Source organism: Streptomyces sp. NPDC005266 (assembly GCF_040607655.1).
In the GTDB taxonomy this organism is placed as follows: Bacteria; Actinomycetota; Actinomycetes; order Streptomycetales; family Streptomycetaceae; genus Streptomyces.
In genome coordinates this window covers 349,454-461,802 of sequence record NZ_JBEXHC010000002.1, presented here as the reverse complement: position 1 = coordinate 461,802, position 112,349 = coordinate 349,454, and the positions used below count along the sequence as shown (strand labels likewise).

At 72.2% G+C, this 112,349-nt stretch carries 100 protein-coding genes, 5 pseudogenes and 2 riboswitches (1 of these 107 cut by a window edge); of the genes and pseudogenes, 53 read left to right on the top strand and 52 right to left on the bottom strand.

Annotated features, from left to right (window positions below; genetic code table 11):
* From ABZU99_RS05730 to ABZU99_RS05720, 3 genes are all read right to left on the bottom strand, one after another.
* Window positions 1-267: the beginning of a sigma-70 family RNA polymerase sigma factor gene (locus ABZU99_RS05730; RefSeq protein ID WP_355947481.1), read on the bottom strand. The gene continues 723 nt to the left of window position 1, outside the view; the window shows 267 of its 990 coding nt (coding positions 1-267); the start codon lies at window positions 265-267; the stop codon falls past the left edge of the window.
* A 120-nt stretch (window positions 268-387) separates the two neighbouring features.
* Window positions 388-645 carry a DUF6296 family protein gene (locus tag ABZU99_RS05725; protein ID WP_356045388.1) on the bottom strand — a complete coding sequence of 86 codons (258 nt, stop codon included), beginning with the start codon at window positions 643-645 and terminating at the stop codon, window positions 388-390.
* A gap of 108 nt (window positions 646-753) precedes the next feature.
* Window positions 754-5,190, bottom strand: a complete 4,437-nt coding sequence (locus tag ABZU99_RS05720; RefSeq protein ID WP_356045390.1) for a cation-transporting P-type ATPase — start codon at window positions 5,188-5,190, stop codon at window positions 754-756.
* A gap of 99 nt (window positions 5,191-5,289) precedes the next feature.
* On the opposite strand from ABZU99_RS05720, the gene ABZU99_RS05715 reads away from it, so the two are divergent.
* The 6 genes from ABZU99_RS05715 (at window position 5,290) to ABZU99_RS05690 (ending at window position 12,084) form a co-directional block, all read left to right on the top strand.
* Window positions 5,290-6,114, top strand: coding sequence for a hypothetical protein (locus ABZU99_RS05715; protein ID WP_356045393.1), 825 nt, complete (start codon window positions 5,290-5,292; stop codon window positions 6,112-6,114).
* Between the two features lie 515 nt (window positions 6,115-6,629).
* Window positions 6,630-7,202 (top strand): LuxR C-terminal-related transcriptional regulator, encoded by a 573-nt coding sequence (locus tag ABZU99_RS05710; protein WP_355947470.1) that lies wholly within the window; start codon window positions 6,630-6,632, stop codon window positions 7,200-7,202.
* Between the two features lie 49 nt (window positions 7,203-7,251).
* Complete coding sequence (locus tag ABZU99_RS05705) at window positions 7,252-7,983, top strand: hypothetical protein (RefSeq protein WP_356045395.1); 732 nt, start codon at window positions 7,252-7,254, stop codon at window positions 7,981-7,983.
* Window positions 7,980-8,747, top strand: a complete 768-nt coding sequence (cseB, locus tag ABZU99_RS05700; protein ID WP_356045398.1) for a two-component system response regulator CseB — start codon at window positions 7,980-7,982, stop codon at window positions 8,745-8,747. The genes ABZU99_RS05705 and cseB overlap by 4 nt, the downstream gene beginning before the upstream one ends.
* 2 nt (window positions 8,748-8,749) lie before the next feature.
* Complete coding sequence (locus tag ABZU99_RS05695; RefSeq protein ID WP_356045400.1) at window positions 8,750-10,009, top strand: HAMP domain-containing sensor histidine kinase; 1,260 nt, start codon at window positions 8,750-8,752, stop codon at window positions 10,007-10,009.
* 128 nt (window positions 10,010-10,137) lie between these two features.
* The gene (locus ABZU99_RS05690; RefSeq protein ID WP_356045402.1) at window positions 10,138-12,084 is read left to right on the top strand and encodes a transglycosylase domain-containing protein; all 1,947 of its coding nucleotides are present in this window, start codon (window positions 10,138-10,140) and stop codon (window positions 12,082-12,084) included.
* Here the strand turns inward: ABZU99_RS05690 and ABZU99_RS05685 are convergent.
* Together ABZU99_RS05685 and ctaD are read right to left on the bottom strand one after the other, a co-directional pair.
* The gene (locus ABZU99_RS05685) at window positions 12,019-12,363 is read right to left on the bottom strand and encodes a hypothetical protein (RefSeq protein ID WP_356045619.1); all 345 of its coding nucleotides are present in this window, start codon (window positions 12,361-12,363) and stop codon (window positions 12,019-12,021) included. The two genes, ABZU99_RS05690 and ABZU99_RS05685, sit on opposite strands and share 66 nt — an antisense overlap.
* Before the next feature lie 2 nt (window positions 12,364-12,365).
* Window positions 12,366-14,030 (bottom strand): cytochrome c oxidase subunit I, encoded by a 1,665-nt coding sequence (gene ctaD, locus ABZU99_RS05680; RefSeq protein ID WP_356045404.1) that lies wholly within the window; start codon window positions 14,028-14,030, stop codon window positions 12,366-12,368.
* 103 nt (window positions 14,031-14,133) lie between these two features.
* Between ctaD and ABZU99_RS05675 the strand changes: the two genes are divergently transcribed.
* Entirely contained in the window at window positions 14,134-14,685 is a 552-nt protein-coding gene (locus ABZU99_RS05675) for a sigma-70 family RNA polymerase sigma factor (protein WP_355947453.1), read from the top strand.
* Window positions 14,682-15,653, top strand: coding sequence for a CU044_5270 family protein (locus ABZU99_RS05670; RefSeq protein ID WP_356045406.1), 972 nt, complete (start codon window positions 14,682-14,684; stop codon window positions 15,651-15,653). The genes ABZU99_RS05675 and ABZU99_RS05670 overlap by 4 nt, the downstream gene beginning before the upstream one ends.
* 28 nt (window positions 15,654-15,681) lie before the next feature.
* Here the strand turns inward: ABZU99_RS05670 and ABZU99_RS05665 are convergent, their stop codons facing one another.
* The 9 genes from ABZU99_RS05665 to ABZU99_RS05625 all read right to left on the bottom strand — a co-directional run bounded on the left by ABZU99_RS05665 (window position 15,682) and on the right by ABZU99_RS05625 (window position 22,521).
* Window positions 15,682-16,470 carry a DNA-formamidopyrimidine glycosylase family protein gene (locus ABZU99_RS05665; RefSeq protein WP_356045409.1) on the bottom strand — a complete coding sequence of 263 codons (789 nt, stop codon included), beginning with the start codon at window positions 16,468-16,470 and terminating at the stop codon, window positions 15,682-15,684.
* 127 nt (window positions 16,471-16,597) lie between these two features.
* On the bottom strand, window positions 16,598-17,341 hold the full coding sequence (locus tag ABZU99_RS05660) for a Mut7-C RNAse domain-containing protein (protein ID WP_355947444.1): 744 nt from the start codon (window positions 17,339-17,341) through the stop codon (window positions 16,598-16,600).
* Window positions 17,342-17,414: 73 nt separating this feature from the next.
* Window positions 17,415-18,269, bottom strand: a complete 855-nt coding sequence (locus ABZU99_RS05655; protein WP_355947442.1) for a ribonuclease BN — start codon at window positions 18,267-18,269, stop codon at window positions 17,415-17,417.
* A gap of 211 nt (window positions 18,270-18,480) precedes the next feature.
* Window positions 18,481-19,359, bottom strand: coding sequence for a MauE/DoxX family redox-associated membrane protein (locus ABZU99_RS05650; protein WP_356045413.1), 879 nt, complete (start codon window positions 19,357-19,359; stop codon window positions 18,481-18,483).
* Entirely contained in the window at window positions 19,356-20,033 is a 678-nt protein-coding gene (locus ABZU99_RS05645) for a cell wall protein (RefSeq protein ID WP_355947436.1), read from the bottom strand. The genes ABZU99_RS05650 and ABZU99_RS05645 overlap by 4 nt, the downstream gene beginning before the upstream one ends.
* A 13-nt stretch (window positions 20,034-20,046) precedes the next feature.
* Window positions 20,047-20,469, bottom strand: coding sequence for a septal ring lytic transglycosylase RlpA family protein (locus ABZU99_RS05640; protein ID WP_355947433.1), 423 nt, complete (start codon window positions 20,467-20,469; stop codon window positions 20,047-20,049).
* Window positions 20,470-20,570: 101 nt separating this feature from the next.
* Window positions 20,571-21,728, bottom strand: a complete 1,158-nt coding sequence (locus ABZU99_RS05635) for an acetyl-CoA C-acetyltransferase (protein ID WP_356045417.1) — start codon at window positions 21,726-21,728, stop codon at window positions 20,571-20,573.
* A gap of 15 nt (window positions 21,729-21,743) precedes the next feature.
* The gene (locus ABZU99_RS05630) at window positions 21,744-22,349 is read right to left on the bottom strand and encodes a TetR/AcrR family transcriptional regulator (RefSeq protein ID WP_356045621.1); all 606 of its coding nucleotides are present in this window, start codon (window positions 22,347-22,349) and stop codon (window positions 21,744-21,746) included.
* A gap of 40 nt (window positions 22,350-22,389) precedes the next feature.
* Entirely contained in the window at window positions 22,390-22,521 is a 132-nt protein-coding gene (locus ABZU99_RS05625; RefSeq protein WP_356045632.1) for a hypothetical protein, read from the bottom strand.
* Between the two features lie 22 nt (window positions 22,522-22,543).
* On the opposite strand from ABZU99_RS05625, the pseudogene ABZU99_RS05620 reads away from it, so the two are divergent.
* Window positions 22,544-22,814: pseudogene (locus ABZU99_RS05620) on the top strand (acyl-CoA dehydrogenase family protein); the annotation flags it as partial.
* 103 nt (window positions 22,815-22,917) lie between these two features.
* A complete protein-coding gene (locus ABZU99_RS05615; protein WP_355947424.1) occupies window positions 22,918-23,922 on the top strand; it encodes a LacI family DNA-binding transcriptional regulator in 1,005 nt (334 codons plus the stop codon).
* Window positions 23,923-24,027: 105 nt separating this feature from the next.
* On the opposite strand, the gene ABZU99_RS05610 is transcribed toward ABZU99_RS05615, so the two are convergent.
* Window positions 24,028-24,771 carry a PaaX family transcriptional regulator C-terminal domain-containing protein gene (locus ABZU99_RS05610; RefSeq protein WP_355947421.1) on the bottom strand — a complete coding sequence of 248 codons (744 nt, stop codon included), beginning with the start codon at window positions 24,769-24,771 and terminating at the stop codon, window positions 24,028-24,030.
* A gap of 95 nt (window positions 24,772-24,866) precedes the next feature.
* Here ABZU99_RS05610 and ABZU99_RS05605 point away from each other — a divergent pair, with 95 nt between their 5' ends.
* The 4 genes from ABZU99_RS05605 to ABZU99_RS05590 all read left to right on the top strand — a co-directional run bounded on the left by ABZU99_RS05605 (window position 24,867) and on the right by ABZU99_RS05590 (window position 29,071).
* Window positions 24,867-26,513 carry an acyl-CoA dehydrogenase family protein gene (locus tag ABZU99_RS05605; RefSeq protein WP_355947418.1) on the top strand — a complete coding sequence of 549 codons (1,647 nt, stop codon included), beginning with the start codon at window positions 24,867-24,869 and terminating at the stop codon, window positions 26,511-26,513.
* Window positions 26,510-27,307, top strand: coding sequence for a crotonase/enoyl-CoA hydratase family protein (locus tag ABZU99_RS05600; RefSeq protein WP_356045420.1), 798 nt, complete (start codon window positions 26,510-26,512; stop codon window positions 27,305-27,307). The genes ABZU99_RS05605 and ABZU99_RS05600 overlap by 4 nt, the downstream gene beginning before the upstream one ends.
* An 807-nt stretch (window positions 27,308-28,114) precedes the next feature.
* Window positions 28,115-28,267: a hypothetical protein gene (locus tag ABZU99_RS05595; protein ID WP_355947413.1), complete on the top strand. Its 153-nt coding sequence runs from the start codon at window positions 28,115-28,117 to the stop codon at window positions 28,265-28,267.
* A gap of 33 nt (window positions 28,268-28,300) precedes the next feature.
* On the top strand, window positions 28,301-29,071 hold the full coding sequence (locus ABZU99_RS05590) for a hypothetical protein (protein WP_355947410.1): 771 nt from the start codon (window positions 28,301-28,303) through the stop codon (window positions 29,069-29,071).
* Here the strand turns inward: ABZU99_RS05590 and ABZU99_RS05585 are convergent.
* On the bottom strand, window positions 29,034-29,225 hold the full coding sequence (locus ABZU99_RS05585) for a hypothetical protein (protein ID WP_355947407.1): 192 nt from the start codon (window positions 29,223-29,225) through the stop codon (window positions 29,034-29,036). The two genes, ABZU99_RS05590 and ABZU99_RS05585, sit on opposite strands and share 38 nt — an antisense overlap.
* 277 nt (window positions 29,226-29,502) lie before the next feature.
* The gene (locus ABZU99_RS05580; protein ID WP_355947404.1) at window positions 29,503-30,354 is read right to left on the bottom strand and encodes a metallophosphoesterase; all 852 of its coding nucleotides are present in this window, start codon (window positions 30,352-30,354) and stop codon (window positions 29,503-29,505) included.
* A gap of 106 nt (window positions 30,355-30,460) precedes the next feature.
* On the opposite strand from ABZU99_RS05580, the gene ABZU99_RS05575 reads away from it, so the two are divergent.
* Together ABZU99_RS05575 and ABZU99_RS05570 are read left to right on the top strand one after the other, a co-directional pair.
* Window positions 30,461-30,922 carry a universal stress protein gene (locus ABZU99_RS05575; protein WP_355947401.1) on the top strand — a complete coding sequence of 154 codons (462 nt, stop codon included), beginning with the start codon at window positions 30,461-30,463 and terminating at the stop codon, window positions 30,920-30,922.
* 99 nt (window positions 30,923-31,021) lie between these two features.
* Window positions 31,022-31,258: a dodecin gene (locus ABZU99_RS05570; RefSeq protein ID WP_355947398.1), complete on the top strand. Its 237-nt coding sequence runs from the start codon at window positions 31,022-31,024 to the stop codon at window positions 31,256-31,258.
* A gap of 270 nt (window positions 31,259-31,528) precedes the next feature.
* Here ABZU99_RS05570 and ABZU99_RS05565 read toward each other — a convergent pair whose 3' ends face one another.
* From ABZU99_RS05565 to ABZU99_RS05545, 5 genes are all read right to left on the bottom strand, one after another.
* Entirely contained in the window at window positions 31,529-32,617 is a 1,089-nt protein-coding gene (locus ABZU99_RS05565; protein ID WP_356045425.1) for an NAD-dependent epimerase/dehydratase family protein, read from the bottom strand.
* Between the two features lie 28 nt (window positions 32,618-32,645).
* Window positions 32,646-34,487, bottom strand: a complete 1,842-nt coding sequence (locus ABZU99_RS05560; RefSeq protein ID WP_355947392.1) for a transketolase — start codon at window positions 34,485-34,487, stop codon at window positions 32,646-32,648.
* A 28-nt stretch (window positions 34,488-34,515) separates the two neighbouring features.
* Window positions 34,516-35,832, bottom strand: coding sequence for an NAD(P)/FAD-dependent oxidoreductase (locus ABZU99_RS05555; RefSeq protein WP_356045427.1), 1,317 nt, complete (start codon window positions 35,830-35,832; stop codon window positions 34,516-34,518).
* 122 nt (window positions 35,833-35,954) lie between these two features.
* Window positions 35,955-37,169 (bottom strand): NAD(P)/FAD-dependent oxidoreductase, encoded by a 1,215-nt coding sequence (locus tag ABZU99_RS05550; protein ID WP_356045429.1) that lies wholly within the window; start codon window positions 37,167-37,169, stop codon window positions 35,955-35,957.
* 119 nt (window positions 37,170-37,288) lie between these two features.
* Window positions 37,289-38,164 (bottom strand): DNA-formamidopyrimidine glycosylase family protein, encoded by an 876-nt coding sequence (locus ABZU99_RS05545; protein ID WP_356045432.1) that lies wholly within the window; start codon window positions 38,162-38,164, stop codon window positions 37,289-37,291.
* A gap of 163 nt (window positions 38,165-38,327) precedes the next feature.
* Between ABZU99_RS05545 and ABZU99_RS05540 the strand changes: the two genes are divergently transcribed.
* The 3 genes from ABZU99_RS05540 (at window position 38,328) to ABZU99_RS05530 (ending at window position 43,050) form a co-directional block, all read left to right on the top strand.
* Window positions 38,328-41,228, top strand: coding sequence for a peroxidase family protein (locus tag ABZU99_RS05540; RefSeq protein WP_356045435.1), 2,901 nt, complete (start codon window positions 38,328-38,330; stop codon window positions 41,226-41,228).
* Between the two features lie 85 nt (window positions 41,229-41,313).
* Window positions 41,314-42,777: a lipase maturation factor family protein gene (locus ABZU99_RS05535; RefSeq protein ID WP_355947378.1), complete on the top strand. Its 1,464-nt coding sequence runs from the start codon at window positions 41,314-41,316 to the stop codon at window positions 42,775-42,777.
* Between the two features lie 144 nt (window positions 42,778-42,921).
* On the top strand, window positions 42,922-43,050 hold the full coding sequence (locus ABZU99_RS05530) for a hypothetical protein (protein ID WP_355947375.1): 129 nt from the start codon (window positions 42,922-42,924) through the stop codon (window positions 43,048-43,050).
* Between the two features lie 56 nt (window positions 43,051-43,106).
* Here ABZU99_RS05530 and ABZU99_RS05525 read toward each other — a convergent pair whose 3' ends face one another.
* Window positions 43,107-44,117: a cation diffusion facilitator family transporter gene (locus tag ABZU99_RS05525; protein ID WP_355947372.1), complete on the bottom strand. Its 1,011-nt coding sequence runs from the start codon at window positions 44,115-44,117 to the stop codon at window positions 43,107-43,109.
* Between the two features lie 300 nt (window positions 44,118-44,417).
* Here ABZU99_RS05525 and ABZU99_RS05520 point away from each other — a divergent pair, with 300 nt between their 5' ends.
* Window positions 44,418-44,660 carry a hypothetical protein gene (locus tag ABZU99_RS05520; protein ID WP_356045439.1) on the top strand — a complete coding sequence of 81 codons (243 nt, stop codon included), beginning with the start codon at window positions 44,418-44,420 and terminating at the stop codon, window positions 44,658-44,660.
* A 254-nt stretch (window positions 44,661-44,914) separates the two neighbouring features.
* Here ABZU99_RS05520 and cobN read toward each other — a convergent pair whose 3' ends face one another.
* Window positions 44,915-48,544 (bottom strand): cobaltochelatase subunit CobN, encoded by a 3,630-nt coding sequence (cobN, locus tag ABZU99_RS05515; RefSeq protein WP_356045442.1) that lies wholly within the window; start codon window positions 48,542-48,544, stop codon window positions 44,915-44,917.
* Window positions 48,545-48,576: 32 nt separating this feature from the next.
* Window positions 48,577-48,742, bottom strand: a riboswitch (cobalamin riboswitch).
* Between the two features lie 58 nt (window positions 48,743-48,800).
* Between cobN and cobG the strand changes: the two genes are divergently transcribed.
* Genes cobG through ABZU99_RS05500 form a run of 3 tightly spaced genes read left to right on the top strand, consistent with a single transcriptional unit; the run spans window position 48,801 to window position 52,341 of the window.
* Complete coding sequence (cobG, locus tag ABZU99_RS05510; protein ID WP_356045445.1) at window positions 48,801-50,201, top strand: precorrin-3B synthase; 1,401 nt, start codon at window positions 48,801-48,803, stop codon at window positions 50,199-50,201.
* Complete coding sequence (locus tag ABZU99_RS05505; RefSeq protein WP_356045447.1) at window positions 50,198-50,839, top strand: precorrin-8X methylmutase; 642 nt, start codon at window positions 50,198-50,200, stop codon at window positions 50,837-50,839. The genes cobG and ABZU99_RS05505 overlap by 4 nt, the downstream gene beginning before the upstream one ends.
* The gene (locus tag ABZU99_RS05500) at window positions 50,836-52,341 is read left to right on the top strand and encodes a precorrin-2 C(20)-methyltransferase (RefSeq protein WP_356045449.1); all 1,506 of its coding nucleotides are present in this window, start codon (window positions 50,836-50,838) and stop codon (window positions 52,339-52,341) included. The genes ABZU99_RS05505 and ABZU99_RS05500 overlap by 4 nt, the downstream gene beginning before the upstream one ends.
* Before the next feature lie 266 nt (window positions 52,342-52,607).
* On the opposite strand, the gene ABZU99_RS05495 is transcribed toward ABZU99_RS05500, so the two are convergent.
* Window positions 52,608-53,027 carry a hypothetical protein gene (locus tag ABZU99_RS05495; protein WP_356045451.1) on the bottom strand — a complete coding sequence of 140 codons (420 nt, stop codon included), beginning with the start codon at window positions 53,025-53,027 and terminating at the stop codon, window positions 52,608-52,610.
* A gap of 152 nt (window positions 53,028-53,179) precedes the next feature.
* Here ABZU99_RS05495 and ABZU99_RS05490 point away from each other — a divergent pair, with 152 nt between their 5' ends.
* From ABZU99_RS05490 to ABZU99_RS05475, 4 genes and pseudogenes are all read left to right on the top strand, one after another.
* The gene (locus ABZU99_RS05490) at window positions 53,180-54,436 is read left to right on the top strand and encodes a helix-turn-helix transcriptional regulator (protein WP_356045455.1); all 1,257 of its coding nucleotides are present in this window, start codon (window positions 53,180-53,182) and stop codon (window positions 54,434-54,436) included.
* Between the two features lie 18 nt (window positions 54,437-54,454).
* Window positions 54,455-54,928, top strand: coding sequence for a hypothetical protein (locus ABZU99_RS05485; RefSeq protein ID WP_355947350.1), 474 nt, complete (start codon window positions 54,455-54,457; stop codon window positions 54,926-54,928).
* A 103-nt stretch (window positions 54,929-55,031) separates the two neighbouring features.
* A pseudogene (locus ABZU99_RS05480) lies at window positions 55,032-55,341 on the top strand (hypothetical protein); the annotation flags it as partial.
* A 174-nt stretch (window positions 55,342-55,515) separates the two neighbouring features.
* Window positions 55,516-56,284 (top strand): annotated as a pseudogene (locus ABZU99_RS05475) (phosphotransferase); the annotation flags it as partial.
* Between the two features lie 149 nt (window positions 56,285-56,433).
* Here ABZU99_RS05475 and ABZU99_RS05470 read toward each other — a convergent pair.
* On the bottom strand, window positions 56,434-57,378 hold the full coding sequence (locus tag ABZU99_RS05470) for a DUF5996 family protein (protein WP_356045458.1): 945 nt from the start codon (window positions 57,376-57,378) through the stop codon (window positions 56,434-56,436).
* 208 nt (window positions 57,379-57,586) lie between these two features.
* Entirely contained in the window at window positions 57,587-58,345 is a 759-nt protein-coding gene (locus ABZU99_RS05465) for a cobalt-precorrin-6A reductase (RefSeq protein WP_356045460.1), read from the bottom strand.
* Window positions 58,346-58,599: 254 nt separating this feature from the next.
* Here ABZU99_RS05465 and ABZU99_RS05460 point away from each other — a divergent pair, with 254 nt between their 5' ends.
* Window positions 58,600-59,697 (top strand): cobalt-precorrin-5B (C(1))-methyltransferase, encoded by a 1,098-nt coding sequence (locus tag ABZU99_RS05460; RefSeq protein ID WP_356045622.1) that lies wholly within the window; start codon window positions 58,600-58,602, stop codon window positions 59,695-59,697.
* A 65-nt stretch (window positions 59,698-59,762) separates the two neighbouring features.
* Here ABZU99_RS05460 and ABZU99_RS05455 read toward each other — a convergent pair whose 3' ends face one another.
* From ABZU99_RS05455 to ABZU99_RS05410, 10 genes are all read right to left on the bottom strand, one after another.
* A complete protein-coding gene (locus ABZU99_RS05455) occupies window positions 59,763-60,161 on the bottom strand; it encodes a hypothetical protein (protein ID WP_355947961.1) in 399 nt (132 codons plus the stop codon).
* 185 nt (window positions 60,162-60,346) lie between these two features.
* The gene (gene cobM, locus ABZU99_RS05450; RefSeq protein WP_356045463.1) at window positions 60,347-61,135 is read right to left on the bottom strand and encodes a precorrin-4 C(11)-methyltransferase; all 789 of its coding nucleotides are present in this window, start codon (window positions 61,133-61,135) and stop codon (window positions 60,347-60,349) included.
* Window positions 61,132-62,433: a precorrin-6y C5,15-methyltransferase (decarboxylating) subunit CbiE gene (gene cbiE / locus ABZU99_RS05445; RefSeq protein ID WP_356045466.1), complete on the bottom strand. Its 1,302-nt coding sequence runs from the start codon at window positions 62,431-62,433 to the stop codon at window positions 61,132-61,134. Before cbiE ends, cobM begins: the two co-directional genes overlap by 4 nt.
* Window positions 62,434-62,527: 94 nt before the next feature.
* Window positions 62,528-63,289 (bottom strand): acyltransferase, encoded by a 762-nt coding sequence (locus ABZU99_RS05440; protein ID WP_356045469.1) that lies wholly within the window; start codon window positions 63,287-63,289, stop codon window positions 62,528-62,530.
* Window positions 63,290-63,321: 32 nt separating this feature from the next.
* Window positions 63,322-64,083 (bottom strand): (2Fe-2S)-binding protein, encoded by a 762-nt coding sequence (locus ABZU99_RS05435; protein WP_356045472.1) that lies wholly within the window; start codon window positions 64,081-64,083, stop codon window positions 63,322-63,324.
* Window positions 64,076-65,089 carry a methylmalonyl Co-A mutase-associated GTPase MeaB gene (meaB, locus tag ABZU99_RS05430; protein WP_356045624.1) on the bottom strand — a complete coding sequence of 338 codons (1,014 nt, stop codon included), beginning with the start codon at window positions 65,087-65,089 and terminating at the stop codon, window positions 64,076-64,078. Before meaB ends, ABZU99_RS05435 begins: the two co-directional genes overlap by 8 nt.
* A 162-nt stretch (window positions 65,090-65,251) precedes the next feature.
* Window positions 65,252-67,486, bottom strand: coding sequence for a methylmalonyl-CoA mutase (gene scpA, locus ABZU99_RS05425; RefSeq protein ID WP_355947948.1), 2,235 nt, complete (start codon window positions 67,484-67,486; stop codon window positions 65,252-65,254).
* The gene (gene mutA, locus ABZU99_RS05420) at window positions 67,486-69,378 is read right to left on the bottom strand and encodes a methylmalonyl-CoA mutase small subunit (protein ID WP_356045475.1); all 1,893 of its coding nucleotides are present in this window, start codon (window positions 69,376-69,378) and stop codon (window positions 67,486-67,488) included. The genes scpA and mutA overlap by 1 nt, the downstream gene beginning before the upstream one ends.
* Window positions 69,379-69,675: 297 nt before the next feature.
* A complete protein-coding gene (locus ABZU99_RS05415) occupies window positions 69,676-70,911 on the bottom strand; it encodes a cytochrome P450 (protein ID WP_356045478.1) in 1,236 nt (411 codons plus the stop codon).
* 978 nt (window positions 70,912-71,889) lie between these two features.
* Window positions 71,890-72,060 (bottom strand): hypothetical protein, encoded by a 171-nt coding sequence (locus ABZU99_RS05410; protein WP_355947936.1) that lies wholly within the window; start codon window positions 72,058-72,060, stop codon window positions 71,890-71,892.
* Window positions 72,061-72,511: 451 nt separating this feature from the next.
* Between ABZU99_RS05410 and ABZU99_RS05405 the strand changes: the two are divergent.
* The 3 genes and pseudogenes from ABZU99_RS05405 to ABZU99_RS05395 all read left to right on the top strand — a co-directional run.
* Window positions 72,512-72,844, top strand: a pseudogene (locus ABZU99_RS05405) (DUF3048 C-terminal domain-containing protein); the annotation flags it as partial.
* Between the two features lie 163 nt (window positions 72,845-73,007).
* Entirely contained in the window at window positions 73,008-74,579 is a 1,572-nt protein-coding gene (locus ABZU99_RS05400; protein ID WP_356045484.1) for a phosphatase PAP2 family protein, read from the top strand.
* A 97-nt stretch (window positions 74,580-74,676) separates the two neighbouring features.
* Entirely contained in the window at window positions 74,677-75,738 is a 1,062-nt protein-coding gene (locus tag ABZU99_RS05395) for a DMT family transporter (RefSeq protein WP_355947928.1), read from the top strand.
* A gap of 3 nt (window positions 75,739-75,741) precedes the next feature.
* Here the strand turns inward: ABZU99_RS05395 and ABZU99_RS05390 are convergent, their stop codons facing one another.
* The gene (locus ABZU99_RS05390) at window positions 75,742-76,608 is read right to left on the bottom strand and encodes an NAD(P)-binding domain-containing protein (RefSeq protein WP_355947925.1); all 867 of its coding nucleotides are present in this window, start codon (window positions 76,606-76,608) and stop codon (window positions 75,742-75,744) included.
* Window positions 76,609-76,746: 138 nt separating this feature from the next.
* Here ABZU99_RS05390 and ABZU99_RS05385 point away from each other — a divergent pair, with 138 nt between their 5' ends.
* Both ABZU99_RS05385 and ABZU99_RS05380 read left to right on the top strand, forming a co-directional pair.
* Entirely contained in the window at window positions 76,747-77,082 is a 336-nt protein-coding gene (locus tag ABZU99_RS05385) for a helix-turn-helix domain-containing protein (protein WP_355947922.1), read from the top strand.
* Window positions 77,083-77,238: 156 nt separating this feature from the next.
* Window positions 77,239-78,579, top strand: coding sequence for an MFS transporter (locus ABZU99_RS05380; protein WP_355947919.1), 1,341 nt, complete (start codon window positions 77,239-77,241; stop codon window positions 78,577-78,579).
* Between the two features lies 1 nt (window position 78,580).
* Here ABZU99_RS05380 and ABZU99_RS05375 read toward each other — a convergent pair whose 3' ends face one another.
* Window positions 78,581-79,003: an ATP-binding protein gene (locus ABZU99_RS05375; protein WP_355947916.1), complete on the bottom strand. Its 423-nt coding sequence runs from the start codon at window positions 79,001-79,003 to the stop codon at window positions 78,581-78,583.
* A gap of 260 nt (window positions 79,004-79,263) precedes the next feature.
* On the opposite strand from ABZU99_RS05375, the gene ABZU99_RS05370 reads away from it, so the two are divergent.
* The 3 genes from ABZU99_RS05370 to ABZU99_RS05360 are packed head-to-tail and all read left to right on the top strand — an operon-like array spanning window position 79,264 to window position 81,241.
* Window positions 79,264-80,121 (top strand): helix-turn-helix transcriptional regulator, encoded by an 858-nt coding sequence (locus ABZU99_RS05370; protein ID WP_355947913.1) that lies wholly within the window; start codon window positions 79,264-79,266, stop codon window positions 80,119-80,121.
* 2 nt (window positions 80,122-80,123) lie between these two features.
* On the top strand, window positions 80,124-80,426 hold the full coding sequence (locus tag ABZU99_RS05365; RefSeq protein ID WP_355947911.1) for a DUF397 domain-containing protein: 303 nt from the start codon (window positions 80,124-80,126) through the stop codon (window positions 80,424-80,426).
* Window positions 80,423-81,241: an SAM-dependent methyltransferase gene (locus ABZU99_RS05360; RefSeq protein WP_355947908.1), complete on the top strand. Its 819-nt coding sequence runs from the start codon at window positions 80,423-80,425 to the stop codon at window positions 81,239-81,241. Before ABZU99_RS05365 ends, ABZU99_RS05360 begins: the two co-directional genes overlap by 4 nt.
* Window positions 81,242-81,521: 280 nt before the next feature.
* Here the strand turns inward: ABZU99_RS05360 and ABZU99_RS05355 are convergent, their stop codons facing one another.
* Together ABZU99_RS05355 and ABZU99_RS05350 are read right to left on the bottom strand one after the other, a co-directional pair.
* Window positions 81,522-82,943 carry a HAMP domain-containing sensor histidine kinase gene (locus ABZU99_RS05355; RefSeq protein WP_356045488.1) on the bottom strand — a complete coding sequence of 474 codons (1,422 nt, stop codon included), beginning with the start codon at window positions 82,941-82,943 and terminating at the stop codon, window positions 81,522-81,524.
* Complete coding sequence (locus tag ABZU99_RS05350; RefSeq protein WP_355947902.1) at window positions 82,943-83,647, bottom strand: response regulator transcription factor; 705 nt, start codon at window positions 83,645-83,647, stop codon at window positions 82,943-82,945. Before ABZU99_RS05350 ends, ABZU99_RS05355 begins: the two co-directional genes overlap by 1 nt.
* 175 nt (window positions 83,648-83,822) lie before the next feature.
* Between ABZU99_RS05350 and ABZU99_RS05345 the strand changes: the two genes are divergently transcribed.
* Window positions 83,823-85,085: a glycosyltransferase family 4 protein gene (locus ABZU99_RS05345; RefSeq protein ID WP_356045491.1), complete on the top strand. Its 1,263-nt coding sequence runs from the start codon at window positions 83,823-83,825 to the stop codon at window positions 85,083-85,085.
* Window positions 85,086-85,098: 13 nt separating this feature from the next.
* Here the strand turns inward: ABZU99_RS05345 and ABZU99_RS05340 are convergent, their stop codons facing one another.
* Together ABZU99_RS05340 and ABZU99_RS05335 are read right to left on the bottom strand one after the other, a co-directional pair.
* Window positions 85,099-86,586, bottom strand: a complete 1,488-nt coding sequence (locus tag ABZU99_RS05340; RefSeq protein WP_356045494.1) for an SDR family NAD(P)-dependent oxidoreductase — start codon at window positions 86,584-86,586, stop codon at window positions 85,099-85,101.
* Between the two features lie 88 nt (window positions 86,587-86,674).
* Window positions 86,675-86,890 (bottom strand): FAD-dependent oxidoreductase, encoded by a 216-nt coding sequence (locus tag ABZU99_RS05335; RefSeq protein WP_356045626.1) that lies wholly within the window; start codon window positions 86,888-86,890, stop codon window positions 86,675-86,677.
* Window positions 86,891-87,515: 625 nt separating this feature from the next.
* On the opposite strand from ABZU99_RS05335, the gene ABZU99_RS05330 reads away from it, so the two are divergent.
* From ABZU99_RS05330 to ABZU99_RS05315, 4 genes are all read left to right on the top strand, one after another.
* Window positions 87,516-88,874, top strand: coding sequence for a glutamine synthetase family protein (locus ABZU99_RS05330; protein WP_356045497.1), 1,359 nt, complete (start codon window positions 87,516-87,518; stop codon window positions 88,872-88,874).
* A gap of 3 nt (window positions 88,875-88,877) precedes the next feature.
* Window positions 88,878-90,065, top strand: coding sequence for an amidohydrolase family protein (locus ABZU99_RS05325; protein WP_356045499.1), 1,188 nt, complete (start codon window positions 88,878-88,880; stop codon window positions 90,063-90,065).
* A 205-nt stretch (window positions 90,066-90,270) separates the two neighbouring features.
* Complete coding sequence (locus tag ABZU99_RS05320) at window positions 90,271-91,062, top strand: SDR family NAD(P)-dependent oxidoreductase (protein WP_356045502.1); 792 nt, start codon at window positions 90,271-90,273, stop codon at window positions 91,060-91,062.
* Between the two features lie 84 nt (window positions 91,063-91,146).
* Window positions 91,147-92,211 carry a zinc-dependent alcohol dehydrogenase family protein gene (locus ABZU99_RS05315; protein WP_356045505.1) on the top strand — a complete coding sequence of 355 codons (1,065 nt, stop codon included), beginning with the start codon at window positions 91,147-91,149 and terminating at the stop codon, window positions 92,209-92,211.
* Between the two features lie 82 nt (window positions 92,212-92,293).
* On the opposite strand, the gene ABZU99_RS05310 is transcribed toward ABZU99_RS05315, so the two are convergent.
* Together ABZU99_RS05310 and ABZU99_RS05305 are read right to left on the bottom strand one after the other, a co-directional pair.
* On the bottom strand, window positions 92,294-92,782 hold the full coding sequence (locus ABZU99_RS05310) for a glutathione peroxidase (protein ID WP_355947878.1): 489 nt from the start codon (window positions 92,780-92,782) through the stop codon (window positions 92,294-92,296).
* 44 nt (window positions 92,783-92,826) lie between these two features.
* Window positions 92,827-93,741, bottom strand: a complete 915-nt coding sequence (locus ABZU99_RS05305) for a YceI family protein (protein ID WP_356045628.1) — start codon at window positions 93,739-93,741, stop codon at window positions 92,827-92,829.
* Between the two features lie 202 nt (window positions 93,742-93,943).
* Between ABZU99_RS05305 and ABZU99_RS05300 the strand changes: the two genes are divergently transcribed.
* Window positions 93,944-94,501 carry a hypothetical protein gene (locus ABZU99_RS05300; protein WP_355947875.1) on the top strand — a complete coding sequence of 186 codons (558 nt, stop codon included), beginning with the start codon at window positions 93,944-93,946 and terminating at the stop codon, window positions 94,499-94,501.
* A gap of 30 nt (window positions 94,502-94,531) precedes the next feature.
* A complete protein-coding gene (locus tag ABZU99_RS05295) occupies window positions 94,532-95,671 on the top strand; it encodes a hypothetical protein (protein ID WP_356045509.1) in 1,140 nt (379 codons plus the stop codon).
* A 49-nt stretch (window positions 95,672-95,720) separates the two neighbouring features.
* Here ABZU99_RS05295 and ABZU99_RS05290 read toward each other — a convergent pair whose 3' ends face one another.
* On the bottom strand, window positions 95,721-96,467 hold the full coding sequence (locus tag ABZU99_RS05290; protein ID WP_356045512.1) for a DUF4232 domain-containing protein: 747 nt from the start codon (window positions 96,465-96,467) through the stop codon (window positions 95,721-95,723).
* 285 nt (window positions 96,468-96,752) lie between these two features.
* Window positions 96,753-96,930, top strand: a riboswitch (cyclic di-AMP (ydaO/yuaA leader).
* A 5-nt stretch (window positions 96,931-96,935) separates the two neighbouring features.
* Between ABZU99_RS05290 and ABZU99_RS05285 the strand changes: the two genes are divergently transcribed.
* Window positions 96,936-98,165 (top strand): transglycosylase family protein, encoded by a 1,230-nt coding sequence (locus tag ABZU99_RS05285; protein WP_356045514.1) that lies wholly within the window; start codon window positions 96,936-96,938, stop codon window positions 98,163-98,165.
* 110 nt (window positions 98,166-98,275) lie between these two features.
* On the opposite strand, the gene ABZU99_RS05280 is transcribed toward ABZU99_RS05285, so the two are convergent.
* Together ABZU99_RS05280 and ABZU99_RS05275 are read right to left on the bottom strand one after the other, a co-directional pair.
* Complete coding sequence (locus ABZU99_RS05280; protein WP_356045517.1) at window positions 98,276-98,563, bottom strand: DUF1876 domain-containing protein; 288 nt, start codon at window positions 98,561-98,563, stop codon at window positions 98,276-98,278.
* Between the two features lie 35 nt (window positions 98,564-98,598).
* Window positions 98,599-99,225 (bottom strand): annotated as a pseudogene (locus ABZU99_RS05275) (phosphoribosyltransferase family protein); the annotation flags it as partial.
* 98 nt (window positions 99,226-99,323) lie between these two features.
* Here ABZU99_RS05275 and ABZU99_RS05270 point away from each other — a divergent pair.
* The gene (locus ABZU99_RS05270) at window positions 99,324-99,563 is read left to right on the top strand and encodes a hypothetical protein (protein ID WP_355947864.1); all 240 of its coding nucleotides are present in this window, start codon (window positions 99,324-99,326) and stop codon (window positions 99,561-99,563) included.
* Window positions 99,560-100,318: a DUF72 domain-containing protein gene (locus ABZU99_RS05265; RefSeq protein WP_355947861.1), complete on the top strand. Its 759-nt coding sequence runs from the start codon at window positions 99,560-99,562 to the stop codon at window positions 100,316-100,318. The genes ABZU99_RS05270 and ABZU99_RS05265 overlap by 4 nt, the downstream gene beginning before the upstream one ends.
* A gap of 6 nt (window positions 100,319-100,324) precedes the next feature.
* Here ABZU99_RS05265 and ABZU99_RS05260 read toward each other — a convergent pair whose 3' ends face one another.
* Genes ABZU99_RS05260 through ABZU99_RS05245 form a run of 4 tightly spaced genes read right to left on the bottom strand, consistent with a single transcriptional unit; the run spans window position 100,325 to window position 104,644 of the window.
* A complete protein-coding gene (locus ABZU99_RS05260; RefSeq protein ID WP_356045521.1) occupies window positions 100,325-101,149 on the bottom strand; it encodes a carbohydrate ABC transporter permease in 825 nt (274 codons plus the stop codon).
* Entirely contained in the window at window positions 101,146-102,066 is a 921-nt protein-coding gene (locus tag ABZU99_RS05255) for a sugar ABC transporter permease (protein WP_355947857.1), read from the bottom strand. Before ABZU99_RS05255 ends, ABZU99_RS05260 begins: the two co-directional genes overlap by 4 nt.
* Window positions 102,063-103,493, bottom strand: a complete 1,431-nt coding sequence (locus ABZU99_RS05250; RefSeq protein ID WP_356045524.1) for an extracellular solute-binding protein — start codon at window positions 103,491-103,493, stop codon at window positions 102,063-102,065. Before ABZU99_RS05250 ends, ABZU99_RS05255 begins: the two co-directional genes overlap by 4 nt.
* A 41-nt stretch (window positions 103,494-103,534) precedes the next feature.
* The gene (locus tag ABZU99_RS05245; RefSeq protein WP_356045527.1) at window positions 103,535-104,644 is read right to left on the bottom strand and encodes a carbohydrate kinase family protein; all 1,110 of its coding nucleotides are present in this window, start codon (window positions 104,642-104,644) and stop codon (window positions 103,535-103,537) included.
* A gap of 121 nt (window positions 104,645-104,765) precedes the next feature.
* Here ABZU99_RS05245 and ABZU99_RS05240 point away from each other — a divergent pair, with 121 nt between their 5' ends.
* The 7 genes from ABZU99_RS05240 (at window position 104,766) to ABZU99_RS05210 (ending at window position 112,183) form a co-directional block, all read left to right on the top strand.
* Entirely contained in the window at window positions 104,766-105,527 is a 762-nt protein-coding gene (locus tag ABZU99_RS05240) for a DeoR/GlpR family DNA-binding transcription regulator (protein WP_355947848.1), read from the top strand.
* Window positions 105,524-106,921, top strand: coding sequence for a 6-phospho-beta-glucosidase (locus tag ABZU99_RS05235; RefSeq protein WP_355947845.1), 1,398 nt, complete (start codon window positions 105,524-105,526; stop codon window positions 106,919-106,921). The genes ABZU99_RS05240 and ABZU99_RS05235 overlap by 4 nt, the downstream gene beginning before the upstream one ends.
* A 247-nt stretch (window positions 106,922-107,168) precedes the next feature.
* Window positions 107,169-107,930: a DeoR/GlpR family DNA-binding transcription regulator gene (locus tag ABZU99_RS05230; protein WP_355947842.1), complete on the top strand. Its 762-nt coding sequence runs from the start codon at window positions 107,169-107,171 to the stop codon at window positions 107,928-107,930.
* A gap of 81 nt (window positions 107,931-108,011) precedes the next feature.
* The gene (locus ABZU99_RS05225; protein ID WP_356045531.1) at window positions 108,012-109,367 is read left to right on the top strand and encodes a sugar ABC transporter substrate-binding protein; all 1,356 of its coding nucleotides are present in this window, start codon (window positions 108,012-108,014) and stop codon (window positions 109,365-109,367) included.
* Complete coding sequence (locus ABZU99_RS05220) at window positions 109,360-110,322, top strand: sugar ABC transporter permease (RefSeq protein ID WP_356045534.1); 963 nt, start codon at window positions 109,360-109,362, stop codon at window positions 110,320-110,322. Before ABZU99_RS05225 ends, ABZU99_RS05220 begins: the two co-directional genes overlap by 8 nt.
* Window positions 110,319-111,197 (top strand): carbohydrate ABC transporter permease, encoded by an 879-nt coding sequence (locus ABZU99_RS05215; RefSeq protein WP_355947833.1) that lies wholly within the window; start codon window positions 110,319-110,321, stop codon window positions 111,195-111,197. Before ABZU99_RS05220 ends, ABZU99_RS05215 begins: the two co-directional genes overlap by 4 nt.
* Entirely contained in the window at window positions 111,194-112,183 is a 990-nt protein-coding gene (locus ABZU99_RS05210) for a zinc-dependent alcohol dehydrogenase family protein (protein WP_355947831.1), read from the top strand. Before ABZU99_RS05215 ends, ABZU99_RS05210 begins: the two co-directional genes overlap by 4 nt.
* Window positions 112,184-112,349 lie beyond the last annotated feature (166 nt).

The following is a 112,349-nucleotide window of genomic DNA, read 5'->3' as shown; positions in this document are numbered from 1 at the left end:
GTCCATGGGGCGGGCCCGGCGCTTGCTGCCGTTCAGCATGTCCAGACAGACGTTCGTGGCGATGCGGTAGAGCCACGACCTGAGCGCCGACCGGCCCTCGAAGCGGTCGAGGCCGCGCCAGGCGCGCACCATCGTCTCCTGGACGGCGTCCTCGGCCTCGAAGGCCGATCCCAGCATCCGGTAGCAGTAACCGGTCAGCTGCACCCGGTACGGCTCCAGCCGGCGCTCGACACCGGTCGCGCCGTCCACTGCCGCGACATCACTCATGCAAGGCTCCCTGCCGCGCGGCGACACACCCGATCGCCACACCTACGAGCGTTTTCCGGTTTCCCATGGGGGCAACGTAGCGGGCGGGTCTGACAATTCGCCCGACCTGCGGAAACGCTGTCAGGCGACCGGGCGGGCGGTGACCATGGCGGCATGCTCCTGGTGTCCGCCGCTGGCGATCATCCGGACCTCGGCGCGGTCGCTGATCTCCGCCCGCACGATGCCGGTGTCGTCCGCGTACACCGGGTGTCCGCCCGGACCGCTGCTGTCCGTACGGTGCACCACCACCACATCCTCGGCCGTCGGGGCAAGGACGCCCTCGACCCCCTCGGTACCCTCGTCGACGAAAACCAGCTCGTATCTCTCACGACGCCCCATCACGGCCTCCTCCCGCACCCCGCCCCACCGTCCCAAACCGGGACATTCAACACTATCGAACGCACCCGGCATCGCAAAACCTCGGAAGGGACCGGGAGCGGGGGTGGCTCAGGATGCCTGGGATCCTGACTCCTCCGGCTCGTGGACCAGCGGCCCGAGCACCGGTCCGCACAGCGTGGCCGCGGCGATCGAGCCCAGGGTGATGGCCCAGGCGACCGGGCCGAGCGGGGTGCAGTCGAAGAACTGGCTGACGCCCGGCGTCTGGATGATGGCGGCGAGGACCGCGGCCGAGCCCAGGCCCGCGATCAGCACATGCCGGTCCAGGCCGCCCGTGGCCAGGGTCTGCGCCAGCTGGGTGCCGACCAGGGCGGCGAGCGCGACCGTACCGGCCCGGCGTTTCGTGCCGGTCAGCCGTGCGCCGGTCCAGGCCAGACCGGCGCCGACGGCCGTGATGACGCCGCGCAGCAGCATCTCCTTGGTCAGCGCGGTGCCCAGGGAGCGGCTGGGGCCTTCCCGCAGCAGCCGTTCGCCGGTGTGCCCGGTGGGTTCGCGCACCGCGATGGCCAGCGCGGGCGCGAGGTCGGTGAGCAGGTTGACCAGCATGATCTGCCGGGCGCTCAGCGGCGTGCTGCCGGTGAGCGCGGAGGTGAGCACGCTGAAGGTGACCTCGCCGAAGTTGCCGCCGATGAGGATGGCGAGCGCGGCCCTGACCGAGGCCCACATGGCCCGCCCCTCCATCAGGGCCGAGACGATCGTCTCCAGCCGGTCGTCGGTGACGACCAGGTCGGCGGCGGCGGTCGCGGCCGGGGTGCCGCGCCGCCCCAGGGCGATGCCGACATCGGCGAGCCGGATGGCCGGGGCGTCGTTCGCGCCGTCGCCGGTCATCGCCACGACCCTGCCCAGGCGCTGATACGCCTGGACGATACGGACCTTGTGGTGCGGGCTGCACCGCGCGATGACGTCCACCGTCGGCAGCAGTTCGTCGAGCCGGTCGTCGTCCATCTCGTCCAGCTCCGGCCCGGTGCACACCGTGGGCCGGTCGGTGTCCATGACGGTTGCCGCGATGGCGTCCGCGGTGGCCGGGTGGTCGCCGGTGAGCATCACCGTGTGCACCCCCGCCTCGCGCAGCCGCGCGGTGGCGGGAGCGGCGCTGCTGCGGACCGGGTCGGCCAGGGCGATGAAGCCGAGGAAGACCAGGTCCCGTACGGCCTCGTCGGTGAGCTCCTCGTCGTCCCGCATGGGGCGCTCGGCGACCGCCAGGACCCGGCGTCCGGCGCCGGCCAGCTCCTCGGCGGCCTTGGTCAGCCCTCTGATTCCGGCGTCGTCCAGGGCGGTGATGGCGGTCGTGCCCGGCATCCGCCGCCTGGTGCAGCGGTCGAGCACCGCTTCCGGGGCGCCCTTCACGCTGAGCAGCGCGCCGTGGGCGGTGCGCCCCACGGTGGCGTGGTAGGCGCGGGAGGGTTCGAAGGGCAGGGCGTCGGTGCGCCGCCAGCGGGGCGCGCCGCGGCGTGCGGCGGCCCCGGCCCGGCGCGCCCCGGCGGTGACCGCGCGGTCCGTCTGGTGCGCCATGGGCTCGGCCTGCCGGGCGGGCGGGGTGGCGCGCAGGGCGGCGGCGAGGACCGCCTTGCGGGAGGCGTCGAGCCGGTCGGCGGGCAGCGGATCGGATCCGTCGCTGACGGCCGCGAGCTGGAGATTGCCTTCGGTGAGCGTTCCGGTCTTGTCGAAGCACAGGACGTCGGCGCGGCCGAGCGCCTCGATGGTGCGCGGGTTGCGGACCAGGGCGCCGAGGTCGGCCAGGCGGCGGGCGGCGGCGAGTTGGGCCGCGTTGACGAGGAACGGAAGCCCCTCGGGGACGGAGGCGACGGCGAGGTTGACCGCCGAGGCGAGGTTCTCGCTGAGCGGGAGCCCGTGCAGCAGGCCGGCGCCGGAGACGGCGGCGGCGGATCCGATCGCGATGGGCAGGCTGGCCCGAGTGAGCTTGGTCAGCCGCGCCTCGACACCGGTCACGGGGGCGGCCTGGCGGGCAGTGGCCAGGCTCCGGCCCACCTCGGTGGATGGCCCGGTGGCCACGACGACGGCCAGCGCCCGGCCGGCGGAGACGGTGGTTCCCTCGTAGAGCATCGAGCGGCGCTGGGTGATGTGCCCGCCCACGACGGGCGCCGGGTCCTTGCGGACGGGGAGGGATTCGCCGGTCAGCGAGGACTCGTCGACCTCGAGGCCGTCGGCCTCCAGCAGCCGGCAGTCGGCGGGCACCACGTCCTCGGGGCGCAGCACGATGATGTCGCCGGGCACCAGGTCCCCGGCGGTGACCAGGCGTTCCTTACCGCCACGGCGCACCCGGGCGCCGATCGCCGACCGGGCGAACAGCTCGGCCAGGGCCCGCTCGGTCCTGACCCGCTGGAAGCCGCCCACGAGCGCGGAGGTGCCGGTGATGGCGGCCACGAGGGCGGCGTCGGTGCGCGATCCCACGGCGGCGGCCAGGGCGGCCCCGGCGGCGAGGACGGGGGTCAGTGGGTTGGCCAGCTCCTCGATGAACGCCGCGGGCAGGCTGGTGCGGGCCGGCTCGCCCCGGCTCGGCCCCTGCCCGGCCCGGGCTGCGGCCTCCTCGGGGGGCAGGCCGTCGGGTCCGGTGCCCAGGCGCTCCAGCACCCGCTCGACGGGCATCAGATGCCAGGGGACGGTGGCCACCGGCGGGTCCAGGGGGCGGGCGAGGAGCTGGCGTACGCGCCAGTGGCCCATGAAGAAGGCCACGGTGCCGGCGGCGTTGCCGACCCCGGTGCCGCGTGCCGCCGCCTGGTCCGGCCGAGCCTGGAGCGCGGCGACGGCGCCGACGGCGCTGCCGCCCGCCGACAGCAGGGCGCTCTCCCGGTCGACCCGGGCGGCCACGCCCACGGCGTCCACGATGAGCCCGGCCGATTCCAGGTCCGAGCCGACGAGCAGATGGGCGCCCCAGGCCGGGGGCTCGCCCTCGCGGTGCACTCCGACGCCGCAGTCGGCCGCCCCCAGCGCCCGGCGGTTGCCGGAGAGGAGGAGGACGACCCCTCCGTCGGCCTGCAGCCCGCGTACGGTCGCCACCAGCCGGCCCCCGGAGGGCGCCACAGCGTCGGCGAAGGCGACCGAAGGGTCCGGCCGGCCGGTGGCCAGGACGATGCGGGCTCCCGCCCGGCGGGCGGCGGCCGCCACGGCCTCCGCGCCGGGCACGGTCTGCGCGGCCAGCCCGACCACCGCTTGGAGCCGGCTCCCGCGTGCCAGGCCGAGCACCCGCTCGCTGCCCCTGCGGCGCAGCCTGGCCGCGGTGTGCCGACCGGTGCGGCCCGTGAGGTCGAGCCGGTCCAGCGGGCCGAGCACCCAGCCGTTGTCGCGGCGCACCTCCAGCGGCTCGTCGGGGTCGAAGAGGGCGAAGAGCCGCCCGGTGGTCCGCTCGGGGTCCGCCCCGCCGAGGAGCTCCAGGTCGACGGGTTCGTACCGGTCGCCGCGCAGCGCCGCCTCGTCCAGCACCACGGTGTCGACCTGTCCCAGCCGCCGCAGGGCGCTGCGGTCCATGGCCAGGACGCCGCGCATCGCCAGGAACTGGCCGAGGCTGGTCGCGAACCCCTCGCGTCCGGCCCCGGGGGCCTTGGGCACGGACGTGAGCGCCACGGCCAGGCCGCGGCGCGGGCCGGCGAAGGGAACGGCGAGGGCGCCGGCCACCGCCCCGGCGGCCATGGACCGCTCCGCGAAGCGCTCCACGCGGTCCCTCGGGGGCGGTCCGGGCCGCTCGACCACGATCGGCTCGGCCGCCACGTCCTGCGGTCCGTGCACCAGTTGGGGCTCCATCATGGACCATGCCGCACCCTCCGCCCCGGCCTCCCGCCACAGGGCCACGCGCTGGAAGAGGTCCAGCGCGAGACCACCGCCCCCGGTGGCCACGCCCTGGGTCAGCGCGCTGAGCACGGGCAGGAACGCGTCGGTCGGCTGCCCTCGGGTGATGGCCAGGGCCAGCCGCCGCAGCCGCGGGTGGTGCTGGATGGCGGACATGCCCGCGGCCGCCTCGGTCGGCAGCTTGAGCCACGGGGCCAGCCGCAGGGCGGTGGCGGCGCTCAGGCCCACGACGTCCGCGGCCAGCACGGCGAAGGACTGGGCCGTCCTCGGCCCGCCCGAGGGATGGCTGGGCTCGGGGGACCACTCGTCGAACTCCTCGGCGCGCGCAGCCGCGCCGTGCGCCTCCGCGCGCTCGACCCGCGTGATCAGTTCCGATTCGCGCGGGGGCGGGCTCCCCACGGCCACCACGACCCGCTCGGACGGCGCGTTGACGCGTGCCCACAGCACCCGGGGGTGCTCTTCGAGGGCCTCTTCCACGCGGCGTGCCACCCGCTCGCCGCCGATGCCGTGCACTCCCCGGACCTCGATGTAGTAGCGCCCCGGGTGCGACCAGACACCGCGCCTGACCGGCCGGATCAGCCGGCCGAAGGCGTCGACCGCGCCGCGCACCCCCTCGGTCAGCCCACCGGTGAGGGACCCCACCAGCGGGGGTGTCGGCACACGGAGCGCTGACAGCGATGACATCGGCGAGACCTCCGCTCCCCGGGCAGCCCGTCCGGTTCATCACGATTACCCTGAAAGAGGAAGAAGATTCCAAGGCAAGCATGTGTGGACGTGAGGCAAGTGACCACTCCCACCACTTCTCGCAAGCGCAGCTCCCCGGGAACAGCGAAGACGTCGGCGCGCACCGGTGGCGGGGCGAAGCCCCGGACCGCGCCCAAGTCCGCGCAGGCGAAGAAGACCACCACGCCGGCGAAGTCGGCCAAGAAGCAGGCGCCCGCGAAGAAGTCGGCGCCGGCGAAGAAGCCGCCGACGGCCAAGAAGCAGGCGGCAGGCGACAAGGCGAAGGCGGCAGGCAAGGCGACATCGGCGAAGGCCACCGACAAGGCGACGCAGGCGAAGGCCACCGGTAAGGCGACGCGGGCCAAGGCCGCCGACAAAGCGACGCAGGCCAAGGCCGCCGACAAAGCGACGCAGGCCAAGGCCGCCGACAAGGCGACGCAGGCCAAGGCCGCCGGAGCCGTGAAGACCGCGCGGAGCGACGGCAAGCGCAGCGTCACCATCACCGTCCCCACGCTGGACACGGTCGGGCACGCCACCATGGACACCCTCGGCAGCGTCGGGCATGCCACGCTGGGCACGCTGGGCAGCGTCGGCGAGACCACGAAGGGCAGGCTCGGGAACGTCGGCCATGCCACGGGCCGCGCGGCCAGCGGCGCCGCGAACGCGGCGATGGCGCCGATCGCGATGGCCCGCCGGGTGCTGCCCGCCAAGGGCGGACTGCCCCTGTACGTGGGGCTCGGCGCGCTGGGCGCCGCGGAGGTGCTCGAATGGCCGGTGGCCGTGGGGATCGGCGTCGGCTACGCGGTGCTGCGCAAGGGCGGGATCATGGCCCCGCCGGCCGAGACCCCTACGCAGGCCCGTCCGCAGGCCCGTACGGCGGCCTAAGCGGTTACGGCGAAGTCAAGTGCTGATCCTTCTCGGCGTCCAAGCCCTCGGCCGGGCCGAACGGCGAGGGATCAGCGGCGAACTTCACCGCATCCGCTGTTAGAGGCCACCGAGAGCCCCGACATGCGCCGCCGCACCGCCGGTCGCCGGGCGGCAGGCGCACCTCTGACATGCCGTCACCCGCGCCATCCTGACGCCCGGCGTACCGATTCGGGCAGGAAACAGGCACGAATCTCTCCCAAACGGGCAGCGGAAGTGGCCTGAAAGGTTGATATACACCAAGAAGCGGAACTCACACCCGTTATGCGAACTCCCCCCAGAGGCCGTCCGGTTGCGGGTTCCGAGGCGAGCCGGACGGCTGCGACCTGGGGGATTCGCACGATGACGGACGTCCACTCCGTTGGTGAAACGACGACAGGAAGCGGTGACTCCCCTTGGCCCTCCTCCCTAGCGCTCAGACAGCCCCCGGGGCGACCGGACAAGCAGTGCCGCCCGCCCGGCGGCACGCCACCGGAATGGCCACCCTCGCGCCGGATCTCCATGTGCTGGCCGCGGACGACGACTTCTTCCGGCACTTCGGCGGCTCCTCCGCCGATCTGTGCGGTCGCAATCTCTTCGAGTTACTGCACCCCAGCGCGCCCTCCGTATTGCGGGAGCACTTCTCGCGGCTGCACGACGGGCGGCGCACCCGCTTCACCGAGCGCGTCGTCGGATATCGCTCACGGGGCGGGGTGTTTTCGGGCAAGCTGACCGGTACGGCCATCCAGGGGCCCTCCGACCGGCTGTCGGCCATCGTCGTCCTGGTGAAGCCGGATGACGAACAGGCCGCCGAGTCCACCACCCACCGCGGGAAGCTGCTGTCGCCACTGGAGGCCCGGATCCTCGAGGGGGTGGCCGCGGGCGCCTCAACCATGCAGATGGCCACCAAGCTCTATCTCAGCAGACAGGGCATCGAGTACCACGTCGGGTCGATGCTGCGGAAGTTGAAGGCGCCCAACCGCGCCGCCCTGGTCGCCCGTGCCTACGCGGCGGGCATGCTGACCGTGGGCGCCTGGCCGGCCCGGGTGCTTCCGGATTTTGTGAGGTAACGGTCATCCTGCCGAGGCGCGTCCGGGCGCTCAGTAGGCTGAGACGGCCATGCACTCATTTCCCTCCCCGCGGCGCACGCCGCGGCGCCGTCCTGACCACCGGCCGCCACGCGGCGTCGTCTCCGCCCTGCTCGCCGTGGTGGCCGCCGGATGCGCGCCCCAGAGCGGGGTGCGGGACGACGGCGCCGCGCCCACCCTGTCGGCGCCCACCAGTGCGGAACCGCTGTGGCCCGGCTTCACCCCGCCGACCGTGCCCTCAGCGAGCGAGCCGCCCGGCTTCAAGCGCTATCTGCCCCTCGACAAGGTCCGGGTGCCCCCGCGCGGGCTGGCCGCCCTGTCCGCGAAGACGCTGCTGGAGCACGACCCCAATGTGCCGGAGGTGGTGCAGCAGGTGATCGCCGGGTGCCCGGCCGGCGACTGCCCGCTGCGCGCCGCCGTCCCCCGTGATGTGACCGGTGACGGCCACAGCGAGCTGGTGGTGGCGGTCGACCTGCCGAAGTTCGAGCGGACGCTGCTCCAGGTCTACGCGGCCTCGGGCCGCACGGCCCGCCCGGTGCTGATCTACTGGGGCGCCCTGGGGATCACGGGCGAAACATTCGGCCGCGATCTGCTCATCTCCGGGACCGGTGAGGATGGCCGGATCACCACCCGCTTCCGCTGGAACGGTGATGTCATGGCGGCCGTCACTCCGGAGGATGCCACCGATTCCCCGCGGGAGCCCGCGGACGGCCGCACCACCCCGCGCCCGGCCCCGAGTACGGATACAAGGACGACACCATGACCCCCGCCTTCACCCCGCCCGGCCCCGCCCCCGGCTCCGCGACCGAGGCGCGGCTGCTGCTGGTCGAGGACGACGAGGTGATCCGTAACACGGTGCGGATGGCCCTGGAGCGATACGGCTTCACGGTGTTCACCGCGGGCGATGGGCTCACCGGTCTGGAGAAATTCCGCGAGAAACAGCCCGATCTGCTGCTGCTGGACATCATGCTTCCGGAGCTGGACGGTATCGGACTGTGTCGCAGGGTCCGGGAGTTCAGCCTGGCGCCGATCCTGATGATGTCCGCGCGCGGCGACGCCCTGGACGTCGTCTCCGGTCTGGAGGCGGGCGCCGACGACTATGTGGTCAAGCCGTGCGAGAGCGCGGTCCTGGTCGCCCGGATCCGCTCGCTGCTGCGCCGGGCCTCGTTCGCCCCCGTGGCCCCAGGCCCGCGCGACGGGGGTCACGGGGGCGGGGCCGGACCGGATCCGGCGGAGGGGACGGACACGCTCGTCTTCGGCGATCTGACCATCGACACCCGCGGTATGGAGGTGCGCCGCGCCGGGCAGCCGCTGGCCCTGACCCCCACCGAGCTGCGGATGCTGCTGGAGTTCGCCGCCTCGCCCGGTGTGGTGCTCGAGCGCCGTACGCTGCTGAGCCGGGTCTGGGACCACGCGTGGCAGGGCGACACCCGGGTGGTCGACCTCCATGTGCAGCGACTGCGGGCCAAGATAGGCGCCGAACGGATCGAGACGGTCCGCGGCTTCGGCTACAAGCTGCGGCGCTGACGATGACGCTGAGACGGCGGATCGTCGCCCTGGTGGCGGCGGCCACCTGCGCCGCCGCCTCGGCGGTCGGGGTACTGGTGCACAACGCCTCGCGCGACCGCGAGCTCTCGCAGGCGCGCGAGGCCGCCCGCACCACGCTCGACCGGGCCGCGCTCGCCTACACCCGCACCGGCGCGGTCCAGGGCACGGGCGCGGTCCTGGACGCCCCCGGGCTCCCGGGAGGCCTACGGCGCCTGGTGCGCAAGGGGCATCAGGGCACCGAGTTTCTCAGCGGTACGGGCGGGCCCGCGATGTGGGCGGCACGGCCCGCGGGCGACCAGATCCTGTCCGTACGCATCGATATGAGCACCTCGATGGCGAACATCAGCGCGCTCGACACCAACATCACACTGGCCGGTCTGGTGACCACCGCCGTGGTGCTGCCACTGGGCATGGTGACCGCCGAGCGGATGAGCAGACGACTGCGGACCGCGGCCGCCACCGCGCGGCGGATCGCGGCCGGCGATCTGGACGCCCGGATCTCCGCCGCCTCCCGTCCGCACGACGAGATCGACGAGATTTCCCGCGCCGTGGACTCGATGGCGGCCGCGCTCCAGGAACGGCTGCTGCGCGAGCAGCGGTTCACCGCCGATGTGGCGCATGAGCTGCGCACCCCGCTGATGGGGCTGGTCACCGCCGCCGAGCTGCTCCCGCCCGGGGAGGCGGCGGGATATGTGCTCGACCGGGTGCGGGTGCTGAGCACGCTGGTCGAGGATCTGCTGGAGATCTCGCGGCTGGACGCGGGCGCGGAGCAGGCGGATCTGTCGCCCTGCCCGCTCGGCCCGGTCCTCGAGGAGACGATCGCGCGGACGGGGCTCGCCGTACGGCTGCGGACCGGCGGGGAGGAGGGCGCAGGGGACGGGGAGGGGCCCAAGGTGTGGACGGACCCCCGCCGTCTGGAGCGCATCGTGGCCAACCTGGTGGTCAACGGCCACCGTCACGGCCGGGAACCGGTCGAGGTGACGGTCGCGGCGGACGGCAGAACGGTGACGGTGCGCGACCACGGCCCCGGGTACCCGGACGATCTGCTGGACAAGGGCCCGCAGCGGTTCCGCACCGGCGTCCGGGAACGCGGCCGGGGCCATGGCCTGGGGCTGACCATCGCGGTGGGGCAGGCTCAGGTCATCGGCGCCACCCTGGAGCTCGGCAACGCACCCGGCGGCGGCGCGGTCGCCACCGTGCGCCTGCCCAAGGGCCCGGAAAACGGGCCGATACACAACTGATACACAATCGAGCGCTGTTCGAGCCCTGACCGACACCCGCCTTTGCGGGTCCGAAGATCTTCACTGCCGAGGATGGCGGCGGCCCCCGCGAACCTCTCGCGGCAGGGATCGACGGAGGTGCTCCCGGTATGACAAGTCCGCTGACGGCCCTGCGCGCCCGGCGTAAGCCGGGCCGCGCGGAGACGGCGGAGAAGGACGCCAGGCCCCCGGGTCGGCGTCGCAAGCGGGGAAGCAGGGGGAAGACGCGCCGCACCGGTATACGGCGCTTCTTCACCTGGCGCAAGGTGCTGGCCTATGTCATCACCCTGTGCGCCCTGCTGATCGGGGCGTTCACCGTCCTCTACTACTCCATCGACATACCCAAGGCCAACGCCCAGGCGAAGGCACAGAGCAACATCTACCAGTACAGCGACGGCACGATCCTCGCCCGCACCGGCGAGATCAACCGTGAGATGGTTCCCATCAGCCGGGTGCCCAAGGCCGTGCAGCACGCGTTCGTCGCCGCCGAGAACAAGTCCTTCTACCAGGACTCCGGCGTCGACCCGATGGGCGTCCTGCGCGGGCTCGTCAACACCGTGGCGGGAAAAGGCACTCAGGGCGGTTCGACCATCACCCAGCAGTACGTCAAGAACTACTACCTCAGCCAGGAGCAGACGGCCACCCGCAAGATCAAGGAGCTGGTGATCTCGCTCAAGGTCGATCAGCGCAACTCCAAGGACGACATCCTCGCCGGGTACCTGAACACCAGTTACTTCGGACGGATCGCCTACGGCGTCCAGGCCGCCGCCCGTGCGTACTACGACAAGGACGTCGAGGACCTCAGCGTCGAAGAGGGCGCGTATCTGGCGGCGCTGGTGCAGGCCCCCAGCCAGTACGACTGGGCGGTCGCGAGCCCCAAGGGGAAGCGGCTGGTCAAGCAGCGCTGGAACTATGTGCTCAACAACATGGTCGAGACGGACTGGCTGGACGCGGCCACGCGGAAGCGGATGCGCTTCCCCGTGCCGAGGAACCCCGAGCCCGCCCCCGGTCTCGACGGCCAGGCCGGGTATCTCGTGGACACCGCCAGGAACGAGCTCATCGCGGCGGGCGTCAGCGAGCAGGAACTCGCCGCCGGTGGCTGGACCATCACCCTCAACGTCGACCCGGCCAAGCAGCAGGCGCTGCAGGACGCGATGCGCAATGCGCTCGGCGACTTCGAACCGGGCAAGCAGGCGCGTAAGGACGCTGCCGACACCCAGGGTGGCGCGGTCTCGCTGGACCCGAAGACCGGCCGGGTGCTGGCGCTCTACGGCGGCCGGGACTACACCAAGCACTATCTCTCGAACGCGACCCGCGGCGACTACCAGCTCGGTCCGGTCTTCGAACCCGTCGCCGCCGCCGCGGGGATGGAGACCAAGGTGCGGCCGGATCAGAGCGACGACGGACTGGCGCAGGTGAAACGGACCGCGGTGGCCCTCGGCATGGACCCGGACGGCGGCGGCTTCAACACTTCCCAGTCGGTGGCACTGGGGCTGATGGGGTCGAGCCCGATGAGGATGGCCGGGGTCTACGCCTCGTTCGACAACCAGGGGCGGCGGATCACCCCGACCATCGTGAAGTCCGCGCAGCGCGGTGACGAGCGGGCCGGACCGCCGAAGGCCGTGGGCGATCAGGCGGTCCAGCGAGTGACGGCCGACATGGTCACCGGCAGTCTGCTCGAAGACGATGGAACGGACGCGGCACGCGGCATCGCACGGCCCGCCGCGGCCAAGGCCGGTGTCTCCGACGACAAGAAGGCATCCTGGTTCGTCGGCTACACCCCGGAGCTGGTCACCGCCGTCGCCCTGTTCGGCGAGGACGCGAAGAGCCAGAAGCAGATCCGGCTCAAGGACACCGGCACGAAACGCGTCGCGGGGATCTGGACCGCCTATACCGACACGGCGCTGCGCGATACGCCCGGGTCCGGGTTCGACCTGAGCGACCCCCTGCCGGGGACGGACGGAGTGCCGTCCCCGGAGCCGACCTTGGGGCTATCGCAGGGCCAGCGCGGCCGCGAGGCCGGTGAGGCCGGCGCCGCCGAGGAGGCAGGCCAGTAGCAGCCGGCGGCGCAGCGCGCGATAGACGCCCCGGTACTCCGCCCGGAGCTCCTCGCAGCGCCGCGCCACCAGCCGCAGCATCCGCTCGGTGACGGCCAGCTGGTCCTGGACGTAGAGGCGTTCGACCTCCGCCCGCTGGGCGGAGGTCAGCCAGTCCAGCCGCCCGCTGAAGCGGCGCGCCCGCTCCCTGGCCCGCTCCCGTTCCGTCTGGAGCAGCACATAGCCCTCGATCTGGTTGATTCCGGCGGCGATGCCGACGGCCTCGGTGGCTTTGGCCATGCTCACACCGCACTCTCCCGCCGGTCGACGTCCGGGTGGTGCAGATCGAACGCCGGGGATTCGGAACGGATCTTCGGCAGCGTGATGAAGTTGTGGCGGGGCGGCGGGCAGGAGGTCGCCCACTCCAGGGATCGGCCATATCCCCAGGGGTCGTCGGTCTCGACCTTCTTTCCGTATCTGGCGGTCTTCCAGACGTTGTAGAGGAACGGCAGGAAGGACAGGCCGAGGACGAAGGAACTGATGGTCGAGACCGTGTTCAGCGTGGTGATGCCATCGGCGGCCAGATAGTCGGGAATTCTGCGTTGCATGGCCTCCGCGCCCAGCCAGTGCTGCACCAGGAAGGTGCCGTGGAAGCCGAGGAACAGGGTCCAGAAGGTGATCTTTCCCAGCCGCTCGTCCAGCATCCTGCCGGTGAACTTGGGCCACCAGAAGTGGAATCCGGCGAACATCGCGAAGACGACGGTGCCGAAGATGACGTAGTGGAAGTGGGCCACCACGAAGTAGGTATCCGAGACGGCGAAGTCCAGCGGCGCCGAGGCCAGGATCACCCCGGTCAGACCGCCGAAGACAAAAGTGATCAGGAAGCCGATGGCCCAGAGCATCGGGGTCTCGAAGCTCAGTGATCCCTTCCACATGGTACCGATCCAGTTGAAGAACTTCACACCGGTGGGCACCGCTATCAGCAGGGTCATGAACGAGAAGAACGGCAGCAGCACTCCGCCGGTCACATACATGTGGTGCGCCCACACCGTCACCGAAAGACCGGCGATGGCGATCGTCGCGGCGATCAGGCCGATGTAACCGAACATCGGCTTGCGGGAGAAGACCGGGATGACCTCGGAGATGATGCCGAAGAACGGCAGCGCGATGATGTACACCTCGGGATGGCCGAAGAACCAGAAGAGGTGCTGCCACAGCAAGGCGCCGCCGTTGGCCGCGTCGAAGACATGCGCCCCGAACTGACGGTCCGCCTCCAGGGCGAAGAGCGCGGCGGCCAGGACCGGGAAGGCGAGCAGCACCAGCACGCCCGTCAGCAGCACGTTCCAGGTGAAGATCGGCATCCGGAACATCGTCATGCCCGGAGCGCGCATGCAGATGATCGTGGTGATGAAGTTGACCGCACCGAGGATCGTGCCGAAGCCGGACAGCGCCAGACCCATGATCCACATATCGGAGCCGACGCCCGGCGAGCGGACCGCGTCCGACAGCGGGGAATAGGCGAACCAGCCGAAGTCGGCCGCGCCCTGCGGGGTCAGAAACCCGCCCACCGCGATCAGCGAGCCAAACAGATAGAGCCAGTAGGCGAACATGTTCAGCCGCGGGAACGCCACATCCGGCGCGCCGATCTGCAGCGGCATGATCCAGTTTGCGAATCCCGCGAACAGCGGGGTGGCGAACATCAGCAGCATGATCGTGCCATGCATGGTGAACGCCTGGTTGAACTGCTCGTTGTTCATGATCTGCAGCCCGGGACGGGCCAGTTCGGCGCGCATCAGCAGCGCCATCACCCCGCCGACGCAGAAGAAGGCGAACGAGGTGACGAGGTAGAGCGTGCCGATCGTCTTGTGATCGGTGGTGGTCAGCCACTTCACGGCCGCGGACCCCGGCCCGGGGCGGCGCGTCGGCGGGGCGGCCGAGGGTACCGCGACAACACTGTTGTTACTCATGACCGGTAGGTGTCCGGCACCGTCCGGATCGTCACCGGGAGGGCCTCTCTGTGTTTCTTTCCCCGGGTGTGATGATCGGGGACGTGCCGGACACCTACGGATCATGAGCACCGACGACGCCTTCGACGCCGCGTACCGCGAGCATTACTGGGCGGTCAGCCGCTTCGTGGCCCGGCGCCTGGACGACCAGGCATGGGAGGTCGAGGAGGTGGTCGCCGAGGTCTTCGCGGTGGCCTGGCGGCGCCGGGCCGAGTTGCCCGAGCCACCGCTTCCGTGGCTGTACGCGGTGGCCCGGCACTGCCTGGCCAACACCGTGCGCGGCAAGGGCCGTTACCGCAGGCTGCTGGCCAGGCTCGGCCATCACGAGGCGACGCGCGGTGGACGCACCGTGGAGAGCCCGGACGCCGAGCGGCCGGGTTCCTGGGTGCTGGAGGCGCTGGCCCGGCTCACCGAGGCCGACCAGGAGGTGCTGCGGCTGACGGCATGGGAGGAGCTGACCGTGGAGGAGCTGAGCGCCGTCCTGGGGTGCGGCCGGTCCGCGGCGGCGATGCGGCTGCACCGGGCGCGGCGGCGGCTGCGGGCGCAGATCGGCATCCTGCGCAGCTCGGATCGGGTGTCACTGGGGTGCATGAGCGACAAGGACGGACAGGCATGACCGACGAACTGGATCTGCTCCGCGACGCCAATCCCGTGCCCGCAGACACCGGGCCCTGGCGGGACCGGCCGCTGGACGCACGGGCCGAACTGCTGCTGAAGGGGCTGCCGTCCCGGGACCGCCGGCGCCACACCGTCCGCCGCGCGGTCTGGAGCGTCGGCACCGCGGCGGCCGCGGCGGTCGTCGCCCTCGCGCTGACCGTCTCGGGCACGGGTTCCTCTCCCGCCGTGGCCGCGCCGAAGCCGCTGGTGGCGCACGTCTCCCGGGCCGATGTACCGCTCGCGGAGATCGCCCGGCGGGCCCGGGCCGCGGCCGCCGTCACCCCGGGGAAGAGCCGGCGCGGCAGCCATGTGCAGACGTGGTCGCTGGGCATGGAGGAGGACAAGGACGCGGTGGTCTCCCCCATGGAGTCGCTGACGCGCTGGGCCGCGGACGGCAGCGGCTCACTGCTGGAGGTGGCCACCGACCCGCGCCACCCGGGCCGTCCGGTCATCGGCGACGGCGTGCCGCCTCGCACGGTGCACGACGGCAAGGTGCTGCGCCGGGAGAGCTACCCGGAGGGTACGTACGGGGCGAACGGGAGCTACTTCGAGACGCCGCCGGCCGGCACCGCCGCGCTCCGCGGCTACCTCGCCGTCTGGACCCGGGGCGCGGACCGCGATCCGGTGGAGCTCCTGACCGCCGTCGAGTCCTTCCTCAAGGTCTGGACACCGGGCCCCCGCCAGATCGCGGACATCGCCACCCTGCTCTCCCGGGTCGAGGGGCTGCGCCCGGTGGGCAAGGTCACCGACCGGCTCGGCCGCGAGGGGCAGGCATTCCGGTTCACCCCCGGCCATGGGGCCCGGTATCTGGTCGTCCTCGATCCGGACGACGGGAGGGTGCTGGACATCGAGGAGACCGTCACCCGCGACGATCCGGCATACCGGATCAAGGCGGGCGATGTGCTGTCCTACACGGCCTGGATGTGAGGGCGGGGCAGGTGCCCGGAGGCGCGGATCAGGAGTCATCCGGCTGGCAGTGCGGACACCAGACGCTGGTCCGCCCCGCGACCCGGGTGCGCCGCAGCGGATGGCCGCAGCGCGGGCAGTGCGGGTCCGGGTCGTCACGGCGGCCGGTGAGCCAGCTGGGGCGGTCGGGCACCCGTTCCGCACGCACCGAGGCGCGCAGCACCTCGCGCATCGAGTTATACAGCCGCTCGCGTTCGTCGTCGGTCAGCGCACTCGTGGCGCGCCGCGGCGGAATCCGCGCTCGCCACAGGATCTCGTCCCCGAGCAGATTGCCCAGCCCGGCGATCACGGACTGATCGGTCAGGGTGGCCTTGATGCCGCCGCGCCGCCCCTTGAGCAGCTCGTCGAAGTCGGACCGGCTCAGGGAGAGGGCGTCCGGGCCCTGCTCGCCGAGGACCGGGCCGATGTCGGCGTCGGTGGGCGCGACCCAGATGCCCCGCAGTTTGCGCTGGTCCTCATAGCCGAGCCGGCGCCCGTCGTCGAGGGTGAGGGCGACGCGCTCGAACCGGCCGGGCGGATCGGTCGCCGCGCCACAGACCAACCGGCCGGTCATGCCGAAGTGCAGCAGGAGCGTGGGACCGTCGGTGGGGGCGATCAGCCACTTGCCGTGCCGCCGCGGCTGGGCGAAGCGGCGGCCCTCCAGGTCCTTGCGCAGCCGCTGCGGGGTCACCCCGTGCAGCACCCCCGGATCGGCCACCTCGACGCGCTCGACACGGCGGCCCTCCGCGCAGGACGCCAGCGTCCGCCGAAACCCCTCGACGTCCGGTAGCTCAGGCATAGCGCCAGATTACGACCGGTACGCACGGTGTGCAGGGAAGCCGCGGTGACCATGGGCCCGGTCGGTACCGGGCGCCGTGGCGTCGCTCGCACCTCATCGAGCGGACCGCCGGAGCGGCCGGTCCGGCTCAGGACACTGCGGCCGGGGCGTCGCCGAACTCACCCATCGCGTCCGCGACGATGGCCTGGAGGCGGGCATGGTGGGCGCCGCGCCAGTAGACGCGGTCACAGACCGTGCAGCGGGCGAAGACGTCGTACGTACGCCGCGTACCGTGCTCGAGATGCTCGCGCACGGTGTCCTTGTCGGTGTCCTTCAGCGGTCCGTTGCAGGCGGTGCAGCGGGTCCACGGGGCGAGGCGCGGGGTGAACCGGCCCAGGACGTCGCGGAGCTGTTCATCGGGCCGGTCGCTGTAGACATACGCCCCGGCCCACAGCTCCCGCCGCCGCAGCAGCCCCCGGTCGCGGGAGAGCAGCACCCGGCGCTGGGCGGCGGAGCGGGCGGCGAGCTCCGGGTCCCCGATGTCCTCGCTCTCGTACGCGGCGTCGACGCCCAGCAGCCGCAGCCGCCGCGCGAGCGTCCCCAGGTGCACGTCGAGCAGAAAGCGCAGCGGCGCCCCGGGGACGTGCTGGGGCCGTACGACCGGGAACACCTCCACCGTCTCCCCCGCCCCGGGCACATGGGAGACCGCCGTCTCCCGGCCGTCCACGAGCAGCCGGCCGACCTCGGTGAGCGGGACCCCGAGCGACTCGACGACATGGCCGAGGGTGGAGGCACCGTCGGTGACGACGGCCGTCCGTCCGCGGCGCCGTTCGAGGACGGCGAAGAGCCGCAGTTCGGGGGCGAGGATCAGTTGGATCTCCGGTCCGTTCACACCGCCAGCATGCCAGGATGCCGGGGCCGAGGCGATGCGAATTGCCCGCCGTGATCGGGTACGGGCGCCGGGGTCAGGCGGGCGGGTGGGATCGGGCGGCGCGCCGCCGCCTGCGGCGGCGCCAGGCCAGCACCCGGACGTACTCCTCGTGCACGACCCGGCCGAGCAGCGCCCCGCCGAAGACCACATAGCCGACGCCGACCAGCCAGGACTGGACGACCAGCACCACGCCGATCGATCCGTAGGAGACCGCGCTGGCGGCGATCAGCGGCGAGAACACCAACTGGGAGAAGACCCGCAGCCCCAGCAGTCCGCCGCCCGTGGCCAGGGCGCCGGGCAGCAGGGCGCCCCAGCTGATCCGCCCGCCGAGCAGCAGCCGCTGCGACCACCAGAAGAAGAGCACGGTGCCCACCACGGCGACCACCAGCCGGATCGAGCCGCGGCCCAGATGCGCCGAGAGCAGCAGGTAGCAGACGAGCACCACGAGCCAGACCAGATGGCGCCAGACGTTGTGCCAGCGGCCGGCCGGCAGCTCCCACACCTTCTCGTAGCCGACCTGCACCGCCGCGCCGAAGCGCAATCCGAAGACGGCGAGCGTCGCGAGACCGAACGCCGTGGTCGTCTCCAGCGCCCGCCTGGGCGGGGCGAACAGCCGCTCCACCTCGTCCCGCGAGCCCTCGGACACCCCAAGCCCCTCGGCCAGCCACTGGGCGAACCCGACCCGGTTCACCGGGTCGGCCGCGGCGACCACGATCAGCAGCGGTACCAGGGTGAGAAAACCGAGCGCGGCGAAGCCCATCGCCCTGTGCAGCAGTTCGAACTCACTGCCCCGCCGCCAGCCCCTGCCGATCGCGGAGAGATGGAATGCCCGGGACAGCCGCCGGTGCCACGACCCGCGACGCGGGGAGCCGGAGGACTTCTCGGACATACCCACTCCCCTACCCGCGCCACCGGCCCGGACCCGGCACGCGGGAACGCGCGCCTTCCGGCGCGCGGATCACAAATCTCCGCTCCGCTCTGCCACCTGCGCTGAGGACCTTACGAAACGTTCGATTTATTCGCTTAAATCCTTTTGATCCAGACTACTCGGCATGGATGGCCGTGCAACCCACGGCTCCAGCGGAGCCGGGGCAACCGTGTCAGACGGCCGCCCCGCTCTCCGCGTCGATGACGCTGACCCGCACCGCCGGTTCCCGTACGGCCTCCAGGCTGGCCGCGGCGTCCACCGCGAAGAGGACCAGGACCGGCCGGGCGGCCTCGCCCCCGCCGTGCACCCCGGCGAACTGGAGGATGCGCCAGCCGCCGTCGTCCCAGTGGTCCAGCAGCCCGGACCGTACGACGGGCGACGCGTGCCGCCAGGCCCGCGAGTTCTCCAGCAGTTCGACGGTCGCGGCGACCGGGACCGCCGCCGGGGCGCGGGTGCCGGCGAGCGGATGGCCGGCGAGCCGCAGCCGCAGCCGGCGCAGCGGGACCAGCCATCGGCGGCCGGAGCCCGCTGAGAGGGCCGCCAGGGCCGCCGCCGTGACGAGGATGCAGCACAGCGCGGCGCCCGGCCGCCGCGTGGCCACGCTCCACCAGGGCTGCTGGGCCAGGGCCGCCGCGAGGCCGCCGGTCAGGACCGCTCCGGCCCTGACGAAGGCCCCCCAGGCGACCGGGGCGGCGTCGTGCGCCGTGCAGCCGCAGGACGATCCGGGGGCGGCGGCGCGGGCGTAGCCGAGATAGCCGAGGAAGCCCGCGCCGAGAACGGCGGCCGCCGCACCCGGCGCCCAGGTGGCGGGCAGCGCCATCAGCGCGGCGGCGAGGAGGAGTTCGACGGCGCCGAGGACGCGCAGCGCGGCCGCCGCCCGGCCGCCGCCGCGCAGCAGCCGCGCGAGCGCGGTGCCGGCCGCCTGCCGTGCGGTGCCGCGGCCGAACAGCTTGGCCGCTCCGGCCGGGCCCAGCAGCCCGGCGAGCAGCAGCGGGGCGAAGGCGGTGGCGAGCGGGACCAAGTCGGTGGCGGCCACGACCGGCGGGCTCATCGTCGGCTCCCGGCACCGGGCCCGACCGAGACCCGGACGATGTCCACCGAACCGTCGGACGGCCGCCACGCGCCCAGCACCTGGGCGCCCTGTCCGATGCGCAGCCGGGAGAGATCGGCGGTGGGCGAGGCGCCTGAGTAGGTGGCGTTGGTGTTGTCCGCGACGAGGTTGCCGACGATCTCGTGACGCCCGTGGGCGAGATGCAGCCGGGTCTTCTCGATACCGCGGATGGTGGTCTGGAGGTTCACGATGTTGACCCACACGGCGTCGGCGGCGAGGGTGCCGTCGGGCATCGCGACACCGCGGGCGTAGAGCCCGTCACCGGTCTCGATGTCCGCCGCCGTGGTGGCCCGGACCTTCCAGACGCTGGTGGCGTTGGTGACCCGGACCCGGGAGTGATCCCCGTAGGAGCCCGCGACCTCCAGCACACCGCCGCCGATCGCCGTGATCCGTCCTTCCACGAAGGAGCTCTCCGCGATCGCCGGGTCGAGCGGGCGGTGCGGGGGCCGGGCGAAGGCGGCGTCGGCATCGACGGCGCCGAGGGCGGTCGCTTCGATGAGGCCGGTGCCGGCGGCCGTCCCGACGACGGTGCCGATGACGGTGGCGCCGCGCAGGGCGGCGGCGGTGAGAAAGCGCCGGCGGTCGACGGTGCCGCCGGATGTGTACCCGCTCATGTCCTGCCCCGCCTCACTCGTAGATGGTGACCGGCAGGCGGCCGGAGCTCAGGCTGCCGATGGCGGAGAACGCTGCGGGCGTGAGGTCGATGACCCGGTTGGCCCGGCAGGTGCCGTCGCAGCAGGTGGACTCGGAGCAGAAGCTGCGGGTGCGCGGCCCGCAGTCGCTGACGGTCACACAGACGCTCGCGCCGGAGCACTGGTGGCGCACCTTCATGGTGGAGCCGCAGCCGCGCCGGGGGATGTCCTCGCCGCACAGGTCCGGGCGGGTGATGTCCCAGCACGCCTGGGAGGCGTTGGGCCAGGCGGCCTGCAGGGCGCTGGACCGGCAGGTGCCGCAGGCGCCGCCGCCCGCGCTGGCGCACGGCCCCCAGGCGTTGCCGCAGCAGAACCAGGTGGCCTCGCCCTTCCACAGGCTGGTCGATCCGCACGCCATGTCGATGTCCTTCCCGGCTCTCCTCGGCCCCGGAGCAGCACCATCATGCGTACGGTCGGCACCGGCCGCCACGCGAGCGCGGCCGTCCCGGGGACAGCCGCTCACAGCCTCTCGACGATCGTGACGTTGGCCTGTCCCCCGCCCTCACACATCGTCTGCAGTCCGTATCGGCCGCCGGTGCGCTCCAGTTCGTGCAGCAGCGTCGTCATCAGCTTGGCGCCGGTCGCGCCGAGCGGGTGGCCGAGCGCGATGGCCCCGCCGTTGACGTTGACCCGCTCCGGATCGGCACCCGTCTCCCGCAGCCAGGCCAAGACAACGGGGGCGAACGCCTCGTTGATCTCCACCAGGTCGATGTCACCGATCGTCATGCCGGACTTCTTCAGCGCGTGGGCGGTCGCCGGGATCGGCGCGGACAGCATCCGGATGGGGTCCTCGCCGCGTACCGAGAGATGGTGGACGCGGGCGCGCGGGGTCAAGCCGTGCTCCCGTACAGCCTGTTCGGAGGCGATCAGCAGCGCCGCCGCGCCGTCGGAGACCTGGGAGGAGAGCGCGGCGGTGATCCGGCCGCCCTCGACGAGCGGCTTCAGGGTGGCCATCTTCGTGAGGCTGGTGTCCCGGCGCGGCCCCTCGTCCACCGTGACCTCCCCGTAGGGTACGAGCTCGCGGCCGAAGCGGGCCTCGTCGATGGCGCGCACCGCCCGCTGATGGGAGCGGAGCGCGAACTTCTCCATGGCCTCCCGCGAGATGCCCCACTTCTCGGCGATCAGCTCCGCCCCGTGGAACTGGCTGACCGGTCGGCCGCCGTAGCGCGCCCGCCAGCCCTCCGAGCCCGCGAACGGCCCTTCGGTCAGCCCCAGCGGCTCGGCCGCCGGGCCGCCGGCGAAGGCGATCGGCACCTGGGACATGTTCTGCACTCCGCCCGCGACCACCAGGTCCTGGGTGCCGGAGAGCACCGCCTGCGCGGCGAAGTGCAGGGCCTGCTGCGAGGAGCCGCACTGCCGGTCGACGGTCACGCCCGGCACCTCCTCCGGCAGCCCGGCGGCCAGCCAGCAGGTGCGGGCGATGTCCCCGGCCTGCGGCCCGACGGTGTCCAGACAGCCGAAGACCACGTCCTCGACGGCGGCCGGGTCGGCGCCCGAGCGCTCCATCAGCGCGCGCAGGACCTGCGCGCCGAGGTCGGCGGGGTGGACGGAGGCCAGCCCTCCGCCACGCCGCCCCACCGGGGTGCGCACCGCTTCGACGATGTATGCCTCGGCCATGGCCGCTCCTCCAGTTCATTCTCGCGGAATGACGCCGTCTCGCGGGGTGACGCCGTCCAGGACCATCGACAGATACTGGCGGGCGATCTCCTCGGGGCTGTGCTGCCCGCCGGGCCGGTACCACGACGCGGCGACCCATACGGTGTCGCGAAGAAAGCGGTACGCCAGCTTGATGTCGAGGTCGGCGCGGAAGACACCCTCGGCCACTCCACGCTCCAGGGTGCCCAGCCACGCCTGTTCGAACTTCCGCTGTGAGGCTGTGAGGTAGCCGAAGCGGGGTTGGGCGGAGAGGTGCTTGGACTCCTTCTGGTAGATCGCCACGGCGGCGCGGTGCCGGTCGATCTCCCGGAAGGACTCGGTGACCAGCGCCTCGATGGTCTCCCTGGGGCCGAGCCCGGCGCCGAGCACGTCCTCGTATCCGGCCCACAGCTCGTCCAGGAAGGTGGAGAGGATCTCGTCGATCATCGACTCCTTGGAGTCGAAGTGGTAGTACAGGCTGCCCGCGAGCATCCCCGCCTCATCGGCGATCCGGCGGACGGTGGTCGCGTTGTAGCCGTGCGCGGCGAAGACCTCGGCCGCGGTCGCCAGGAGTTCGCGGCGGCGCTCGGGGGCCGGGCTCACGGTGGTCTCCTTCTCGCTCTTGCTGCTTTTCCGCACATGGTCATTGTCGCGTCGCTTCAGCGTGCTCGCTGCTGACGGACACCCTCTCGCCGGTCATGTACGAGGAGTAGCCGCTGACGAGGAAGACGATGCCGTTGGCGACCTCCCAGGGCCCGGCGCAGCGGCCGAACACCGGCCGCACAAGCCCTCGGCACGGGCTCGCGCTGCTGGAGCGCACCGTGGCGTACGTCGGGCAGCGCACCCAGTTCGGCCGCCCGATCGGCTCGATCCAAGCGGTGAAGCACCAGGTGGCAGGTGGCCGCGGGCGAGGCCGCGTACGCGGCGGCCCGGACCGCCCGCCAGTTGCACGGCGCGATCGGCTACACGGACGAGTACGACCTGTCCCTGTGGCTCCGCAGGGCCCGGGCCCTGGGCGGCGCCCGGGGCTCGCCCTCGGCCTGCCGCGCCCGCGTCCTCGCGCGCTGAACCGGTCCCGATCGGGGTCGAACAGCGCTGAACCGTGTCATCCGCTCCGGTTCTTGATCCATGCTGTACCGACCAACCGCGAGCGAACAGAGGGGTACCCGTCATGCACCGGCCCCGGCCCACCCTGGAGAACGTGGCGCGGCACGCCGGCGTCTCGCGTGCCACGGTGTCCCGCGTCGTCAACGGCTCCACCAAGGTCGGTGAGGAGAGCCGCGATGCGGTACTGCGGTCGATCCAGGAACTGGGCTACATCCCCAACCAGGCCGCCCGCAGCCTGGTCACCCAGCGCACCGACTCCTTCGCCCTCGTCCTCCCCGAGGAGCCGGGCCGGGTCTTCTCCGACGATCAGTTCTTCCCGGGGGTGGTGCGCGGGGTGAGCCAGCAGCTGGAGGCGGCCGACAAGCAGCTGGTGCTGATGATGGCCCGCTCCCCCGCCAGCCGGGACCGTATCGAGCGCTTCGCCCAGGCGCGCCACGTCGACGGCGTCATGGTCGCCTCGATGCACGGCGCCGATCCGCTGCCGCCCGCCCTGGCCGGGATGGGGATTCCGGTGGTCTGCAACGAGCGGGTGCCGGGCCCCGCGTCGCTGCCGTACGTGGGCGTCGACAATGTGGTGGGCGCGACGCTGGCCGTGGAGCATCTGGTCCGCACCGGGCGCACCCGGATCGTCACCGTCGCCGGCCCGCAGGACATGGTGGCCGGGATCGACCGGCTCGCGGGCTACCGGGCGGCGCTCGGCGAGGCGGGGCTGGAGTCGGCCGTGGCCGCCGGCGACTTCACCCAGGAGTCGGGGGCGGTCGCGATGCGGGATCTGCTGGACCGGGAGCCGCGCCTGGACGCCGTCTTCGTGGCCTCCGATCCGATGGCCATCGGGGTGCTACGGGCCCTGCGCCAGGCGGGGCGTCGGGTCCCGGACGATGTGGCGGTGGTGGGGTTCGACGACATCGAGACCGCCCGCTACACCGAGCCGCCGCTGACCACCGTGCGCCAGCCGATCGCCGAGCTCGGCCGCCAGCTGGCCCGCCAGTTGCTGCGGCTGACCGCCGGGGAGGACATCGAGCCGGCGCTCGTGCTCCCGACGGAGCTGGTGGTCCGCGAGTCGGCGTAGCCGAAGTGCGATCGCCGGGCAGCGCTGTGGCCGGCTCCCGGGTGGCGCCCGCCGTGTGGTGCCCCTGGGTGACCGGGTGCCCCGGCACCCCGGGCGGAGGCGGCCTCAGCCCCCGCCCGCCAAGCGCGGCAGCAGCGCGCGGAAGTCCCGTTCGAACGCGTCGTAGCGGCGCCGCAGCTCGGCGCCCGGCCAGTCCTCGGGCAGCAGCCGCGCCGGGAGGACGGGGTCGGCCAGGAGATGCCGGAGCGCGGCGGCCGCGACGGTGAACCGCTGGGCCGGGCCGTCCGCCCGGTCCAGCGCCGCGCCGAGCAGCCTGGCCTGGCGGGCCCAGCCGTCCAGGTCCCACAGGCGCGCGGCGAGCTCGGCCGGGTCGCCCTCCGGCGCGCCGGTGAACCAGCCGCACTGCGCGGCGACGACATCGGGGCGCGGGCGGACGAGATTCGCGGGGCGCAGCCAGGCGCCCTCGCGGAGCTCGGCCAGCCGCAGGTCGGCCATCGCCTGGCGCAGTGCCGCACGCTCGGCGGCCGCGCGCCGGTCGGAGGTGACGACCGCGAACTCCCAGGTGCCGTCCCAGCGCCGGGTGCGCGGGACACGGCTGTCGTCCTGCCGCGCCTGACGGGCCAGCAGCCGGTCGGTGAGCCGGTAGGCGCCGCCGCGCTGCTCGAGGTCACCGGCGGCGACCATACGGGTCAGCGCGACCCGGATGGTGCCCTCGGCGGTGCCGAAGAGCGCGCCGACGCGGACCAGGGCGCGGGCGGACAGCTGGGGCGGGTGATGGCCCAGCAGGGTGCTGAGCACGATCGAGCGCGCGGTCAGCGGCCGCAGGGAGAGCGTTCGGGTGTCATCCATGGTTACGCGGAACTCTATCCATTACAGTTCTTCATCGCGCATGATGGAAGTGTAAGACCGGGTGTGAGACCGCGGCGAACGAGGAGATGCCTGCCATGAGCGCTACGCACGAGGTCCTCAATCAGGCCCCGCCGCTCGTCGGCTTCAGCACGGCGGACGACCCCGCCCTCCTGGAGGCCCTGCGGCGGGACGGCGGTGGCTGGGGCGAGGAGGAGGTCCGGGAGCTGGGCGCGCGGGCCGGTACCGCCGAGGTCCAGGAGTGGGCGCGGACGGCCGAGGAGCACCCTCCGGTGCTGCACACCCACGACCGCTACGGCCATCGCGTCGACGAGGTCGAGTACCACCCCGCCTACCACCAGCTGATGACCGTTGCCGTGGAGAGCGGCCAGCACGCGGCCGCGTGGGCCGAGAGCCGCCCCGGCGCCCACCTGGTGCGCGCGGCGAAGTTCTACGCGTTCGCGCAGGCCGAGCCGGGCCATGGCTGCCCCGTCTCCATGACGTACGCGGCGGTCCCGGCACTGCGTGCCGAGCCGGAGCTGGCCGCCGCGTACGAGCCGCTGCTGACCGCCCGTACGTACGACTTCGGGCTGCGCCCGCCGCTCGCCAAGCGGGGCCTGATCGCGGGCATGTCGATGACGGAGAAACAGGGCGGCTCGGACGTCCGCGCCAACACCACCCGCGCCGTGCCGGCCGGCGACGGCACGTACGTCCTCACCGGCCACAAGTGGTTCACCTCCGCGCCGATGAGCGATGTCTTCCTGACGCTGGCCCAGACGGAGGAGGGCCTGACCTGCTTCCTGGTGCCGCGCGTCCTGCCGGACGGCACCCGCAACCCGCTGCGGCTGATGCGGCTCAAGAACAAGCTGGGCAACCGCTCCAACGCCTCCTCCGAGATCGAGTACGAGTCCGCCGTGGCCTGGCGGGTCGGCGAGCCGGGCCGCGGCGTGCGGACCATCGTCGAGATGGTCAATGTGACCCGGCTGGACTGCGTGATCGGCTCGGCGGCAGGCATGCGCGCCGGGCTGCGGCAGGCGCTGCACCACGCCGAGCACCGCCGGGCGTTCGGCACCGAGCTGATCGACCAGCCGCTGATGCGCAATGTGCTCGCCGATCTGGCGGTCGAGTCCGAGGCGGCCACGACGCTCGCGCTGCGGCTCGCCGCGGCCCTGGACCGGGCGGAGGCCGGGGACGAGGGCGAGGCGGCGCTGCGCAGGCTGGGGCTCGCGGTCAGCAAGTACTGGGTGTGCAAGCGCGGATCCGCCCACGCCGCCGAGGCGCTGGAGTGCCTGGGCGGCAACGGCTATGTGGAGGACTCCGGTATGCCTCGCCTGTACCGCGAGGCGCCGCTGCTGTCCATCTGGGAGGGCTCCGGCAATGTCGCGGCGCTCGACGTCCTGCGCGCGCTGGGCCGCGAGAACGGGGCGCTCGACGCCTTCCTCGCCGAGGTCGACGCCGCCGCCGGGGCCGACGCACGGCTGGACGCGGCCGTGGCCCGGCTGCGCGCACTGCTGCCGCAGCTCGCCGACCCCGAGCGGGCGCAGCTGCTCGCCCGGCGCCTCGCCGAGCAGATGACGCTGGTGCTGCAGGGCAGTCTGCTGGTGCGGCACAGCGATCCAGCGGTCGCCGACGCGTTCTGCGCCTCACGGCTCGGCGGGGACTGGGGGCACGCCTTCGGGACCCTGCCGCCGGGGACGGACACCGGCCCGATCCTGGAGCGGGCGCGCCCGAAGGACGCGCGATGACGTCCGCGGACGGTACGGGTGACGCCGCCCCGGCGGTCCGCGTGGAGCGGGAGGGGCCGGTCACCACGGTCGTACTCTCCCGCCCCGAGGTCCGCAACGCCGTGGACGGGGCGACCGCCACGGCCCTCGCCGACGCCTTCCGCGCCTTCGATGCCGATCCGCGGGCGCGGGTGGCGGTGCTGTGGGGCGAGGGCGGCACCTTCTGCTCCGGCGCCGATCTGAAGGCGGTCGGCACCGAACGCGGCAATCGCGTGGCCGAGGACGGCGACGGGCCGATGGGGCCCACCCGGCTGCGGCTGGCCAAGCCCGTCATCGCGGCGGTCAGCGGCCACGCGGTCGCGGGCGGTCTGGAGCTGGCCCTGTGGTGCGATCTGCGGGTCGCGGAGGAGGACGCGGTCTTCGGGGTCTTCTGCCGCCGCTGGGGCGTCCCGCTGATCGACGGCGGTACGGTGCGGTTGCCGCGGCTGATCGGGACGAGCCGCGCCATGGACCTGGTGCTGACGGGCCGTCCGGTACCGGCCGACGAGGCGCACGCCATGGGGCTGGCCAACCGCCTCGTACCGCCCGGACAGGCCCGCGCGGAGGCGGAGCGGCTGGCGGCCGGGATCGCCCGCTTTCCGCAGACCTGCCTGCGCGGCGACCGGGCCTCGCTGCTGGAAGGGGAAGGGGTGACGGAGGAACGGGCGATGGCGGGGGAACTGCGCCATGGGCAGGTGACACTGGCCGAAGGACTCGACGGCGCGGCGCGGTTCGCGGCGGGCGCCGGACGGCACGGGAGCTTCGGCGACCTGTGAGCGGGCGGGACCACCACCCGGCGAGGTAAACCTGACACGCGGTAACTTCGGCGCGTTTTCCCCTATCCGGGCGAATCCCTGCCCTCGTACGGTCGGCGGCGGCCCGACCGGCCGAACATCTTCCTCGTGACACGATGGCATCGCGCATGGCGAGCGGGGGCTCTCACCACGGCCCTTGTCCTCGCCTCGACGGGGGCGACAGCCGTGGCCGACGGGGACGATGACGGGCGCGGTGACGGCTCGGCAGCCGTCGCTCCCGCCCCGCGGCGGACGACCGACGCCCGGGTCAGGGCCGGGACCGCGGACGAGGGGCCGCATGTGTCCGTACGGGCCGAGATCCGTCCGGGCTGCTGTCTCCGCGTCGACACCTCGGCCGGCCGGTTCACGGTCATCGCACGTTACGGATGGTGTCCCACGCCCACCCCCACCCCGACACCGACGCCCACCCCGACACCGAGCCCCACACCCACCCCCACCCCGACACCGAGCCCCACACCCACGCCCACCCCGACGCCGTCCGCCACGCCCACCCCTACCCCCACACCCACTCCGACGCCCACGCCATCACGCACGCTCACGCCCACGCCATCACCGACACCCACGCAGACGCCCAGCCCCACCCCCACGCGGGCGCCGCAGGCACCGGCCCCCACGCCACCCCCAAAACGGCCGGCGTCCCAGCCAAGGCCCACGGCCACGCCCACCACCGCGCCCGCGCTTCCGCCGCCACTGCCGCCCGCGCCCGTCCGCAGGACGCCTTTGGCGCAGCCTCCCGAGCCGGCTCCCTCACCGACCCGTCGCGTCGAGATGCGCGCGTATCACCCGCCCACGGGCCAGAAGCCCGACACCGGGACCTCCCTGGTCACCTTCACCCTGCTGCTCACCGCGCCCGCGGTCCTCGCGGCCGCCGCTCTCCGCCCGCGCTCGCGCTCCGCCGGGCGCGGCGGGCGGCGCGGCTGACGGCGCACTGCCGACCCGCTTTGGAGGTTGCCCATGCCCGAATGGCTGATTCTGACTCTGGTGATGGCCGGGACCTGCTCGGCCGTCGTGATCGCGGCGCTCCTCAACGCCCGCCGGCTCGGCGAGGAGGACGATCCGAGCGAGACCCCCGATGTCCTCGACTACATGATCATGATGATCGGCGTGGTCTACGCGATCGTGCTGGGCCTGGCCATCGCCGGGGTCTGGGAGGCACGCGGCGCCGCCCAGGACGGAGTCCGGACGGAGGCGCAAGCGCTGCACGAGGTGAGCGAGCGGGTGAGCGTCTACCCCCGGCCGGTGCGCGACCGCGTCCGCGCTGACGTGGACGCGTATGTGCGCCATGTGGTGACCACCGAGTGGAAAGTGATGATCGACCAGGGCGAGCTCACCGACCGCGGCAACATTCTGCTGACCACGCTGCGGCGCGATGTCACCCTCGCCACGCCGCACTCGGATCTCCAGTCGCAGGCGTACCAGCCGATGCTGGATCAGGTGGCAGCCGTCGATGACGCGCGCGGCGCCCGGCAGCAGAGCGCGGGGCCGACGATGCCCCGGGTGGTCTGGTTCGGTCTGCTGCTCGGGGCGGCGCTGGTGATCGGACTGGTCTTCACCCTGCAGATCCGCCGCTCGCCCCGGGAGCTGATGCTGTCGGTGATGTTCACCGGCCTCATCGTCTTTCTGCTCTTCCTGGTCTGGGAGTTCGACGCCCCCTTCGGACGGTCGGTGGGCGAGGCGGCCGGGGCCTTTACCGACCTGTTTCCCAGCGCACGGGGAGGGTCTTGAGCCCGTTCTGGAAGTTGGAGGTGAGCCGCACCGGCTCGCCCGCCCGGCGAAGTCCGGGCAGCCGGTCCAGGGCGGCGCGCAGCATGGCGCGCATCTGCACCCGGGCCAGATGCGTCCCCCAGGCACACATGCGGGCCGAAGCCGAGGCTGACATGGTCGTTCGGGGTGCGGGTGATGTCGAAGCGGTCGGGGTCGGCGAAGACGGTCTCGTCGCGGTTGGCCGAGGCGTGGAAGACCACGGCCTTCTCGCCGCGCGGGCCACGCCCCGACCGCGGGCTCCTCGATCCGGCAGACGGGACGAGTGGCGCGCAGCTCGCGGAAGAGCGCGTAGGGACGCCGGCGGCGCAGGGCTCGGGAAGGAACGCCTCGAGCGGGTTCACGCCGAGACCGTACGGCGTCGTCCTCCGGCGCCGTCAAGACGCCGAACCGCCCTACGCCACCGGCACGGGCAGCACCCGGCGCAGCGGGTCCTCGGGGAGCCGGCCGTGCGCCTTCCACTCCCTCGGGTAGCCGACCGAGACCTCCTGGAACTTCACCCCGTCCTCCACCGTCGTCCGGGGGATGTGCAGATGGCCGTAGACGACGGTCGCGGCCCGGAACCGCACGTGCCAGTCGGCGGTCAGCTCGGTGCCGCACCACAGCGCGAAGTCGGGGTAGCGCAGTACCCGGGTGGGCAGCCGGGTCAGGGGCCAGTGGTTGATGAGCACGGTCTGCAGACCGGGGTCGCAGGCGGCCAGCCGTGCCTCCGTCTCGGCGATCCGGGCCCGGCACCACGCGTCGCGGGTGGGGTACGGGTCGGGGTGGAGGAAGTGCTCGTCGGTGCAGACCACCCCGACGTCATGGGCGTGGGCCAGTGCGGCCTCCTTGGTGGCCAGGCCGTCGAGGCGGAAGGAGTAGTCGTAGAGGAGGAACAGCGGGGCGATGATCAGCGGTCCGCCGATGCCCTCCCATACGGGGTACGGGTCCTCGGGGGTGACGATGCCCTTGGCCCGGCACATCTCCACCAGGGCCTCGTAGCGCGCCACGCCGCGGGCCTCCAGCGGGTCCTTGGGGTGGGTCCACAGCTCGTGGTTGCCCGGCGACCAGATGACCTTGGCGAAGCGCTCGCTCAGCAGGCCCAGTGTCTCCTCGATCTGGGAGAACACCTCGCCGACGTCACCGGCGACGATCAGCCAGTCGTCCTCGGAGCCCGGCCGCAGCCGTTCCACGATCGCCCGGTTCTCCGGATAGGCCACGTGCAGGTCGCTGATGGCAAGGAGTTCGCCCTGGCGCGTGCCGCCCATTGTGTCTCCTGTCGTACGGTGGCGGTCATGGTGAGGTCGCGGTGCGGTCGCGCCGCGGTACGGGCCGGTTGATCACCGGGCCGTCCCTGGCGCTAGCCTCGCAGATGTGGTGGACAAACTCCCCGCGTCTTTTGAACGCGGAACCGATGGCCCGAAGGTCATCCTGGTCGGACTGGACGGCTCCGAATCCTCCTGGCGCGCCGCCGCGTACGCCGCCGGGCTGGCCCGCCGGCAGAACGCTCTGCTCGTCGTGGTGTACGTGCAGCCGGTGCTGGCCGCGGGCGCCGCGCTGGGGGCTCCCGTGGCCGACACCACGGGTGAGGTCGCCGAGGAGCTGATGCGGGAGATGCGTGCGGCCACCGAGCGGCTGCGCGGGATATTCGAGGTGCGCTGGGAGTTCCACACCTTCCGCGGCGATCCGTACAACGGTCTGGTGCAGGCGGCCGACGAGCTCACGGCGGACGCGGTGGTGGTCGGCGCGTCGGAGCAGGCGGGGCACCGGTTCGTCGGCTCGGTGGCGGTCCGGCTGGTCAAGGCGGGGCGCTGGCCGGTGACCGTGGTGCCGTAAGCGCCGGGAGGGCCCGGGGGCGTCCGGCTCGCGGAGCCCGGCGCGGTGAGGCACGGTGGGAGAAGCAATCGGACCGTGCCACGGACCGGGGAGACCGCCATGTCCCATATCTACCGGGTGACCGATATCGTCGGCTCGTCCACCGAGAGTGTCGACGACGCAATCCGCTGTGCCATCAGCCGCGCGTCGAAGACCCTGCGCAATCTGGACTGGTTCGAGGTGGGCCAGGTTCGCGGGCATATCGAGAACGGCCGGATCGCCCACTACCAGGTGGGGATGAAGGTGGGCTTCCGTCTGGAGGACACCGACTCGGGCTCCGGGGACACGCCGGGCTGACCGCAGCCCAGCCCGCCCAAGGGGCCCAGCCCACCCAGGGGGCCCAGCCCGCCCAAGGAGCCGAGCCCGCCCAAAGGGCCCAGCCGCGGGTAACGCGAGGTCCCCCGACTCGCCCATGTGGCCCCCGTTGCCGACTGCTGACACGACTGGGCAGCAGCCTACACACAGCTGTCCTCCACACAGCTGTCAGGGCCGTTGCCCCACGCCGGTCGTCACGGCCTCCAGCTGTCAGGGCCGTTGCCCCACGCCGGTCGTCACGGCCTCCAGCCGTCAGGGCCGTTGCCCCACGCCGGTCGTCACGGCCTCGCGGAGCCGTCCGCCGGGCATCTTCGGGGCCAGCGGGGCGGTCTCCATGCCGGTGCCGTGCCGCAGGCCGCTGAGGAACTCCTCGAGCGTCTCGACGGCGGTGTGCCGTGGGCGCCAGCCCAGTTCGTCATGGGCCCGGGTGGTGTCCATCAAGGGGAGCCGGAGGGCGGCGTCGAACAACTGGGGTGAGGGCGGGACCAGATGCAGATGCCATGCGGTGGCCATGGCCGAGTGGGCGGCGCCGCGCGGTATCCGCACGCCCCGCGCGCCGAGGATGTCGGCCAGCACCTGGCCGTCGACCGGGGGTTCGGCCGCGAGGTTGAAGGCGCCACGCACCTGCCGGCCGAGCGCGAGCCGGTAGGCCTGGGCGGCGTCGTCGGTGTGCAGGACCTGCAGCCGCAGCCCGGGTACGTCGAAGACCGCGGGCACGAAGGCGGAGCGGATCAGCCGCCGCGGCACGAACGGCCCCATGAACAGACGGCGCTGCCCGGCGGCCGACTGCTCCTTGAAGAGGAAGGCGGGGCGCATCCGCACCACCCGGATCCGCGGATGGCGCGGCTCGAAGGCGTCGAGCACCCGCTCCATGTACGCCTTCTCACGGCAGTACGCGGCCTCCGGCCAGCCGTGGGTGGGCCAGGACTCGTCGACCGGTTGGTGGTCCGCGGGGCCGGGCGAGTAGGCGCCCACCGAGGAGGCGTACAGCAGCACCGGCACCTCCGCCCGCGCCACCGCCTCGAAGACGCGGATGCCACCGAGGACGTTGGTGCGCCAGGTGATCACCGGTCGGTGGCTGGGCTGGATGAGCCAGGCGAGGTGGATGACCGCGTCCGCGCCCTCGAAGTGGCGCACCAGCTCGTCCTCGAGGCCGGAGTCGGCCCGGCCGATGTCCGCCTCCACCCAGCTCGTCTTCGCCGGCGACCACGCCGGGATCCGGCGGGCGATGCCCACGACGGACTCGATGTCCGGGTCGTCGCCGAGCGCGCGTACGACACTAGTACCGACGTTGCCGGTGGCCCCGACCACCACCACTCGCTTACCCTGCTTGCCGCCCATGGTCCGCTCCTTCCGGGCGCGCGTTCCCTCAGACGGGCGTCTTGCCGATGAGTTCGCGCGCGGCCGCCGCGATGGCCTCCGCGTCGATCCCGGCCTCGCTCAGCTGCTCGGCGGGGGTGGCGGAGGTCGGCATGGTGCGCACCCCGAGGCGGAGCGTCCGGGGCTGCGTGCCGCCGTCGGCGAAGGCGCTCTGGACGGCGTCGCCCAGCCCGCCCTCGGGGTGGTGATCCTCGACGGTGATCAGACGGCCGGTCACATCCGCGGCGGCGCGCAGCGTCACGGCGTCCACCGGCTTGAGCGAGTACAGGTCGATCACCCGGGCGGCGATGCCCTCCTGGGCGAGGCGGTCGGCAGCCTCGATGGCCTCGTGGACGGTCACCCCGGCCCCGATCAGGGTGACCTGGTCGTGCTCGGTGGCCCGGATTAGCTTGCTGCCGCCGATGGGGAAGCGCTCGGAGGGCGGATAGATGACCGGGGTCCCGCCGCGGGTGGTGCGCAGATAACGGATGCCCGACTCCTCGGCCATGGTGGCGATGAGCTGGGCGGTCTGGTTGGCGTCGCACGGGTAGAGCACGGTGGAGCCGTGCACCGCCCGCAGGGCCGCCAGATCCTCCAGGCCCATCTGCGAGGGGCCGTCCTCGCCGATGGCCACTCCGGCGTGCGAGCCGACCAGATTGATGTCGGCGCGGCTGATGGACGCCATCCGGATGAAGTCGTAGGCGCGGGTGAAGAAGGCCGCGAAGGTGGCGACGTACGGGTTCCAGTGGCGCGTCTGCATTCCGACGGCGGCGGCCACCATCTGCTGTTCGGCGATGAAGAACTCGAAGTACCGCTCCGGGTGTTCCTTGTGGAAGTACTCCAGCCGGGTGGAGTCCCCCACCTCGCCGTCCAGCGCCACTACATCGCCGCGCGCGGTGCCGACTGCGGCGAGCGCCTCCCCGAACGCGTCGCGGGTGGGGACGCTGTCGCCGATGTTGTAGTGCGGCAGGCGCAGCGGGCCCTGGGAGGTGGGCCGGGTCGGGTCGACGGCGGGCGGGCCGAGCACCGGCACGGCCATGTTGCGTACGCCGCCGAGTTCGGCGATGGCCTCCTCCGGGTCCTTCAGCGGCTTGCCGTGCATGCCCTCCCTGTTCTCCACCGCGGCGACGCCCCGGCCCTTCATGGTGCGGGCGATGATGGCGGTGGGGCGGCCGACGGTGGACGCCGCCTCGCCGAACGCGCGGTCGATCGAGGCGATGTCATGGCCGTCGATCTCGATGGTGTGCCAGTCGAAGGCGCGGACGCGCCGGGCGTAGGCGTCCAGATCCCACTCGTGACGGGTCGGGCCGCGCTGGCCCAGCCGGTTCACATCGATGATCGCGGTGAGATTGTCGAGCCGCTCGTAGCCCGCGTGCTCGAACGCCTCCCACATCGACCCCTCGGCCATCTCGCTGTCGCCGCACAGCACCCATACCCGGCTGGGCACATGGTCGAGCTTCTTCGCGGCGAGCGCCATGCCGACGCCGAAGGGCAGCCCCTGCCCCAGCGATCCGGTGGCGACGTCCACCCAGGGCAGCCGGGGGGTGGGGTGACCCTCCAGCCTGCTGCCGCGCTTGCGGAAGGTGAGGAATTCCTCGTCGCTGATGGCCCCGGCGGCCTTGAAGAGCGAGTAGATCAGCGGTGAGGCATGGCCCTTGGAGAAGATCAGGTGGTCGTTGCCCGGGTGGTCGGGCTTTTCGAAGTCGTAGCGCAGATGGTTGCCCATCAGAACGGCCATCAGGTCCGCGGCCGACATCGAGGACGTCGGATGGCCGGACCCGGCGGCCGCGGCGGCGCGCACCGAGTCCACGCGGAGCTGCTGCCCGAGCTCGCTGAGCTGTTCGTGTTGCATTGTTCTCCTTCCGGGGTCTTGCCGAAGGTCAGCTGCGGTCCCGCGCCGAGTGCGCGACCTCGGGCGACTCGGTGTCCAGCGGTACCGCCCAGGACGGCACCACGCCGAGTTGCACCGCCTGGCGTGGCAGCACCGCGTCGAGCATCCAGTCGGCGGCCACCCGGATGCGGTTGCCGGGCATCGCCGCGAGGTGGTAGCCGCGGGTGACCGCGTTGGCGAGCGGTCCGGACATCGGAATGTGCAGCGGATCGGCTGCCGCCTGCACCCCGCCGAGGTCGACCGTGAACCCCAGATCGTGGTGTTTGTACGGCTTCGGCGTGCCGCGGCCGAGGGAGGCGAGAATGTTGTGGGCCGCGATCTTGCCCTGGCGCTGCGCGTGCTGCGCCGTCATCGGGGTGAACTGCCCGGGGCGGGTCAGGTCGGGCACCGCGGCGGCGTCCCCACAGGCCAGCACCTCCGGATGGCCGGGCACGGCCAGATACTGGTCAACCCGCAGCCGTCCGCGCTCGGTCGGCAGCCCGATGTCCTCCACCAGTGGGTCGGGGCGCACTCCGACACACCAGATCAGCGAGCGGGTGTCGATGAACTCGCCGTCGTCGAGGAGTACCCCGTCCGAGGCGGCCTCCTTGACCGAGGTGCGGGTGCGGATCTCCACACCGCGCCTGCGCAGCACCCGGTCGGCCGTGCGGGAGAGCCGTTTGTCGAGCTCGGGCAGGACGCGTGGGGCGATGTCGATCAGCACCCAGCGGGGACGCGGCTCGCCGTGCAGCGCCGAGTTCTGGCGGTAGAGGTCATCGGTGAACAGCACGCCGTGGGCGGCCACCTCGGTGCCGGTGTAGCCGGCGCCGACCACCACGAAGGTACAGCGGGCGGCCCGCTCGCGGCGGTTCTCCGCGGCCCCGGCCAGCTCGATCTGACGGGTCACATGGTCCCGCAGATACAGGGCCTCCGGCATGCCACGGAAGCCATGGGCGTGCTCGGCGATGCCCGGGATCGGCAGCAGCTTGTTGACGCTGCCGACCGACAGGACGAGCCGGTCGTATCCCATCTCGCCGCGCCCGCCCTCGGGGTCCCGCCAGGCGACCCGGCGAGCGGCGAGGTCGACCGAGTCGACCTCGCCCAGCACCAGCCGGACATGGTCAAGGGTGCCGGTCAGGGAGACCGAGACGCGCCGGGGCTCCAGGACCCCGGCTGCCACTTCGGGCAGCAGCGGCAGATACAGGAAGTAGTCGTTGGGGTTGATGATCACGATCTCCGCGGCACCGCGCAGGGTGCGGGAGAGAGTGCGTGCGGTCTGGTAGCCGGCGAATCCGGCACCGACGATCACGATACGGAGTGGGCTCACAAAAGACTCCCGGGCGTACGGAACCAGAGCATGCCGAGTGCCCGTGGTGACCGAGGCCAAACCGGTGTGACGGCCGGCCCCGGTCCCAGGACGGTCCGTCCGCCGGTCCCCGGGCGCGCCGGTCAGCGGCGCCCCCGCGCCGGCGCGCCGTCGACCGGCTCGTCCCAGTCGATGCGGTAGCCGGTCAGCCAGTCCGGCCCGCCGCCTCCCTGCGCCCGGTCGAGCCTGCGCGGCAGGGTGGCGTCGCGCAGGGCCCGCCCCACGGGCCCGGGGGCGTTGCGGCGGACCATGCCCGCACTGGTGGTGGCCACCCGCTCGACCCGTTGGCGACGCAGCGCCTCGTACGCGGCGAACGCCGACCGCGGGCCGCCCAGGTCGCGGAGGCATTTGGCGAGCACGACGCCGTCCTCGATGGCCATCGAGGCGCCCTGCGCGGCGTTCGGCGCGCAGGCGTGCGCCGCGTCCCCCACGATGACCATCCCCTCCTCCGACCAGGTGGGGGTGGAGAGGAGGTCATAGGCGCCGGTGGCCACGATGGAGTCGCCGGTGGCGCGGACGATATCGGCGGCGGGGGTGCCGTCCTCGGCGAAGAGCGCCAGCAGCCGCTCCCGCCACTGCTCCGCGGTGACGGCGGCGAGCTCCGCCTTGGACAGCTCCTCGGCCGGGGCGTTGCAGAACCACCAGACCTCGCCGTCGGGGGCGGTGGTGCAGCCGAAGAACGCCTGCTTGCCGAAGATCATGGTGTAGGCGTCCCGGTCCGGGGGCGAAGCGACGTCGCGGGCGTAGCCGCACACCGTGGTCTGTCCCGTGTAGCGCGGCCGGGGCGCGCCCGCGTCGATGGCCCGGCGGATGAGCGAGTGGATGCCGTCGGCGCCGATGAGCACGTCGCCCACCGCCCGGCCGCCGTCCGCGAAGGACCCCACGATCCGGCCGTCCGGGCCGGTGTGGGCGGCGAGCAGCCGCTTGCCGTGCTCGATGCGCACCCCACGTCGCACCGCCTCGTCGCGCAGCACCCGGGCCAGGGTGGCGCGTTTGATCGTACGGGCCCCGAGGCCCCCTTCCGCAGAGCCGGCGATCGGCTTGCGGCCGAGGCGCTTGCCGGTGTTGCTGATGAAGTCGGCGCGCTCGGCGGGGAAGGAGTGCTCCAGGACGGGTCCGTGGGCGTCGATCGTGCGCAGCGCCTCCAGACCGTTGGCCGCGACGACGAGGAATGCACCCGCGGCGGTGGCGTCCGGGGGGTACGCCTCGTGGACGACCGCGTCGATCCCGGCCTTGTGCAGGGCCATCGCGGTCACCGTGCCGGCGATGCCGCCACCGATGATCATGGCTTTGGTCATGGTGCTCCGTGACGTGGAGTGAAGTGACATGAGGTGAAGCGGGGGGATGTGACAGCACCATATGGCGGATCCGGCGCCCGCGGGTCAAGAGGACCGGGTCAACCGGCCGCTTGGCAGGGCTATTTGAGCAGGCGGGACATGCGCCGGTCGGCGAGCTGCTTGCCGCCGGTCTGGCAGGTGGGGCAGTACTGCAGCGAGGTGTCCCGGAAGGACACCTCGCGGACGGTGTCGCCGCACACCGGGCACGGCTCGCCGGCGCGGCCGTGGACCCGCATCCCGCTGCGCTTCTCCGCCTTGAGGTCCCCGGCGGCCAGCCCGCGCGACCGCTCGACGGCCGAGCGCAGGGTCGCGCCCATCGCCTCGTACACCCCCGCGATCTCCTCCTCGGTGAGATCCGAGGCGAGCCGGTAGGGCGACATCCGCGCGGCGTGCAGGATCTCGTCCGAATAGGCGTTTCCGATGCCGGCGATGACGCTCTGGTCGCGGAGCACCCCCTTGATCCGGTGGCGCACACCGTGCAGCAGTCCGGCGAACGCCTCCAGGGTGAAGCTCTCGTCGAGCGGGTCGGGGCCCAGCCGGGCGATGCCCGGCACCTCCCGCGGATCCCCCACGACGTACACCGCGAGCCCCTTGCGGGTGCCGGCCTCGGTGAGGTCGAAGCCGGAGCGCTCGGGGCCGGCCAGGAGCAGCCGCAGCGCCAGCGGTCCCCGGCCGGGGCGCGGCGGCGCCTCGGGCAGTCCGTCCCGCCAGCGCAGCCAGCCCGCCTTGGCGAGGTGGACGACCAGATGGGGGCTGTCGTGGCCATCGGTGGCCAGGTCGAGGAATTTGCCGTGGCGGCCCGCCGCCGTGACGGTACGGCCCTCCAGGGCGGACGGCGGCGGCTCGTAGGTCTTCAGCACGCTCACCGCCACGGGGAGGACGCGGGCGATCTCCCGGCCGACGGCGCGCTCGGCCAGGATTCCGGCGAGGGCCTCCACCTCGGGCAGCTCCGGCATGCCCCCAGTGTGCCGCAGGCCGTATCCGGGTGCGCGGGGCGGCGAGGTGTGCTGGACACCCCGACACCACTCCCGCACCGCTCCGGGCTGCGGCCCGGGAATCCCTCCCATACTGTCTTCTTTGTCCCTCATCGTCCCATCTGCCCCGCACGGAGCGTTCCTCATGGTCGACACCGGACAGCACGAGCAGTCCGTACAGGAGCAGGAGCAGGACCGCACGTCGGACGCGGCGCACGAGGGCTATGAGGCATACGAGGGCGGCAGCCCCGAGGCCGAGCGGCTGCTGTTCGACAAGCTGGCGCGCGAGCTGATGCGGGTGCGGATGGCGAACAAGGACGCCTCGGGCGCCCCCCATCTGCTGCGCACCTTCCACGCCAAGGCGGCGCTCGGCGTCGAGAACGCCCGGCTGCGCTTCCATAGGGAGCTGCCGCCCGAGCTGTGCGTGGGGTACGCCCGGCCGGGCGCCGAGTATCCGGCCGTGGTGCGGCTGTCCAACGCGAGCGGCGCCGAACACCACGACGCCTCGCCCGATCTGCGCGGCATCGCCGTGCGGATCCAGGCCGGGCCCGAGGAGACCCACGATCTGCTGGCCACCAGCTTCCCGGTGTCCCATGCGGCGGACGCGCGCGAGTTCGTCGCCTTCGCCAAGGCCACGGCGGGGGCGGCCGGCGCCGTGGAGAAGGCGTTCGGGCTCTTCGTCCTGCTGCCGCTCACCGTCGGCTGGTCCACCGCCGACCGGATGCGCCGCAATGTGCGCACCGCCACCCGCCACACCGTCGGGTCGCTGGCCCGGGAGACCTTCTGGAGCCGCGGTGCCATCCTGTGGGGCGCGGCCGGGCCGGTCCGTTATCAGCTGCGCCCGGCGCCCGGCGGCATCCCCGCTCCCCCGCCCGACCGCGACGACCCCGACTATCTCCACCACGAGCTGGCGATGCGGCTGGCCACCGGCGACATCGCCTTCGAGCTGTGCGTCCAGCGCTATCTGGACGAGCGCCGCACCCCGGTGGAGGACGGTTCCGTGGAGTGGCGGGAGAGCGACGCGCCGGTCGTCCCGGTGGCGCTGCTGACCGTGCCGCGCCAGGACCTCGACAGCGCCGGGGCCCGGTCGGCGGCCCGCCGGGTCGAGCAGCTCGCGTTCAACCCCTGGCACACCACCGAGGACTTCCGTCCGCTCGGCAATCTCAACCGGGCCCGCAGGGCCGCGTACGAGGCCGCCGCCGCACACCGCCTGGGGCTGCGCTTCGCCACCGGCGAACCGCGCCGCAACGCGCTCCTCGGGCTCCCGATGCGGGCGGCCTTCGGCCTGGTCAACCGCTATGTGCCCTGGCACCGGCTGCCGGCTCCGCTGGGAGTGCTCAACCTGGTCGTGCTGCGGCAGACGCTGCGGCGATTCAATCTCATCGACGCGGACGTACAGCAGGCGCCGCCACGGCCCGAGCCGGCGCCCGCGCCGGCCGATGAGAGGCTGCGCGTTCACCGCTCCTACGACGGCTCGGGCAACGATCTGTCCGCGCCCCGGATGGGCGCGGTCGGCGCCGCCTTCGGCCGCAATCTCCCGCCGGTCTACCGGCCGGATCTCTTCAATGTGCCCAACCCGGTCACCGTCAGCAGGCAGCTGCTGCACCGGGAGCGCTTCCTGCCCGCCACCTCGCTCAACGTCCTGGCCGCCGCCTGGATCCAGTTCCAGGCGCACGACTGGGCCGACCACCGCCGCTGCCCGGCGGGCGGCAGGACCGTCGAGGTCCCCCTGCCACCGGGCAGCGGCTGGCGCAACGCCTTGGGCGGACCGGTGGAAAAGGTGATGCGCTTCGCGGACAACGAGGGCATCGAGGTGCCCGGCCGGCCCCCGCTTCTGTTCGCGGGCGCCGCCTCGCACTGGTGGGACGGTTCGGAGGTGTACGGCGGGGACGAGCGGACCGCGACCTCGCTGCGTGAGGCGGGCGGTGGCGCCGGGCTGCGCCTGGAGGACGGCCATCTGCCGCTGGGCCCGGGCGGGGTAGCGCTGACCGGCTTCGCCGACAACTGGTGGCTGGGCCTGAGCGTGATGCACACCCTCTTCGCCCGCGAGCACAACGCGGTGTGCGAGGCGCTGCGCCGCACCTATCCCTCGATGAGCGAAGACGCGGTCTACCACACGGCGCGACTGGTGGTCAGCGCGCTCATCGCCAAGATCCATACGGTCGAGTGGACCCCGGCGATCCTCGCCACCAAGGTGATCGACATCGGGATCAAGACCAACTGGCAGGGACCGCCGGACCATTGGCTGTCAAAGCTGGGCCTGTGGCTGTTCGAGGCGAACGCGCTCTCCGGCATCCCGCGCGGCCTGCCGGACCACCACGGTGTGCCCTTCGCCCTCACCGAGGACTTCGTGGCCGTCTACCGCATGCACCCCCTGATCCCGGACGACTTCGAGCTGTGCGACCACCGCTTCGGGCAGCGGCTCCAGTCGCTCGGCTTCCCCGAGGTGCAGGGCGCGGCGGCCGAGAGCGTGCTGCGCAAGACGGGGCTCGCCGACACCCTCTACTCCCTCGGCATCGCCCACCCGGGCGCGATCACCCTCAACAACTTCCCGCGCGCACTGCAGCGCTTGGAGCGGGACGGCGAGATCATCGATCTGTCGGTGGTGGACCTGGTGCGCACCCGGCGGCGGGGCGTGCCCCGGTACAACGACTTCCGCGCCGGGCTGCACAAGCCCCGCATCCGCTCCTTCGAGGAGGTGTCCGGCGATCCGGACACGGTCGCCCGGCTGGAGGACGTCTATGGATCGGTCGACGAGATCGACACCATGGTCGGGCTGTTCGCGGAGAACCCGCCCGAGGGGTTCGGCTTCAGCGAGACGGCGTTCCGGATCTTTCTGCTCATGGCCACCCGGCGGCTCCAGAGCGACCGCTTCCTGACCGTGGACTTCCGGCCCGAGGTGTACACGCCGCTGGGACTGGACTGGGTGGAGCAGTCCACCATGACCTCGCTCATCCTGCGCCACTGCCCGGAGCTCGCGGGCCTGCTGCCGCGCGGCGAGAGCCCGTTCGCACCCTGGCGCCCGGTGGTGCCTCCGCTGTCGTAACCGGGCCGTCCATGGGCACCCGTCGCGACCGCATGGTACGGATACGCACAGGCCGAGGCAGCGACAGACGCAGGGAGCGGCCCCGATGGAGTGGTTCACCTCATCCGGCTACTGGCTGAGCCGGCTCGTCTTCCAGCGGGGGCTGGCCGCCATCTATCTGATCGGGTTCCTGACGGCGGTCGACCAGGGCCGGGCCCTGCTCGGCGAGCGGGGGCTGACACCGGTAGCGCACTTCACCGCGCGGGTGCCGTTCCGCCGCTCGCCCAGCCTGTTCCACCTGCACTACTCCGACCGCTTCTTCGCCGCCTGTGCCTGGCTGGGCACCGCGCTCTCGGCCGCCCTGCTGCTGGGGGCCGCGGACCATGTGCCACTGTGGGCCGCGATGGTGGCGTGGCTGGTGCTGTGGCTGCTGTATCTGTCGATCGTCAACGTGGGGCAGGTGTGGTACGGCTTCGGCTGGGAGTCGCTGCTGCTGGAGACGGGATTTCTGGCGATCTTCCTGGGCAATGAGCGCACCGGGCCACCGGTCCTCATCCTGTGGCTGCTGCGCTGGCTGCTGTTCCGGGTCGAGTTCGGCGCCGGGCTGATCAAGATCCGCGGGGACCAGTGCTGGCGCGATCTGACCTGCCTGTACTACCACCATGAGACCCAGCCGATGCCGGGGCCGCTGAGCTGGCACTTCCACCATCTGCCCAAGCCACTGCACCGGGCGGAGGTGGCCGCCAACCATTTCTCCCAGCTCGTGGTGCCGGTGGCGTTGTTCACCCCCCAGCCCGTCGCGAGCGTGGCCGCGGGGATCATCGTCGTCACCCAGCTGTGGCTGGTCGCCTCCGGCAACTTCTCCTGGCTGAACTGGCTGACGATCGTGCTGGCGCTCTCCGCGGTCGACGGGCGGCGCGCGGCCGAGGTGCTGGGGCTGCCCGAGCCGCCCCCACTCCCCGCACCCCCGGTCTGGTACGAGGTCCTGGTGCTGGCCGCCACCGTGCTGGTGCTCGTGCTCAGCTACTGGCCGGCCCGCAACCTGGTTTCGGGCCGCCAGCTGATGAACTACTCCTTCAACCCGCTCCATCTGGTCAACACCTACGGCGCCTTCGGCAGCATCAACCGCAGCCGGCAGGAGGTGGTGATCGAGGGCACCGCGGACCCGGCGGTCACACCGGACACGGTCTGGAAGGAGTACGAGTTCCGGGGCAAGCCGGGCGATGTGCGCAGGAGGCCGCCTCAGTACGCGCCGTACCATCTGCGGCTGGACTGGATGATGTGGTTCGCCGGGATCTCCTCGGCCTACGCCGGATCGTGGTTCGCCCCGCTGCTGACCAAGCTGCTGACGAACGACCGGGCGACGCTGAGGCTGCTGCGCGAGTGCCCCTTCCCCGACACGCCGCCCACCCATGTCCGCGCCCGGCTGTACCTTTACCGCTTCACCACCCGGCAGGAGCGGCGCACCACGGGGGCCTGGTGGCATCGCACCCTGATCGGCGAATATCTCCCGCCGGTGCGGCTGGAGGACGGGGAACACGCGGACCGGGCGGACCAGCCGGACCACTGACCGACCGGCGGGACCGCAAGGTCTTGCCGCCCGTTCACCTCATGCTCACCCGAATGCCACCGCGCGCTTCCCCGCCTCGGCGAACCTCCATGATGGAAGCGGATGCCTCGCTTCCGCATCGTGTTCCTTCAGTGAGGTACCCCCATGGCCCAGATCCTGACGACCCTCCTGGCGAAGCTCGCCCGCATCGCGGTGGAGGCGCTCGCCGCCCACGTCGCCAAGAAGCTCGTGACCGCCGTCTTCACCCCTCAGAGCGCCCCGGCCGCCGCCTGACGGCTGTCATCGCCGGCCGCCGAGCGGTCCGGGCGTCCAGGCCCGGGCCCTGTCTCTCAGTGCTCGTGCGTCGCCGCCCGGTGCACCGGGCCGTGGGCGGTCAGACAGTGGTCGGCTGACGCGTCGGCCCGCTGATGCTCATCGTCCCGCCGTGGCAGCGCGCCGCGGTCGTCGAGATGGTCGACCTGGAGCGTGGTGTGGGTGATCCCGTACTCCCGGTGCAGCACCCGCTCCAGATCCTCCCGGACCGCGTGGCAGTCGCCGAGCGCCGCCACCAGGACGTGCGCGGAGAGCGACACCTCGCCAGAGGTGATCTGCCAGACATGCAGATCGTGCACTTCGGCGACCTCCGCATGGGAGACCAGCCGGTTCCCCACCTCGTCGGGCTCGACCCCGGCGGGCGCCGCCTCCAGCAGAATGCGCCCGGAGGCCCGCAGCAGTTCCCCGCCCGCCTTGACCATGAGGACGACCACGACAAGACCTGCGATCGCGTCGGCCCGAGCGAAGCCGGTCGTCACCACCACCAGCCCGGCGGCGGCGGTGGCGATGAAGGCGTAGAGATCCTGGAGTACATGCTGGAAGGCACCCTCGACATTGAGCGAGGAGCGATTCGCCTTGGACATGCACCACGCCGCCGCGATGTTGACCACGACCCCGACGAGCGCGGTGGCCAGCACCGGACCGCCGGTCACCTCGGGCGGGTCGATCAGCCGCGCCACCGACTCGTACCCCAGCCAGGCGCCGAGCAGCAGCAGGGAAAGGCCATTGGCCTGGGCGGAAAGGATTTCCGACCGCTTGAGCCCATAGGTATATCCGCCGCGCGCGGGCCGCGCCGAGAGCCGGATGGCGATCAGCGCCAGAACGATCGAGGCGGCGTCGGTGAGCATATGGGCGGCGTCTGAAATCAGCGCCACCGAGCGGGCGAGCACCCCGACCACGACCTCGACCGCCATAAAGCCGGTGATCAGCGCGAGTGCGCAGGTCAGCCAGCGACGGTCGGCGTTCTCCGCCACTGTGTGGGTGTGTCCGCCGTGGTCCTCGCCGTGTCCGTGCGCATGGGCTTCCACCCGCTCCTCCTCGGATCGCCTTCGGGACAGCGCAATTCAAACAGCACCGGGGAAAATCTCCAAAGGCGGAAATGGACACGGTTATCAGGAGACTTCCGTGCCCGGCGAAATACTCTTTCTGAATTCGGCAACGCTTTTCAACTCCGGGCCGGAACGGCCTCCTCCGCCGGGGCCGCCCCGGCATCCGGGGCATCCGGCGGGAGTCGCTGACGTGTGCGAAGCCACGCCGATGCGGGTGAGACGGGCGCACCGGGGGTGACCTGACGGGGCGTGGCGCGTTGGCCGACTATGACGACGACGATGCGACGCCGTTCTCTCTCGCAGCCGAGCAGAGCGCTGGACCGGAGCACCGAAAGCGGCGGAACGGTTCATCAGACCGTTCACCAGTCGACATCCGTACCGATCTACGCGGCGCTGGTCGAGCGCTGGGCCTCCGCGGGGCGGGCGGTGCCCGGGGCCTACGACCGCGAGTGGACCGAACTGGTGAACTGTCCACCCTGGCCGGACCGGGTCCGGCAGGCCACCCGGCCGACCGCCGGCTAAGCGGATGCGGTGAAGTTCGCCGCTGATCCCTCGCCGTTCGGCCTGGCCGAGGGCTTGGCGCCGAGAAGGAGCAGCACTTGACTTCGCCGTAACCGCTTAGCCCTCCACCCCCTGACCGGGACGGCCAGGCACACCACGCTCCGGCCCGGCGCACCCCTGTGCGGCCGGGCTCCGCCCGCCCCGGCTTGGCCGTCGCGCCGCGTACGGCTCGGGCACGCCGGACGCGGCGGCTTCGACCCGCGCTCCGCGTACGCTCAGTCGTCGCCGCCTTCCAAGCCGCCCTCCGTCTCCAGGAACAGCTCCCGTACCCGCTCGAGCACCTCCGGGTCGGGCTCCGCCCACAGGCCGCGGCTCTCCGCCTCCAGCAGCCGCTCGGCCATGCCGTGCAGCGCCCAGGGGTTGGCCTCCTCCAGGAACGAGCGGTTCTCCGGGTCGAGCAGATAGGTCTGGGCGAGCTTGTCGTACATCCAGTCGGCGACCACGCCCGTGGTGGCGTCGTAGCCGAAGAGATAGTCGACGGTCGCGGCGAGCTCGAAGGCGCCCTTGTAGCCGTGCCGGCGCATCGCCTCGATCCAGCGCGGATTGACCACCCGGGCGCGGAAGACCCGTGAGGTCTCCTCGTGCAGGGTGCGGGTGCGGACCGTCTCTGGGCGGGTGGAGTCGCCGATGTACGCGGCGGGGGCGGTTCCCTTCAGCGCGCGTACGGTGGCGACCATGCCGCCGTGGTACTGGAAGTAGTCGTCCGAGTCGGCGATGTCGTGCTCGCGGGTGTCGGTGTTCTTCGCCGCGACCGCGATCCGGCGGTAGGCGCTCTCCATCTCCTCGCGGGCCGGACGCCCGTCCAGCTCACGGCCGTAGGCGTAGCCGCCCCAGACCGTGTAGACCTCGGCGAGGTCGGCGTCGGTGCGCCAGTCGCGGCTGTCGATGAGCTGGAGCAGCCCGGCCCCGTAGGTGCCGGGGCGGGAGCCGAAGATCCGGGTGGTGGCGCGGCGCTCGTCGCCGTGTTCGGCGAGGTCGGCCCGGGTGTGTGCCCGTACGTAGTTGTCCTCGTCGGCCTCGTCCAGGGACGCGGCCAGCCGTACGGCGTCGTCCAGCAGCCCGACGACATGCGGGAAGGCATCCCGGAAGAAGCCGCTGATGCGCAGGGTGACATCGACGCGCGGGCGGCCCAGCTGGTCGAGCGTCACGGGTTCGAGCCCCGTGACACGCCGCGATGCGTCGTCCCACACCGGGCGGATGCCCAGCAGCGCCAGCGCCTCGGCCACATCGTCGCCGGAGGTGCGCATGGCGCTCGTGCCCCACAGCGACAGGCCGACGGACTTCGGCCACCGGCCGTCGTTGTCGGCGCGGTAGCGCTCCAGGAGCGAGTCGGCGAGCGCCTGGCCGGTCTCCCAGGCCAGCCGGCTGGGCACGGCCTTGGGGTCGACGGAGTAGAAGTTGCGGCCCGTCGGCAGCACGTTGACCAGGCCGCGCAGCGGCGAGCCGGACGGGCCGGCGGGGACGAAGCCGCCGCCCAGCGCGTGCACGGCGTGGTCGATCTCGTCCGTGGTGGCGGCGAGCCGCGGTACGACCTCGCGGGCGGCGAAGTCGAGGACCGCGGTGACCGGGGCGCGGTGCTCCTCGGGCAGGGTGAGGACAGCCTTCTCGACGGCCTCCGGGGCCCACTCGGCGTCCTCCATCGCCTGGACGAGCGCGCGGGCCCGCTCCTCGGCGTCGTCCGCGCCGGTGCGGGTGGCGGCCGACTCGTCGAGGCCCAGCGCCTCGCGCAGCCCGGGAAGGGCCGACGTACCGCCCCAGATCTGACGGGCGCGCAAAATGGCCAGGACGAGATTGACGCGCTCGGGCCCGGCCGGGGCGTTGCCCAGGACGTGCAGCCCGTCGCGGATCTGGGCGTCCTTGACCTCGCACAGCCAGCCGTCGACATGCAGCAGGAAGTCGTCGAAGCCGTCGTCGTCCGGCCGGTCCTCCAGACCCAGGTCGTGATCGAGCCTGGCAGCCTGGATCAGGGTCCAGATCTGGGCGCGGACGGCGGGGAGTTTGGCCGGGTCCATCGCGGAGATGGCGGCGTACTCGTCGAGCAGCTGCTCCAGCCGCGCGATGTCGCCGTAGGACTCGGCGCGGGCCATCGGCGGTACGAGGTGGTCGACCAGGGTGGCGTGTGCGCGGCGCTTGGCCTGGGTGCCCTCGCCCGGGTCGTTGACCAGGAACGGGTAGATCAGCGGCAGATCGCCGAGCGCGGCGTCGGGGCCGCAGGCGGCGGACAGGCCGGCGTTCTTGCCCGGCAGCCACTCCAGATTGCCGTGCTTGCCCAGGTGCACCATGGCGTCGGCGCCGAAGCCGCCGTCCGCCTGGGGCGTGGCCATCCAGCGGTAGGCGGCCAGGTAGTGGTGCGAGGGCGGCAGATCGGGGTCGTGGTAGATGGCGATGGGGTTCTCGCCGAAGCCGCGCGGCGGCTGGATGACGACCAGGAGGTTGCCGCGGCGCAGCGCGGCGAGGACGATCTCGCCCTCGGGGTCGCGGCTGGTGTCCACGAACATCGCGCCGGGCGGCGGGCCCCAGTGCTCCTCGACCGCCTCGCGCAGCTCCCGCGGCAGCGTGGCGTACCAGCGGCGGTAGTCGGCGGCCGGGATGCGGACCGGGTTGCGGGCCAGCTGCTCCTCGGTGAGCCAGTCCTGGTCATGGCCGCCCGCCTCGATGAGGGCGTAGATCAGCTCGTCGCCATTGCCGGAGGCCAGGCCCGGGACCGCGTTTGGCCCGTCCTCGGGGCCGAAGTCATAGCCCTCGGCGCGCAGCCGGCGCAGCAGGGCGACGGCGCTGGCGGGGGTGTCGAGGCCGACGGCGTTGCCGATCCGGGAGTGCTTGGTGGGGTAGGCGGAGAGGACGAGCGCCAGGCGCTTCTCGGCCACGGGGATATGGCGCAGCCGGGCGTGTCGTACCGCGATGCCCGCGACACGCGCGGCGCGCTCGGGGTCGGCGGCGTAGACCGGCAGCCCGTCCTCGTCGACCTCCTTGAAGGAGAACGGCACGGTGATGAGCCGCCCGTCGAACTCCGGGACGGCGACCTGGGTCGCGGCGTCCAGCGGCGACAGGCCCTCGTCGTTCTCCTCCCACGCGGCGCGCGGGCTGGTCAGGCACAGCGCCTGGAGGACGGGTACGTCGAGCGCGGCGAGCGCGCCCGCGTCCCACGCCTCGTCGTCGCCGCCCGCGGAGGCGGCGGCGGGCCGGGTGCCGCCGGCCGCGAGGACGGTGGTGACGATCGCGTCGGCCGCCCCGAGGGCCTCGATCAGCTCGGGCTCGGGGGCCCGGAGGGAGGCGACGAACAGCGGCAGCGGCCGGCCTCCCGCGTCCTCCACGGCCTGGCACAGGGCCTCGACGAAGGCGGTGTTGCCGCTCATGTGGTGGGCGCGGTAGTAGAGCACGGCGACGGTCGGGCCGGTGACGTCGCCGCGGGCGGTGCGCTCCAGCGGGCCCCAGGTGGGGGCGGGCGCGGGCGGTTCGAAGCCGTGGCCGGTGAGCAGCACCGTGTCGGAGAGGAACCGGGCCAGCTGGGCCAGGTTGGCGGGCCCGCCGTGGGCGAGATAGGCGTGGGCCTCGGCGGCGATCCCGATCGGGACGGTGGACGCCTCCATGAGCTGGGCGTCCGGAGCCTGTTCACCGGTGAGGACGACGACGGGGCGGTCCCCGGCGAGCAGCGTCTCCAGCCCCTCCTGCCAGGCGCGGACGCCGCCGAGGAGCCGGACGACGACGAGTTGGACGCCGTCGAGGAGGCCGGGGAGGTCGTCGAGTGCGAGCCGGGCCGGGTTGGCGAGGCGGTACGGCACCGGGCCCGTGGCGGCACGGGCACTGAGCAGGTCGGTGTCGGAGGTCGACAGCAGCAGGATCATGCGCAGCGCGCCTTCCTCGGGGTCCGCGCCCCGGGCGGGTTGAAGACGGCGGGAGTTCCTGGCTCGCCCGGCCGCTGCCTGCCGGCAGCCACCGCGCTCACAGTGGCGGGACCGCGCCGGATTCGCACCGGCTTCCTCCCCTTGACGCCGTCTTGTGCGTCCGGCGGGCCAAGACGACCCGCCGCTGAGCATAGTAAGCGTTGCTGACCTGGCAGGGGACGGTGAGGGCAAGGGAATCGTCGGTATGCTCGCCGCCATGCCCCTCCCCCCGACAACCGTCCCACCAGGGGATCAATCCCCCTTCCGCCGCCGGAGCGGGCGCGATGACGCCTGCCCGGGCGCCCTGCGGCTGCACCCGGCGGACGACGGCGCGCTGGCCCGCGTCCGGGTGCCGGGCGGGCTGCTGACGACCCGTCAGGCGGACGCGCTGGCACGGGTGGCCGAGGAGCTGGGGGACGCCCGGCTGGACATCACCTCCCGCGGCAATCTGCAGGTACGCGGGCTGGACCCGGGGTGCGGCGCGGAACTGGCGGGGCGGCTGCGGGCGGCCGGACTGCTGCCGTCGGACCGGCATGAGCGGGTGCGCAACGTCGTGGCGTCGCCGCTGTGCGGACTGGACGGTGCGGGACACGCGGATGTGGCGGCGTGGGCACGGGAGTTGGACGCGGCGCTGTGCGACGAGACGTCGGACGAGTTGTCCGCCTTGTCGGGACGTTTCCTGTTCGCGCTGGACGACGGGCGCGGCGATGTGGCCGCCTTGGGCGCGGATGTGACATTGATCGCAACGCCGGACGGCGGGGCCGTGCTGCGGATGCCTGGCCCGGCGTGTCGTAGTGAGCGGACCGAAGGTCGCGACACGCCGGACAGCATCGAGCTGTGGGTGCGGGAGGCCGGGGACGTGCCGCGCGCGGCCGCGCTGGCCGCCGTGGAGTTCCTGGCGAGTGTGCGGGCGAGCGGCACCCGGGCATGGCGGGTGCGTGAGCTTCCGGCGCAACACGCCGTGGCGGCCGACGGGTTGGCGACGCGGCTCGCCGCCGCGGGGATCGAGACGGTACGTACCGTACGCACCGAGCCGGACCCCGGTCTCTCGCCGCCGGGCCCCGCGCCGGGGCTGGTCACCGGGCCGGACGGGCGCCTGGCCGTGTCCGTCGCCGTCCCGCTCGGCCGGGTGAGCGCGGCCCAGTGGCGGCTGCTCGCCACGCTCGCCTCCCGGGGCGGGTCGGGCGAACTGCGTGTGACACCCTGGCGCGGCGTGGTGCTCCCTGGGTTTTCCCCGGACGGCGGCCGGACCGCCTCGGGCGAGCTGTCCGACGCCGGACTCGTGACCGATCCGGCCTCCCCATGGCTCGGCGTCGGTGCGTGCACCGGACGTCCCGGCTGCGCCAAGTCCCTTGCCGATGTGCGCGCCGACGCGGCGCGCGCGGTGGCGGGCGACCGGCGCCCGGGCTCGCTTCCGGTGTACTTCTCCGGCTGTGAGCGACGGTGCGGCCACCCCGGCGGCCGCTGGGTGGACGCGCTGGCGACCGGCGCGGGCTACCGGGTCACCGTACGGGAGGTACCGGAGGCGGCCGGCGCGGACACAGGCGCGGATGTGACAGCGGATGTGACAGCAGAACAAGTGGCCGACGCCGTGGCGGCGGCCCGGGGAACGAGATGATCGAGGGCACAGTGTTCGACTACGAGAAGGACGGGGCGGCCATCTACCGCGCATCCTTTGCCACCATCCGCGCCGAGGCCGACCTCGGCGGCCTTCCCGCCGACGTCAGCCGGGTCGCGGTGCGGATGATCCACGCCTGCGGCATGGTCGACCTGGTCAAGGACCTCGGGTACTCCCCCGAGGTGGTCTCCCGTGCCCGCGCCGCGCTGCGCGCCGGCGCCCCCGTGCTGTGCGACGCGCAGATGGTCGCCAGCGGCGTCACCCGCAAGCGGCTGCCCGCCGGCAACGAGGTGGTGTGCACGCTCTCCGACCCCGGCGTACCGGAGTTGGCGCGGCGCATGGGCACGACGCGCAGCGCCGCCGCGCTGGAACTGTGGCGGGACCGGCTCGAGGGCTCGGTCGTCGCCGTGGGCAACGCGCCCACGGCGCTCTTCCGGCTGCTGGAGATGATCGAGGAGGGAGCGCCGCGCCCGGCGGCCGTCATCGGTGTGCCGGTCGGCTTCATCGGCGCGGCCGAGTCCAAGGAGGCGCTGGCCGGACACCCGGCGGCGCTTGACCATCTGGTGGTGCGCGGCCGACGCGGCGGCAGCGCCATGGCCGCGGCCGCGATCAACGCGATAGCGAGCGAGGAAGAGTGAGCGAGCAGCAGACCGGCCGGCTCTACGGGGTCGGGCTCGGACCCGGCGACCCGTCCCTGATGACCGTACGGGCCGTGGAGGTCATCGCCGAGGCCGATGTCGTCGCGTATCACAGCGCCCGGCACGGCCGCAGCATCGCGCGCTCGATCGCCGAGCGGCATCTGCGGCCGGACCACATCGAGGAGCGCCTGGTCTACCCGGTGACGACGGAAGGCACCGACCATCCGGGCGGCTACCGCGGCGCGATGGAGGAGTTCTACACGGAGGCGTCCGCCCGGCTCGCCGCACACCTGGACGCGGGGCGTACGGTCGCGGTGCTCGCGGAGGGCGATCCGCTCTTCTACGGCTCGTACATGCACATGCACAAGCGGCTGGCCGACCGCTACCCCACCGAGGTCATCCCCGGCGTCACCTCGGTGAGCGCCGCGGCGGCCCGGCTTGGCGCACCGCTGGTCGAGGGCGAGGAGGTACTGACGATCCTCCCCGGCACGCTGCCCGAGGAGGAGCTGACGGCACGGCTCGCGACGACCGACGCGGCGGCCGTGATGAAGCTCGGCCGTACCTTCCCCACGGTGCGGCGGGCCCTGGAGCGGTCGGGCCGGCTGGCGGACGCGCGGTATGTGGAGCGAGCCACGATGGACGCGGAGCGGACGGCCCCGCTGGCGGAGGTCGACCCGGAATCCGTGCCGTACTTCGCGGTGGCGGTGCTGCCGAGCCGGGTCGACGCGCGGCCTGGCGCCGAGCGGGGCGAGGTCGTGGTGGTCGGCCTCGGCCCGGCAGGCCCGCTGTGGCTCACCCCCGAGGCGCGCGGCGAACTGGCCGCCGCCGAGGACCTGGTCGGCTACACCACCTATCTCAACCGGGTGCCGGTGCGGCCGGGTCAGCGGCGCCACCCCTCGGACAACAAGGTGGAGGCGGAGCGCGCCGAGTTCGCCCTGGAGCTGGCCCGCCGCGGACGGCGTGTCGCCGTCGTGTCCTCGGGCGACCCCGGCGTCTTCGCGATGGCGACCGCCGTCCTGGAGGCCGCCTCCGAGGACCCCTACCGCGAGGTGCCGGTGCGGGTCCTGCCGGGCATGACCGCGGCCCACGCGGCCGCCGCCCGCGCGGGCGCCCCGCTCGGCCACGACTACGCGGTGGTCTCCCTCTCCGACCGGCTCAAGCCCTGGGAGGTCATCGCCGCACGCCTGCGCGGCGCGGCCGCCGCCGACCTGGTCCTCGCCCTCTACAACCCCGGCTCGCGCAGCCGAGTCTGGCAGGTCGGCAAGGCACGCGAACTGCTCCTGGAGCACCGCGCTCCCGACACGCCGGTGGTCCTCGGCCGGGACATCGGCGGCCCGGAGGAGCGGGTACGCATCGTCCGACTGGCCGACCTCGACCCGGCCCAGGTCGACATGCGCACCATCCTCCTGGTGGGCTCGTCCCAGACCCGCACGGTGCGGCGCGGCGACGGCACCGAGATCGTCTGGACGCCACGCCGCTACCCGGAGCCCGACCGGGGCTAGGTCGTACCCTCCGCCTCCGCCCAGGAAGGCGTACGGAGGGCCCGACCAGACAGCGGTCGAGCCCTCCGACGCTCATGTGCCCCGCTCCGGGCGGTCGTGGGAAACGACCGCCCTCCCATGAAAGGGGTCGCGTTGTGGCGGGAAGCTGGCGGCGCACTTGCCGGGGCAGGCGTAGACGGTGCGGCCACCGACGCTCGCCGAGTGCTCGATCGCGACCACGACCGGTTGGCTTGTCGATTCCTCGCAGCGGGCACAGATCTGAGGCATCACTTGGCCGTTGTCTCCTCGATGGGGCTGATCTCGTCGACGACCGCCTGGGTCATGGCTTCGCGGAGCCGGTTCGCGTCGGTGAGGCATCGGTCGGGTCCCACCGGGAAGCGCCAGTGCAGACGCGGGCCGGTGGTGCGTGTGGCCGGGGGGATACCCATGAAGGTCACGTCGGCGCGATGGGCGCCGAGTGCCTGCACCTGACGCAGCCTGCGCCAGTACTGGGCGCTGCCCGGCAGGATGAGCCAGTACATCAGGCTGTAGTCGGCGATGACGGCGCCAGTCGCGTCGCCCAGCAGCGTCAGCGCGCGCTCGCCGATGTCCGCAGGGGCCCTTACCGCGTCCCAGTACAGGCCCACTTGCATCAGCTCAACGTCGTCGCCATTCGGCGGCATCCACGGCAAGGCGTTGGTGGTCATGCGTCTCCTTCCCCGTTACGGGTAGTGAGGAGACAGAACCGTGCGTCATGCTGAACCGGCCAGCGCCGACCCGCGCCGCGCATGGCCGTATGCGGCCGACGCATACGGACAACGGACGAACGGTGAGAGCCAGGTACCAAACAGGGGTGGGCATGAACTGGACTGCGCAAGCGATCCGGGACGCCTCCCGCCGAGGTGACTTCGGCCGGGTGGTGAGCCTGGCTCGCCGTGCCGCCGGCGTCTCCCAACGCCAGCTCGGTGACGCGTGCGGGACCAGTCAGTCCGCCGTCTCACGCCTCGAAGGCCGCGGGACGGCCTCCTACGACATGACCATCCTGGCGAGAGCCGCCACGCATCTGCACATTCCCCCGCGTCTGGTCGGTCTCGCCGACCACGCGGCGGCGCATGCCGCCGAGAATGGACAGCCCGACGTGCACCGGCGCAACTTCCTCGCGGGGACCGCGGCGATAGCCGCCACGCCCGCTCTCGCCGCTCTTCGCCCCCACCCCACGGACACTGGGCAGGCCGCGACACTCCGCATGGCCACCACAGCCTTCCGCCGCCTGGACGGCACCACCCCCTCACGGCACCTGTCCGAACCGGTCCTGGCGCACCTACGGCTCACCCAGGCCATCACGGGTGAGGCCGAAACCCCCGAGCAGCGCGCCCGCTTGGCGGCCGTGGGCAGCGAAGCGGCATCGCTCGCGGGGTGGCTGGCCTGGGACATGAACGACATCGGCTCGGCACGTACCTGGTACGGCGCGGCCATCACGGCCGCGCGCACCTCCGGCGACCGACTGCTCCTCGCGTACCAATTCGGCAGCCTGGCCGGGTTCGAGGCGGACGCCGGCAACGGCGCCCAGGCGCTGTCCCTCATCCACCGGGCCCATCGCCATCTGGGAGAGGACGCATCGGCCATCGCCTCAGCGTGGCTCAGCACGGTGGAAGCCCAGGCGCACGCGGTATGTGGAAATGCGACCGCCGCGGACACCGCCCTGCTCCAAGCCTCCCACAGCACGGACGCCATCCAGGACGACCAACAACCCCCGTGGCCCTGGGTGTTCAGCTTCACCCACAGCAAGGTCGCAGCGGCCCGGTTGACCTGCGGCGCGCGGCTCGGCGTTCCCCAGTGGGTAACCGCCGCCCAGGAAAGAGCGGCTGCCGCGCTGACGTCGAGCCACGAAAAGCAACGCGCGCTGCTGACACTCGACCTCGCCGCCGCACACCTCACGAGCGGCCGGCTCGACGGTGCGTTCGCCCTGGCCACTCGAGCACTGGAAACCGGCATGCGGTACCGATCGGGCCGGATCATCGAGCGCGCCCGTGCGCTCCGGCGGTCCTACGCGTCGCCGACTCCCCCCAAGATCGTCCGCGACTTCGACGACCGACTGCACGGCATCTACCTATGATCACGAAAGGAACGCCCCATGCGACTGGGCATCACCGGCCACCGCGGTCTACCCATAGAGACCGAGACCTTGGTCCGTCTGGCCCTTCAGAACGAAGTCGCGCGGCACGCACCCAATCTGGTGGGCGTCTCGTGCATCGCAGACGGCCCGGACGCCTGGTTCGCCGAGATGGTACTGAAGGCCGACAGCCGCCTTGAGGTCGTCGTGCCCGCGGAGAAGTACCGCGATGGCCTGCCGGAGGAACACTACGAGACCTACGACCGCCTCATCCAGCAGGCAGCCGATGTCCACCGCACGGGCCTGGTCGAGTCGGACTCACAAGCCCACATGACCGGGAGCGAGATACTGGTCGGTCTTGTGGATGAACTGATCGCCGTCTGGGACGGCCAGCCAGCCCGCGGATACGGCGGCACAGCCGACGTTGTCTCCTATGCCGAACGCACCGGCGTCCCCACCCGGGTGATCTGGCCGGAGGGCGCCACACGGGACTGACTCGCACCGCGCGAGAATCCCTCCCCGCACGCGCCGATTAGACGCGCACAGCCAAACCGAGGCAATCGGGGTCAAGCATCTCCCGGGGCCGGACAAGACGAGCAAGTTGCTCGTGGACACCGGTATCGCCCGCGCCCAGCTTGGCGAAGCCACCGCAGCCGAACCCTTGATCGCTGATGCGTTGCGACGGGAACCCGTAGGCAACCAGCGGGGCCGCGCGTTCCACACTTTCTGGCTCGCTACCACGCAGCTACAGCAAGGTTGAGGAGGCATGCCATACCGCCACCACGGCACTGGAAACCGCCACGGTCGTCGGCTCAGAGCGCATCACGGGGCACCTGCGCGAGTTCCACCAGCGCCTGGCCCCGTTCAACAAGGAGCCCACAGCCATCACATTCGAAGCACGGCTGCGGGCGAGTCCGGACGAGGTTGGACGGGGGCGAATGAGACCAGAAGCCGCCCGTAGTTCGCATCAAGGAGGTCAGACTCCCCCTTGCCGGGACCAGACAGCGCCGCAGTCGTATGCGTGGCCAGAGCTCTGACCCTGGCGTACCAGAACAGGCGGTAGACCACGGTCAGCACCGGCCATGAGAAACCCGCGCCCAAGATCGCTTCAGCATCCTTTACACAGGTCAGCACCACGCTCGGCCACAACTGCACCGTGGCTCCAAAGCTCAGGGTGTGCGAGGAAAAACCACTCGCGTGCAGCGCGAACCAAGGGGAACATGCGCTCATGCCCTTTTCCGGACCGCCGCCCACCCCCGTGCAGGTACCCGCCATCATCGCTGACCTGGCCAGGGGGCGCCCCTGCGGCCCGTTTGGCAGAACGAGTTGGGCGGCTTGACCTTCCGGATCGGCGACGGCGACCGACGGCTGTTCGCCAAGTGGGCTCCGGGCTGGACCTGACTGCCGAGGCGGTACGCCTTCAATGGGCCGGCCGTTTCACAGCCGTGCCCCGCGTACGGGAGCACGGAGAAGACCGAGACGGATCCTGGCTCGTTACCCATGGGCTTCCCGGCGAGAGTGCCGTCACTCCGCGGTGGAGGGCGGAGCCCGGTACGGCCGTGCGTGCGCTGGGAGAGGGACTACGGGCCCTGCACGAGCGGCTGCCCGTGGCCGACTGCCCTTTCAGCTGGTCTGTCCAAGACCGCCTGGCACGCGCCCGGGGGCATCCAGGAGCCCGCCGACCTACCCGCGCCCCCGACGACCGACCGCCTCGTGGTATGCCACGGCGACCCCTGCGCACCGAACACGCTGCTGCACGAGGACGGCACCTGGTCCGGTCACGTGGACATGGGGACCCTCGGTATCGCCGACCGCTGGGCCGACCTGGCCGTGGCCACGTGGAGCACCGAGTGGAACTACGGCCCCGGTTGGGAGGGCGCTCTCCTGGACGCCTACGGAATCGCACCCCCGACCCGTACCGCACCGACTTCTACCGCCGTCTGTGGTCGGCGACTTGAGTACCCGCCGACCCCGGTAATCCCGGGCTTGTCAGGCGTGGTTCAGCGGTGTTCAAAGCGGTGTGGGTCGGCCTCCAGCGCCTCCCGGTCCCAGCCACCCAGCTCGGCGGTGGCCTCATACGTGCTCTGCAGGAATGCGCTCAGCGCCCGATCCGGATCGGCAGCGGCGGCAACCGCCTCATAGGGCAGCACGAACTCCCCGCTCGCCCGCTGGTATGACGCCTCCGCGGGGCGGACCGGTTGGTCGGCGAAGCCGGCTGGTTCGGGATAGGCGTAGGCGTAGAAGCCGCCCTCCTCACCACCGCCGGGCCAGAACCCGCAGCTGGCCAGCTCGACGGAGTAGGCCTCCCTCGTCACCCAGTCTGGCAAGTTGGGGGCGCCACCGGGGGGATGCGAGGGCGCGGGGCGGCCCGAGAAGCGGGTGCAGGCCAGGTCCATCGCCCCCCAGAAGAAGTGCACGGGGCTGACCTTTCCGACGAAATGGGACCGGAACTCCCCGAACGCCTGGTCCGCCCGCAGCAGCTGGCCCCAGAACAGCCGCGCGGCGTGCGGGTCGTAGGAGGCGTGCCGGTCGTCCTCCGCGAACGGGATGGCCGGGTCCACCTCGTTCGGTCTGGGATCTATGCGGGTCTGGATGCCCAGCTCTCCCAGCGCACCCATGGTCTCGGCGTAGAACTGGGACACAGGTTTGGGCTCCAGCGCCAGCTCGCGCCGGCTTCCGTCGCTGACACGCATGTACAGCCGGTGGTCGACGAAGTCGAACTCGATATCGAACGCTCCGGTCCGATACGGGATCGAGGACGTCGTCAACCCTCTCGGGGTGACGTACAAGGTGACCTGCCACCACTCGTTGACCATGGGCGCGTGGGCCAGCCGGATCTTGCCGACGATCTGGGTCCACATGTGCAGTGTGTCCCGGGTCTCGGCCCAGTCCGCCACCCGGAGCCGTGGCCAGATCCCGATCTGCTGCGTCTTCTGCTCGGCCATGGTGCCTCCCGCGGGCCTCGCCGCTCCGGCAACCGCCAGTCGATGGCTTTCGGTGGCTCCAGTGGCTTTTAGTCGCTTTCGACCCCTTTGAATACCCCTATGCCGCCACGGAAAACCCCGGATCACCGAGGACCGAGCACTTGCGATCGCCTCGGTCACCGGTCACGCCCTCCAGTGGCACGGCCCCGCGTCCGGCACGTGAACGTGGTCAGCCCCAAGTCGTACGGAGCCAGGTCACGGCCTCGGCTGGTGTCTCGGCCACGGGGACGTTCTCCGGGGCCGGTGGGCGGCGGATCACGATGACCGGGACGCCGGCCTCGCGGGCCGCCGTGAGCTTGGGGGCGGTGGCCTGGCCGCCGCTGTCCTTGGTGACCAGGACGTCGATGCGGTGGCGGGCGAGCAGCTCCGCCTCGCCCTCCAGAGTGAACGGGCCGCGGTCCAGGATCACCTCCATACGCGGTGGGACCGGCGGCTCGGGGGCGTCCACCGAGCGGACCAGGAACCACGGCTCGGTGAGATGGGCGAAGGCGGCGAGCCCCATCCGCCCCGTGGTGAGGAAGACCCGCTCCCCCAGGGCGGGCAGCAGCCGCGCGGCCTCGGCCAGCGACCCCGCCGAGTGCCAGCGGTCCCCAGGACCGGCCACCCAGCCGGGGCGGCGCAGGGCGAGCAGGGGAACATAGGTGGACGCGGCCGCCTCGGCCGCGTGGAGACTGATCGTGCCGGCGAAAGGATGGGTGGCGTCGATGAGCGCGTCCACCTGGTGCTCACCAAGCCAGCGGGCCATGCCCTCGGCGCCCCCGAACCCGCCGATCCGTACCTGCCCGGCGGGCAGCCGGGGCTCGGCGACACGGCCCGCGAGGGAGCTGGTGACGCGCAGGGCGGGGTCGCCGTCCAGCTCGGCGGCGAGGCGGCGCGCCTCGGTGGTGCCGCCGAGGATGAGCACATGGCGCGCCGGAGCGCTGTTCATCGAGTGCCTTTCGTCGTACGTGCGCCCGTCATCGTATGCGCGTGCGCGGCGGGTGGCCCGTGGCTGAGGCGGAGGCGCAGGCGGCGCAGGCGGAGGCGGAGGCGGAGGCGCAGGCGGCGGAGGCGCAGGCGGAGGCGGAGGCGGCAGCCAAGGCGCAGGCGCAGACGGCAGCCAAGGCGCAGGCGCAGACGGCAGCCAAGGCGCAGGCGCAGACGCAGGCGGCGGCCAAGGCGACCGGGGGGCGCGGGGCGCAGCTGGAGCGGACGGGGCTGCGGCACGGCTGGACGACGGGGGCGTGCGCGACCGCCGCCGCCACGGCCGCCTACACCGCGCTGCTGAGTGGGGAGTTCCCGGACCCGGTCACCATCGAGCTGCCCAAGGGGCAGCGGCCGGCCTTCGCGCTCGCGGCCGAGGAGAAGGGCGCGGACCGGGCCATGGCCGCGGTCGTCAAGGACGCGGGGGACGATCCCGACGTCACCCACGGCGCGCTGGTCCGGGCCACGGTACGGGCCCTGCCGCCCGGCAGCGGGGTGGTCTTCCGGGCCGGCCCCGGAGTCGGCACCGTGACCCGCCCCGGTCTGCCGCTCGCGGTGGGCGAACCGGCCATCAACCCGGTGCCGCGCCAGATGATGTGCGACCACATCGCCTCGGTCACCGCCCTCCACGGCGGGACCGGCGACGTCGAGATAGAGATCTCGGTGGACCACGGCGAGGAGATCGCCCGCAGCACATGGAATCCGCGGCTCGGCATCCTCGGCGGGCTGTCGATCCTGGGGACGACGGGGATCGTGGTGCCGTACTCCTGCTCGGCCTGGATCGACAGCATCCGGCGCGGGGTGGACGTCGCACGGGCGGCGGGGCGTACGCATGTGGCCGGGTGTACGGGCTCGACGTCCGAGAAGGTCGCCGTGGCCGTGCACGGGCTGCCGGAGGACGCGCTGCTGGACATGGGCGACTTCGCGGGGGCGGTGCTCAAGTATCTGCGCCGGCACCCGGTGGACCGGCTGACGGTGGCCGGGGGCTTCGCGAAGCTCTCCAAACTGGCGGCGGGCCATCTGGATCTGCACTCCTCGCGCTCCCAGGTGGACAAGGGGTTCCTGGCGGAGCTGGCCCGCCGAGGCGGGGCGGACGAGGAGCTGACGGAGGCCGTCGCGGCGGCCAACACCGGTCTGGAGACCGTGCAGTTGTGCGCGGCCCGCGGGGTGCCGCTGGGCGACTTGGTCGCCGCCGCGGCACGCGACACGGCGCTCGGGGTGCTGCGCGGGGCGCCGGTCGCGGTGGACGTCATCTGCATCGACCGCGCGGGCACGATCGTGGGGCGGGCCGCGCCGGTGGGCCCGCGGGCGGGCTGACGACCGATGGGGGGCGGGCCGGGCGCCGTTGGACGGGCCGGACGTCGCGTACGCGCGGCGACCGCTCATCCGGTGCCGCGGGCGTCTCCGTCCGGGGATCCGCCGGTGGCGGACCGGTACCTGGCCCGCTCCGCCGTCTCGTGGCGGAACATGGCGAGGATCGCACACACCGCCGCCGCGGCCAGGGACGCGTAGATGCTCGGATTGACCCAGGACGGTACGGCGTCGTAGGCCCCGTCCGTCCACCGGCACACGGCCCGTACCGGGAACAACGTGACGTCACGGGACAACAGCGAGGCGCCGCCGGGCTGCCGCCGTTCCGTCGCGCACTGGGTGTGATCGTCGTTGTCCCAGGTCAAGCTCGCGAACGCGCCGAGGAGGTAGCTCACGGAAGCGGCCGTCAGGAACACCAGCGCCCCGTCACCCCACAGCCGCGCGCTGTCGGTCCACACCGAGCCCTTCATGGATCGGGTGCTGATCGACGCGCACAGGCACGTGCCCAGCGTGAGAACGGCACCCAACGCCACGAACACCAGCCACCCCGGCACAACCGCCCCCCATCGCCTTGCCCCACCGCGCTCCCCGCGTTTTTGGACGGTCGTCCGGCCTGAGCCTGACGCTGAGGCTCGGGCCAAAGGCTAACAGCGCGTCACCGTGCGGTGTCGGCGCCGCCGGAGGGGGCGTCGCACGGCTCGTGCGGGCGCTCGCGGTCCGGGGAGTAGAGGTGGCTGTCGCGGAACTGTTCCGCGCCCAGGGTGCGGCCGACCATGATGACCGCCGTCCGGACGATGCCCGCCGCCTTCACCTGAGCCGCGATGTCGTCCAGCGTGCCGCGCAGGACGAGTTCGTCCGGGCGGCTGGCCATGGCGACCACCGCCGCCGGGCAGTCGGGGCCGTAGTGCGGGAGGAGTTCGGCGACCACGCGGTCCACGTAGCGGGCGGCCAGATGCAGGACGAGCAGGGCGCCGCTGCGGCCGAGGGTGGCGAGGTCCTCCCCGTCCGGCATGGGGGTGGCCTGCTGGGCGATGCGGGTGAGGATGACGGTCTGGCCGACGGTCGGCACGGTCAGCTCCCGCTTCAGCGCGGCGGCCGCGGCGGCGAAGGCCGGTACGCCCGGGACGACGTCGTACGGAACCCCGGCCGCGTCGAGGCGGCGCATCTGCTCGGCGACGGCGCTGAAGACCGACGGGTCGCCGGAGTGGAGGCGGGCCACGTCGTGGCCCGCCTCGTGGGCGGCGACCAGCTCGGCGGTGATCCGGTCGAGGTCGAGCCGCGCGGTGTCGACGAGGCGGGCGTCCGGCGGGCATTCGTCGAGCAGTTCGCGCGGCACCAGGCTGCCCGCGTACAGACACACCCGGCAGCGCGCGAGCGTACGGGCGCCGCGCACCGTGATCAGGTCGGCGGCGCCGGGGCCCGCGCCGATGAAGTACACCGTCATCGCGTCTCTCCTTGAGCGGGTGAAGCGGGTTCAGCGGGTCCTGCGGGCTTGGTGGGCCTTGCCGGTTCGGCGGAATCGGCCGGTTTGACCACGGACCACTGGGTGACCGGCATCGCCTGCCGCCAGCCGGTGAAGCCGCCCACGGGGGTGGCGTGCGCCACGGCTATGCGCACCAGTTCGCCGCCGTGGCGGCGGTACCGGTCGGCGAGCAGCGCCTCGGACTCCAGTGTCACGGTGTTGGCGACGAGCCGGCCGCCCGGTGGCAGCGCCGCCCAGCACGACTCCAGCAGTCCGGGCACGGTCGCGCCGCCGCCGATGAAGATCGCATCGGGGGTGGGCAGGCCGGTCAGGGCCTCGGGCGCGGCGCCCGTGACGATGCGCAGGCCCGGCACGCCGAGCGCGGCGGCGTTCGTGGCGACGCGTTCGGCGCGTACGGGGTCGCGTTCGACGCAGACCGCCCGGCAGGTGCGATGTGCGCGCATCCACTCGACGGCGATGGAGCCGGAGCCGCCCCCGACGTCCCACAGCAGCTCGCCGGGCGCGGGGGCGAGCGCGGCGAGGGTGGCGGCCCGTACGTGACGCTTCGTCAGCTGTCCGTCGTGTTCGTACGCCTCGTCCGGGAGCCCCGGCACGACCGGCAGGCGCACGGCACCGCCCGCGGGGGCGCAGTCCACGGCGATGACGTTGAGGGGGTCGCCGGGCGCGTGGGGCCACGCGTCGGCCGTGCCCTCCACACAGCGTTCGCGCTCACCCCCCAGCTGTTCCAGCACCCGCATCCGGCTGGGGCCGAAACCGCGCTCCCGCAGCAGGCCGGCGACCTCGGCCGGGGCGTCGGCGTCCGCGCTGAGCACCAGCAGCCGGTGACCCGCGTACAGGGAGCGGTTCAGGGTGGCGAGGGGACGGCCGACGAGGCTGATCACCTCGGTCTCCTCCAGCGGCCAGCCGAGCCGTGCACAGGCGTAGGAGACGGACGACGGATGCGGCAGCACCCGCAGCCGCTCGGCGCCCAGCACCTCCGCCAGGGTGCGGCCGATGCCGAAGAACATGGGGTCGCCGCTGGCCAGAACGCCCACGCGCCGCCCGGCGTGCGCGGCGAACAGCCCGGGGACCGCGGGGCGCAGCGGCGACGGCCACGGCACCCGCTCGGCGGGGCAGTCAGCCGGCAGCAGATCGAGCTGCCGGGGTCCGCCGATCACGACCTCGGCCGTACGCAGCGCCTCCCGGCCGGCGGCGGCGAGCCCGTCCCATCCGTCGGCGCCGATGCCGATGACAGTCACTGCGGGAGGTGGCGGGCTCACGGGGGTTACCTCGTCGGTCGGGGGAACGTCGGGGAGGGTCAGCCAATGGCTCACCAGGCGGCTGGGACAGCCCATCCGAAACTCTACTGACCTGCTACGACGCCCCGTCACCCGGGACCGTGGACTCCAGCTCGGCCAGCGCCATCAGCTGTTCCGCCGTCATGCCCTCGGGTATCGGGACCGGCGCGGGGGTGCGCAGCGGGGGCTGCCAGCCGCCGTCCTCGGGGACCCAGCGCCGTATGATCCGGGCCGGCGCTCCGGCGACAACCGAGTGGTCGGGCACCTCACCCCGTACGACCGCGCCCGCGGCGACCACCACATTGCGGCCGAGTCGCGCGCCCGGCAGGATCACCGCCCCGGCGCCCAGCCAGCTGCCGGCGCCGATCGCGACGGGGGCGGAGCGCGGCCACTGTCTGCCGATGGGCTGGTCGGGATCGTCGTAGGAGTGGTTGTCGCTGGTCACATAGGTGTAGGGACCGCAGAAGACATCGTCGCCGAGCTCCACGGAGCGCGAGGCGATCACATGGCTGCCCCGGCCCAGGACGACGCCGTTGCCCAGGCGCAGGATGGGGTCGGGGCCGAGGTCGAGGCCGGGCATCATGCCGGCGGTGAGGGTCACCTGCTCACCGATGACGCAGTGGTCGCCGAGCTGGATCCACGGCTCGCCGAAGATGGTGCCCTGGGGAAACGCCAGCCGGGTGCCGACGCCCAGGTGGCCGAAGCGATACGGGCCGGGGCGGTCCCGCGTCACCGCGCCGGCGCGGCGGACGGCGTCCCATCCGCGGTGGACGAGACGTGACGCGGTACGGCGGCGCCAAGCCGCCCAGGATGAGAACAGGTTCTCGTTCATCGGCACCCGCTCACCGTATCGAGCGCAGGCCGTAGGGATCAGGCCGGACCGCTGTGACCTGCGCCGCGTTCCGGCCAGGGGGGACGGCTCAGCGCGCAGTCGCCGCACAGTCCGCCGCCGGGCACGCGGTAGTAGAGGCAGCAGGTGCGGCGCCGGAAGGCGAGCGGCAAGGGGGTCAGGGTGCCGCTGTCGCGCAGCGGCGGGGTCTCCAGCAGGGCGCGCACCAGCGCGATGGCCCGGTCCGCCGCCTCCTCTCGGCCCTGTGCGCGGCACCAGTCGTGCAGCACGCGCAGCGAACCGGCCAGCGCCGAGGCCGCGTTGCCCCACAGCAGCCGCCCGGAGACCCGGTAGGCCCGCACGGTGGCCGTGTGCAGCGGTGAGAGATGGACGTACGCCGTGTGGGCGAGCTGACCGGCCACCCCCGCCAGATCACCGTGCACCCGGGGCGGGCCGGGCCACCACAGGTCGTCGGGGGCCGTGCGCGCCGGGTTCCACCACAGCTGGTCGGGGCGGAGGTCGAGCACCCGGCCGGTGAGCGCCGCCGGGCCGAGGGCGAGTGACCACAGCCGGGCGGCGAGGCCCTGGAAGGTGAGGGAGGCCGCGACCCTGGGCTCATCGGTGCGCAGGCTCGCGGCCACCGCGTCGACGCGGGCGCGCAGCAGCGGCGCGGCGACGCCCTCGGGCGTCACCCGGTACGCCTCGCCGATCCGGGCGTAGCCCTCCTCGCCCGGATCGCCGGTGCCGGTGCGCAGGGCGAAGAACGGCCCCACCTCGCCCGCCGCCGGCGGCTTGTCATCCATCGGTGCCGGCGTCGGTGGCGGCCGGCGCCTGGAACGCCGTCAGCAGCCGGTCCGCCGCCAGGGTCGCCGTCAGCGTGCCGTCGCGGACCTGCTGTTCGAGGTCGGGGCCGAGCCGCCGTACCTCGGGGTGGGCGTGCAGCCGCGCGAGCAGCTGGTCGCGCACCATCGACCAGGTCCAGTCGACCTGCTGGTCGCGCCGCTTGGCGTCCAGCGCGCCGGTGGCCTCCAGTACCCGGCGGTGTTGTTCCAGCCGCTCCCACACCACGTCCAGGCCGGTGTTCTCGCGGGCGCTGCAGGTGAGCACCGGCGGGTTCCAGGGCGCGTCGGGTGGCTGCAGCAGCCGCAGGGCGCCCGCCAGTTCGCGGGCGGCGGACTTGGCGTCCCGCTCATGGGGGCCGTCGGCCTTGTTGATGGTGACGACGTCGGCCAGCTCCAGGACGCCCTTCTTGATGCCCTGCAGCTGGTCCCCGGTGCGGGCCAGGGAGAGCAGCAGAAACGAGTCGACCATGTTGGCCACCGCGGTCTCGGACTGCCCCACGCCGACCGTCTCCACGAGCAGCACGTCATAGCCCGCGGCCTCCATGACGACCATGGACTCACGCGTGGCGCGCGCGACCCCGCCGAGCGTCCCCGCGCTCGGCGAGGGCCGTACGAAGGCGTTTGGGTCGACCGACAGCCGCTCCATCCGGGTCTTGTCGCCCAGGATGGAGCCGCCGGTCCGGCTGGAGGACGGGTCGACGGCGAGCACCGCGACCCGGTGGCCGAGCCCGGTGAGCATCGAGCCCAGGGCGTCGATGAAGGTGGACTTGCCCACCCCGGGCACCCCGCTGATGCCGACCCGCCGCGCGCCGCCGGTGTGCGGCAGCAGCTCGATCAGCAGCCGCTGGGCGAGCTCGCGGTGGTCGGGGCGGGTGGACTCGACGAGGGTGATCGCGCGGGCGATGTACGCACGCCTGCGGTCGAGCACGCCCTTGGCGTACTCCTCGATGTCGATCGTCCGCGGCATGGGCTTAGGGGGTGTCTCGCGGATCATGCCGGGCTCGCGGCGTCTGGCACGCACATCCGCCGCGTTGTCGTCGTCGCGCGCAGCGCCGCTGCGCTCTCCTCCGCCTTGCGGCTGCACGCACCAGACGCCGCTCCCTGATCCGGCCTGATCCACAAGACCCCCCTACAGCTCGTGGCCGAGGTCGGCTGCCAGCTTGTTCACCAGGTCGTGGGCGGCGTCGGGGATGACCGTGCCCGGCAGGAAGACGGCGGCGGCGCCGGCCTCGTGCAGGGTCTGGACGTCCTGCGGCGGGATGACCCCGCCGACCACGATGGTGATGTCCTCGCGCCCCGCCTCGGCCAGCTGCTCGCGCAGCGCGGGCACCAGGGTGAGGTGGCCGGCCGCGAGCGAGGAGACGCCGACGATGTGCACATCGGCCTCGACCGCCTGCCGCGCGACCTCCTCCGGGGTCTGGAAGAGCGGGCCGACGTCGACGTCGAAACCCAGGTCGGCGAAGGCGGTGGCGATCACCTTCTGGCCGCGGTCGTGCCCGTCCTGGCCCATCTTGGCAACCAGGATACGGGGGCGGCGGCCCTCCGCCTCCTCGAACTTCCCGACCAGGGTCCGGGTGCGGTCCACGCCGGACGACGGTCCGGCCTCGTCTCGGTACACACCGGAGATCGTACGGATCTGGCCGGAGTGGCGCCCGTAGACCTTCTCCAGTGCGTCGGAGATCTCACCGACGGTGGCCTTGGCGCGGGCGGCGTCGACGGCGAGCGCCAGCAGATTGCCCTCCAGACCGGCGCCGGGGCCGGACTCGGCGGCCCGGGTCAGGGCGCGCAGCGCGTCCTGACAGACGGCCTCGTCACGCTCGGCGCGCAGCCTGCGCAGCTTCTCGATCTGCTGGGCGCGCACCGCGGAGTTGTCGACCTTGAGGACTTCGATCTGCTCGTCGCTGCCGCTTTCAGGGCGGTACTTGTTGACGCCGATCACCGGCTGGCGGCCGGAGTCGATCCGGGCCTGGGTGCGGGCCGCGGCCTCCTCGACGCGCAGCTTGGGGATGCCCGCGTCGATGGCCTTGGCCATGCCGCCGGCCGCCTCGACCTCCTCGATGTGCTGCCAGGCCCGGCGCGCGAGGTCGTAGGTGAGCTTCTCGACGTACGCGCTGCCGCCCCACGGGTCGATCACCCGCGTGGTGCCCGACTCCTGCTGGAGCAGGATCTGGGTGTTACGGGCGATGCGCGCCGAGAAGTCGGTGGGCAGCGCGAGCGCCTCGTCCAGGGCGTTGGTGTGCAGCGACTGGGTGTGGCCCTGGGTGGCGGCCATGGCCTCGACACAGGTGCGCGCCACGTTGTTGAAGACGTCCTGGGCGGTCAGCGACCAGCCGGAGGTCTGCGAATGGGTGCGCAAGCTGAGCGACTTGGGGTTCTTCGGGTCGAACTGCTTGACCAGCTTGGCCCACAGCAGCCGCGCCGCCCGCAGCTTGGCGATCTCCATGAAGAAGTTCATGCCGATCGCCCAGAAGAAGGAGAGCCGGGGCGCGAACGCGTCCACGTCCATCCCGGCGTCCAGGCCGGCCCGCAGATACTCCACCCCGTCGGCGAGGGTGTAGGCCAGCTCCAGGTCGGCCGTGGCACCGGCTTCCTGGATGTGGTAGCCGGAGATGGAGATGGAGTTGTAGCGCGGCATCCGCTGCGAGGTGAAGGCGAAGATGTCGGAGATGATCCGCATCGACGGCTGCGGCGGATAGATGTAGGTGTTGCGGACCATGAACTCCTTGAGGATGTCGTTCTGGATGGTCCCGGCCAGCTTCTCGGGCGCCACGCCCTGTTCCTCGGCGGCGACGATGTACAGCGCGAGCACGGGCAGGACCGCGCCGTTCATCGTCATCGACACGCTCATCCGGTCCAGCGGGATGCCGTCGAAGAGCTGCCGCATGTCGTAGATGGAGTCGATGGCCACGCCCGCCATGCCGACGTCGCCGGTGACCCTGGGGTGGTCGCTGTCGTAGCCGCGGTGGGTGGGCAGGTCGAAGGCGACCGACAGGCCCTTCTGACCGGCCGCCAGATTGCGGCGGTAGAAGGCGTTGGACTCCTCGGCGGTGGAGAAGCCCGCGTACTGCCGGATGGTCCACGGCTGGTTGACGTACATCGTCGGGTACGGGCCGCGCAGATACGGCGCCGCGCCGGGGTAGGTGCTCAGGAAGTCGAGCCCCCGCAGGTCCTCGGCGGTGTAGAGCGGCTTGACCCCGATGCCCTCGGGAGTGTCCCACACCAGGTCCTCGACGCTCTTGCCGACGCTGTTCTGCAGCGCGGCGGCCCAGGTGTCGACGCCGGGCACCGGCCCGTCGCACGGTCCGTCCAGGTCGACCGTCGAGAAGTCCGGGATCTTGCCGGGTTCCACCGCACCGCCCGCCATCACGCCACTCCCATGATGTCCAGGGCCGAGGAGAGGACCTCGACCGCGTCGCAGCCCGCGAAGACGAATCCGTCGACTCCGGCCCGCTCGTACTCATCCTGTCGTTCGCCCGGCCGTCCGGCCAGATAGACCCGTACCGCCCCGGCGGTCTTCAGCCGCTCGGCGACGGCCGCGGCCTCCTCCGCGTAGAGCTTGTCGCTGGAGCACAGGCACGCCACCCGGGCGCCGCTCGCGGTGAACGCGTCGGCGACGGTCTCGGCGGTCACGGTGACGGTCTCCCCAGTCGCGGTGACCGCCTCGATGCCGCCCGCCTGGAAGAGGTTGGCGGCGAAGGCGGCGCGGGCGGTGTGCGCGGCGGCGGGGCCCAGCGCGGCCAGGAAGACCCGGGGCCGGGTGCCCTGGGCCGCCTGGTGCGCGTCGGCGCGGGTCCGCAGAGCCTCGTACGCCTCGTCGCGCCGCACCCGCGGCAGCCCGCCCCCGGGCCGCTCGGGCGCGGGCTCGCGCTCGACGGGCTGCTCGGCGAGGTTCGGGTACTCGCTGACGCCGGTGATCGGCTCCTTGCGGCGGGCGATGTCGCGCGAGCGGCGCGCCCAGCTCTCGGCCAGCCGGTCGCCCACCAGCCCGGAGGCGAGGGCCGCGGCCAGGCCCCCGGCGCGCTCGATCTCCTGGAACCAGGCCCACGCGGCACGGGCGACGTCATCGGTGAGCCGCTCGACGTACCAGGAGCCGCCGGCCGGGTCGATCACCCGGGACAGCTGGGACTCCTCCAGCAGGATCGTGGAGGTGTTGCGGGCGATGCGCCGGGCGAAGTCGTCAGGGAGACCGATCGCGCTGTCGAAGGGCAGAACGGTGACCACGTCGGCGCCGCCGACGCCCGCGGCCAGGCTCGCGACGGTGGTGCGGAGCATGTTCACCCACGGGTCGCGCCGGGTCATCATCACCGGGGACGTCACCGCGTGCTGGCGCTGGGCGCCCGCTCCCGGTGGCGCGCCGCACGCCTGCGCCACGCGCGCCCAAAGGCGGCGGGCGGCGCGCAGCTTGGCGATGGTCAGGAACTGGTCGGCGGTGGCCGCGTAGCGGAACTCCAGCTGGGCGCAGGCCGCTTCGACGTCCAGCCCGGCCTCGGTCAGGGTGCGCAGATAGGCCACGCCGGCGGCGAGCGAGCAGCCGAGCTCCTGGGCCGCGCTGCCACCGGCCTCGTGGTACGGCAGCGCGTCCACGACCAGGGCCCGCACCCCGGGGTGGTCGCGGTGGCAGGTCACCGCCAGCTCGGCGGCGGTGGCCAGACGGTCGGCGAGCTCCGCGTCCCGGCCGGTGCGGGCCACCAGGCCCAGCGGGTCCGCGCCGAGGTTGCCGAGCGCCGCGTGCGGCGGCACCTGACGCTCCTCGTACAGCCGCAGCAGGGCGTGGGCGGCGGCCTCGAAGTCGGCGCCCGCGTCGAGGACGACGGGGGCGAGGTCGAGATAGACCCCCTGGAGCGCCTCGGCGAGGGCGTCCACGGGCACTCCGTCCGCACCGACCGCCAGCCACACCGAGGCGACGCCGTTCTCCAGGTCGGCGAGGACGGCGCGGTTGGTGCGGGCGGGGTCGGACTGGGCGTGGCGCTGCCGTACGTCCCAGCCGGAGACGGCCGATCCCTCGGCCCGGCCGCCACGGACGAACGGGGCGAAACCGGGGAGTCCGGGGGCCTGGGGGGCGTCCTCGGCGGTGTAAAGGGGGCGAACGGAGATTCCGTCCTCGAGTGCGGTCGCGAGCGCCTCTTCGGCCCGTACGCCCACGGCGTCCGATGCGCCGGTTTTGCGCAGCACGCCTTCGACGAGGTGGCGCCACTCGTCTCGCGACACTTCCGGGAATTCGTCGGCTAGGGAAAGCCCGTCGGGCAGGACCGTCATGAGGCGGAGATTAGTGCGATCTTCTTGAGTCGCAGCAGACGAATCGGCTGTGAGCTTGCTCTCGCCGCCGAACCCCTAGGACGCCAGGCCAGCCCCCCGCACCCGCCTGGTTACCGGCCAGTAGGCCCCTGGTGGCCGCCGAGAGGGGGCGCAGTGGCGTTGGCCACTGTGGGCCATGTGGCGGCACACACACAGCGGCCCGCCCGGTGCGACGGGGGATGCACACCGGGCGGGCTCGAGGACCTTTTTACCGCATCGCCCCGGGGTTATGCATCAAAAACTTGTTCGCTTGTCCGATCACCATGCGACGGGGAGCGAGATCAGGCCACGCGCACGGATCGAGGGCCGCCAACGCACCTCCTCCCGCGGAATGTCCAGCCGCAGCCCCGGGAAGCGGCCCAGCAGCGCGGTCAGTGCCGTCTCCGTCTCCAGTCGGGCCAGCGGGGCGCCGAGGCAGTAATGGATGCCGTGACCGAGCGCAAGGTGACCCGATCGGACACGATGGACATTGACGTGATCCGGGTCCGGGAAGTGCGCCGGATCGCGGTGTGCGGAGGCATTCGAGAGCAGAACGGTCTCCCCGGCGGGGATGGTCACCCCGCCGATCTCGATGTCCTCCAGGGGGAAGCGGCGGATCGCGAGCGGCGCCGGGCTCTCGTAGCGGGCCAGCTCGTCGAAGGCGGCCGGGAGCCCGCTGGGGTCCTCACGCAGCTCCCGGAGCAGTTCGGGGTGGTCGAGCAGGACGAGAACGGAGTTGGCGATGAGATGGACGGTGTTCTCGTAGCCCGCGAGGAGGATGAGGAAGGCCAGCGAGGTCAGCTCGTCCTCGGTGAGCCGGTCGTCGCCACCCTCCGCCTCGTCGTCCCGGACCCTGATCAGGTCCGAGAGCAGATCGTCACCGGGCTCCGCGCGCTTGCTCTCGACAAGACCCGTGTAGAAGTGCAGCATGCCGCCGACCGCTTCCCTGGCCACCTGTGGCCGCGCCGGGTCGGGGGTGATCAGGGCGTCGCTCCAGGCGCGGAAGTCGCGCCGGTCGCGCTGCGGGACGCCGAGCAGATCGCAGATGACGATGATGGGCAGTTGTCCGGCGTAGGTGACCAGGAGATCCGCGCGGCCGTCCGGCTCGATGGCGTCGAGCAGTTCGTCGGCGACGCGCCTGACCGGTTCGCGCATCTTCTCGACCCGGCCGGGGGTGAACGCCTTGACCACCAGCCGCCGCACCCGGGTGTGGTCCGGGGGGTCCATGTTGAGCAGATTGGTGTCCAGGGCGGGTGGCAGGGAGAAGCCGCTGTAGTTGCCGGGAGCGGCGTTCCGCTTGTCCAGGGAGAGGCGTGGGTCGGCCAACGCCTGCCGCACATCCTCGTAGCGGGTGACCAGCCAGGCGGGCCGTCCGTCGGTGCCGGTGATCCGGTGGACCGGACCGGCCTCCCGGAGCGCGGCCAGGGTCCGGTACGGGTCCTCGATCAGCGGGGCGGTGTCGAGGAGGCCGAGGCCCGGACGGTCCGTTCCGGCAAGGTTCGCGGAGTTCTGCATGGATCGTGACTCTAGGCCGTCGGAGGATGGCCGGGAGGCGGCGCCGGGGCTGAATCTCCCCGGCGCCGCCTGCGCCACGGGTGGCCCCGACCCCCGTCCAGGGCCACCTCGTCTTGAAATCCCCCCGCACTCCGGCACCGAGTGGTGCTCCCCTCCCCCGACTCCGCCTCACGTCGGTCTGCTTGGGTCTTGGTCCGCTTGCTCTGCTTGACTCAGCAAACCGCGTCCGAGCGCCGCTGCTTCCCCTACGGCAGCAAGTTGCCAATCGCCGCGGCGCGGGGCGCGGCCCTTGACACAACGATCTCGGGGACGCGGTCGGCCGACGGGATGGCAGCCACGAAGAAGTGCGCGCCCGGCCCGCCGTGTTGTCGAAAATGGCCGAATAGTGGCGGGAGTCGGCGAGGGCGCGCCCGGCGTCCGGTGCCCGTCGTCTCCGTGCAGAACCGGGCGCCGGCCGCTTGGCGCCGCCTGGAACCGGCCCGGCGTCAGGGCGCCTTGGGCGCGGAGAAGCCGACGTCCCGTACCAGCGCGCGGAGCGCCCGTCGAAGCCGGACGAGCCGCCGCGCGCCGCACGGGGTGTCCGGGGCCGGCGAGCGGCCGGGCGGCAACGCCGCCCGGCCGCCGCGCGCAGGGCCTGGCGGCAATCGCGGGGCAGGCAGACCGTACAGTTGCCCGGTCCGTCGGCCATGTTGCGGAGCACTCCGGGCAGCTTCACCCGGCGGCCTGTTCCCGCACCCGCCAGGGGTGCGGATCGACCACCGGGCGAACGGACAGCGGGGCGAGCAGCCGGGCGATGGCCCTGATGTCCGCTTGTTGCCAGGAAGCGGCGGATCGCCGGTGCCGGCGGCGGCGAATCCGCCACGCGGATTCGGTGCCGCCGGATTCGCCATGCGGATTCGGTGCCGCCGGATTCGCCATGCGGATTCGGCGCCGCCGGATTCGCCATGCGGATTCGGCGCCGCCGGATTCGGCGCGCCGTCAGTCCACGCTCTGGAGGATATGCGGCTCGGCCAGGTCGTCCTCGTACCCCGCAAGGCGGATCGGCGCGGAGCGTGCCCACACCTCCAGACTGCCTACTTCCGTGGGCTCCGCGCACCGCCCGCCGCTGTCCGCGTGCGCTTCGTCGCTCTGTGTCTGTTCGGGGGTCACCGCACGCTCCTCGTGTCGGCTGAACCGGATCTGTCGTCAGGTTAACCAGCCGTTCACCGCTGCGCGCGTCGATTCTCATGGACTGGACAAGGAATGGACGCGGGGCCCGAATCCACGCATGGTCGTCCGCCAGGTGGCCGTGCCGCGCCACCCGTGGTGGGCTTAAGGGGAGGGGTGGGGCAGACGGCTGCCGAAGGGGTGGGGCCGGGGGCACGGGGGCGTGCGCCGGGACGGCCCGCGCGGGGAAGCGGCGGGCAGCGCGGCCACGGACTTCCGCGCTGTCCGTGGCCGCACTGCTCGCCGCGCTCCTCGGGCTCGCCGCGGTGAGCGGCTGCCGCCAGGACGGCGCGGCGCGGGGCCCGGTACGGTCGCCGTTCACCGGGGAGCGCACACAGCCCGCCCCGGTGCCGGCCGTGAAGATCGACAGGTCCACCATCCGGCCACCGAGCTCTCCCTCACCTGGTCGGGCAGGGAACGGCGGTGGCTGGTGGCCATGGACGGGGCCGCGGCCCGCACCACGGACGGCGGTCGGCTCGGCGCCGCCACGGTCGTCCTGCAGTACACGACGGTCCGCCCGTCGCGCTTCCATGACAGGTTCGGCAGTGTCACCCCCTTCACCGGGACGGTCGGGTCCGGCACCGCGCTCGTCCTGCGCGACGGCAGGGCGTACGAGGCGCGCTGGTCACGTCCGGGCCGCAGCGGGGGCACCACGTTCACCACCCCGGACGGTGACCGGCCGGCGTTCGCCCGCGGTCCGGTCCGGGTGGTCCACGCGGCCCGCTGATCCGCGGCCCACGGCCTGGACCACCGGCCCGAGTTCGGCTCCCTCTTCGGACTCGGTCGAGCCGAACGGGCCGGCGCCGCGCCAGGGGTTCCCCCGGGGGGAATTGATCACATCGAGGTTTGAATGAAGCGTGCCCCCGCCCGTTCCGGGATACCCATCAGCCATGAGACGCATCAGTGACATCGACCGCCGGCTGTTCGCACGGGTCGCGGCCAGCCGGATCCGCGGCGCTCACCCCCTGCTGCCGCGGCTCAGCCAGGCCGCCAACCACGGCCGGCTGTGGTTCGGCACAGCCGGTGTGCTCGCGGCGGTCGGCGGGCGCACCGCGCGGCGGGCCGCGCTGCGGGGCGTCGGCTCGCTGGCCGCCGCCTCGATCGCCTCGAACATCGTGGTCAAGTGGACCGTTGACCGCAAGCGTCCCGTGCTCGACGGCGTTCCCCTGGTCCGGCGGCTGCGCCGGCAGCCGTGGACCAGCTCCTTCCCCTCCGGGCACGCGGCCTCGGCCGCCGCGTTCGCCACCGGGGTCGCCCTCGAGTCCTCCCGGTACGGCGTCATGGTCGCCCCGCTCGCCGCCGCGGTCGCCGCCTCCCGGGTGTATGTGGGCGTCCACTACCCCAGCGACGTCCTGGCGGGTGTCGCCCTGGGGGTCGGGGCCGCCTCGCTCACCTGCCGCTACTGGCCGCCGCGCCCCGAGGCCCCGGCGCAGGCCCGGCCGCGCGTCTCGGCGCCCGCCCTGCCCAAGGGCGAGGGGCTGGTCGTGCTGGTCAACCGGCGGGCCGGGGCGGGCGTCCCGGCGGGCGGGTTCACGGTCGCCGAGCAGCTGCAGGTGCTGCTGCCGGCCGCCGAGATCCTGGAGTGCGGGCCCGAGGACGACTTCATGACGATGCTCAAGCAGGCCGCCCGCCGCGCCACCGAGCGCGCCGGGGCCCTGGGCATCTGCGGCGGGGACGGCAGCGTCAACGCCGCGGCCACGCTCGCCGCCGAACGCGGGCTGCCGCTGGCCGTGTTCCCCGGCGGCACCCTCGACCACTTCGCGCTGGACCTCGGCGTGCCGGCCTTCGAGGACACGGCGCACGCCGTGACCGAGGGCGACGCCATCGCCGTGGACCTGGCCCGGGCGACCCCGCTCACCGATGACGGCACCCCGGACGGGGATGCCCACTCCTTCGTCAACACCTTCAGCATCGGCCTCTATCCCGAGCTGGTGCGAATCCGCGAGAGCCTGGAGGGCCGACTCGGCAAGTGGCCCGCGGCCGTGGTCGCGCTCACCCGGGTGCTGCGTACCGCGGCCCCCCTTGAACTCGAGGTCAACGGCCACCGGCGGCGTCTGTGGATGCTGTTCGTGGGCAACGGCCGCTACTCCCCCGAGGGGTTCGCGCCCGCCTACCGCCAGCAGCTCGACGACGGGCTACTGGACGTCCGGGCGATCGACGGGGAGGAGCGGCTGGCCCGTACCCGGCTGATCGTCTCCGCGCTCACCGGCACGCTGGGGCGCTCCCGCGTCTATACGACACGGCTGATGCGCGAACTGCGTCTGTCGGGCCTGGACGGGGTGGACCACCGCGCCTACGACGGGGAGGTCGCCGCCACCCCGGAGGACGCGCTGCTGCTCGACAAGCAGCTCGGCGCTCTCACCGTCTACCGCCCGGCCGAACCGCAGAACGAACTGCTGCAGCGGGCCCGCACGGCGGCGGCCAAGGCCCCCCATTGGTGGCGCTCCGTACTACGCAAGTAGTACGCCCAAGTCTGTGCTCAAGGACGACGACGGGAGGGTGTCCGACCGTCAAGGATGAGGGCATGGACGACGACCGATCGGCCCAGGGGGCCGCGACGTGACCTCCCTCGCGCTGTCTGTGCTGCTGGCACTGGTCTCGGCGGTCTGCTACGCCGCCGGAGCCATCCTCCAGGAGCATGTCGCGGCCACGACGCCGCGCCTCACGTCCGCACCCCTGCGGCGCGGGAGTTGGTGGACCGCGGTGACCCTGAACGGGGCGGGTGCGGTCCTTCATGTGCTCGCCCTGGCCTACGGGCCGCTGAGCGTGGTGCAACCCCTAGGGGCTCTGACGATCGTCTTCGCGCTGCCGATGGCGGCGGTGTTCGTCCGCCGCCGGGTCGGCGCGGCCCGCTGGCGGGGCGCGGTGCTGGCCACCGCCGGGCTGGCCGGGCTGCTCTCGCTGACCGGCTCCTCGCAGGCCGAGGCGCTGGCCGACCAGGAGCGGATCATCCTGACCGTGGTCACGGTAGGCACCATCGCCGCGCTGGCCACCTCCGCGCGCTGGCTGCGGCTGCCCGGGGTCCGCAGTGGGCTGCTGGCCGCCGCCGCGGGCACCGCCTTCGGCGTGTCCTCGGTGTTCACCAAGAACGTGGCCGTGGAGTGGACCTGGGACTCCTGGGAGGACGCCCTGCCCAGCCTTGTCATGATCGGGCTGCTGGCCTCGGGCGGGGTGCTGCTGTCCCAGGCGTCCTACCGGGGCGCCGGGCTGGCCTCACCGCTGGCGACGGCGACCGTCGTCAACCCGGTGGTCGCGACGGCCGTGGGCATCGCCGCGCTGGGCGAACACTTCCGGCACGGCGCCCCGGGCGCACTGCTGGCCCTGGTGGCGGCCCTGGTCGCGAGCACCGGGCTGGTCATGCTGACGGTGCAGGGGGCGAAGGCGGAGTCCGGGCAGGTGAACTCCGGCCCGAAGGAGGCGGACCGGGCAGAGCCGGACCCGGCGGACACCGGCCCGGCCGACCCGGTGTCAGGCCGTGCGGACGCCGACGCGGAGGTCGAGCGGGTGGAAGCGGAGGCCGCGCCCCTCACCCGTCGGATTCCCCGCCAGCCCACCGGGGAGGGCGTCGCCACACCCCCCGTTCCCCACTGCGGCGAGGCCGTCCTCCAGCAGCACGCCTAGGCGTTACTCGGTGAGCAGTTCCACCAGCCCCGAGAGGTCCTCATGGCCATGGCCGTCGGCCACGCGCCGGGCCATGAGGCCGCCGATAGGGGTGAGCAGCTCGGGGCTGACGCCCACGTCGCGGGCGGACTCGGTGAAGTTGACGAACGCCGCCGCCTGCATGGCCAGGTTGGAGACCACCCCGGTGGCGTGGTCGCCGCTGTCGATATTGCGCGCGTAGCCGTCCGCGCTGCCGGCCATGGCGGTCAGCCAGCGGCCCATCAGCGGGGCGACATCGACCGCCGGGACACCCTCCGAGCGGACGAGGGCGTACGCGTGCAGGACGCCCGAGAACATCCCGTACATCGCACTGAGCAGGGCGAGGTCGTACAGCGGGGCCCGCCCGTGGTCCTCACCGAGCCAGTGGCTCCCGCCGAAGAGGTCGAACACCGCCCGATGGGTCTCGAAGGCGGTCCGCGAGCCGCTGTACAGCAGGAAGGCGGCGGACGTCCCGATCATCGGCGGCACGGCCATGATGCCGCCGTCGAGGTACGAGGCACCGTGTCCGGCCGCCCACGCGGCCAGTTCGCGGGCCTGCCGCGGGGTGCCGTTGGTGAGGTTGACGACGGCCTTGCCCCTCAGGGTCTCCCCTACGGGCTCCAGCACCTGCCGTACGGAGTCGTAATCCAGCAGGCACACCAATACCAGCGGGCTCGCCGCGATCGCGTCGGCGACCGTGGCCGCGGGCAGCGCGCCCTCGGGGGCGAGGGAATCGGCCTTCGCGGCGGTACGGTTCCACACGGTGGTCCGGTGCCCGGCCCGCAGCAGGGCCCGGGCCAGTGCGGTGCCCATGTCGCCGACGCCGAGAACAGTCACAGGGGTGTCGCTCATGTCAGGTGCTCCAGTTGCTCAATACCGCTGGGTCTTATCGTCTCGGCGCGCCGGTCCCAGGCTCGTCGCCCGGGGGTAGTGTGGGCAAGTACCCACAAAAAAGTGCGTACTTACCGTGAGGTCACTGGGGATGGGGTCATGAGGAAGCGGCCGTATGTATGCGGTCTGGACGCGGCCGTGGAGGTCATCGGCGGCAAATGGAAAGTGCTGATCCTCTGGGCGCTGGCACAACAGCGTTGCCGTTTCGGGGAATTGCGGAGGCTGGTTCCGGGAGTCAGCGAAAAAGTGCTGACGCAGCAGCTGAGGGAGCTGGAGGCGGACGGAATCGTCCACCGGGAGATTTACGACGAGGTCCCGCCGAAGGTGGAATATTCGCTGACCGAGATGGGTGAGGCACTCAATACGGCGCTGCGGCCACTGGGCGCCTGGGGAAAGCAGCGGATGGAGGCCCTGGCGGCCGTCGGCGAGGGGTGAGCGGCGCCGTGCCTCCGGGCGCCGCGCGCCGGGCACGGCCATCCGCCCCGTCATCGCGAGAGCCTCGGACAAGGTCAATTGCCTGCGTCGGCCTATTTCCCAACCCGGCCCATGCGGGGTAGAGGTGTGGGGCACACCCGCTCACAAGGAGGCCCCGTGACTGACAGCGCACCGCGGCAGCATGCGCGCACACCCTGGCGAGCCGTACTCGGCGGCTCGATCGGCAACCTGGTCGAATGGTTCGACTGGTTCGTTTACGCCAGCTTCGCCACCTATTTCGCCGGAGCGTTCTTTCCCAGGGGCAACGACACCGCCCAACTGCTGAACACTGCCGGCATCTTCGCCGTCGGCTTCTTCATGCGCCCCGTCGGCGGCTGGCTGCTGGGCCGGTACGCCGACCGGCGCGGCCGCAAGGCGGCGCTCACCCTCACCGTGACGCTGATGTCGGCCAGCGCGCTGCTCATCGCCATCGCGCCGACCTACGACCAGGTCGGCTACTTCGGCGCGCTCGTCCTGCTGGTGGCCCGGCTGCTGCAGGGCCTGTCGGTCGGTGGCGAGTACGCTGCCAGCGCCACGTATCTCACCGAGGCGTCCCAGCCCGGCCGCCGCGGCTTCGTCTCCAGCTTCCAGTACGTGTCCATGACGATGGGGCAGCTGATCGGCCTCGGACTGCAGATCGTGCTGCAGCACACCATGTCCGACGAGGCCCTGCACTCCTACGGCTGGCGCATTCCGTTCATCGTCGGCAGCGTGGGCGCCGCCGTCATCTTCTGGCTGCGGCGCAATCTGCTGGAGACCGAGGCGTACACCGAGGAGGACGCCCGCCAGGACACCGAGCGCGGCACCATCGGCCAGCTGCTGCGCCACCGCAAGGAAGCGGCCCTGGTCATCGCGCTGACCATGGGCGGCACGGTCGCGTACTACACCTACACGACCTATCTGACCAAGTATCTGTCGAATACGGCCGGGCTGAGCAAGTCCGACGCGTCGCTGGTGAGCTTCTGCGCGCTGTTTCTGTTCATGCTGCTTCAGCCGCTGGCCGGATCGCTGTCGGACCGGATCGGCCGTCGCCCGCTGCTGATCACGTTCGGGATCGGCTCGATGCTCGGCACCGTCCCCATCATGACGGCGCTGTCGCACACGGACACCTTCGGCGGGGCGCTGCTGCTCTCGCTGGCGGCGCTGGTCATCGTCACCGGCTACACCTCCATCAACGCCGTGGTGAAGGCCGAGCTCTTCCCGACCCATGTCCGGGCGCTCGGGGTCGCCCTGCCGTACGCGCTGGCCAACGCCCTGTTCGGTGGCACGGCGGAGTATGTGGCGCTGTGGTTCAAGAAGGCCGGGGCGGAGTCCGGGTTCTACTGGTATGTCTCGGGCTGTGCCGCCGTCTCGCTCATCGTCTATCTGACCATGCGTGAGACCCGGGACGCCGCCCTCACCCGGGCCCGCGCCGCCGACACCCTTCTCTCCGCGGAGCCGCGGAAGACCTCTGCCTGAGTCAGTGGGCGGTGGCGCTCAGCTGGGCCCAGACCACCCGGCCGCCGTTGCTGCCCGGCCGGTCCCCCCAGGCGTCGACCAGGGCGCGGACCAGCGCGAGTCCGCGTCCGCTCTCGTCCTCCAGGCCCGCGTCCCGCAGGGTGGGGCCCGAGCGCCCGCCGCCCTCGTCGGCGACCTCGACATACAGCGAGCGCCGCTCGTGGGCGCGCAGGACGCAGACGATCTGTTCGCTGCGGGTGTGCACGAGGGCGTTGGTGAACAGCTCCGACATCACCAGCTCGACGGCGTCACAGAGGTCCTGGTGGAAGCCCCAGACGGGCAGCCGGGAGCGGACCCGGTGCCGGGCGGCGGCGACCGAGGCGCCCCGGGCGGGCAGGTGGAAGGTCTCCTGGCGAAGGGCCGCGTCAATGCTGTCGGAGCTCACAAGGGGGGTCGGGCCTTGCCGCAATGCCACAGCCATGTGCCTTCCGTCCGTCAATCTGTGGGGCGTGAATGCCGCATGTGCATGCCGCAAGTCCGCGACACGGAAGCCACGTTGGGACCGGTCACATCGTCACTATCCTTGTTGCAAGCACCAGTTGGCAAGACGCGAACTGCAAAATGCAGAATAGCCGGAGCACTCTGTTTCCGCTCACCACGCACATGGCACACTGAGGGCGCCGGCACCGTCCGAGGAGGTACGACGTGGGTGAAGCGCGGTCTGCCCCGACCGTAGGGCAGATGGTCCTCGGCATGCGGTTGCGGGACCTGCGCGAGGAAGCCGGCGTCAGCTACGACCAGGCCGCCAAGGCGCTGCACGTCAACCAGACCACCGTGCGCAGGATGGAGAAGGCCGAGGTCGGCCTGAAGCTTCCGTATGTGGAGAAGCTGCTGCAGACCTACGGGGCCGGGCAGCAGGAGATCGATTCCTTCCTCGCGCTCGCCGAGGAGGCCAACCGGCCCGGCTGGTGGCAGCGGTTCCGCGATGTGCTGCCGGACTGGTTCAGCCTCTATGTGAGCCTGGAGGGCGCGGCCAGCCGCATCCGCGCCTACGAGCCGCACTTCGTCCCCGGCCTGTTGCAGACCGAGAGTTATGCCCGCGCGCTGCTGTCCGTCGGCTTCCCGAACGGCAGCGAACAGGAGCTGGACCGCCGGGTCGCGCTGCGGATGGAGCGTCAGGAGCTGCTCACCCGCCCGGTCGGACCGCATCTGTGGGCCGTCATGGACGAGACGGTGCTCCATCTGGCCATCGGCGGGCCCGAGGTCATGCGCGCCCAGATCGACCGCCTCATCGAGGCCGTTCAGATGCCGAACATCACCCTTCAGGTGGTGCCGTTCGCCGCCGGCCCGCACCCGGGGATGGGCGGTCCCTTCCAGCTCTTCCGGTTCCAGATCCCGGAACTGCCGGACATCGTCTACGCCGAGGGCCTGACCGGCGCCGGCTATCTCGACCAACGCGCCGATGTGGCCGCCTATCTGGAGGCCCTGGACCGTATGGGAACCCAGGCCACGCCGGCGCGGCGCACGGAGAGCTTTCTCCGTGAGATTCGCAAGGAGCTCTGACTGTGGATCAGGTAGAACATGTGTACAACGGGATGCCGGCCAACCACCTGGGGGCGGAAGGCTGGCGCAAGCCCTGGAGCGGACCCAACGGTGGTGCGTGCGTCGAGGTGCTGAAGCTGAAGGACGGGCGGGTCGCCTTCCGTCAGTCGACCGACCCCGACGGGCCTGCCCTGATCTACACCCACCACGAGATCGAAACGTTCATCCAGGGCGCGAAGGCCGGCGCGGCGGACTTCCTGCTCACCCGCCCGGAACCGAATCTGACCACCTCGGCGGCAACCGCACCGGAACGGAGGGCCGCGTGACCGACTACGGCCTCGCCCCTGACAGGATCGACACCACCAAGCCGCACTCGGCGCGGATGTACGACTACTACCTGGGCGGCAAGGACCACTACGAGGTGGACGCACAAACCGCCGCCAAGGTGGTGGAGGTCTACCCGACCGTCAAGCTCAACGCCCGCGTCAACCGGGGCTTCATCCACCGGGCGACGCGCTGGCTGGCGGGTGAGGCCGGGGTCCGGCAGTTCCTCGACATCGGCACCGGCATCCCCACCGAGCCCAACCTCCATCAGGTGGCCCAGGGCGTCGCGCCGGACGCCCGGGTCGTCTACACCGACAACGACCCCATCGTCCTGGTCTACGCCCAGGCCCTGCTGAACGGCACGCCCGAGGGCCGCACCGCCTACGTCCAGGCGGATGTGCGCGAGCCTCAGCGGATCATGAACGCCACCGAGCTGCGTGAGACGCTCGATCTGAGCAAGCCGGTGGCGTTGTCGGTCAACGCCCTCTTCCACTTCATCCCGGAGGAGGCGAAGCCGTACGAGATCGTCCGCGAGCTGATGGCCCCCCTGCCCTCAGGCAGCTATGTGATGCTGACGCACTCCACGCATGACTTCTCCGCGGAGACCTGGATGAAGATCATCGAGATCTACCGGGAGAGCGGCATCAATGTGACGACCCGCTCCAAGGACGAGGTCGCGGGCTTCTTCGAGGGTCTGGAGCTGGTGGAGCCGGGCGTCTCGGAGCCGCAGCACTGGAGGCCCGGCGCCGACGATCACCCCGAGGACATCCGCAGCACTGACATCAACATGTGGGCCGGGGTCGCCCGCAAGCCGTGACGCGTCCGGCGGCGCGGGTCCGCCTTGGGACAGATGGTGCTGTCCCCGGACAGCGGGGACACCCCAGGACAGCGGGGACACCCCAGGGGGACAGCGGGGACACCCCAGGACAGCGGGGACGCCCTGGGACAGCGGGGACGCCCTGGGACAGCGGGGACGTCCTAAGCGGTTACGGCGAAGTCAAGTGCTGATCCTTCTCGGCGTCCAAGCCCTCGGCCAGGCCGAACGGCGAGGATCAGCGGCGAACTTCACCGCATCCGCTTAGGGCAGCGGGGACGCCCTAGGACAGCCGGGGGCCCGCGCCGACCGTGAAGCCCAGCACCGCGCCGCCGCCCGGCCGCGGGCGGGCGAAGACCGTACCGCCGTGCGCGAGGGCGACCTCGCGCACGATGGCCAGACCCAGCCCGGAGCCGGGCAGGCTGCGCGCCAAGGGCGCGCGGTAGAAGCGGTCGAAGACCCGCTCGCGGTCCTCCTCGGCGATGCCCGGTCCACGGTCGCGGACCTCCACCCGGGGGCCGGTGACCACGACCTCGACGGGCTCGGTGCCCTGCCGGTCGAACTTGGCGGCGTTCTCCACCAGGTTGGAGATCGCCCGCTGCAGGGCGGCCGGGCGCCCCTCCACCCGGGGGTCGCCCTCGACCCGTACGGTGATCTCCCGGCCGGTCCGGCGCCGGGCGAGGGCGGCGACCGTCCGGGCCACGGTCTCCAGGGACACCTGGGTGCGGGGTTCGTCGTCCCCCTGGCCGGCGGCCAGATCCACCAGCTCGTTGACGAGATCGGTCAGCTCCCGGGTCTCCCCCGCCAGATCGGCCAGCAGATCCTCGCGGGCGGACCCCGGCAGCTCCTCGAAGCGGCGCAGCAGCGAGATATTGGTGCGCAGCGAGGTGAGCGGGGTGCGCAGCTCGTGTCCGGCGTCCTGGACCAGCCGCCGCTGGTCGTCCTTGGAGCGCGCGAGCCGTCCGAGCATGCCGTCGAAGGCCCGCCCGAGGCGGCCCACCTCGTCCTCTCCGGTGACGGGCACCGCCACCTCCATGCTGCCCGTGGCCGCCACGCGCTCGGCGACCCGGGTCAGCCGCACCAGCCGCCGGGTTATGCGCCCGGCCAGCCACCAGCCGGCGAGCCCCGCGGCCAGGATGACGGCGACGACGAACAGCGCGGTGCGCTTCTGGAGCTCCTGCAGCAGATCCTCGGTGTCACTGACCTGCTGGGCCACCTGGACCGCGCCGGAGCCGTCGCCCACGGCCACGGTCGCCATCCGGTACTGCTCGCCGCCGATGTCCACGCTGCGCCGTATGACGGTGCCGGCCGTCGGGGACGCGGCGATGGTCCGGTCCTCGCCGCCGACCGGCAGCGGGGGCTTCCCCGCGTCGTAAACGGTGCCCCTCCCGTTGATCACCTGGACGTCCATCCGGCTGATCCGGCGCAGATCGTCCCGCAGGTCGTACGGGACCGGGGCGGCGGAGTGGGAGGGGTATTCGCGCAGGACCACCTTGGCCCCCTGGACCTGGCTCCGCAGATCACGGATCACATCGTCGAACGCCGACTGCTGGTCCACCCGCACCAGCCCGGCCGCGGCGTCATAGCTGAGGCCGCCGACGAGCAGCGTGACCACGGACGCCGCCGCGGCGAAGGAGAGCGCGAAGGTGGTGCGCAGGCTGGGCCGGGGACGGCGGAACCAGCGCGGTGACCCGAGGCGCGCCATCACTCCTCCCGCAGGGTGTAGCCGACGCCGCGGACCGTGTGGATGAGCGGAGTGCATCCCTCCACATCCACCTTGCGGCGCAGATAGCCGATGTAGACGGCGAGGTTCTTCGACCCCGGGCCGAAGTCGTAGCCCCAGATGCGGGAGTAGATCGTGGCGTGGTCCAGCACGATGCCCGCGTTGCGCGCCAGCAGCTCCAGCAGGTCGAACTCGGTCCGGGTCAGCTCCAGCTCCTTGACCCCGCGCCACACCCGCCGCGCCGACGGGTCCAGTCGCAGATCGGCGACCTCCAGGGCGCCGTCGAAGGCGGCGCCGTCCGCCGCCACCGGTTCGGCGGGTGCGGCGCGGCGCAGCAGCGCCCGCAGCCGGGCGAAGACCTCCTCGACCTCGAACGGCTTGGCCACGTAGTCGTCCGCGCCCGCGTCCAGCCCCTCGATCCGGTCGGCCGTCTCCACCCGCGCGGTCAGCATGAGGATCGGCGTACGGTCCCCTTCGGCGCGCAGCACCCGGCACACCTGGAGCCCGTCCACTCCCGGCATCATCACATCCAGCACCACGACATCCGGTTGCTCGCGGTGGATCGCGGCCAGCGCCTCGATGCCGTTGGAAGCGGCGGTGACGCGGTACCCCTCCAGGGTCAGGGCGCGCTCCAGCGCTTGGCGGATGGCACGGTCGTCCTCGGCGAGCAGCACGGTGTAGGTCACACCCCGAGTCTGCCAAGGTCGCAGAGGTGCGGGCCGCGCGCATAGGCCCCGGGCTGTGCTTCTTACCCGGCTCTCACCTTGTTCACGCGACGGGCTTACCGGGCCTGGACAAGGTGTCGGACAGGTTCCATGGGAAATACGCCCCGGGAACGCAACCGGCCGGAGAAAATACCGCATGAAGATCGCATTCCTGCTGCACAACGCCTACGGGATCGGCGGAACGATCCGGACCACGATGAACCTCGCCACGGCACTCGCCGACCGTCACGAGGTGGAGATCGTGTCGATGATGCGGCATCGCGAGACGCCGCGCTTCACCCTCGACCCCCGGGTACGGCTCGTCCCGCTGGTCGACACGCGTCCGGACAGCGCCGACGCGAAGGACCCGCGGTTCGGGGCGCCGACCCAGGACTTTCCGTCCGCCGAGAAGAGGAACCAGCAGTACAGCAGGCTGATCGACGTACGGGTCGCGGAGTATCTGCGCGGCTGCGACGCCGATGTGATCATTGGCACACGGCCGGGCGTCAATGTGTATCTGGCGCGCTTCGGCCCGCGCCGCGCGCTGCGCATCGCCCAGGAGCATCTGCGGTACGACGCGCACAGCAAGAAGCTGCGGGCCGAGCTCGCAGCGCACTACCGCGCGCTCGACGCCATCGTCACGACGACGGAGGCCGACGCCGCCGTCTACCGGGCGAAGATGCCGCTGCCGGGCGTACGGACCCTCGCGATACCCAACAGCGTCCCCGCACCGGACGTCGAACCCTCCGAAGGCATCGCGCCCGTCATCGCGGCGGCCGGCCGGCTGGTCCGCGGCAAGCGCTTCGACCTGCTGATAGACGCGTTCTCGGAGATCGCGCCCAAGCACCCCGACTGGGTGCTGCGGATCTACGGCGGAGGCGCCGAGAAGGAGCGGCTGCAGGAGCGCATCGATCGGCTCGGCCTGTCCGGGAGCGCCCAGCTCATGGGGTCCTGCTCCGCCATCGAGGAGGAGTTCGCCAAGGCATCGGTCGTCGCGGTCGCCTCGGACGCCGAGTCCTTCGGGATGACGATCGTGGAGGCCATGCGCTGCGGGGTGCCGGTGGTGAGCACGGACTGCCCGCTCGGCCCCCGGGAGATCATCCAGGACGGGGTCACCGGACGGCTCGTCCCGACCGGCGACAAGCAGGCCCTGGCGGGCGCGCTGCAGGACCTCATCGACGACGAGCCGGGCCGTCGCGCGATGGGCGCGGCGGCGCTGGAGAGCGCCCGGACCTACGACCCGGCGCCGATCGCCGAGCGCTATGAGCGGCTCTTCGAGGAGCTGATGTCCAGTCGGTCCGCTCGCTCCTGGGAGCGCGTCCGGTTCCGGCTGCGGGCCCGGGTACGCCGCCTGGTCCGCCGCTGGACCGCCGCCTTCCGCCGCCGGACCCCGGCGGCGGGCGGAAAGGCGAACGCCTGACCCTGTGCGGGGGCTACCAGGTTGTCGGCGCGTAGTCCTTCAGGAAGCAGCCGAAGAGGTCCTCGCCCTGCTCACCGCGGACGATCGGGTCGTAGACGCGGGCCGCGCCGTCCACGAGGTCGAGCGGGGCGTGGAAGCCCTCGGCCGCCAGCCGCATCTTTTCGGGGTGCGGGCGCTCGTCGGTGATCCAGCCGGTGTCGACGCTCGTCATCAGGACGGCGTCGGTCTCGAACATCTCGCGTGCGCTGGTGCGGGTGAGCATATTGAGCGCGGCCTTGGCCATATTGGTGTGCGGATGGCCCGCGCCCTTGTAGCCGCGGCCGAACTTGCCCTCCATCGCGGAGACGTTCACCACGTACTTGCGGCGGGCCGGCGAGGCCGCCATCGCCGGGCGCAGCCTGCTCACCAGGATGAAGGGCGCCGTCTCATTGCAGAGCTGCACTTCGAGCATCTCGACCGGGTCCACCTCGTGGACCCGCTGGATCCAGGTGTTGGTCGGGTCGAGATCCGGTACGAGGCCGCCCGCGTCGATCGCGGTTCCGGCCTCGATCCGGGCGGGTGAGGCAGAGCCGCTGGTGAGGGCGAGGGCGGTCAGGTCCTGCGCGGACAGTGCCCCGTCGAGGCTTGCCTCGGCCGCGCGCGGGCCCGGCAGAGCCGTCTGGGAGCCGCTGCCGAAGGAGCCGAGGACGACCGACTCGGGGAGCTCTCCGGCCGGCAGCGGCGCGGACTCGCCGGCTATCAGCTCGGCGTACGCCTGGGGCGTACGGCGGACGGTCTGCGCGGCGTTGTTGATCAGGATGTCCAGCGGGCCCGCGGCGCTCACCTCGTCGGCCAGCTTGATGACCTGGGCGGGGTCGCGGAGATCTATGCCGACGATCTTGAGCCGGTGCAGCCACTCACCGCTGTCCGGCATCGCGGTGAAGCGGCGGATCGCGTCGCTCGGGAAGCGGGTGGTGACGGTGGTGTGCGCACCGTCGCGCAGCAGCCGCAGCGCGATATACATGCCGATCTTCGCCCGGCCGCCGGTGAGCAGCGCCCGGCGCCCGGTGAGGTCGGTGCGCGCGTCGCGACGGGCCCGGTTCTCTGCGGCGCAGTCGCGGCAGAGCTGGTGGTAGAAGGCGTCGACCTCGACATAGCGGGTCTTGCAGACATAGCAGGAGCGGGGGCGCTCCAGGATGCCCGCGATCTCCGTCGTGACGGAGGTGGTGAGCGCGCGGCCCAGCGTCTCGTCGTCGATCCGGTCGGCGGCGCCGGTGGCAGTGGCCTCGGTCACGGCCTTGTCGTTGGCGGTCTTGGCGGCTCGCCTCTCCTGCCGCCTGCGCTGCTTCACCATGCGGTAGATGCCGGAGGTGGCCCGGCGGACGGTGATCGCGTCGGGGTGGTCGACGGGCAGCCGGTCGAGCTCCTCCAGGACGCTCAGGCAGGTCGCCAGCCGCTCCGGGTCGATGCCCGGCTCCCCGGCCGCCGTCCACTCGGCCCGGCCGTCGTCAGTCACCGTCATCGCCGCTGCCGCTTTCTGGTTCGCCTGTTCTCGCTGGATAACGGCGAAACTTTACGGAAGCGGGGGCGAATGCGCCAAACCCGTGGCCTCACCCGGGTCCGGGCGCCGGGTCCCGCGGTGGCGCGAGCATCAGCCCCAGCATGGTGTGGCCGGTCGTCGGCAGCACCCGGGGATGGCCCGGCACGGGACCGATCAACGGCAGTCCGTCGGGGGTCATCGGCAGCGGCCCCACCCACTCCTCCTGGCGCTCGTACCGGTCGGCGTGGCGCAGATACGGCCGCGCCGCGGCGACGACGGCCCCGATGCGTCGCTGCCGGAACCGGTCGGGGTCCCGCTCGAACCCATCGTCCCGGCCACCCGGACCCGCTTGCCCAGCGGCGTCAGCACCTTGGCCGCGCCGAGGTGGATCATGCGCCTCCCCGTCGTGTGCGCGAGCCCGGCCGGGCCATCGAGATGTATCTCGCCGCCCTGGCCGACCCCCTGGACGAGAACACCTCCGGGCGGCAGGGCCACTGAGCCGGGAGGCCCGGAGGCCGGGACGCCGGGAGGCCGGGACGCCCGGAGGCCGGGAGGCCGGGACGCCGGGACGCCGGGACGCCCGGAGGCCCGGAGGCCGGGACGCCCGGAGGCCCGGAGGCCCGGAGGCCCGGAGGCCCGGAGGCCCGGAGGCCGAGAGGCCCGGAGGCCCGGAGGCCGAGAGGCCCGGAGGCCGAGAGGCCGAGAGGCCCAGGGGCCGGGCGGCCGAGAGGCCCAGGGGCCCAGGGGGCCGGGCGGCCGAGAGGCCCAGGGGCCCAGGGGGCCGGGCGGCCCAGGGGCGGAGGGGACATGAGCCATCGTCACCACCCCGTATATAAACGGGAGATCCCGTCACCACAGAAGCGTCCTCAGGCAATAGTCTCGGCATACAGGCCGTGGCAGAGGAGGTACGCATGGGGACGGGCGATCGCGAACAGGCATACACACGGGCGCGGCAGGAAGCCGAGCGGCTCACCGCGGACGGGATCCAGGGCATCGTGCTGACCTGGGTGGACAACGCGGGACTCACTCGGGTCAAGTCCGTGCCCAGCGCGCGGCTGCCGCACGCCGCTCGGCGCGGCGTCGGGATGTCACCCGTCTTCGATGTGTACCTCGTGGACGACTCGATGACCACCAGCCGCCATATCGGCGGGCCCGACGGCGATCTGCGGCTCTTCCCCGACCTCGACCGGCTCACCCCGCTGGCCGCCCAGCCGGGCTGGGCCTGGGCCCCGGCCGACCGGTACGCCCAGTCGGGCGTGGACCACCCCGCCTGTCAGCGGCTGTTCGCCCAGCGGATGACCGAGCGCGCGCGGCAGCGGGGGCTCACGGTGCGCATGGGATTCGAGACGGAGTGGGTCGTCACCGAGGGCGAGCCGGCACAGGACACGCCGCGCTATCCCACCGCGGGCCCCGCGTACGGGATGGCACGCGTCGTCGACCTCTCCGACTACCTCGCGGGTCTGCTCGACGCGCTGCGCGTCCAGCGCGTGGAGGTCTTCCAGCTCCACCCGGAGTACTCCCCCGGGCAGTTCGAGGTGTCCGTGGCACCGGCGGACCCGGTCGGCGCGGCCGATCTCGCCGTCCTGGTGCGGGAGACGATCCGCGCGCACTCCACGCGCAGCGGGCTCGCCCCGCTCTTCGGCCCGGTGGTGGAGGCGGGTGGGGTGGGCAACGGGAGGCACCTCCATCTGAGCCTGTGGCAGGGCGACCGCAATCTGTGCCGGGACGGCGACGGGCCGCACGGCATGACCGCGACGAGCGAGGCGTTTCTCGCCGGGGTGCTGCGCGAACTGCCCGCCCTGCTGGCCATCGGCGCCCCCTCCCCCGCGAGCTATCTACGGCTCGAACCCTCCCGCTGGGCGGGGGCCTACCAGTGCTGGGGCCTGGAGAACCGCGAGGCGGCACTGCGCTTCATCACCGGCGCGCCGGACGACCCGGGAGGCGCCAACGCCGAGATCAAGTGCTTCGACCCGGCGGCCAACCCCTATCTGGTGGTGGGCGCGGTCATCGCGGCCGGGCTCGCCGGGCTCGACTCCGGGCTCACCCTGCCCCTGCCGGTCTCCGGCGACCCCGCGGTCGGGGGACGGGAGCGGCGGCTGCCCACCTCGCTGCTCACGGCGCTGGAGCACTTCGAGGACTCGATGGTGCTCCGTGAGGCCCTCGGCGATCCGCTCTTCGAGTCCATCGCGGCGGTGCGCCGGGCGGAGGCCGCGCTGTTCGAGAAGGCGACCCCGCAGGAGATCGCGGCGGCGACGCGGGGGCGGTACTGAACCATGGACGCCGCCGACGCCGCCGGCGCCACCGCGGAGACGGAGCCGGCCGAGCCGCCGCTGCCGCCCCTGGTGGACCATCACTGCCATGGTGTGGTCCGCTCGGAGCTGAGCTCCGCCGCGTTCGAGTCGTTCCTGACCGAATCCGACGCGCCCGCCGCGCTCGGCACCACCTTCTTCGACAGCCAGTTGGGGTTCGCGGTGCGCCGCTGGTGCCCGCCGCTGCTCGGCCTGGAGCCGCACTGCCCGCCCGCCCGCTATCTCACCCGGCGGCGCGAGCTGGGCGCGCGGGAGGTGACCCGGAGGCTGCTGGGCGCCGCCGGTATCACCGAATTCCTGGTGGACACCGGGCTCCCCGGGAACCTGACGACCCCTCAGGAACTGGCCGTGGCCGCCGGCGGCACGGCCCATGAGATCGTCCGGCTGGAGCATCTGGCGGAGCGGATCGCCGACACCTCGCTGACCGCCGACGACTTCCTGGCCGGGGTGGCCGACGGGGTACGGGAGGCCGCACGTACGGCCGCGGGCTTCAAATCGGTCGCCGCGTACCGGTACGGGCTCGACTTCGAGCCCGACCCGCCGGCCCCCGGCGCCGTCCACGCCGCGGCCGAGCGCTGGCTCGCCCGCCGCGGCGAGGGCGGCACGGCCGCCGCCCGGGTCACCGACCCCGTACTCCTGCGCCATCTGCTGTGGTCCGCCGCGCACACCGGGCTGCCGCTGCAACTGCACACCGGATTCGGCGACCCCGATCTGCGGCTGGACCGCTGCGATCCGGTCCTGCTCACCGATTTCGTCCGCGCCGTGCGCCCCACCGGCTGCTCGCTGATCCTGCTGCACGGCTATCCGTACCACCGCGGCGCCGCCTATCTGGCCGCCGTCTTCCCGCATGTCTACGCCGATGTGGGGCTGTCCCTGTCCCACAGCGGGGCACGGGCCGGGGCCGTGCTCGCCGAGATGCTGGAGCTCGCCCCCTTCGGCAAGGTGCTCTTCTCGACCGACGCCTATGGGCTGCCCGAGCTGTATGTGGTGGGGGCGCGGCTCTTCCGGGACGCCCTGACCGCTCTGCTGACCCACTGGGTCGCGCAGGGCGCCTGGTCCCGCAACGACGCCCGCCGTGTGGCGGCCCTCCTCGGCGCGGACAATGCCCGCCGGGTCTACGGCCTGGGCAGTACGACGCCGCGCGACCGCTGAGCGGATGCGGTGCAGTTCGCCGCTGATCCCTCGCCGTTCGGCCTGGCCGAGGGCTTGGACGCCGAGAAGGATCAGCACTTGACTTCGCCGTAACCGCTCAGGCTCCGCCGCTCCCCGCGCTGCCGTCGGGCCCCGTGACGAACGCGGAGGGCAAGGGCAGTACGGTTCGCGGAACGTACTGGACCGTAACCCCACAGGAGACCGCATGCGGATCAGCGGCACGACCGTCCTGCTCACCGGTGCCACCGGCGGCATCGGCCGGACACTCGCCCGCGCGCTCGCGGCCAAGGGCGCCAAGTTGCTGCTCACCGGGCGCCGTGAGGAGGTGCTGCGGCCTCTCGCCGAGCAGGTGGGAGGCCGGCCGATCGTGGCCGACCTGGCCGACCGGGCCGATCTGGAGCGCCTGGTCGACGAGGCGGCGGACGCGCGTATCCTCATCGCCAATGCCGCGCTGCCCTCCAGCGGTGAGGTCCTCGACTACCGCCCCGAGGAGCTCGACCGCGCGCTCGACGTCAATCTGCGCGCCCCGCTGCTGCTGTCCCGGCTGACGGCGCCGCGCATGGTGGAGTCGGGCTCCGGCCACCTGGTGATGATCGGCTCGCTGTCGGGCCGTACGGCCTCCCCCGGCGCCGCGCTCTACAACGCCGCCAAGTTCGGACTGCGCGGATTCACCCTCGGCCTGCGGCAGGACCTCCACGGCACCGGCGTGGGCGTCTCGCTGGTGCAGCCCGGATTCGTGGGGGACGCCGGGATGTTCGCCGACTCCGGCGCGGCCACGCCCGCCGGGGTCCGTACGGTCTCCACCCGGCAGGTGGCGGCGGCGACCATCCGCGCGATCGAGCGGAACCGGGCCGAGGTGAACGTGGCCCCGCTGGAGCTGCGCTTCGGCAGCGCCCTCGGCGGTCTCTTCCCGAGCCTGGCCGAGCGGGCACAGCGCGGGGCGGGGGCCGGCAGGACGGCGCGTCAGCTCTCCGAAGGGCAACGCGACAAGCGCTGACCACACGGTGGGCCCGCCTCTACCGACGGGTTGTGGTGTAGGTTCGAGCGCCCCCACCGGGTGTTCGAGCGAGGGAGCGGGTCCATGCGTGCTGTGGTGTTCGAGGACTTCGGGCGCAGGCCCGAGGTCCGGGTCGTCGACGACCCGGCTCCCTCCCGGCGCGGCGCGGTCATCCGGGTCGAGGCGACCGGTCTGTGCCGCAGCGACTGGCACGGCTGGATGGGGCACGACCCGGAGATCCGGCTGCCGCATGTCCCCGGCCATGAGCTGGCGGGGGTGGTGGAGGAGGTCGGCGCCGACGTCCTCAACTGGCGTCCGGGGCAGCGGGTCACGGTCCCCTTCGTCTGCGCCTGCGGGCGCTGCTCCGCCTGCGCGGACGGGGCCCAGCAGGTGTGCGAGCGGCAGACGCAGCCGGGATTCACCCACTGGGGCTCGTTCGCCGAGTTCGTCTCGATCGAGAACGCCGATGTGAATCTGGTCGGCATACGCAACGAGCTGTCGTTCACCACCGCCGCCGGTCTCGGCTGCCGCTTCGCGACCGCCTTCCGCGCCGTCGTCACCCAGGGCCGGGTCGCGCCGGGGGAATGGGTCGCGGTGCACGGCTGCGGTGGGGTGGGCCTGTCCGCGGTCATGATCGCCGCGGCGGCCGGGGCGCGCGTGGTGGCGGTGGACATCTCCCCGCGGGCCCTCGCCCTGGCGTCCCAATTCGGGGCGGCGGTGTGCGTGGACGCGGCGTCCACGCTGGGCTCGGTGGCGGAGGCGGTCGCGGACGCGACGGGCGGCGGCGCGCATGTCTCACTCGACGCGCTGGGGTCGCCGCGCACCTGCGCCGCGTCCGTCAACAGCCTGCGGCGGCACGGCCGCCATGTCCAGGTGGGTCTGCTGCCGCCCGCCGCCGGGACCCCGATGATCCCGATGGACCAGGTCATCGCGCTCGAACTCCAGCTGCTGGGCAGCCATGGGATGGCCGCGCACGCGTACGGCCCGATGATGGAGATGGTCGAGGCCGGGTCGCTGCGACCGGATCTACTGGTCACCGACGTGATCGGACTGGACGAGGTCCCGGAAGCGCTGTCCACGATGGCCGGGGCGGCCAAGGGCGGCGTCACGGTCATAGAACCGCACCGCCCACCGCGCTCCGGACACTGACGGGCTGCGCGTCCGCGAGGTGAAACGCGAGGTGACAGGGGCCCGCGGTCCGTGACCGCGGGCCCCTCGCCGTCCCCGGTGGCTACCGGGGCAGCCGCGCCTCGATCGCCGCGACGAGCTCCGCCGCCTCCGGCTCGGTGCGCGGCCGGAACCGGCCGACGACCTCACCGCTCGGCGAGATGAGGAACTTCTCGAAGTTCCACTGCACATCCCCGGCCTCGCCGTCCGCGTCCGGCGTCCGCGTCAGCTCGGCGTAGAGGGGGTGCCGCTGCCCGCCGTTGACGTCGGTCTTCTCCAGCAGCGGGAAGGACACGCCGTAGGTGGTGGAGCAGAACGTCCGGATCTCCTCGCTCGTCCCCGGCTCCTGCCCGGCGAACTGGTTGCACGGAACGCCCAGCACGGTGAATCCGCGCCCGGCATAGCGCTGCTGCAGTCGCTCGAGCCCCTCGTACTGCGGGGTGAGGCCGCACTTGGACGCCACGTTGACCACCAGAACGGCGGTGTCGCGGTGCGCACCGAGGGTGGTCGGCTCGCCGGAGAGGGTGTGCAGGGGAATGTCGTACAGGCTCATGGACCATCACTTTCCTCGTAGCGCCGGTACGGACAATCTAGGGGTTACTCGGGCGGGGTCGGCATGTCCTGGCTGCGGTACATGGCCTGGAGGTCGAGTTCGAGCTTGACCGTGGGGCCGACGACGGCGATGCCCCGGGCCAGCATGTTCCTCCAGTTGAGCGTGTAGTCCTCGCGGTGCAGCTCGGCGGTGGCGAGGGCCGCGCAGCGCAGCTCCTGTTCGTAGCCGCCGTTCACCGCGCCGAGGTAGGTGGTGTCCAGCGACACCGAGCGGCTGATGCCGTGCATGGTGAGGGGGCCCTCGACCGTCCATTTCTGGCCGCTGCGCCAGGTGAACCGGGTGCTGGCGAAGTGGATGTCCGGGTAGTTCTTGACGTCGAGGAAGTCGGCCGAGCGCAGATGGTTGTCCCGGGTGTTGTTGCCGGTGGTGATGGAGGAGGCGTCGATGAGGACCTCGACCCGGGAGTCCTCCATGCGCTCGGCGATGTGAATGCCTCCCCTGAAGCGGGTGAAGCGTCCGTGCACATTGGCCATGCCGACGTGGCGCGCGATGAACCGGATCGCGGTGTGCGGCGGGTCGAACAGCCAGGTGCCGGGGGGCGGGAGCTCCAGCTGCTCCGTCGGCTGCATCTGGATGCGCTGGGCCGGGGCGGCTTCGCCCGCGGCGATGTCGACGGTGAGGCGGTTGGGCTTCAGCCCGCTCCCGGTGAGCAGCACGGTGTACTGGCCGGGCTCCAGGGTGGCGAGGAACAGCCCATGCGGGTCGGTGGTGGCCTTGGCCGCCGTGCGGCCGGCGCCACGCGTCTCGGTGACAGTGACGTCGACGCCACCCAGGGGCTGGCCGATCGGGTCCAGGACCTCGCAGCTGAAGGCACCGGCCCCCACGGGCATGGGGAGGCGAAGTCCCGGTCGGCGGTCTGGGCGCTTGGTCCGCATGCGCCGGAGCAGTGCGAGGGGCATTGCAGTCATCTCTCTGGTGTTTCTCTCGGTAACTTCGGGTCGCTCCATCATGGAGGTCCGTGGTCAGCGTCGATCACCGGGGGTCGGTGTATGGGACAGTGATCGTGGTGCAGGGCCGGGCCCGGAAGGTGTCTCCATGCGGGACAGCGGTGGCATATACGGTGGAGAAGCTGTGACGAGCTGCCGTACGGAGGGGGGAACGGTGGCCGGAGACGAGAACACCGAGGGCGAGGCGGTCGCGGGCAGGCTGCTCCTCGTGGAGTACGAGCAGGTGAAGGAGGAGCAGAGGGCGCGGATCGGGTTCCGCGACAATCTGCTCTACGCCACGCTCGCCTCCATGGCCGCCATCATTACCTTCTCCTTCCAGAACCACGGGCAGCCGGAGCTGCTTTTGCTGCTGCCCCCGGCGTCGACCCTGCTGGGCTGGGCGTATCTGGTCAACGACGAGAAGATATCGGCCATCGGGCGCTACATCCGCGAGGATCTGGGTCCGCGGCTGACGCTGCTCACGCCCGGCCGGCCGGCGGTCTTCGGATGGGAGACGGCCCATCGCGACGACCACCGCCGGATCTCCCGGAAGCGGCTGCAGCTCGCGGCCGATCTGCTGCTGTTCTGCGTGGCGCCGATCGCGGCACTCATCGTGTACTGGGCCTCGGAGCCGGTACGGGCGGTGCTGCTGGTGGTGTCCGTGGCCGAGGTGGCGCTGATCGCCGTACTGGCGGTGCAAATCGTGCTGTACGCGGATTCGCACCGGCCATAAGGTGCTCATGTCGACGCGAAAGGGGGAAGCTTGGGGGCCGATGACAACGGGGGGACGCGGCGGGCGGATGTGGTCGTCCTCACCGCGCTGGAGGTCGAGTACCGGGCGGTGCGCGCGCATCTGGAGGATCCGCGCCCGGTCCAGGCGGAGCGCGGGGCGCTGTTCGAGGTGGGCGCGTTCCGCGACGGGCCCCTCGAGCGGCGGGTCGCGATCCATATGACGGGTCCGGGGAATCCGGGCGCCGCGGCCTCGGTCGAGCGGGCCGCGGCGCTCTTCTCGCCCCGGGCGGTGCTGTTCGTAGGGGTGGCGGGCGGCCGTAAGGACGTCGTGCTGGGAGATGTGGTGGCCGCCGACGCGGTGTACGACTACGAGACCGGCAAGGACACCGAGTCGGGGTTCCTGCCCCGGCAGAAGACCTATCAGTCGGCGTACGGACTGGTGCAGCTGGCCCGGCTGGTGGCGGCGGGCGACGAGTGGCAGGGACGCATCCGCCCCCCGGACGAGGCGCCGCGCCCTCGCGCCCATGTGAAACCCGTCGCGGCGGGCGGACGGGTGGTGGCGCATCACCGATCGGACGTCGGGCTCAGACTGGCGGCGAGCGCGGGCGACGCCCTCGCGGTGGACATGGAGGGGTTCGGCTTTCTCGCGGGCGCGTATGTCAATCAGCATCTCGACGCGCTGGTGATCCGCGGTATCTCGGACCTTCTCGGGGACAAGGGCGAGGCGCACGACGAGCGCTGGCAGCCCATCGCGTCACGGCACGCGGCCGCATTCGCGTTCGAGCTGGTCGGCCGGATCCCGGTGGCGGCCCCTGCCCCGGCGGTCCGTCCCTCACCTGCCGGTACGCCGACCGCTACCGCCGTACCGGGCCGTCGCAGGCTGACGATCCAGGAGCTCGGCCGCCTGGCGGACGTACTGCTGGCCGTCCGGGGGCTGACCTCCCCCGCCCGCTGGCAGCAACTCCTCGATGAACTGCCCACCGTGGGCACCGCGGTGAGCCGCCAGTCGGCAAGCCGCGCGGAGGCGCTGGCCCTGCTGCGTACGTGTGAGGCGCACCGTGCGCTGAGGGAACTGGTGGACGTGGTCGCGGTCCTCGCGCCGGGCGACCCGGCGGCGGCCGAACTGGCCCGGCTCGTCGCGGAGCTGGGGCTGGGGCCGGAGCCGGAGTGACCGTCCGCGCCGTCCCCGGTGCGGCGGGCGGAGGGGGTGGCGGTTGGGCTCAGGTGCCCGTTCCGGAACCGACCGCCTCGACCTCGAAGACGCCTCCGCACACCCGGAAGGACCGCACCGGTACCTTCATCGCCCCGAAGGAATCCGGCGGATAGACGCGGATCTGGGCGGGGCTGCGCCGGCACGGGGTGTCGGTCGTGCCCTCATTGAGCGTGTGCAGGCTTGTGGAGGCGCTGCCGCCCGGCGGCAGGGAGACCGTGGAGCGGGTGGGGCCGCGCCGGGTGGCGGGGTCGCCGATCGCGGCGCCGGTGGAGTCGAGCAGCGAGACGCCGGGGAATCCGGTGAGGGTGCAGGTCGAGGACGACTTGTTGGTGAGGATCAGGGGCAGATACACATTGCCGGCGCCCACGTCCATCCGGCCGACCGTCAGCGTCAACTGCCCCTTGGAGCAGATGCGGCGCACGCCGGAGGCGGCGGCGGGCGCCGAAGAGGAGGAGTGCGAGGGGGATGTGTGCGCCGACTCCGTGGGCGGCTTCGCGCTGGGCGACGAGGGCCGTTCGCTCCGCGGGGCGGTGCTCGCGGACGATGCGGCCGGGCCGGGGGAGGCGCTCGCGGCGGACGAGTCGGCCGCCACGGATGAGGCCCCGGGCGAAGACGCCCCGTTCCCGGTATCGCTGCCGCAGGCCGTGGCCGTGGCCAGCGCGCCGACGAGCAGCGCGCCGACGAGCAGCGCGCTTAACGCCAGTGGCCGAGGCGGCCGGGATCGTGAAGTCGTCGTGCCGTTCCATCGCACCATGAGCGACCTCCCAGGTCCGCCGTCTGCCGGGTCACCGGCCGCGAGGGCGAGTGCCCCGATGCCCCCCGTCCATTCCCCTTTCGGGTCTCCCTTCCCCGCGTCCGCGCCCTTATGTGTGTCAGTACATTGATCACACGAGTAAGCCCCTTTCCCATTTCGGACTGTTCACCACAAACGGTCTCGATGCCTTGTCGTGACCAAATCGATGTGATTACTGTTCGGCACCCGTCGTTTTCGCGCACGGGTCTCCTTCGCCGGAGCGCCGAGTCCCGCCGTCGGCCGAGGGGTGTGACGACGACCTGTCACGGCGGGAGCGGGGGAACCAAGGTAGGCGCCGTACCGCGATCCACGCGGCACGGCTTGGGGTGAAGACGCGCGCCGCGGTGGACAGCACCGTGTGCGGGTGGCCGGGCAACTCCAGCCCGAACCCGACAGCTCACCTCGCAGGCGCAGGAGAGGAAGAGCTCAATGGCTGCACGCGGACGTCACCGCCGGCCCCGGCCTCGCCGCGTCTCCCGCGCCTCGCTCGCCGTCACCGCCGGCGGCGCCGGAGTCGCCCTGCCGCTCATCGGCGTCGGCCAGGCGAACGCCGCCTCCGTCAGCACCTGGGACAAGGTCGCGGAGTGCGAGTCCACCAACAACTGGAGCATCAACACCGGGAACGGCTTCTACGGCGGGCTCCAGTTCACCCAGAGCACTTGGCAGGCGTACGGCGGCACCGCCTACGCCGCCCGGGCCGACCTGGCCTCCAAGGCTCAGCAGATCGCGGTCGCGGAGAAGGTGCTCGCGAGCCAGGGTCCCGCCGCCTGGCCGGTCTGCTCGCTGAAGGCCGGCCTGACGCGCGGCGGCCCCGCCCCGGACACCTCTCCCGGTAGCCAGGCGTCCGGCAGCCAGACATCCGGCAGCCAGGACGCCCAGAAATCCGCCACCCCGACCCCGAAGGCCACCACCGAGGCGGCCCCCAAGGCCACCCCGAGAGCCGCCCCGAGGGCCACCCCCAAGGCTGTTCCGCAGTCCCCGTCGTACACCGTCGCCCGCGGTGACACGCTCTCCAGGATCGCCGACGCCCAGGACGTCGCGGGCGGCTGGGAGCGGCTCTACGAGACCAATCGCCGGGTCATCGGCGGCGACCCGGATCTCATTCTCCCCGGTCAGCGGCTCTCCCTCGACAGCCACCGCAACGCGCCCCGTGCCACCGCCACCCAGCGCACCGACGCGAAGCACGCGCAGGCGCAGGCGCACAAGAGCACGCCGCACAAGCGGCAGACGGGCACCGCCACCCGCTCGTCCTCGTCCTTCACCACGCCGGTCGGCAGCACTCTGGTCGGCACCCCGTACGGCGTATCCGGCAGCAACTGGTCGAGCGGCCATCACACGGGCACCGACTTCCCCGTCCCCGTCGGCACCCAGGTGCGGGCCGTGGGACCGGCCGAGGTGGTCGCGGCGGGCTGGGGCGGAGCGTACGGCTATCAGGTGGTGCTCCGGCACCCCGACGGCATGTACACCCAGTACGCCCATATGTCGGCGCTGTCGGTCCAGGTGGGCCAGTCGGTCGCCGGCGGCCAGCAGATAGGCAGCTCCGGCTCGACCGGCAACAGCACCGGTCCGCATGTGCACTTCGAGGTGCGCACCGGCCCCGACTACGGCTCGGACGTCAATCCGCTCGCCTATCTCCGGTCGAAGGGCGTCCACATCTGAGCGGCGGCTGAGCGGCGGACGAGCAGGAGCGTATGCCGCGGTGGGCCACCGCGGCGGGCGGGCAGTGGCGTATGCCGCGGTGGGCCACCGCGGCATACGCTCCCTCGTCCTTACATCGCCAGATGTGCCTTGGCGTGGGTGACTTCCTCGATGTCGCCACCGGCCTTGCCGATCAGCCGGTGCGCCAGATTGGTCAGCGCCCTCGCCGCCGCGATCTCCTCGCCGACCCTCGGCTGTGCGGGGTCGTCCGGGTTGCGGTTCGCCCGGCCCTGGGCGAGCATTTCCGTGCCGTCATGCATCCTCAGCCGGACGACCGCCTCGGTCAGCGGACCGATTTCCCGGAATTCCATCTGAATGTCGCATCCCACGATCGTCTCCATCGCGATCACCTCCTGCATCACCTTCCAGGATGCGCCTCTCCCGTCTCTCCAGTCGACCGGGACAGCAGGTCGACGACCTCGGTGTCCGACGTCTGGGAGAAGTCCTCGTACCACTCCCCCACCGCCGAGAAGTCCGTGGGCGTGGACAGGCTCACCACCTCGTCCGCGTCCTGGCGCAGCGACGCGACCGCGTCCGGGGGCGCCACCGGGACTGCCAGAACGACCCGGGCCGCACCCTGAGCCCGTGCGACGCGGCAGGCGGCCTGTGCCGTAGCTCCGGTCGCGATCCCGTCGTCCACGACGACCACCGTCCGGCCCTCGATCGGGATCCGCGGCCGGCCCCGGCGGAAGCGCCGCGCCTGACGCTCCAGCTCCACCTGCTCGCTCCGCTCCACCTCCGCGAGATCCCCCTCGTCGGCCCGGCTCATCCGGATGATCGCCTCGTGGACGACCCGGACGCCGCCCTCGCCGATGGCGCCGAAGCCCAGCTCCCGGTGGAAGGGGACGCCGAGCTTACGGACGATGATCACATCCAGCGGCGCCTCCAGCGCCTGGGCCACCTCGAAGGCCACCGGCACCCCGCCCCGGGGCAGCCCGAGGACCACAGGTTTCTCCTCGGCCAGGGGCCGCAGCCGCCCAGCGAGGCGCCGCCCGGCGTCCACACGATCGGTGAAGATCATCGCTCACCCCCGGCACATGGATCTGGACTTAAAAATCTCTGTCGGCCCGGTCGGCGCTCCCGACGCGCGGATGCGGACGGCTGCGGCACCCTGGAGGTATGGAGAACGCCACGATCCCGGGCGAATCCGGATACCCCGTCTTCGTCGAGTCATTCGCACACGACAGCCGCTACCGGCGGGTATGGCTGCGGGGCCTCGGCTGTGAGCCGCTCGAGCGGGAGGAGTTCGAACCGCGCGTCCGGCAGGTCTTCCCCGACATCGACTTCGACGACCCGGCCCAGGTCCACTGGGCCGACCGGCCCGGCCAGTGGCCGCCCTGGCACCCGGGCGAAGCATGACCGTCCTGGTCGGCACATCGGGGTGGCAGTACAAGGACTGGCGTGGCGATCTCTATCCGCCCGACTGCCCGCAACGGCTGTGGCTGGAGGAGTACGCACGTGCCTTCGCCACCGTCGAGAGCAACAACGCCTTCTACCGGCTGCCCGACCGCGATCAGTTCGCCACCTGGCGGAAGCGCACCCCCGACGACTTCGTGATGGCGGTCAAGGCCAGCCGCTATCTCACCCACATCAAGCGGCTCCGCGACCCGAGCGAGCCGGTGGCGCGGCTGATGGACCGCGCGGAGGGGCTCGGCGACCGGCTGGGCCCCGTCCTGCTGCAGCTGCCGCCGACCCTGCGGGCCGACGGCGAGCTGCTGGAGACCTGTCTGCGCTGCTTCCCCTCCGGGACCCGGGTGGCCGTCGAACCGCGCCACCCCTCGTGGTGGACCGATGAGATCCGCGCGGTGCTGGAGCGCCGCTCCGCCGCGCTCTGCTGGGCGGACCGGGGCTCCCGCCCGGTCACCCCGCTGTGGCGGAGCACCGAGTGGGGCTACCTCCGTTTCCACGGCGGGCGTGCCGAGCCCGCACCGCGCTACGGCCGCCAGGCGCTCGCCACCTGGGCGCGCCGCGTCGACGACACCTGGCCGGCCGACGCCGATGTCTATGTGTACTTCAACAACGACACGGGCGGGGCGGCCGTCCACGACGCGGCCGCCTTCGCCCGCTCCGTCTCCCGTCTCGGCCGCCCGGTCAGCCGTACGCCCTCGCTGTAGGCGGGCTCATTCCTTCACCGCTCCGCCCAGCATGCCCTCGATGAACCGGCGCTGAAGGGCCACGTAGACGACCACCACCGGCAGGGCGATCAGCACCGAGGCCGCCGCGAGCAGGGCCGCGTCCGAGCTGTGCTGCCCCTGGAAGAAGGCGAGGCCGAGGGGGACCGTGCGATGGGCCTCGTCGCTGACCATGACCAGGGCCATCAGGAACTCGTTCCAGGTCCACATGAAGGTGATGACGACCATGGTGGAGATCGCCGGGCGGCCCATCGGGACCAGGATGCGCCACAGCGTGGTCCAGGTGTTCGCGCCGTCCAGACGGGCCGCCTCGATCACCGCCCGTGCGCTGCCCCGGAAGTACGTCCGCATCCAGAAGACGCCGAAGGCGAGGGACTGCGCGGTCTGCGGGAGGATCAACGCCCAGTAGGTGTCGGTGAGTCCGGCGTACCGCAGATCGAAGTAGAGCGGGACGACCAGGGCCTCCTGGGGCAGGGCCAGCCCGATCACGAAGAGGTGGAAGAGCACCGTGGAGCCGGGGAAGCGCATCGCGCCGAAGGCGTAGGCGGCCAGGATCGCCAGGACGGTGGTGACGGCGACCACGACCGCCGTCACCAGCGCCGAGTTGCCCAGATAGGTCCCGAAGTGGCCGCGGCTCCAGGCGTCGGCGAAGTTGCTCCAGTGCAGTCCGCCCCGAGGCAGCGAGAACCCGGTGTCCAGGGAGTTCTGCGAGCCGAAGGCGGTGGCGAGGATGCCGATGACCGGGGTGAGCGCGATGAGGGAGAACAGGGCCAGAATGGCGTAGGTGACCGTGCGTTCGAGGCGTGTGATCATGCCCGCCGCCCTTCCACGAGCCGGGAGACCGTGACGGTCAGGACGAAGATCAGGGCCGTGAGGGCCACGCCGACGGCGGCGGCCGAGCCGACCTGGTTGGTCTCGAAGGCCCGGTGGTAGACCTCGTAGGCGGGCACGGAGGTGGAGTTGCCGGGGCCGCCGCTGGTGGTGATGTAGATGAGGTCGAAGTTGCGCAGCCCCGCGATGATCGTCAGGGTCAGCGCCACGGCGATCTGCGGCCGCAGGCCCGGCAGGGTGACGGTGAGGAACTCCCGGACCGCCCCCGCGCCGTCCATCCGCGCCGCCTCGTACAGCTCGCGTGGGATGCGCTGGGCCCCGGCGAGGAAGAGGACCACGCACAGTCCGGTGGAGACCCAGGTGCCGACGACACCGACGGCGGGCAGCGCCCAGGTGTAGTCGCCGAGCCAGGGGCGGGCGAGCCCGCCGAGGCCGACGGCGCGCAGGGTGTCGTTGAGCAGCCCGTCGGGGGCGAGGATGGAGCGCCAGGCCACGCCGACCACGATGAGGGCGAGGACCTGCGGCAGAAACAGCACCGTACGGAAGAAGGTCATCCCGCGCACCCGGACCCGGGACATCACGGCGGCCAGCAGCAGCCCGATGGCCACCGGAAGGGCCGAGTAGAAGACGAGCAGCACCAGCGCGTGCGCGAAGGGGGCGCGCAGGGCGGGGTCGCCGAACAGATCGCGGTAGTTGTCGAATCCGGCGGGGGTGGCCACCGTCAGCCCGTCCCAGTGGACGAACGACAGCCACACCGACTGTCCGAGGGGGTACAGCAGGAAGGCGGCGTAGAGCGCGAGCGCGGGCAGGAGGTAGAGATAGCCGACGGCGCGGGGCTCGCCGGGCGCCTGCCGCCGGTGGCCGCTCATCAGCGCCGTCAGCGAGCGGGGGCGCTTCATTTCGCCCCCGCCGGTGCGGTCTTGGCCGCATGGCGCTCACGCTGTTTCTCCATGAAGGCGCCGTAGTCCTTCTGCAGGGTCGTGGCCAGCTTCTCCGGTGAGGTCCTGCCGCTGACGACGCCCTGGAGCGCGGCCGAGAGGGTGTCGTAGAAGGTGGGCGTGGAGTAGTCCAGATACGGGACGAGTCCATCGGCGGCGCTCAGCCGCTTCCAGCCCGCGATCATCTGGCCGTCGACGGTGTCCGGCCTCACCCGCGCCGCGGCCTTGCCCGGTACGGCGGGCAGCACCCCGTGCTCGGTCATGACGTCCGCCGCGTGGGCATTGGTGAGGAAGTCCAGATAGGCGGCGGCCACCTCCGGGTGCCGGGAGCGGGAGGTGATGGACCAGGCGAGGCCCTGGCCGCCGGTGGTGACAGGGTCGCCGCCGGCGCTCGCGGGGGGCGGGGGCATGATCCCGAGCTTGTCGCCCATGGACTTCTTGAGGTCGGCCAGCAGCCAGATGCCGGTGCTCAGATACGCGCCGTCGCCGGAGGCGAACTTCTTGGCCGCGTCGTCGTAGCCGAGCCCGTTGGCGCCCCCCGGCAGATAGCCGCGCTTCATCCAGTCGGTGAGGGTCGCCGCGGCGTCCTTGGTGGCGGCGGTGTCGAAGCCGTCACCGCGGCCGAGGACGGTGTCGCGGGTGTGGGCGGCGGCATGCTGGTCCTGCAGCAGTCCGAAGGTGTGGATGGCCGGGTACTTGTCGAGGTTCCCGAACTGGATCGGCAGCTCGCCGCGGTCCTTGAGCCGGGCCAGGCCCTCGGTGAACTCGCCCCAGGTCTTCGGGGGCGTCAGGCCCGCCTTCTTCAGCAGGTCCTTGTTGTAGAAGAGGCCGATGTACTCACCGGTCTGGGAGATGCCGTAGAGCCGCCCCCTGCCGAAGTCGGTACCGTCGGCGGAGACCCGGTTCAGATTGAGCAGGGTGTTCGGGTAGCGGGAGTTCCAGTCGTAGATCCCGGCGTAGTTGTCGAGTGGGGCGAGCAGCCCGGCCTGGACGAACGCGACCATGTCCGGATAGCCCTGGTTGGCCTGGATGACATCCGGGGGGTTGTTGCCGGAGACGGCGAGCTTCAGCGTGGTCTTGAGATCGGTGAAGCTGCGGGCGACCCGCTTGATGCGCACATTGGGGTACTTCTTCTCGAACTCCCTGTTCAGCTGCTGGATTTCGCCGTTGGTCCCGCCGCGTATCTCCTGGTCCCATACGGTCAGCGTGGTCTTCCCGGCCTTCGCCGGATCGGGGACGGCGGTGGCCGCGCCGGTACCGGCACCGGCGGCCCCCGAGCCGTCGGTGCCGGGGACGCAGCCCGCGGCGAGCAGGGCGAGCCCGACGGCGAGCACGGCCGGCACGGCTCTGCGCCGCGCCCGGCGCGCCCGGGTACAGGGGAATCCCATGGAGTACTCCTCCAGTCGGTGATCGGGACCGCCGGGCATCGTCATTCGCCCCGGAAGCCGATGGTGGGCAGGGCGCGCAGCCGCGGGCAGTGGCGCACGGTGGCCGGAATCAGCCCGGTCAGGAAGTGGTAGCGGCGGGCGAGCTCGGCGGCGTCGGCCCCGCCGCCGGCCGACCGCTCCGTACGGTTCCACCACGCGGCCACCTCGGCCCAGCCGGGCGCGGCCAGCGAGCCGCCGAAGTGCTGCACCGAGAGGGCGGCGGTGAGGTTGGCGAAGGCGAGCCGGTCGGCGAGCGGCCAGCCCGCGAGCGTCCCGGTCATGAAGCCGGCGACGAAGACATCGCCGGCTCCGGTCGGGTCGAGCGCGTCCACGGGAAGGCCGGGCACCTCGGCGCTCTCCCCGGTGAGGGAGTCGATGGCCACGGCGCCCCCGGCGCCCCGGGTGACCACCGCGATCGGCACCCGGTCGGCCAGGGCGCGCACCGCCCGCTCGGGGCTGTCGGTGCGGGTGTAGCGCTGGGCCTCGGCCGCGTTGGGCAGGAACGCGTGGGCGTACGGCAGGTCGGGGAGGGCGGCGGGGTCCCAGCGGCCGGACTCGTCCCAGCCGACATCGGCGAAGATCTCGCTGCCCTGGGCGTGCGCCTGGCGCACCCAGTCCTCCTGCCGCCCCGGCTCGAAGGCGGTCACACAGGCGCGGGAGCGGGGCGGCGCGCCCTGGACGGCGGGCGGCGGGGCCGGGTGCTCATGGGTGACCATGGTGCGCTCGCCCTCGTACGCCATGGAGACGGTGACCGGTGAGTGCCAGCCGGGGACGCGCCGGGAGTGGGTGAGGTCGACGCCCTCGCCCATGGCCAGGCTCTCCCAGCAGTAGTCGCCGTAGACATCGGCGCCGAAGGCGGCGGCGAGCGTGGTGTGCAGTCCCAGCCGGGCGAGGGCCGTGGCCATGTTGGCGACGCCGCCGGGGCTCGATCCCATGCCACGGGCCCAGGACTCGGTGCCACGGATGGGGGCGTGGTCGAGCCCGGTGAAGATGATGTCCAGGAACACGGTTCCGGTGAGATAGACGTCGTGCTCGGGGTCCTCGGGGGCGCGCAGCGCCGCGAGCGGGTCGACCGGATGGGTCGGATCGGGTGTTGCGGCCGTGGTGCTCACCGACGCGCCTTTCTTGGTCGCCAGGACGGGGAGTGAGCGACACCTTGCACCCCAGCCCGCGCCCAATGCAAGAGGTCGGTCACAGTCGCGCAGACTCGCTCAGCTGGAGTAGGTTGCCACCATGCTGCGAGAGACCCGCCACGAGAAGCTGGTGAGCATCCTCGGCGAGGAGGGCGTGCTGCCGATCGGGGAGATCGCCAAGCGCCTGGGCATCAGCGAGGCCACGGCGCGCCGGGACCTCACCGAGCTGGGACGGGCCGGGCGGCTCACCCGGGTCTACGGCGGCGCGGTGGCCGCCCCTCAGCCGGATGAGGAGCGCCCGTTCGGTGAGGTGGCGGTCGACGACCTGGCCGAGAAGGAGGCGGTCGCCCGCCGCGCCGCCGAACTGGTCGCGGACGGCGACGTCCTGCTGCTGGACATCGGCACCACCACCCTCCAGCTCGCCAAGCAGCTGCGCGGCCGTCCGGTCACCATCGTGACCAGCAATCTCGCGATCTACGACGAGCTGCGTGACGACCCGCGGGTGACGCTGATCCTGCTGGGCGGCCAGGTGCGCGCCAACTACCGGTCCCTGGTCGGGTTTCTCACCGAGTCCAACATCCGGCAGCTGCATGTCGGTCGGCTCTTCCTGGGCGCGAGCGGTGTGCTGCCCGACGGCAGCGTGCTGGACAGCACGCATGTGGAGGTGCCGGTCAAACGGGCCATGCTCGGCTCCACCCGGGAGGTGGTGCTGCTGGTCACCGCGGGGAAGTTCCCCGGGGACACCGGCCTTGCCCGGATCTGCGGACCTGAGCGGATCGACACCCTGATCACCAACAAGACATCCGACCCGGCGACGCTCGCCGTGTTCCGCGAGGCCGATGTGGAGGTAGTGACCGTATGAGGCTGACTGTGCTGGGCGGCGGCGGGTTCCGTATGCCCCTGGTGTACCGGGCCCTGCTGGAGGACACCGGGGACGACGCCGGGCGCTGCACCGAGCTGGTGCTGTACGACACCGACCGGGGCCGGCTGGACGCGATCGGCGCCGTCCTGGCCGAGCAGGCGCAGGGCCGTCCCGGCGCCCCCGCGGTCCGGGCCACCACCGACCTCGACGACGCGCTGCGCGGCGCCGACTTCATCTTCTCCGCGATCCGCGTCGGCGGTCTGGAGGGCCGGGCGATGGATGAGCGCGTCCCGCTGGGCGAGGGCGTGCTCGGGCAGGAGACGGTCGGCGCGGGCGGGGTGCTCTACGGACTGCGCACCCTGCCCGTGGCGATGCGGATCGCCGGGCGGATCGCCGCCGTGGCCCCGGACGCCTGGGTCATCAACTTCACCAACCCGGCGGGCATGGTCACCGAGGCGATGCAGCGGGTGCTCGGCGACCGGGTGATCGGCATCTGCGACTCACCGGTCGGATTGTGCCGCCGCGCCGCGCGGGCGCTCGGCGCCGACCCGGACCGGGCCTCCTACGACTACGTCGGCCTCAATCACCTCGGCTGGCTGCGCGGGGTGATCGTGGACGGGCGGGACCGGATGCCCGAACTGCTCGGCGACGCCGCCGCGCTGGAGTCCTTCGAGGAGGGCAAGCTCTTCGGGGCGGAGTGGCTTCAGGCGCTCGGCGCGCTGCCCAATGAGTATCTGCACTACTACTACTTCAACCGCGAGGCGGTCGACTCCATCCGGCAGGCACCGGCCACCCGTGGCGAGTTCCTCCGGGAGCAGCAGGCCCGGTTCTACGAGAAAGTGCGCTCGGGCGCCACCGGGGCGCTCGCGGCGTGGGAGCGGACCCGGCTGGAGCGCGAGGCGACGTACATGGCCGAGAGCCGCGAGGCCACCGGCGGCTGGGAGCGCGACTCCTGCGATCTGGACGGCGGCGGCTACGACCGGATCGCGCTGGCCCTCATGCGCGCCATCGCCCGCAACGAGCGCGCCACGCTCATCCTCAACGTCCGCAACCGCACGGCCGTACCCGGGCTCGACGCCGACGCCGTGGTGGAGGTGCCCGCCCTGGTGGACGCGGGCGGAGCGCGCCCGCTGGCGGTCGGCGCGGTGGCGCCGGACCAGCTCGGGCTGATGCTGTCGCTGAAGGCCGTGGAGCGCTCGGCCATCGAGGCGGCGACGACCGAATCGGGCACCCGTACGGGCAGGGCCCGCGCCGCGGCCCTGCGGGCACTCGCCCTTCACCCGCTGGTGGATTCGGTCAACGTCGCCGGCCGGATCCTCGACGCCTCGGGGGCGTCGGACCGTTTCCAGCCCCGGCCTGGGCCTATGTCCGAACGGGCATGGACCGGCTCCTGAACGCGCCCGGTCGGGCCCCGCTTACGCCCTCTTCACGGAAGCGGGCGGGAAACAGGCGCACCGGGCGCACACTCAGGCATCCGCCATCCTCGCCCTGTGGGTCTTTACCCGCATTGACCTGCCAAGATAACGTTCCCGAAACGGGCGTATACGGGCATGATCTCCTCTGTGCCAAGCCTGGCCTTGACGTTGCGTGCTTGTAAAACTTCCACGCAAGCCCGAAGACCGACGTGGCAGGAGGTGCGGTGTGGACGCGGAGGAACGCCGTCGGGAGATCCTCGACATGGCCCGCCGGGCCGGCGTCGTCGACGTCGGCAAACTCGCCGCCGACCTCGGGGTGTCCAAGGAAACGGTGCGGCGCGATCTGCGGGTGCTGGAGGAGCACGGCCTGGTACGGCGTACCCACGGCGGCGCCTATCCCGTGGAGAGCGCCGGCTTCGAGACCACCCTGGCCTTCCGCACCACCATGCATGTCCCGGAGAAGTCACGGATCGCCACCGCGACGGCGGATCTCCTGGGCGATGCCGAGACGGTCTTCATCGACGAGGGATTCACCCCCCAGCTGATCGCGGAGGCCCTGCCCCAGGACCGGCCGCTCACCGTGATCACCGCCTCCCTCGCGACCGCGGGCGGCCTCGCCACCCGCGAGAACACCACCGTGCTGCTCCTCGGCGGCCGGGTGCGCGGCGGCACCATGGCCACCGTCGACCACTGGGCGACGCACATGCTCTCCGGCTTCGTCATCGATCTGGCCTTCATCGGCGCCAACGGCATATCCCGCCAGTACGGCCTCACCACCCCCGATCCGGCGGTCAGTGAGGTCAAGGCGCAGGTCGTCCGGGTGTCCCGGCGGAAGATCTTCGCCGGGGTGCACACCAAATTCGGGGCCGTCAGCTTCTGCCGGTTCGCGGATGTGTCCGACTTCGAAACGATCGTGACCGACACCGGGCTCCCGCTGACCGAGGCACATCGCTACTCGCTGCTGGGGCCGCAGATCATCCGGGTCTGACGGGCCACAGCGCTTTCTTCCGTTGTTCCGTTCTTCCGCTGTCTGCGTTTCCTTCCTCACGTCCCTTCGATTGGACCCGTTATGCCAGTCCTTACTCTTCGTGCTGCCCGGATACCGGTGGTGGCCCTGACCGCCGGAGCGCTCCTCGCGGGGTGCGCCGGTATGGGGGGCGGCAGCTCCGGCGGCGACAGCATCAATGTGCTGATGGTCAACAATCCCCAGATGATGGAGTTGCAGAAGCTCACCGCGATCCACTTCACCAGGGAAACGGGCATCAAGGTGCACTTCACGGTGATGCCGGAGAACGACGTCCGCGACAAGATCAGCCAGGATTTCTCCAATCAGGCCGGGCAGTACGACGTCGCCACCATCAGCAATTTCGAGGTGCCCTTCTTCGCCGAGAACAGCTGGCTGCTGCCGCTGGACGACTATGTCGCCAAGGACAGGGCCTTCGGCCAGAAGGACATCCTTCCCCCGATGCGGGAGTCGCTGACCGCGGGTGACGGCCAGCTGTACGGCGAGCCCTTCTACGGCGAGTCGTCGTTCCTGATGTACCGCAAGGACATCTTCGCCGAGAAGCATCTGACGATGCCCGAGCGGCCCACCTGGAACCAGGTCGCGGACCTCGCGGCCAAGGCCGACGGCGCCCGCAAGGGAATGAACGGCATCTGTCTGCGCGGGCTGCCCGGCTGGGGCGAGCTGATGGCCCCGCTCACCACGGTCGTCAACACCTTCGGCGGGACCTGGTTCACCAAGGACTGGAAGGCACGGCTCACTTCGCCCGAGTTCACCAAGGCGACAAAGTTCTATGTCGACTTGGTCCGCAAGCACGGCGAGGCCGGCGCGGCCCAGTCCGGGTTCGCCGAGTGCCTCAACAACCTCACCCAGGGCAAGAGCGCCATGTGGTACGACGCCACCTCGGCCGCCGGTTCGCTGGAGGCGGCCAAGTCCCCGGTGAAGGGCAAGATCGGGTACGTCCAGGCGCCGGTGGTGAGGACCAGGAGCTCCGGCTGGCTCTACACCTGGGCCTGGGGCATCCAGAAGGCGTCGCGCAACGCCGACAACGCATGGAAGTTCGTCTCCTGGGCCTCCAGCAAGAAGTACGAGCACCTGGTCGGCAAGACCTTCGGCTGGGCCAACGTCCCCGCGGGCAAGCGGGCGTCCACCTACGCCAACGCGGACTACCGCAAGTCCGCGGGCACGTTCTCCGAGGTCACCCGCAGGGCCATCACCGGCGCCAAGCCGCGCGACCCCGGGGTGCAGCCGCGGCCGACCATCGGCATCCAGTTCGTCGACATCCCCGAGTTCGCCGATCTCGGCACCAAGGTCGCCCAGGAGATCAGCGCCGCCATCGCCGGAAAGCAGTCCGTCGATTCGGCATTGAAGAAGTCGCAGAAGCTGGCCGAGAAGGTTGGCGAGGAGTACCGAGATGAGTAATCCGACGACGGCGGTCCCCGTACGCGGCGGACGGCCACCCACCGTGGCCACCGCCCCCGAGCGCACGCTGCGGCCGGGCAGGAACCGGGCCCGCGAATGGGCCACCCGGGCGCCGCTGATGCCCGCGCTGATCTTCCTGATCGTGGTCACCCAGCTTCCGTTTGTGGCCACGTTGGTGATCTCCTTCTTCGACTGGAACTCCTTCCGGCCCGACGCCCGCGAGTTCGCGGGGCTGGACAACTACAAGACCGTGGCGAGCGACGCGGCGCTGCGCGACTCCATCCTGACCACCGTCCTGCTGACCGCGACCGTGGTGATCGTCAGCGTGGTGCTGGGACTGGCGCTGGCGCTGCTGCTGGACCGCGGGTTCCGCGGCCGGGGAATTGTCCGGACCATGCTTATCGCACCGTTTCTGCTGGTCCCGGTCGCGTCCGCCCTGCTGTGGAAGCACGCGCTGTACAATCCGGAGTACGGGCTGTTCAACGGTGTGCTCAATTGGCTGGGCGGGCCACAACCCGACTGGATCTCCGATCTGCCGCTGATGGCGGTGGAGGCATCGCTGATCTGGCAGTGGACACCGTTCATGATGCTGATCCTGCTGGCCGGACTGCAGAGCCGCCCGCTGGACATGATCGAGGCGGCCCGGCTGGACGGCGCCGGCAACTGGCAGATCTTCCGCTTTCTGACGCTGCCCCATCTGCGCCGCTATCTGGAGCTCGGCACCCTGCTCGGGTCGATCTACATCGTGCAGAACTTCGACGCCGTCTTCACCCTCACCCGGGGCGGGCTCGACACCGCCAACCTCCCTTACACCATCTACGAAACCTTCTACAACGCCCACGAGTACGGGCTGGCATCGGCCGCGGGTGTGCTGGTGGTGATCGGCACGATCATCATCGCCACCTTCGCGCTGCGCGTGGTGTCGTCCCTCTTCCGTGAGGAGTCCCGCGCATGACCTCCTTGACCGCCCCCGCGGCCGTCACCGCGATCCCGCCGGCCACCCGCCGGGCCCGGCGCCGTGGTGCGGCGCTCGGCCTGGTGGCCTGGTTCGTCGGCATCGTGTTCGCCCTGCCGGTGCTGTGGATGACGCTGACGTCGTTCCATTCCGAGCCGAACGCCGCCACCAACCCGCCCTCGCTGACCGCCCCGCTCACCCTCGACGGCTACCGCGAGTTCTTCGGGGCGGGCGGCGGGGCCAGCCCCTGGCCCGCGCTGCTCAACTCGATGGGCACGTCGGTTTTCTCCACCTGCTTTGTGCTGCTGCTGGCGCTTCCGGCGGCGTACGCGCTGTCGATCCGGCGGGTGCGCAAGTGGACGGACGTCATGTTCTTCTTCCTGTCCACCAAGATGCTGCCGGTGGTGGCCGGGCTGCTGCCGGTGTATCTGTTCGCAAAGAACATCGACTTCCTGGACAACGTCTGGCTGCTCGTCATCCTCTACACCTCGATGAATCTGCCGATCGCCGTGTGGATGATGCAGTCCTTCCTCGCCGATATCCCCGTGTCCATCATCGAGGCCGCCCAGATGGACGGGGCCCGGCTGCCGACCATTCTGACCCGGGTGATCGCCCCGATCGCCGGCCCCGGCATCGCGGCCACCTCGCTGATCTGTTTCATCTTCAGCTGGAACGAGATGCTCTTCGCCCAAGTGCTCACCGGTGTGGTCGCCCAGACCGCCCCGGCGTTCCTGACCGGCTTCGTCACGAGCCAGGGCCTCTTCCTCGCCCAGGTGTGTGCCGCGTCGATCGTCGTTTCCCTACCGGTGCTCGCCGCCGGCTTCGCCGCCCAGGACAAGCTGGTCCAGGGCCTGTCGCTAGGAGCAGTCAAATGAGGGCCGCCGTCATCGAAGCCCCCGGCAAGGTCACCGTCACCACCGTCCCGGACCCCACCCCGGGACCGCGTGAGGTCCTGGTCGATGTGGCGGCCTGTGGTCTGTGTGGGACCGATCTGCACATTCTGCGGGGGGAGTTCGCACCGACGCTGCCGATCGTCCCCGGGCATGAGTTCGCCGGAGTGGTCGCGGCCATCGGCGGCGAGGTCACCGAGGTGGCGGTGGGCGACCGGGTCGCCGTGGACCCCTCGCTGCACTGCCACGAGTGCCGCTACTGCCGGATGGGCCGGGGCAATCTGTGCGACAACTGGAACGCCATCGGCGTCAGCGTCCCCGGCGGCGCCGCCGAGTTCGCGGTCGCCCCGGTGGCCAACTGCGTCAAGCTGCCCGAGCAGGTGGACGTGGCCGACGCCGCCCTGATCGAGCCGCTGTCCTGTGCGGTGCGCGGCTATGACGTGCTCAGCGGCAATCTGGGCGCGGAGGTGCTGATCTACGGGTCCGGCACCATGGGGCTGATGATGCTGGAGCTGGCCAAGCGGACCGGTGCCACCAGCGTCGACGTCATCGATGTGAACCCGGAGCGGCTGGCCACCGCCCGTACGCTCGGCTGCAGCCGGGCGAGCGGCTCGGCGGACGCGCTGGAGCAGCCGCGCGGCTGGGACGTGGTCATCGACGCCACGGGTAATCAGGCCGCCATCCAGGACGGGTTGGGCCGGGTGGCCAAGGCCGGCACGTTCCTGCAGTTCGGTGTCTCCGACTATGCGACGCGGGCCACCATCGAGCCGTACAAGATCTACAACCAGGAGATCACCATCACCGGCTCGATGGCCGTGCTGCACAGCTATGAGCGGGCCGCCGGGCTGTTCGCGGCGGGGGTGCTCGATCCGCAGATCTTCATCAGCCACCGGCTGCCGCTGGAGGAGTACCCGAAGGCGCTGGAGCAGTTCCAGTCCGGCCAGGGGCGCAAGATCGTCGTCGTTCCCTAGAACCGGTCGCCGTAGACCCGGTCGCCGTAGGCCCGGTCGCCGTAGGCCCGGTCGCCGTAGGCCCCGTCGCCGTAGGCCCCGTCGCCGTAGGCCCCGTCGCCGTAGGCCCCGTCGCCGTAGGCCCCGTCGCCGTAGGCCCCGTCGCCGTAGGCCCCGTCGCCGTACG

Bases quoted from the DNA above. Each gene is read 5' to 3' on its own strand.
- ABZU99_RS05725 (WP_356045388.1), bottom strand. From the start codon at position 645: ATGGGGCGTCGTGAGAGATACGAGCTGGTTTTCGTCGACGAGGGTACC.
- ABZU99_RS05720 (WP_356045390.1), bottom strand. From the start codon at position 5,190: ATGTCATCGCTGTCAGCGCTCCGTGTGCCGACACCCCCGCTGGTGGGG.
- ABZU99_RS05710 (WP_355947470.1), top strand. From the start codon at position 6,630: ATGGCCACCCTCGCGCCGGATCTCCATGTGCTGGCCGCGGACGACGAC.
- ABZU99_RS05705 (WP_356045395.1), top strand. From the start codon at position 7,252: ATGCACTCATTTCCCTCCCCGCGGCGCACGCCGCGGCGCCGTCCTGAC.
- cseB (WP_356045398.1), top strand. From the start codon at position 7,980: ATGACCCCCGCCTTCACCCCGCCCGGCCCCGCCCCCGGCTCCGCGACC.
- ABZU99_RS05695 (WP_356045400.1), top strand. From the start codon at position 8,750: ATGACGCTGAGACGGCGGATCGTCGCCCTGGTGGCGGCGGCCACCTGC.
- ABZU99_RS05690 (WP_356045402.1), top strand. From the start codon at position 10,138: ATGACAAGTCCGCTGACGGCCCTGCGCGCCCGGCGTAAGCCGGGCCGC.
- ABZU99_RS05685 (WP_356045619.1), bottom strand. From the start codon at position 12,363: ATGGCCAAAGCCACCGAGGCCGTCGGCATCGCCGCCGGAATCAACCAG.
- ctaD (WP_356045404.1), bottom strand. From the start codon at position 14,030: ATGAGTAACAACAGTGTTGTCGCGGTACCCTCGGCCGCCCCGCCGACG.
- ABZU99_RS05675 (WP_355947453.1), top strand. From the start codon at position 14,134: ATGAGCACCGACGACGCCTTCGACGCCGCGTACCGCGAGCATTACTGG.
- ABZU99_RS05670 (WP_356045406.1), top strand. From the start codon at position 14,682: ATGACCGACGAACTGGATCTGCTCCGCGACGCCAATCCCGTGCCCGCA.
- ABZU99_RS05665 (WP_356045409.1), bottom strand. From the start codon at position 16,470: ATGCCTGAGCTACCGGACGTCGAGGGGTTTCGGCGGACGCTGGCGTCC.
- ABZU99_RS05655 (WP_355947442.1), bottom strand. From the start codon at position 18,269: ATGTCCGAGAAGTCCTCCGGCTCCCCGCGTCGCGGGTCGTGGCACCGG.
- ABZU99_RS05650 (WP_356045413.1), bottom strand. From the start codon at position 19,359: ATGAGCCCGCCGGTCGTGGCCGCCACCGACTTGGTCCCGCTCGCCACC.
- ABZU99_RS05645 (WP_355947436.1), bottom strand. From the start codon at position 20,033: ATGAGCGGGTACACATCCGGCGGCACCGTCGACCGCCGGCGCTTTCTC.
- ABZU99_RS05640 (WP_355947433.1), bottom strand. From the start codon at position 20,469: ATGGCGTGCGGATCGACCAGCCTGTGGAAGGGCGAGGCCACCTGGTTC.
- ABZU99_RS05635 (WP_356045417.1), bottom strand. From the start codon at position 21,728: ATGGCCGAGGCATACATCGTCGAAGCGGTGCGCACCCCGGTGGGGCGG.
- ABZU99_RS05615 (WP_355947424.1), top strand. From the start codon at position 22,918: ATGCACCGGCCCCGGCCCACCCTGGAGAACGTGGCGCGGCACGCCGGC.
- ABZU99_RS05610 (WP_355947421.1), bottom strand. From the start codon at position 24,771: ATGGATGACACCCGAACGCTCTCCCTGCGGCCGCTGACCGCGCGCTCG.
- ABZU99_RS05605 (WP_355947418.1), top strand. From the start codon at position 24,867: ATGAGCGCTACGCACGAGGTCCTCAATCAGGCCCCGCCGCTCGTCGGC.
- ABZU99_RS05600 (WP_356045420.1), top strand. From the start codon at position 26,510: ATGACGTCCGCGGACGGTACGGGTGACGCCGCCCCGGCGGTCCGCGTG.
- ABZU99_RS05595 (WP_355947413.1), top strand. From the start codon at position 28,115: ATGCGCGCGTATCACCCGCCCACGGGCCAGAAGCCCGACACCGGGACC.
- ABZU99_RS05590 (WP_355947410.1), top strand. From the start codon at position 28,301: ATGCCCGAATGGCTGATTCTGACTCTGGTGATGGCCGGGACCTGCTCG.
- ABZU99_RS05585 (WP_355947407.1), bottom strand. From the start codon at position 29,225: ATGTCAGCCTCGGCTTCGGCCCGCATGTGTGCCTGGGGGACGCATCTG.
- ABZU99_RS05580 (WP_355947404.1), bottom strand. From the start codon at position 30,354: ATGGGCGGCACGCGCCAGGGCGAACTCCTTGCCATCAGCGACCTGCAC.
- ABZU99_RS05570 (WP_355947398.1), top strand. From the start codon at position 31,022: ATGTCCCATATCTACCGGGTGACCGATATCGTCGGCTCGTCCACCGAG.
- ABZU99_RS05565 (WP_356045425.1), bottom strand. From the start codon at position 32,617: ATGGGCGGCAAGCAGGGTAAGCGAGTGGTGGTGGTCGGGGCCACCGGC.
- ABZU99_RS05560 (WP_355947392.1), bottom strand. From the start codon at position 34,487: ATGCAACACGAACAGCTCAGCGAGCTCGGGCAGCAGCTCCGCGTGGAC.
- ABZU99_RS05550 (WP_356045429.1), bottom strand. From the start codon at position 37,169: ATGACCAAAGCCATGATCATCGGTGGCGGCATCGCCGGCACGGTGACC.
- ABZU99_RS05545 (WP_356045432.1), bottom strand. From the start codon at position 38,164: ATGCCGGAGCTGCCCGAGGTGGAGGCCCTCGCCGGAATCCTGGCCGAG.
- ABZU99_RS05540 (WP_356045435.1), top strand. From the start codon at position 38,328: ATGGTCGACACCGGACAGCACGAGCAGTCCGTACAGGAGCAGGAGCAG.
- ABZU99_RS05535 (WP_355947378.1), top strand. From the start codon at position 41,314: ATGGAGTGGTTCACCTCATCCGGCTACTGGCTGAGCCGGCTCGTCTTC.
- ABZU99_RS05530 (WP_355947375.1), top strand. From the start codon at position 42,922: ATGGCCCAGATCCTGACGACCCTCCTGGCGAAGCTCGCCCGCATCGCG.
- ABZU99_RS05520 (WP_356045439.1), top strand. From the start codon at position 44,418: ATGCGACGCCGTTCTCTCTCGCAGCCGAGCAGAGCGCTGGACCGGAGC.
- cobN (WP_356045442.1), bottom strand. From the start codon at position 48,544: ATGATCCTGCTGCTGTCGACCTCCGACACCGACCTGCTCAGTGCCCGT.
- cobG (WP_356045445.1), top strand. From the start codon at position 48,801: ATGCCCCTCCCCCCGACAACCGTCCCACCAGGGGATCAATCCCCCTTC.
- ABZU99_RS05505 (WP_356045447.1), top strand. From the start codon at position 50,198: ATGATCGAGGGCACAGTGTTCGACTACGAGAAGGACGGGGCGGCCATC.
- ABZU99_RS05495 (WP_356045451.1), bottom strand. From the start codon at position 53,027: ATGACCACCAACGCCTTGCCGTGGATGCCGCCGAATGGCGACGACGTT.
- ABZU99_RS05490 (WP_356045455.1), top strand. From the start codon at position 53,180: ATGAACTGGACTGCGCAAGCGATCCGGGACGCCTCCCGCCGAGGTGAC.
- ABZU99_RS05485 (WP_355947350.1), top strand. From the start codon at position 54,455: ATGCGACTGGGCATCACCGGCCACCGCGGTCTACCCATAGAGACCGAG.
- ABZU99_RS05470 (WP_356045458.1), bottom strand. From the start codon at position 57,378: ATGGCCGAGCAGAAGACGCAGCAGATCGGGATCTGGCCACGGCTCCGG.
- ABZU99_RS05465 (WP_356045460.1), bottom strand. From the start codon at position 58,345: ATGAACAGCGCTCCGGCGCGCCATGTGCTCATCCTCGGCGGCACCACC.
- ABZU99_RS05455 (WP_355947961.1), bottom strand. From the start codon at position 60,161: ATGAAGGGCTCGGTGTGGACCGACAGCGCGCGGCTGTGGGGTGACGGG.
- cobM (WP_356045463.1), bottom strand. From the start codon at position 61,135: ATGACGGTGTACTTCATCGGCGCGGGCCCCGGCGCCGCCGACCTGATC.
- ABZU99_RS05435 (WP_356045472.1), bottom strand. From the start codon at position 64,083: ATGGATGACAAGCCGCCGGCGGCGGGCGAGGTGGGGCCGTTCTTCGCC.
- meaB (WP_356045624.1), bottom strand. From the start codon at position 65,089: ATGCCGCGGACGATCGACATCGAGGAGTACGCCAAGGGCGTGCTCGAC.
- scpA (WP_355947948.1), bottom strand. From the start codon at position 67,486: ATGGCGGGCGGTGCGGTGGAACCCGGCAAGATCCCGGACTTCTCGACG.
- mutA (WP_356045475.1), bottom strand. From the start codon at position 69,378: ATGACGGTCCTGCCCGACGGGCTTTCCCTAGCCGACGAATTCCCGGAA.
- ABZU99_RS05415 (WP_356045478.1), bottom strand. From the start codon at position 70,911: ATGCAGAACTCCGCGAACCTTGCCGGAACGGACCGTCCGGGCCTCGGC.
- ABZU99_RS05400 (WP_356045484.1), top strand. From the start codon at position 73,008: ATGAGACGCATCAGTGACATCGACCGCCGGCTGTTCGCACGGGTCGCG.
- ABZU99_RS05390 (WP_355947925.1), bottom strand. From the start codon at position 76,608: ATGAGCGACACCCCTGTGACTGTTCTCGGCGTCGGCGACATGGGCACC.
- ABZU99_RS05385 (WP_355947922.1), top strand. From the start codon at position 76,747: ATGAGGAAGCGGCCGTATGTATGCGGTCTGGACGCGGCCGTGGAGGTC.
- ABZU99_RS05355 (WP_356045488.1), bottom strand. From the start codon at position 82,943: ATGGCGCGCCTCGGGTCACCGCGCTGGTTCCGCCGTCCCCGGCCCAGC.
- ABZU99_RS05345 (WP_356045491.1), top strand. From the start codon at position 83,823: ATGAAGATCGCATTCCTGCTGCACAACGCCTACGGGATCGGCGGAACG.
- ABZU99_RS05340 (WP_356045494.1), bottom strand. From the start codon at position 86,586: ATGACGGTGACTGACGACGGCCGGGCCGAGTGGACGGCGGCCGGGGAG.
- ABZU99_RS05330 (WP_356045497.1), top strand. From the start codon at position 87,516: ATGGGGACGGGCGATCGCGAACAGGCATACACACGGGCGCGGCAGGAA.
- ABZU99_RS05325 (WP_356045499.1), top strand. From the start codon at position 88,878: ATGGACGCCGCCGACGCCGCCGGCGCCACCGCGGAGACGGAGCCGGCC.
- ABZU99_RS05320 (WP_356045502.1), top strand. From the start codon at position 90,271: ATGCGGATCAGCGGCACGACCGTCCTGCTCACCGGTGCCACCGGCGGC.
- ABZU99_RS05315 (WP_356045505.1), top strand. From the start codon at position 91,147: ATGCGTGCTGTGGTGTTCGAGGACTTCGGGCGCAGGCCCGAGGTCCGG.
- ABZU99_RS05310 (WP_355947878.1), bottom strand. From the start codon at position 92,782: ATGAGCCTGTACGACATTCCCCTGCACACCCTCTCCGGCGAGCCGACC.
- ABZU99_RS05305 (WP_356045628.1), bottom strand. From the start codon at position 93,741: ATGCCCCTCGCACTGCTCCGGCGCATGCGGACCAAGCGCCCAGACCGC.
- ABZU99_RS05290 (WP_356045512.1), bottom strand. From the start codon at position 96,467: ATGGTGCGATGGAACGGCACGACGACTTCACGATCCCGGCCGCCTCGG.
- ABZU99_RS05285 (WP_356045514.1), top strand. From the start codon at position 96,936: ATGGCTGCACGCGGACGTCACCGCCGGCCCCGGCCTCGCCGCGTCTCC.
- ABZU99_RS05280 (WP_356045517.1), bottom strand. From the start codon at position 98,563: ATGCAGGAGGTGATCGCGATGGAGACGATCGTGGGATGCGACATTCAG.
- ABZU99_RS05270 (WP_355947864.1), top strand. From the start codon at position 99,324: ATGGAGAACGCCACGATCCCGGGCGAATCCGGATACCCCGTCTTCGTC.
- ABZU99_RS05265 (WP_355947861.1), top strand. From the start codon at position 99,560: ATGACCGTCCTGGTCGGCACATCGGGGTGGCAGTACAAGGACTGGCGT.
- ABZU99_RS05260 (WP_356045521.1), bottom strand. From the start codon at position 101,149: ATGATCACACGCCTCGAACGCACGGTCACCTACGCCATTCTGGCCCTG.
- ABZU99_RS05255 (WP_355947857.1), bottom strand. From the start codon at position 102,066: ATGAAGCGCCCCCGCTCGCTGACGGCGCTGATGAGCGGCCACCGGCGG.
- ABZU99_RS05250 (WP_356045524.1), bottom strand. From the start codon at position 103,493: ATGGGATTCCCCTGTACCCGGGCGCGCCGGGCGCGGCGCAGAGCCGTG.
- ABZU99_RS05240 (WP_355947848.1), top strand. From the start codon at position 104,766: ATGCTGCGAGAGACCCGCCACGAGAAGCTGGTGAGCATCCTCGGCGAG.
- ABZU99_RS05235 (WP_355947845.1), top strand. From the start codon at position 105,524: ATGAGGCTGACTGTGCTGGGCGGCGGCGGGTTCCGTATGCCCCTGGTG.
- ABZU99_RS05225 (WP_356045531.1), top strand. From the start codon at position 108,012: ATGCCAGTCCTTACTCTTCGTGCTGCCCGGATACCGGTGGTGGCCCTG.
- ABZU99_RS05220 (WP_356045534.1), top strand. From the start codon at position 109,360: ATGAGTAATCCGACGACGGCGGTCCCCGTACGCGGCGGACGGCCACCC.
- ABZU99_RS05215 (WP_355947833.1), top strand. From the start codon at position 110,319: ATGACCTCCTTGACCGCCCCCGCGGCCGTCACCGCGATCCCGCCGGCC.
- ABZU99_RS05210 (WP_355947831.1), top strand. From the start codon at position 111,194: ATGAGGGCCGCCGTCATCGAAGCCCCCGGCAAGGTCACCGTCACCACC.